Annotated in this window: 101 protein-coding genes, 1 tRNA gene, 1 rRNA gene, 1 pseudogene and 1 riboswitch (1 of these 105 running past the window's edge); of the genes and pseudogenes, 83 read left to right on the top strand and 21 right to left on the bottom strand. The window is 45.1% G+C overall.

Translation table 11 applies throughout. From position 1 onward, the window contains the following. Positions 1–128 precede the first annotated feature (128 nt). From rrf to ACTVAI_RS06730, 4 genes are all read left to right on the top strand, one after another. Positions 129–244: ribosomal RNA gene (gene rrf, locus ACTVAI_RS06715) — 5S ribosomal RNA — on the top strand. Between the two features lie 155 nt (positions 245–399). Beyond that, positions 400–816 carry a hypothetical protein gene (locus ACTVAI_RS06720; protein WP_443473141.1) on the top strand — a complete coding sequence of 139 codons (417 nt, stop codon included), beginning with the start codon at positions 400–402 and terminating at the stop codon, positions 814–816. A gap of 36 nt (positions 817–852) precedes the next feature. Then, a complete protein-coding gene (locus ACTVAI_RS06725) occupies positions 853–1,308 on the top strand; it encodes a SixA phosphatase family protein (RefSeq protein ID WP_443473142.1) in 456 nt (151 codons plus the stop codon). A 5-nt stretch (positions 1,309–1,313) separates the two neighbouring features. Beyond that, positions 1,314–2,051 (top strand): CHAD domain-containing protein, encoded by a 738-nt coding sequence (locus tag ACTVAI_RS06730; protein WP_443473143.1) that lies wholly within the window; start codon positions 1,314–1,316, stop codon positions 2,049–2,051. A 189-nt stretch (positions 2,052–2,240) separates the two neighbouring features. On the opposite strand, the gene ftsH is transcribed toward ACTVAI_RS06730, so the two are convergent. Together ftsH and ACTVAI_RS06740 are read right to left on the bottom strand one after the other, a co-directional pair. Next, on the bottom strand, positions 2,241–4,088 hold the full coding sequence (ftsH, locus tag ACTVAI_RS06735) for an ATP-dependent zinc metalloprotease FtsH (RefSeq protein WP_443486229.1): 1,848 nt from the start codon (positions 4,086–4,088) through the stop codon (positions 2,241–2,243). Next, a complete protein-coding gene (locus ACTVAI_RS06740; RefSeq protein ID WP_443486230.1) occupies positions 4,072–4,530 on the bottom strand; it encodes a MarR family winged helix-turn-helix transcriptional regulator in 459 nt (152 codons plus the stop codon). The genes ftsH and ACTVAI_RS06740 overlap by 17 nt, the downstream gene beginning before the upstream one ends. A gap of 105 nt (positions 4,531–4,635) precedes the next feature. Between ACTVAI_RS06740 and ACTVAI_RS06745 the strand changes: the two genes are divergently transcribed. Next, on the top strand, positions 4,636–5,097 hold the full coding sequence (locus ACTVAI_RS06745) for a methylated-DNA--[protein]-cysteine S-methyltransferase (RefSeq protein ID WP_443486231.1): 462 nt from the start codon (positions 4,636–4,638) through the stop codon (positions 5,095–5,097). A gap of 99 nt (positions 5,098–5,196) precedes the next feature. Here the strand turns inward: ACTVAI_RS06745 and ACTVAI_RS06750 are convergent, their stop codons facing one another. The 4 genes from ACTVAI_RS06750 to ACTVAI_RS06765 all read right to left on the bottom strand — a co-directional run bounded on the left by ACTVAI_RS06750 (position 5,197) and on the right by ACTVAI_RS06765 (position 9,028). Continuing rightward, entirely contained in the window at positions 5,197–5,877 is a 681-nt protein-coding gene (locus tag ACTVAI_RS06750) for an amino acid ABC transporter permease (protein ID WP_443486232.1), read from the bottom strand. A gap of 3 nt (positions 5,878–5,880) precedes the next feature. Then, positions 5,881–6,720 (bottom strand): transporter substrate-binding domain-containing protein, encoded by an 840-nt coding sequence (locus ACTVAI_RS06755; protein ID WP_443473385.1) that lies wholly within the window; start codon positions 6,718–6,720, stop codon positions 5,881–5,883. Positions 6,721–6,882: 162 nt separating this feature from the next. Beyond that, positions 6,883–7,542: a P-II family nitrogen regulator gene (locus tag ACTVAI_RS06760; protein WP_443473148.1), complete on the bottom strand. Its 660-nt coding sequence runs from the start codon at positions 7,540–7,542 to the stop codon at positions 6,883–6,885. A 1-nt stretch (position 7,543) separates the two neighbouring features. Beyond that, positions 7,544–9,028 carry a DUF1538 domain-containing protein gene (locus tag ACTVAI_RS06765; RefSeq protein ID WP_443486233.1) on the bottom strand — a complete coding sequence of 495 codons (1,485 nt, stop codon included), beginning with the start codon at positions 9,026–9,028 and terminating at the stop codon, positions 7,544–7,546. 99 nt (positions 9,029–9,127) lie between these two features. On the opposite strand from ACTVAI_RS06765, the gene ACTVAI_RS06770 reads away from it, so the two are divergent. From ACTVAI_RS06770 to ACTVAI_RS06790, 5 genes are all read left to right on the top strand, one after another. Next, positions 9,128–9,976 carry a metallophosphoesterase gene (locus ACTVAI_RS06770; protein WP_443473150.1) on the top strand — a complete coding sequence of 283 codons (849 nt, stop codon included), beginning with the start codon at positions 9,128–9,130 and terminating at the stop codon, positions 9,974–9,976. 233 nt (positions 9,977–10,209) lie between these two features. Continuing rightward, positions 10,210–11,076: an aldo/keto reductase gene (locus tag ACTVAI_RS06775; protein ID WP_443473151.1), complete on the top strand. Its 867-nt coding sequence runs from the start codon at positions 10,210–10,212 to the stop codon at positions 11,074–11,076. A 124-nt stretch (positions 11,077–11,200) separates the two neighbouring features. Next, positions 11,201–12,184 carry a Gfo/Idh/MocA family protein gene (locus ACTVAI_RS06780; RefSeq protein WP_443486234.1) on the top strand — a complete coding sequence of 328 codons (984 nt, stop codon included), beginning with the start codon at positions 11,201–11,203 and terminating at the stop codon, positions 12,182–12,184. Between the two features lie 15 nt (positions 12,185–12,199). After that, complete coding sequence (locus ACTVAI_RS06785; RefSeq protein ID WP_443486235.1) at positions 12,200–13,480, top strand: DEAD/DEAH box helicase; 1,281 nt, start codon at positions 12,200–12,202, stop codon at positions 13,478–13,480. Between the two features lie 95 nt (positions 13,481–13,575). Beyond that, complete coding sequence (locus ACTVAI_RS06790; RefSeq protein WP_443473154.1) at positions 13,576–14,559, top strand: LacI family DNA-binding transcriptional regulator; 984 nt, start codon at positions 13,576–13,578, stop codon at positions 14,557–14,559. Positions 14,560–14,769: 210 nt separating this feature from the next. On the opposite strand, the gene ACTVAI_RS06795 is transcribed toward ACTVAI_RS06790, so the two are convergent. Beyond that, positions 14,770–15,948, bottom strand: a complete 1,179-nt coding sequence (locus ACTVAI_RS06795) for a M20 family metallopeptidase (protein WP_443473155.1) — start codon at positions 15,946–15,948, stop codon at positions 14,770–14,772. Positions 15,949–15,967: 19 nt separating this feature from the next. Further along, positions 15,968–16,915: a mannose-6-phosphate isomerase, class I gene (gene manA / locus ACTVAI_RS06800; RefSeq protein WP_443486236.1), complete on the bottom strand. Its 948-nt coding sequence runs from the start codon at positions 16,913–16,915 to the stop codon at positions 15,968–15,970. A 263-nt stretch (positions 16,916–17,178) separates the two neighbouring features. Between manA and ACTVAI_RS06805 the strand changes: the two genes are divergently transcribed. Beyond that, the gene (locus ACTVAI_RS06805; RefSeq protein ID WP_443473157.1) at positions 17,179–17,982 is read left to right on the top strand and encodes a hypothetical protein; all 804 of its coding nucleotides are present in this window, start codon (positions 17,179–17,181) and stop codon (positions 17,980–17,982) included. A 77-nt stretch (positions 17,983–18,059) separates the two neighbouring features. Then, positions 18,060–18,812, top strand: coding sequence for a type I methionyl aminopeptidase (gene map / locus ACTVAI_RS06810; protein ID WP_443473158.1), 753 nt, complete (start codon positions 18,060–18,062; stop codon positions 18,810–18,812). 153 nt (positions 18,813–18,965) lie between these two features. Here the strand turns inward: map and ACTVAI_RS06815 are convergent, their stop codons facing one another. Genes ACTVAI_RS06815 through ACTVAI_RS06825 form a run of 3 tightly spaced genes read right to left on the bottom strand, consistent with a single transcriptional unit; the run spans position 18,966 to position 22,530 of the window. Further along, positions 18,966–20,861, bottom strand: a complete 1,896-nt coding sequence (locus ACTVAI_RS06815) for a PTS fructose transporter subunit IIABC (protein WP_443486237.1) — start codon at positions 20,859–20,861, stop codon at positions 18,966–18,968. Continuing rightward, positions 20,861–21,781, bottom strand: coding sequence for a 1-phosphofructokinase (pfkB, locus tag ACTVAI_RS06820; RefSeq protein ID WP_443486238.1), 921 nt, complete (start codon positions 21,779–21,781; stop codon positions 20,861–20,863). Before pfkB ends, ACTVAI_RS06815 begins: the two co-directional genes overlap by 1 nt. After that, positions 21,778–22,530, bottom strand: coding sequence for a DeoR/GlpR family DNA-binding transcription regulator (locus ACTVAI_RS06825; RefSeq protein ID WP_443486239.1), 753 nt, complete (start codon positions 22,528–22,530; stop codon positions 21,778–21,780). The genes pfkB and ACTVAI_RS06825 overlap by 4 nt, the downstream gene beginning before the upstream one ends. Positions 22,531–22,938: 408 nt before the next feature. Between ACTVAI_RS06825 and ACTVAI_RS06830 the strand changes: the two genes are divergently transcribed. The 13 genes from ACTVAI_RS06830 (at position 22,939) to ACTVAI_RS06890 (ending at position 37,746) form a co-directional block, all read left to right on the top strand. Beyond that, positions 22,939–24,708 carry a LytS/YhcK type 5TM receptor domain-containing protein gene (locus tag ACTVAI_RS06830; RefSeq protein WP_443486240.1) on the top strand — a complete coding sequence of 590 codons (1,770 nt, stop codon included), beginning with the start codon at positions 22,939–22,941 and terminating at the stop codon, positions 24,706–24,708. After that, entirely contained in the window at positions 24,689–25,384 is a 696-nt protein-coding gene (locus ACTVAI_RS06835) for a LytTR family transcriptional regulator DNA-binding domain-containing protein (RefSeq protein ID WP_443486241.1), read from the top strand. Before ACTVAI_RS06830 ends, ACTVAI_RS06835 begins: the two co-directional genes overlap by 20 nt. 117 nt (positions 25,385–25,501) lie before the next feature. Beyond that, complete coding sequence (locus tag ACTVAI_RS06840; RefSeq protein WP_443473164.1) at positions 25,502–26,998, top strand: carbon starvation CstA family protein; 1,497 nt, start codon at positions 25,502–25,504, stop codon at positions 26,996–26,998. Positions 26,999–27,117: 119 nt separating this feature from the next. After that, a complete protein-coding gene (locus ACTVAI_RS06845) occupies positions 27,118–27,540 on the top strand; it encodes an Hsp20/alpha crystallin family protein (RefSeq protein WP_443473165.1) in 423 nt (140 codons plus the stop codon). 117 nt (positions 27,541–27,657) lie between these two features. Continuing rightward, a complete protein-coding gene (locus tag ACTVAI_RS06850; RefSeq protein WP_443473166.1) occupies positions 27,658–29,049 on the top strand; it encodes an oxaloacetate decarboxylase subunit alpha in 1,392 nt (463 codons plus the stop codon). Position 29,050: 1 nt separating this feature from the next. Beyond that, on the top strand, positions 29,051–29,317 hold the full coding sequence (locus tag ACTVAI_RS06855; protein WP_443473167.1) for an OadG family protein: 267 nt from the start codon (positions 29,051–29,053) through the stop codon (positions 29,315–29,317). 15 nt (positions 29,318–29,332) lie between these two features. Continuing rightward, positions 29,333–29,674: a biotin/lipoyl-containing protein gene (locus ACTVAI_RS06860; RefSeq protein ID WP_443486242.1), complete on the top strand. Its 342-nt coding sequence runs from the start codon at positions 29,333–29,335 to the stop codon at positions 29,672–29,674. A gap of 15 nt (positions 29,675–29,689) precedes the next feature. Further along, the gene (locus tag ACTVAI_RS06865; protein ID WP_443473169.1) at positions 29,690–30,823 is read left to right on the top strand and encodes a sodium ion-translocating decarboxylase subunit beta; all 1,134 of its coding nucleotides are present in this window, start codon (positions 29,690–29,692) and stop codon (positions 30,821–30,823) included. 704 nt (positions 30,824–31,527) lie between these two features. Continuing rightward, positions 31,528–34,320, top strand: a complete 2,793-nt coding sequence (locus tag ACTVAI_RS06870) for a sigma-54-dependent transcriptional regulator (protein WP_443486297.1) — start codon at positions 31,528–31,530, stop codon at positions 34,318–34,320. Between the two features lie 169 nt (positions 34,321–34,489). Then, a complete protein-coding gene (locus ACTVAI_RS06875; protein ID WP_443473170.1) occupies positions 34,490–34,981 on the top strand; it encodes a PTS sugar transporter subunit IIB in 492 nt (163 codons plus the stop codon). Between the two features lie 11 nt (positions 34,982–34,992). After that, positions 34,993–35,964 (top strand): PTS sugar transporter subunit IIB, encoded by a 972-nt coding sequence (locus tag ACTVAI_RS06880; protein WP_443473171.1) that lies wholly within the window; start codon positions 34,993–34,995, stop codon positions 35,962–35,964. A gap of 25 nt (positions 35,965–35,989) precedes the next feature. Next, positions 35,990–36,787, top strand: coding sequence for a PTS mannose/fructose/sorbose transporter subunit IIC (locus tag ACTVAI_RS06885; protein ID WP_443473172.1), 798 nt, complete (start codon positions 35,990–35,992; stop codon positions 36,785–36,787). Positions 36,788–36,804: 17 nt separating this feature from the next. Then, positions 36,805–37,746: a PTS system mannose/fructose/sorbose family transporter subunit IID gene (locus ACTVAI_RS06890; protein ID WP_443473173.1), complete on the top strand. Its 942-nt coding sequence runs from the start codon at positions 36,805–36,807 to the stop codon at positions 37,744–37,746. 179 nt (positions 37,747–37,925) lie between these two features. Here the strand turns inward: ACTVAI_RS06890 and rpoN are convergent, their stop codons facing one another. Continuing rightward, on the bottom strand, positions 37,926–39,224 hold the full coding sequence (gene rpoN, locus ACTVAI_RS06895; RefSeq protein ID WP_443473174.1) for an RNA polymerase factor sigma-54: 1,299 nt from the start codon (positions 39,222–39,224) through the stop codon (positions 37,926–37,928). A gap of 214 nt (positions 39,225–39,438) precedes the next feature. On the opposite strand from rpoN, the gene ACTVAI_RS06900 reads away from it, so the two are divergent. The 11 genes from ACTVAI_RS06900 (at position 39,439) to ACTVAI_RS06950 (ending at position 53,903) form a co-directional block, all read left to right on the top strand. Beyond that, entirely contained in the window at positions 39,439–40,203 is a 765-nt protein-coding gene (locus tag ACTVAI_RS06900; RefSeq protein WP_443473175.1) for an IclR family transcriptional regulator, read from the top strand. Positions 40,204–40,363: 160 nt separating this feature from the next. Next, positions 40,364–40,945, top strand: a complete 582-nt coding sequence (locus ACTVAI_RS06905) for a TRAP transporter small permease (RefSeq protein WP_443473176.1) — start codon at positions 40,364–40,366, stop codon at positions 40,943–40,945. After that, positions 40,942–42,231: a TRAP transporter large permease gene (locus tag ACTVAI_RS06910; RefSeq protein WP_443473177.1), complete on the top strand. Its 1,290-nt coding sequence runs from the start codon at positions 40,942–40,944 to the stop codon at positions 42,229–42,231. Before ACTVAI_RS06905 ends, ACTVAI_RS06910 begins: the two co-directional genes overlap by 4 nt. A gap of 24 nt (positions 42,232–42,255) precedes the next feature. Next, positions 42,256–43,278, top strand: a complete 1,023-nt coding sequence (locus ACTVAI_RS06915) for a TRAP transporter substrate-binding protein (RefSeq protein ID WP_443473178.1) — start codon at positions 42,256–42,258, stop codon at positions 43,276–43,278. Between the two features lie 17 nt (positions 43,279–43,295). Beyond that, positions 43,296–44,183 carry an acetaldehyde dehydrogenase (acetylating) gene (locus ACTVAI_RS06920; RefSeq protein WP_443473179.1) on the top strand — a complete coding sequence of 296 codons (888 nt, stop codon included), beginning with the start codon at positions 43,296–43,298 and terminating at the stop codon, positions 44,181–44,183. 15 nt (positions 44,184–44,198) lie between these two features. Continuing rightward, positions 44,199–45,233: a 4-hydroxy-2-oxovalerate aldolase gene (gene dmpG, locus ACTVAI_RS06925; protein ID WP_443473180.1), complete on the top strand. Its 1,035-nt coding sequence runs from the start codon at positions 44,199–44,201 to the stop codon at positions 45,231–45,233. A 204-nt stretch (positions 45,234–45,437) separates the two neighbouring features. Continuing rightward, on the top strand, positions 45,438–48,542 hold the full coding sequence (locus ACTVAI_RS06930) for a glycoside hydrolase family 2 TIM barrel-domain containing protein (protein ID WP_443486243.1): 3,105 nt from the start codon (positions 45,438–45,440) through the stop codon (positions 48,540–48,542). 21 nt (positions 48,543–48,563) lie between these two features. Beyond that, a complete protein-coding gene (locus ACTVAI_RS06935; RefSeq protein ID WP_443473182.1) occupies positions 48,564–49,877 on the top strand; it encodes an ABC transporter substrate-binding protein in 1,314 nt (437 codons plus the stop codon). A 200-nt stretch (positions 49,878–50,077) separates the two neighbouring features. After that, positions 50,078–50,884 (top strand): carbohydrate ABC transporter permease, encoded by an 807-nt coding sequence (locus ACTVAI_RS06940; RefSeq protein ID WP_443473387.1) that lies wholly within the window; start codon positions 50,078–50,080, stop codon positions 50,882–50,884. Then, a complete protein-coding gene (locus tag ACTVAI_RS06945; RefSeq protein WP_443473183.1) occupies positions 50,877–51,701 on the top strand; it encodes a carbohydrate ABC transporter permease in 825 nt (274 codons plus the stop codon). The genes ACTVAI_RS06940 and ACTVAI_RS06945 overlap by 8 nt, the downstream gene beginning before the upstream one ends. A 12-nt stretch (positions 51,702–51,713) precedes the next feature. Further along, complete coding sequence (locus ACTVAI_RS06950) at positions 51,714–53,903, top strand: alpha-galactosidase (protein ID WP_443486244.1); 2,190 nt, start codon at positions 51,714–51,716, stop codon at positions 53,901–53,903. Between the two features lie 336 nt (positions 53,904–54,239). Here ACTVAI_RS06950 and ACTVAI_RS06955 read toward each other — a convergent pair whose 3' ends face one another. From ACTVAI_RS06955 to ACTVAI_RS06965, 3 genes are read right to left on the bottom strand one after another with little or no spacing between them, the layout of a single operon-like run. Further along, the gene (locus ACTVAI_RS06955; protein ID WP_443486245.1) at positions 54,240–54,737 is read right to left on the bottom strand and encodes a hypothetical protein; all 498 of its coding nucleotides are present in this window, start codon (positions 54,735–54,737) and stop codon (positions 54,240–54,242) included. 1 nt (position 54,738) lies between these two features. Then, a complete protein-coding gene (locus tag ACTVAI_RS06960; RefSeq protein WP_443473186.1) occupies positions 54,739–55,551 on the bottom strand; it encodes a DUF3100 domain-containing protein in 813 nt (270 codons plus the stop codon). A gap of 5 nt (positions 55,552–55,556) precedes the next feature. Next, positions 55,557–56,819: a M20/M25/M40 family metallo-hydrolase gene (locus ACTVAI_RS06965; protein WP_443473187.1), complete on the bottom strand. Its 1,263-nt coding sequence runs from the start codon at positions 56,817–56,819 to the stop codon at positions 55,557–55,559. Positions 56,820–57,052: 233 nt separating this feature from the next. On the opposite strand from ACTVAI_RS06965, the gene ACTVAI_RS06970 reads away from it, so the two are divergent. From ACTVAI_RS06970 to ACTVAI_RS06990, 5 genes are read left to right on the top strand one after another with little or no spacing between them, the layout of a single operon-like run. After that, the gene (locus ACTVAI_RS06970; RefSeq protein WP_443486246.1) at positions 57,053–57,718 is read left to right on the top strand and encodes a glycerophosphodiester phosphodiesterase; all 666 of its coding nucleotides are present in this window, start codon (positions 57,053–57,055) and stop codon (positions 57,716–57,718) included. A 5-nt stretch (positions 57,719–57,723) separates the two neighbouring features. Then, positions 57,724–58,644: an ABC transporter ATP-binding protein gene (locus ACTVAI_RS06975; RefSeq protein ID WP_443486247.1), complete on the top strand. Its 921-nt coding sequence runs from the start codon at positions 57,724–57,726 to the stop codon at positions 58,642–58,644. Then, on the top strand, positions 58,641–58,949 hold the full coding sequence (locus tag ACTVAI_RS06980; RefSeq protein ID WP_443486248.1) for an ABC transporter permease subunit: 309 nt from the start codon (positions 58,641–58,643) through the stop codon (positions 58,947–58,949). The genes ACTVAI_RS06975 and ACTVAI_RS06980 overlap by 4 nt, the downstream gene beginning before the upstream one ends. Before the next feature lie 16 nt (positions 58,950–58,965). Then, a complete protein-coding gene (locus ACTVAI_RS06985) occupies positions 58,966–59,439 on the top strand; it encodes a hypothetical protein (protein WP_443486249.1) in 474 nt (157 codons plus the stop codon). Further along, positions 59,390–60,367 (top strand): CehA/McbA family metallohydrolase, encoded by a 978-nt coding sequence (locus tag ACTVAI_RS06990; protein WP_443486250.1) that lies wholly within the window; start codon positions 59,390–59,392, stop codon positions 60,365–60,367. The genes ACTVAI_RS06985 and ACTVAI_RS06990 overlap by 50 nt, the downstream gene beginning before the upstream one ends. A 111-nt stretch (positions 60,368–60,478) precedes the next feature. Here the strand turns inward: ACTVAI_RS06990 and ACTVAI_RS06995 are convergent, their stop codons facing one another. Then, positions 60,479–61,342 carry a nuclease-related domain-containing protein gene (locus tag ACTVAI_RS06995; protein ID WP_443486251.1) on the bottom strand — a complete coding sequence of 288 codons (864 nt, stop codon included), beginning with the start codon at positions 61,340–61,342 and terminating at the stop codon, positions 60,479–60,481. Between the two features lie 104 nt (positions 61,343–61,446). Between ACTVAI_RS06995 and ACTVAI_RS07000 the strand changes: the two genes are divergently transcribed. From ACTVAI_RS07000 to ACTVAI_RS07015, 4 genes are all read left to right on the top strand, one after another. Continuing rightward, the gene (locus tag ACTVAI_RS07000; RefSeq protein WP_443473194.1) at positions 61,447–62,136 is read left to right on the top strand and encodes an RluA family pseudouridine synthase; all 690 of its coding nucleotides are present in this window, start codon (positions 61,447–61,449) and stop codon (positions 62,134–62,136) included. A gap of 41 nt (positions 62,137–62,177) precedes the next feature. Then, positions 62,178–63,389 carry an MFS transporter gene (locus tag ACTVAI_RS07005; RefSeq protein WP_443486252.1) on the top strand — a complete coding sequence of 404 codons (1,212 nt, stop codon included), beginning with the start codon at positions 62,178–62,180 and terminating at the stop codon, positions 63,387–63,389. A gap of 62 nt (positions 63,390–63,451) precedes the next feature. After that, a complete protein-coding gene (locus ACTVAI_RS07010; protein WP_443486253.1) occupies positions 63,452–63,874 on the top strand; it encodes a PTS sugar transporter subunit IIA in 423 nt (140 codons plus the stop codon). Between the two features lie 96 nt (positions 63,875–63,970). Further along, positions 63,971–65,590, top strand: coding sequence for a glycoside hydrolase family 13 protein (locus tag ACTVAI_RS07015; RefSeq protein ID WP_443486254.1), 1,620 nt, complete (start codon positions 63,971–63,973; stop codon positions 65,588–65,590). Positions 65,591–65,852: 262 nt separating this feature from the next. On the opposite strand, the gene ACTVAI_RS07020 is transcribed toward ACTVAI_RS07015, so the two are convergent. Continuing rightward, complete coding sequence (locus ACTVAI_RS07020) at positions 65,853–66,479, bottom strand: DUF937 domain-containing protein (protein WP_443486255.1); 627 nt, start codon at positions 66,477–66,479, stop codon at positions 65,853–65,855. A gap of 203 nt (positions 66,480–66,682) precedes the next feature. On the opposite strand from ACTVAI_RS07020, the gene ACTVAI_RS07025 reads away from it, so the two are divergent. The 3 genes from ACTVAI_RS07025 (at position 66,683) to ACTVAI_RS07035 (ending at position 69,709) form a co-directional block, all read left to right on the top strand. Beyond that, a complete protein-coding gene (locus tag ACTVAI_RS07025) occupies positions 66,683–67,927 on the top strand; it encodes an ABC transporter substrate-binding protein (RefSeq protein WP_443486256.1) in 1,245 nt (414 codons plus the stop codon). 65 nt (positions 67,928–67,992) lie between these two features. Beyond that, the gene (locus ACTVAI_RS07030) at positions 67,993–68,865 is read left to right on the top strand and encodes a carbohydrate ABC transporter permease (protein ID WP_443473200.1); all 873 of its coding nucleotides are present in this window, start codon (positions 67,993–67,995) and stop codon (positions 68,863–68,865) included. Beyond that, on the top strand, positions 68,858–69,709 hold the full coding sequence (locus ACTVAI_RS07035) for a carbohydrate ABC transporter permease (protein WP_443486257.1): 852 nt from the start codon (positions 68,858–68,860) through the stop codon (positions 69,707–69,709). Before ACTVAI_RS07030 ends, ACTVAI_RS07035 begins: the two co-directional genes overlap by 8 nt. A gap of 142 nt (positions 69,710–69,851) precedes the next feature. On the opposite strand, the gene ACTVAI_RS07040 is transcribed toward ACTVAI_RS07035, so the two are convergent. Beyond that, complete coding sequence (locus tag ACTVAI_RS07040; protein ID WP_443486258.1) at positions 69,852–70,511, bottom strand: hypothetical protein; 660 nt, start codon at positions 70,509–70,511, stop codon at positions 69,852–69,854. A 330-nt stretch (positions 70,512–70,841) separates the two neighbouring features. Between ACTVAI_RS07040 and ACTVAI_RS07045 the strand changes: the two genes are divergently transcribed. The 6 genes from ACTVAI_RS07045 (at position 70,842) to ACTVAI_RS07070 (ending at position 78,714) form a co-directional block, all read left to right on the top strand. Then, positions 70,842–71,843 (top strand): hypothetical protein, encoded by a 1,002-nt coding sequence (locus tag ACTVAI_RS07045; RefSeq protein ID WP_443486259.1) that lies wholly within the window; start codon positions 70,842–70,844, stop codon positions 71,841–71,843. Positions 71,844–71,865: 22 nt separating this feature from the next. Further along, positions 71,866–72,816: an ROK family protein gene (locus tag ACTVAI_RS07050; protein WP_443486260.1), complete on the top strand. Its 951-nt coding sequence runs from the start codon at positions 71,866–71,868 to the stop codon at positions 72,814–72,816. Then, positions 72,785–74,935, top strand: coding sequence for a glycoside hydrolase family 3 N-terminal domain-containing protein (locus tag ACTVAI_RS07055; protein WP_443486261.1), 2,151 nt, complete (start codon positions 72,785–72,787; stop codon positions 74,933–74,935). Before ACTVAI_RS07050 ends, ACTVAI_RS07055 begins: the two co-directional genes overlap by 32 nt. Then, positions 74,935–76,371 (top strand): 6-phospho-beta-glucosidase, encoded by a 1,437-nt coding sequence (locus tag ACTVAI_RS07060; RefSeq protein ID WP_443486262.1) that lies wholly within the window; start codon positions 74,935–74,937, stop codon positions 76,369–76,371. Before ACTVAI_RS07055 ends, ACTVAI_RS07060 begins: the two co-directional genes overlap by 1 nt. 127 nt (positions 76,372–76,498) lie before the next feature. After that, on the top strand, positions 76,499–77,743 hold the full coding sequence (uvsE, locus tag ACTVAI_RS07065) for a UV DNA damage repair endonuclease UvsE (RefSeq protein ID WP_443486263.1): 1,245 nt from the start codon (positions 76,499–76,501) through the stop codon (positions 77,741–77,743). Positions 77,744–77,754: 11 nt separating this feature from the next. Then, positions 77,755–78,714 (top strand): Gfo/Idh/MocA family protein, encoded by a 960-nt coding sequence (locus ACTVAI_RS07070; protein ID WP_443486264.1) that lies wholly within the window; start codon positions 77,755–77,757, stop codon positions 78,712–78,714. A gap of 164 nt (positions 78,715–78,878) precedes the next feature. Here ACTVAI_RS07070 and ACTVAI_RS07075 read toward each other — a convergent pair whose 3' ends face one another. Next, on the bottom strand, positions 78,879–79,733 hold the full coding sequence (locus ACTVAI_RS07075; protein WP_443486265.1) for a nuclease-related domain-containing protein: 855 nt from the start codon (positions 79,731–79,733) through the stop codon (positions 78,879–78,881). A gap of 148 nt (positions 79,734–79,881) precedes the next feature. After that, positions 79,882–80,036: riboswitch (adenosylcobalamin (AdoCbl) riboswitch) on the top strand. Positions 80,037–80,217: 181 nt separating this feature from the next. Here ACTVAI_RS07075 and ACTVAI_RS07080 point away from each other — a divergent pair. From ACTVAI_RS07080 to ACTVAI_RS07105, 6 genes and pseudogenes are all read left to right on the top strand, one after another. Next, complete coding sequence (locus ACTVAI_RS07080) at positions 80,218–80,616, top strand: DUF4430 domain-containing protein (RefSeq protein ID WP_443473214.1); 399 nt, start codon at positions 80,218–80,220, stop codon at positions 80,614–80,616. Continuing rightward, positions 80,595–81,149, top strand: a complete 555-nt coding sequence (locus ACTVAI_RS07085; RefSeq protein WP_443473215.1) for an ECF transporter S component — start codon at positions 80,595–80,597, stop codon at positions 81,147–81,149. Before ACTVAI_RS07080 ends, ACTVAI_RS07085 begins: the two co-directional genes overlap by 22 nt. A 101-nt stretch (positions 81,150–81,250) precedes the next feature. Continuing rightward, positions 81,251–81,595, top strand: a pseudogene (locus ACTVAI_RS07090) (BMC domain-containing protein). Positions 81,596–81,613: 18 nt separating this feature from the next. Further along, positions 81,614–82,078 (top strand): EutP/PduV family microcompartment system protein, encoded by a 465-nt coding sequence (locus tag ACTVAI_RS07095; protein ID WP_443473217.1) that lies wholly within the window; start codon positions 81,614–81,616, stop codon positions 82,076–82,078. Next, positions 82,053–82,637: a cob(I)yrinic acid a,c-diamide adenosyltransferase gene (locus ACTVAI_RS07100; protein ID WP_443473218.1), complete on the top strand. Its 585-nt coding sequence runs from the start codon at positions 82,053–82,055 to the stop codon at positions 82,635–82,637. The genes ACTVAI_RS07095 and ACTVAI_RS07100 overlap by 26 nt, the downstream gene beginning before the upstream one ends. A 174-nt stretch (positions 82,638–82,811) precedes the next feature. Next, a complete protein-coding gene (locus tag ACTVAI_RS07105; protein ID WP_443473219.1) occupies positions 82,812–83,096 on the top strand; it encodes a hypothetical protein in 285 nt (94 codons plus the stop codon). Between the two features lie 261 nt (positions 83,097–83,357). Here the strand turns inward: ACTVAI_RS07105 and ACTVAI_RS07110 are convergent, their stop codons facing one another. Then, on the bottom strand, positions 83,358–83,744 hold the full coding sequence (locus ACTVAI_RS07110; protein WP_443473220.1) for a RidA family protein: 387 nt from the start codon (positions 83,742–83,744) through the stop codon (positions 83,358–83,360). Between the two features lie 166 nt (positions 83,745–83,910). On the opposite strand from ACTVAI_RS07110, the gene add reads away from it, so the two are divergent. Continuing rightward, on the top strand, positions 83,911–84,918 hold the full coding sequence (gene add, locus ACTVAI_RS07115; RefSeq protein WP_443473221.1) for an adenosine deaminase: 1,008 nt from the start codon (positions 83,911–83,913) through the stop codon (positions 84,916–84,918). Positions 84,919–84,973: 55 nt separating this feature from the next. Next, positions 84,974–85,044: transfer RNA gene (locus ACTVAI_RS07120), tRNA-Ala, on the top strand. A gap of 158 nt (positions 85,045–85,202) precedes the next feature. On the opposite strand, the gene ACTVAI_RS07125 is transcribed toward ACTVAI_RS07120, so the two are convergent. Continuing rightward, positions 85,203–86,066 (bottom strand): nuclease-related domain-containing protein, encoded by an 864-nt coding sequence (locus ACTVAI_RS07125; protein ID WP_443486266.1) that lies wholly within the window; start codon positions 86,064–86,066, stop codon positions 85,203–85,205. A 136-nt stretch (positions 86,067–86,202) separates the two neighbouring features. Here ACTVAI_RS07125 and ACTVAI_RS07130 point away from each other — a divergent pair, with 136 nt between their 5' ends. From ACTVAI_RS07130 to ACTVAI_RS07230, 21 genes are all read left to right on the top strand, one after another. Further along, positions 86,203–87,558, top strand: a complete 1,356-nt coding sequence (locus tag ACTVAI_RS07130; RefSeq protein WP_443486298.1) for a M24 family metallopeptidase — start codon at positions 86,203–86,205, stop codon at positions 87,556–87,558. Between the two features lie 180 nt (positions 87,559–87,738). Continuing rightward, positions 87,739–88,230 carry a PH domain-containing protein gene (locus tag ACTVAI_RS07135; protein ID WP_443486267.1) on the top strand — a complete coding sequence of 164 codons (492 nt, stop codon included), beginning with the start codon at positions 87,739–87,741 and terminating at the stop codon, positions 88,228–88,230. After that, positions 88,223–89,620: a PH domain-containing protein gene (locus ACTVAI_RS07140; protein ID WP_443486268.1), complete on the top strand. Its 1,398-nt coding sequence runs from the start codon at positions 88,223–88,225 to the stop codon at positions 89,618–89,620. The genes ACTVAI_RS07135 and ACTVAI_RS07140 overlap by 8 nt, the downstream gene beginning before the upstream one ends. Positions 89,621–90,068: 448 nt before the next feature. Continuing rightward, a complete protein-coding gene (locus tag ACTVAI_RS07145; RefSeq protein WP_443486269.1) occupies positions 90,069–91,520 on the top strand; it encodes an MFS transporter in 1,452 nt (483 codons plus the stop codon). Positions 91,521–91,593: 73 nt separating this feature from the next. Then, positions 91,594–93,951: a glycoside hydrolase family 3 protein gene (locus tag ACTVAI_RS07150; RefSeq protein ID WP_443486270.1), complete on the top strand. Its 2,358-nt coding sequence runs from the start codon at positions 91,594–91,596 to the stop codon at positions 93,949–93,951. Between the two features lie 29 nt (positions 93,952–93,980). Further along, complete coding sequence (locus tag ACTVAI_RS07155; RefSeq protein WP_443473227.1) at positions 93,981–94,823, top strand: creatininase family protein; 843 nt, start codon at positions 93,981–93,983, stop codon at positions 94,821–94,823. 334 nt (positions 94,824–95,157) lie between these two features. Further along, positions 95,158–98,184, top strand: coding sequence for a glycoside hydrolase family 2 TIM barrel-domain containing protein (locus ACTVAI_RS07160; protein ID WP_443486271.1), 3,027 nt, complete (start codon positions 95,158–95,160; stop codon positions 98,182–98,184). A gap of 203 nt (positions 98,185–98,387) precedes the next feature. Continuing rightward, the gene (locus tag ACTVAI_RS07165) at positions 98,388–99,335 is read left to right on the top strand and encodes an ABC transporter permease (RefSeq protein WP_443473229.1); all 948 of its coding nucleotides are present in this window, start codon (positions 98,388–98,390) and stop codon (positions 99,333–99,335) included. A gap of 13 nt (positions 99,336–99,348) precedes the next feature. Beyond that, complete coding sequence (locus ACTVAI_RS07170; protein WP_443473230.1) at positions 99,349–100,230, top strand: carbohydrate ABC transporter permease; 882 nt, start codon at positions 99,349–99,351, stop codon at positions 100,228–100,230. A 20-nt stretch (positions 100,231–100,250) separates the two neighbouring features. After that, positions 100,251–101,975 (top strand): ABC transporter substrate-binding protein, encoded by a 1,725-nt coding sequence (locus ACTVAI_RS07175; protein ID WP_443486272.1) that lies wholly within the window; start codon positions 100,251–100,253, stop codon positions 101,973–101,975. 104 nt (positions 101,976–102,079) lie between these two features. Continuing rightward, positions 102,080–103,423, top strand: coding sequence for a sialidase family protein (locus ACTVAI_RS07180; protein ID WP_443486273.1), 1,344 nt, complete (start codon positions 102,080–102,082; stop codon positions 103,421–103,423). Between the two features lie 27 nt (positions 103,424–103,450). Then, positions 103,451–104,080, top strand: coding sequence for a YesL family protein (locus tag ACTVAI_RS07185; protein WP_443473233.1), 630 nt, complete (start codon positions 103,451–103,453; stop codon positions 104,078–104,080). Between the two features lie 26 nt (positions 104,081–104,106). Next, a complete protein-coding gene (locus tag ACTVAI_RS07190) occupies positions 104,107–105,030 on the top strand; it encodes an N-acetylneuraminate lyase (protein WP_443486274.1) in 924 nt (307 codons plus the stop codon). 80 nt (positions 105,031–105,110) lie between these two features. Beyond that, the gene (locus ACTVAI_RS07195; protein ID WP_443486299.1) at positions 105,111–105,629 is read left to right on the top strand and encodes a GDSL-type esterase/lipase family protein; all 519 of its coding nucleotides are present in this window, start codon (positions 105,111–105,113) and stop codon (positions 105,627–105,629) included. Positions 105,630–105,694: 65 nt separating this feature from the next. After that, positions 105,695–106,621, top strand: coding sequence for an ROK family protein (locus ACTVAI_RS07200; protein ID WP_443486275.1), 927 nt, complete (start codon positions 105,695–105,697; stop codon positions 106,619–106,621). Between the two features lie 47 nt (positions 106,622–106,668). Further along, complete coding sequence (locus ACTVAI_RS07205; protein ID WP_443473236.1) at positions 106,669–107,421, top strand: response regulator transcription factor; 753 nt, start codon at positions 106,669–106,671, stop codon at positions 107,419–107,421. Further along, complete coding sequence (locus ACTVAI_RS07210) at positions 107,421–110,081, top strand: sensor histidine kinase (protein ID WP_443486276.1); 2,661 nt, start codon at positions 107,421–107,423, stop codon at positions 110,079–110,081. Before ACTVAI_RS07205 ends, ACTVAI_RS07210 begins: the two co-directional genes overlap by 1 nt. 483 nt (positions 110,082–110,564) lie before the next feature. Next, positions 110,565–112,223, top strand: a complete 1,659-nt coding sequence (locus tag ACTVAI_RS07215; protein ID WP_443486277.1) for a glycoside hydrolase domain-containing protein — start codon at positions 110,565–110,567, stop codon at positions 112,221–112,223. Further along, a complete protein-coding gene (locus ACTVAI_RS07220; protein ID WP_443486278.1) occupies positions 112,223–113,344 on the top strand; it encodes a sialidase family protein in 1,122 nt (373 codons plus the stop codon). The genes ACTVAI_RS07215 and ACTVAI_RS07220 overlap by 1 nt, the downstream gene beginning before the upstream one ends. Next, positions 113,337–115,082 carry a beta-galactosidase gene (locus tag ACTVAI_RS07225; protein WP_443486279.1) on the top strand — a complete coding sequence of 582 codons (1,746 nt, stop codon included), beginning with the start codon at positions 113,337–113,339 and terminating at the stop codon, positions 115,080–115,082. Before ACTVAI_RS07220 ends, ACTVAI_RS07225 begins: the two co-directional genes overlap by 8 nt. Before the next feature lie 14 nt (positions 115,083–115,096). Next, positions 115,097–115,343, top strand: partial view of a Gfo/Idh/MocA family protein gene (locus ACTVAI_RS07230; RefSeq protein ID WP_443486280.1) — the start only. 860 nt of this gene lie beyond the right edge of the window; only the first 247 of its 1,107 coding nucleotides appear in the window; its start codon is at positions 115,097–115,099; its stop codon lies off the right edge, out of view.

Raw genomic sequence — 115,343 nt, forward strand, 5'->3', positions numbered from 1 at the left:
CTAATCGGTCGAGGACTTAACCACGATTGAAGATTCAAAAAAGCAAGCGCGGAATGGCTTTGGTCGGCCGTTACGACGTGTTATGGATTCAGTTTTGAGGGAACGCGGTTCCCCCAATTAAATAGATGTGCGGTGGCGATGGCGAGAAGGCCACACCTGTTCCCATCCCGAACACAGAAGTTAAGCTTCTTAGCGCCGATTGTAGTGAAGGGTTTCCCTTTGTGAGAGTAGGACGCTGCCGCGCAAAAATAAAACACCTTGGATTATTTATTATTCTGAGGTGTTTTTTTGTGTTGCGACACTATCATCTATAACCCTCTAAAATTTTTCAACAAAAAAATTGTTTTTGCGATTTTTTGCTTATATATATATGAGCACACAAAATGGGAGGGTTACGATATGAATAAAATACAAAAATCCTTGATCAGGGAATCACTGTACCACCGAATAGATTTGACGAAGGAAAATTTGGTCTATTTCCAAATGTCACGCCCAGACATGGTAAAAGAAATGAGTTTTCCGACTTATGATTTCAATGAACTCAAGCCAGGTGTTATTTGCCAGGAGTGTCATTCTTTCAGTACGTATGTGCAGGCACAAACCACCTTTTGTCGGTGTTGTGGGGAAATCGAAGATGCGGAAGAAACAATCAAGAGACACAGCGAAGAGTTTCAAATGCTCTTTCCAGACATACCTGTTACGACTTCACGAATCCATAATTGGTGCGATGGACTTTATTCAAAACAAAGAATTTATCGGGTATTGCGGAAAAATTATCATACCATCGGAAGGACGAAAGCAGCGCAATACGAATGAGTTGTTGTATAATGAACGAAAAGGGAGGACGAGAAAATGAATGGAGAATTAATTTTGATTCGCCACGGAAAAGCAGGCAGTGCTGAACCGGGCAAAGACGACTTTTATCGCCCTTTGACACAAAAAGGGAAAGATGAATTTACGACATTTATGAAAACGGTTAAACCGGAGTTGGGTACAAACGAAATTGAAGTGTGGACGAGTCCGTTGCTACGTGCGAAACAAACGGCTGACATTTTTATCGCTAAAATGGGAATCTCAACTTATGAGGAAAAGGAATTCCTGGCAAATGGCGATTTAAAAACATGCCTCAAAGAGTTGGAAGCAAAACAGAATTTTTGTGTTGCCTGTGTGGGACACGAGCCATACATGAGTATGTGGGTACGGGAGCTAACCGGGATGGAAACACCATTTCCTAAAGGTGCAGTGATGGTCATTAAATTCGATGGCGAAAAAATTGCGATGGACATGAAATTGTCGCCAAAAGGGTGAGTGCGATGAAAGAAATATTGTTGGCGCGTTTAGAGAAGATTCGGCGGGCTTACGGGGATTTCAAGCAAAACCCAACTGATCCGGAGACTACGCATCAATTGCGGGTGAACATCCGAAAATTACGTGGCTTATTGAATTTCATGAAGCCAGTACTGGCAGAAAATGAGTATACTGCAGTTAATCAGGTGTTGCGTGAGACAGGACAGATTTATGGTGACTTGCGGGAACTGGACGTATTGATGGCCCTGTGCCTTGAGATTGTGGCGGAACAACCGGAATTAAAAGCGGCTTCGCAAGAACTCTTTGCGTTTCTCCAAAAGGAACGACGGAAAGAAATGGCCCAAATCTTGAAACAAGACATCCGTTTGAACCTCAAGGCAGTCGAAAATACACTCAATCGCCTGCAGTTGCCCGATAAAAATTGGGATAAATTCGTTACGAAGCGCATCCAAAAGTTGGCTGAAGAACTTAAAGAGGATTACAAAGCTTTGGATAAATCAGACTACAAGAAAAGTCATAAAGTACGCATCAAGGCAAAGAAAGTGCGTTATGCCGCAGATGACTTCAATGTGATAGCTTCCAAGGATTTATCGGACCACATTGCTTACGCTGAGAAAGTCCAGGATAAACTAGGTAAAATAACGGATCAATACATCAATAAGCAAATGCTGAAGGATTATGGACATGAAGTGCGAAATGCGGATTTGAAAGAGTTGTTTGAAAAAATGCAGGAATATGTATAAAAAACGGGTCTGGGAAATAACTCCCGGACCCTTATCTATTTACGAATACTTCAACACAAACGTGCTCAAAAAGGCAGCCCCGACGCCACTGGAACGAATAATGCTCAGATGGTCTGCGACCATCCTGTGCTTATTCGTTCCAGTGGTTCGGGGCTAAACGCCTTTTTTCCCACTCTCATTTTTCGTATTTTAAGGTTTTTCGATGATTTCCATAAACTCATGACCTGTAATGGTCTCTTCAACCAATAAGTAGTGTGACAATTCGTGTAACTTCTCAAGGTTCTCACTAAGAATCATACCGGCTTTCTCGTGGGCCGAATTTATCAATTCAATTACTTCACGGTCAACGCGTTCCGCCGTTCCGGCCGAAACATTCATCGAGGTGTCACCACCCAAATATTGATTCGTTTGTGTTTCAATTTGCATCATGCCAAACGTATCGCTCATACCGTAACGTGTAATCATCGCGCGCGCAATTTTCGTCATCTGCTCAATATCATTGGAAGCACCGGTTGTTTGCCGACCGAAAATGATTTCCTCGGCAGCCCGACCACCAGCCAATGTCACCAATTTATTGTATAATTCTTCCTTGCTCATCAACGTCTTTTCGCCTTCTTCAATCTGCATGGTATAACCTAATGCACCCGAAGTCCGTGGAATAATCGTAATCTTATGCACCGGCGCGGAATCTGTTTGTTTAGCCGCCACCAGCGCGTGACCGATTTCGTGGTAAGAAACGATTTCTTTTTCTTTCGGGGAAATAACAGCATTTTTGCGTTGGTAGCCAGCGATGACGGTCTCTACGGACTCTTCTAAGTCACGCTGCGAAACGCGGTCACGTCCTTCACGAACGGCCCTTAACGCCCCTTCGTTGACGATGTTCGCCAACTCCGCTCCGGATGCCCCGCTGGTTGCGCGGGCAATCGTATTATAGTCGATATCAGGTTCCATCATGTAATTATCAGCGTGAACTTTCAAAATATCTTCACGGCCTCTTAAATCAGGTAATTCAACTGGTACGCGGCGGTCAAAACGCCCCGGACGTAAGAGGGCCGGGTTCAATGATTCCGGACGGTTCGTTGCTGCTAAAATAACGACGCCTTTATTGGCTTCAAACCCATCCATTTCCGCCAGCAATTGGTTCAATGTTTGTTCCCGTTCATCATTTCCGCCCATACCGCCCGCACCGTCACGTTTCTTGCCAATCGTATCAATCTCATCGATAAAGACAATGCAGGGGGCTTTCTCATTGGCTTGCTGGAACAAGTCGCGGACTTTAGCCGCTCCCCGTCCGACAAACATCTCTACAAATTCGGAACCGGATATACTGAAGAAGGGAACATCCGCTTCACCGGCAACAGCTTTAGCCAGCAATGTTTTACCTGTACCGGGAGGCCCGACCAAGAGGACACCTTGAGGATTTTTTGCTCCGATTTTTTTGTACTTTTCCGGTTGATGGAGATAATCGACGACTTCGGACAAGGCTTCTTTGGCTTCATCTTGACCCGCAACATCATCGAATGTTTTCGAGTCACCCGCTTTAACATAGACTTTAGCGTTGGACTTGCCAAAAGACATGGCGCCACCCGCGCCACCACCCATACGTTTTGCCATTTGACGCGAAAGCATGGAACCAATGCCCCAGAATATCAACAACGGAATACCGTAAGAAAGTAACAAGGAAACGATAGGAGAAGCTTCAGTAGGGATGTCGGTCGCGAAGACGACATCTTGCGCTTCCAAACGGTTGACCAAATCTGGATCGTTGACGATACCGGTAATATATACCTGGCGCTCATTTTTTTCATCTGCAGCAACATAAGTGATTTGATTATTTTCAATCTTTACTTCAGAAACGCTACCATCCTCCACTTGAGAAATAAAGGAGCTGTAAGGTACTTCCACGACGCTGCGGTTTGCGATGGAAGGGAATAAAAAGGCATTCCAGAATAATAAACCAACAATGACTAATAAAATATAGTAGATCAGTGGTTTACGATTATCCGTGTTGAAATTAAATTTATTTTTTTCGGGCATAATGTGCATCTTCCTTTCTGTTCGTTTGTGCTATTATTTTTTGTAAAGCGTGTAGGCCAGTGGTCAAATCTTGAATGGTTTCTTCACCGACTGCTTCAAATTGGTGCGCGAGCCTTTGTTGAAAGCGGGAGATTACAGCGGAACCATGTTCTGTTAATATTAGACTGATGTAGCGTTCGTCATCCTTGCGACGTTTGCGGATGATAAATCCTCTTACTTCCAACTTTTTACATAGTGTAGAAGCATTCCCGTCGTTCATATCCATCAACTCAGCTAATGCACGGAGTGAGAGGCCGTTCGCTTGAGAAATGTAAACGAGTGTCTGGAATTGGCGTGAAGTCATATTGAATTCCCGCGCAATGGGTTCAGTAAGCCATTTTTTTGAATTTTGGATAGATGCCAGCAGTTGCCACATCTCGCTTAAAATGTCATTTCCTGTCATGTCACCACTTCTTTATCATTAAATTAGTTGTAAACTACAATCATTGTAAAAGACATATTTGAAGAAATAATGAATTTTGCTTGAATTAATCCCAGGAGGAAGATAATGAATCACATCTTAATTAAATCACCTATTGGTCTCTATGTTATTAGTGCGAGCGAGAAAGGTATTACCCGGCTCGATCGATTAGCGGCAGATGAACCCATTCCCAAAACCAAAGAAACACCTTTATTGCTTGAGGCAAAAAAACAGCTTGAGGAATATTTTAACGGTGTACGGAAAGACTTTGACCTACCACTCGATACAAAAGGAACACCTTTCCAGGAAGCGGTCTGGCAAGCGTTGCGGACGATACCTTACGGAAAAACAGCCTCCTATAAAGACATCGCAGTTGCCATAGGAAACCCCAAAGCGGTTCGGGCAGTGGGTGGGGCAAACAATCGTAATCCCATATCCATCATTACACCATGCCACCGCGTCATTGGTATTACCGGTAAACTGGTCGGATATGGTGGGGGGATGGATGCCAAAGAGTATTTATTGAGAATGGAATTAGAAAATAGCTAAAGGATAAAAAAAGGGCCGCCGTCTTTAGACAGCAGCCCTTTTTGTGTGAGGTAACAAAAATCAACGATTTTTATTACGTTATCTATTATAACGAAAATATCAGTAAGAACCAAATTGTTTTTCAAGTTTTCTTTGCAGAACTTCATAACCGGAACAAATCCCCCAATAAATGAGCGCCACCATAATATACATGGTCATATAATCATTTTCCCGTCCACCAACTATTTTGGCATTTTGGAAAATATCCGGAACCGTGATCATAGCTGCCAATGAGGAACTTTTCACTAAATCAAGGATTACGTTAGAAAGAGGCGGAACCGCAATACGTAAAGCTTGGGGAACAATTATCCGCCACAATACTTTTTGGCGCGGCAAACCAAGTGACATGCCCGCTTCCCATTGCCCATGGTTGATGGCATTCAAGGCTGAACGGATGATTTCCGCGATATAGGCTGCAGAACTCAAAGTGAATCCCAGAATCGCAGCCGGCACCGCATCGAAATAAACCCCGATGAAAGGAAAACCAAAATAAAGCAAGAACAGCAATACCAATGTCGGTGTTCCTCTCATGAAGGAAATGTAAATGGCTGCAAATTTATTCAGAAGTGTGACTTGCGAAATGCGCATCAAGGACAGAATAAACCCCCAAATTAAACCAAGCGCGAACCCTACTGCGGAAATCAATAACGTATAGCCAATCCCAGACAAAACGTAACCAAAATTTTCAATCGCTAACTCAATATTGAAAATATATTCCCATTTTATATCTGAAACATTCATTTATTAGTCCTCAGGTTCAAATACTGGTAATTCATCCACGTTCTCTAAAGGAACCGTTACGTCTTCGCCGCCGAAGAATTCTTCAGATAATTCACGCAATACGCCTTCTTCGCGCAATTCAGCCAAAGCTTCATCGATTTTAACTTTTACAGAATCATCTTCATTGTTCAAGACGATGGCTTGTTCAGATGGATTGTATTTCAAATCATGCATTTTAACACCTAAGTCCGCAAAAAATTGAACCGCGGTATTAGAGATATAGTAATCGTTTGGAATAAAGTCTGTACGGCCGCTGGCAACATCACGGAAAAATACGTCGTTAGTAGCATTGTCATATGTAACAGGTTCAGCGCCTAAAGAACGTGCGATTCCCATGTAAGTTGTCGTGGCACCACCAGCAGCTTTTTTACCATCCCAATCTTCGAAAGATTCAATACCTGAGTTGTCGCTTGCCCGAACAACCAAACCGCCAAATGAATATTTATAAGGTTCAGAGAATAGATAGTCTTCTTTACGAGCATCAGTAATATCAAAACCGTTTGCTGCCAAGTCCGCTTGTCCGCTTTGAACGGCTGTCAAGATACCATCGACACCCATCTCCATAAATTCAACTTCTAATTCTAGTTTATCAGCAATTGCCTTCACGATTTCTACTTCATACCCTGTTAATTCATTATCATCACCGTGGAAAGAACTTGGGAAAAGGGTTCCAGAAGTTGCAACAGTTAATTTTCCTTTTTCTTCAATCGCGTCCCACGCTGTTTCTTCGCTACTTTCGCCTGTGTTACCTCCGCAAGCTGTTAGTACTAATGCAGATAAAGCCGTTACCAAACCAAATTTCATTTTCAATCCTGTTCGCTCCCTTATGCTGTATTTACTTATTAAAGTATCATTGATTCAAATAAAATGCAACAGTTTGGAAAGCTGTTTCATTTGTGAAAATAGTAATTTAACACAGTGTTGTGAAACAGAAAACCCCTGTGTACGAAACACAGAGGGTTTGGATTATCCTTCGTAAACACCACGGACATTTTGCGCATCAACACTGAATAAAATACCGGTATCTTTATCGTTGAAATTAATTTTTTTGGTTAATTCACTTTCAATGGTGTTAGCGAGATGTTTGCCAACCAAGTTGATGACGATCTCTTTTTCGGAATTAATTTCAATTCCGAAAACTTGCGTCACCGTTTCTGCAAAGGCGCCATACGCAGGAATAACCGTTCCACCTGCGCCACCAGCTTCACGAACGGCCTCGATTACTTTATCCCCATCACCCTCAGGCACAATCGAAACGAACATTTCATGGGTTGCACTAGGTGCGGGATCCGTTTCATGTAAATCGCTGCTTTGGGCGTGCGTGCCAACAACCGTTGAAAGGGGAGTTGAAAAGATTATTCCCCGGTTGGGTTCCTCCAAATGGAAGGTTTCTTTAATGTGATTAATGGTTAATACGGTATGTTCACGTCTGCTGACCATTAACAGAACTTCCTTACGGATTTCGGAAAGCCCCAGTTTTCGTAATAAACCACTGTTCACTGTACCGTGGGCAATGGAAATCGTTCCACCGGTAATACCGATTTTTTTGGCTTCCGCCAAGACACGGCTCGCTTTTCCGATATTAACGATAACAAATATTAAGTCGTAGTATGATGTGTTTGTCATGTTAGACACCTTCTTTTCTGGAACGTTGTTGGTAAATCGCTCCTAGTAATTGTAACGAAAGAATAGGCATCATGGCAACCATTGCTATCATTCCGAAACCATCTAAAAGAACGTTGGAGTGAGGAGTGATTTCCGCAACTCCTTGAATAAAGGCCAGAATAAACGTTGCAGTCATCGGACCGGATGCAACCCCACCAGCATCGAATGCCATTCCGACAAATAAGTTCGGGACGCGGAATGCCAAGGCGATTGCGATAATGTAACCAGGAACCAAATAGTGCCAAAGTAAAATACTTGGGATTAGCACCCTGACGACGGACAGGAGAACGGCCAATCCCACTCCGACAGAAAGGAAGACAAGTACAATCCCACGTCTGACTGAACCGTTCGTCACGTTCTCGATTTGGTGCGTTAAGACATAAACGGCTGGCTCTGCTAGAATAACCACAAGGCCCAACAATAAACCAATAAATAAAACCGGCAATTTACTGTCCATACCGGCAATCATCATACCTAGCTGGCGACCCACATTCAAGAAACCAGCATTCACACCAGTCAAAAACAAAACCAAGCCTGCATATAAATATACTAAACCGAGCATAGATTTTTTTAATTCACTGACTGCCATCTTGCGTTTGGCGATAAAAAAATTATAAATGATAAAAATTAGAAAAATAGGGGCGATAGATAAAATGGTTTCGAAGGCCATATGAGGCAAGGAATCGACGAAAGGTGTCAACCAAGAAGAGTAAGCATCCGCATCAACGGATAATGTTCCCGTAATCCCACTGTCTCCTGTAAATAAACCCAGGATCAAGACCCCTAAAATCGCACCACTGGAAGCAACCCCAACAAGTCCAAAACTGTCGATTTCCGCCGATTTGGAATCGTGATTGAGAGAGGCAACCCCCATGGCTAACGCCAACATGAAGGGGACGGTTAAAGCGCCTGTTGTGGAACCGGAGGCATCAAAAGCAATGGCGAACAAATCATTAGAGCTGAAAATCGAAATACTGAAAATCAATGCATAGATAATAGCAAACACGTTCCGCAAAGGATACCGGTAGACAATTCTGAATAATCCCGCCGTCATCATCACGGCAATCCCGATTGAAACGACTACCAGCAAAACAGTGCTCGGGATGGCGCCTCCCGTGACTTCGCTTACTTGATTTGCTAAAATGATTAAATCAGGTTCGGCAATAGAGATAAAAAACCCAAGAATCAATCCCATCACCATAACAAATTTCAAACTGTTGCTTCGGGCGATTTCTTTTCCCAAGTAATTTCCAATCGGGGTAATCCCGATGTCAACGCCAAACAAGAAGATGGCTAACCCCACAATAATCAAACTGGCACCAAATAAAAAACGGGGAAACTCTATCCCCGGCAACGGGGCGATGGTAAAATGAAGAATAACAACGAGAATCGTAATCGGTAAAACCGATTGCAAAACTTCTTTCAGTTTATCGGTAAATACTTCCATATCATAGCTCCTCTCATAAAATGTTATGATATTAAACGAAATTTTTAGATAGTGAAATTATACCATAATTTCGTACCATCACGAAGGAGGAATAACATTATGAAGACCAAAAATAAATTATTGAATCCAGCCTTGATTATGGCAAGCGCTGCAGCTTATTTATATGTCCAAAATACACAATTTCAATTAACTCGTTACAGTGTAGCGGTCAGAAATCTGGCTCCTGAGAATGAAGGGTTGAAAATTGCTCACTTATCCGATTTGCATTTTCCTTATACCAAAATTAATTTGGATAAATTAATCAAAACCTTGACCAAAGAACAACCCGATTTGATTTTCCTGAGTGGGGATCAAATGGATGCGGCTGAACCGGAGCGGACCAAAGAAGCGCATGAATTCTTGAAAAGGTTGCCTGCGATTGCGCCCACTTATGCCATCGAAGGAAACCATGACAAACAAGTGCCCAATCATGCAGCTATTTATGAAGGAACCGGCGTCGCTTATTTAGAAAACACGGCTTACTCAGTGATGCTTGAAGGGCGCAAACCTGTTGTTGTGATGGGCGTTTCGGAACCTTCCAAAATCGCAAAAGTCCAAAAGGGTTTGTTGGGGAAAATAAATGTTCGTCCTGATTGGAGCGGGCAAACCCGTTTGTTATTAGCTCACCGCCCCGAATTATTTGAAAAGTATCATGTTGATTTGAGTAAAGCGCCAGATGTCGTCTTTTCCGGACATGCTCATGGTGGGCAAGTAAGAATTCCGGGAGTAGGCGGTCTTTACGCACCTGGGCAAGGTCGATTGCCGAAACATACCGCAGGAGTCTGGTCATTAGCTACCGATATTGATAAAAAATTGGTCATCAGCCGTGGATTGGGCCCATCGCATTTCCCATTCCGTATCAACAATCGACCGGAATTGGTGATGGTAACCTTGCAGAATAATTTATAGAGTAGTTCTTTTTCCAAAATGCGACGTTCATAAAAAAATATTTCCTGAACGCCGCATTTTTCGTAAAAGTGCGGCGTTCAGCGTTCCAAATAAATTTAATCGCCGCATTTTAGCCAAAAAAGCGGCGATGAGTGCGAACCGATCCGCTAAACGCCGCACCACTGCGAGGCAAACGCTTTCTTTATTTTTGAAACAAGGTTAAAATGGAGAAAACGATTGAAAGGGTGAAGCAAATGGTCCAGCTACATACAATGGAGCGTCTACCTTTGAATGATGGGTATACAATTCCGATTATTGGCTTTGGCACTTCAGGCATTTCTGATCGCGACGCAGAGGAAACCATCTTTAAAGCAATTATGAGGGGATACCGGCTTATTGATACGGCAAAAGCTTACAACAATGAGGAAGGCGTTGGCCGCGGCATCCAAAAAGCAATTAATGCCGGCATCCCACGTGGTGAAATATTCGTAGTCTCCAAAGTCTGGAAAACCGACATGGGATTTGATAAGACGATTCAGGCTTTCGAGGGCACCTATGAACGGTTGGGACTTGATTACATTGACCTTTATATCATTCACTGGCCAAGCCCAGAAGACGGACTCAACCTGGAAACTTGGCGTGCGCTGGAAGAAATCCAGGCGTCCGGTCGTGTGAACAGCATTGGTGTATCCAATTTTAACCGCGGGGAACTAGCGGAAATTATCAAAGAAGGAAAAGTGCGTCCGGCCATCAATCAAATCCCGGTCAATCCCGATAACATGAATGCCGACCTCGACGAATTTAATGATAAAAATAATATTGTCACCATGGGCTACAGCCCGCTCGGAGCAGGAAAAGTCAATTCGGATAAAAAACTATCGGCTATCGGAAATAAATACGAAAAAACCCCGGCTCAAGTTGCGCTCAGATGGTGCATCGAACGCGGTGTGGTGCCCATTCCGAAAACGAGTCATGATGAGCGCATGGTGGAAAATCTGGATATTTTCGACTTCGCTTTAACCGACGAGGATATCGATACCATCAACAATATCGACAGGAAAACGAATGCCCGTAAATCGAATGACAATAATCAAAATAAACGCCACGGTTCACGTCGCTAATCAAATTAAATAAACGGCCACCGCACTTTCACTGAAAGTGCGGTTTTTCATAAAACGCTATGGTATCGAAAGCGCCTAAAGTATAGTAAAATAGAATCACTACCAGTTTGAATGGAGGAGTTCGATGTTAGCAGTAGGTTTTATTGGAACAAGTATGATTGCCCATGAATTCGCCAAGGCACTATCAATGTTGAACGCGTATAAGGTAAAAGCTGTGTATAGTCGCACATTGTTCAAAGCGGAAAGCTTCGGAAAAGCGTATGGTGCGGATTTATTTTTTGATGATCTGGAACAGATGATGGCGAGTCCTGAGTTGGACGTGATTTATATCGCATCGCCGAACAGTTTGCATTTTGAACAGGCGATGTTGGCAATAGCCAACAAGAAGCATGTGATCGTAGAAAAACCAGCGTTTTCAAATGTGAAAGAATGGGATGCAGCCCACGCAGCAGCGGACGAGCACGGAGTGAAATTGTTCGAGGCGGCGCGTCACTTACATGATCCGAATTTCCAAATCATCAAAGATGAAATTGCCAAATTAGACAGTATCGACAATGCGATTCTATATTATGGGAAATATTCCAGCCGCTACGACCAGGTGCTGGCCGGTGAGGAACCAAATATTTTCTCGACGAAATTTTCCGGTGGTGCACTGATGGACCTGGGGGTATATACCCTCTATGCTGCCTTAGCATGGTTCGGTGAACCTGATTCCGCAGAGTACGTGGCTCGGAAAATTCAAACCGGCGTCGATGGCTCCGGAACGATTCTGTTCCACTATCCGTATTTCGACGTTACCATGCATATTTCCAAAAACTACAACCTACATGCACCATCCGAAATTCATAGCGGCAAAAAGACCTTGATTCTGGATGAACTGACTGGTACGACCTCCATCGAACGCGAGGATTCCGGCACCCGGATGACCGTTGATTTGGCAGTTGAACCGGCCGAGCATTTGATGCTGGACGAAGCACGTGCATTCCAGCAAGAAATTGAGAATCCTTCTGACAAATACGAAGAATGGCGTCGTCTCAGTCGCCAAGTTGCTTACTGGTCAGAAAAAATACGTAAACAAGCGGGCATTCACTTTGCCGCAGACGAATGAAAGAGGAAATAAATTATGATGATTGAAAAAATGAACCCCAGCTTCCAACGATACTGGCGGTCCATGCGCTTCCAGCTACCAACGCCGATCCAAGAGCGTTCTTTTGAACCCCTTTTGGCTGGTGAGGACATTATCGGTCTCTCACCGACCGGCACTGGTAAAACGTTAGCGTACGCCTTACCGCTTTTGGAAAAAGTAAAACAAAACAATGAACTGCAATTGGTGGTTCTGACGCCATCACAGGAACTTGGTGTCCAAGTAGGACGCGTTCTTGAAGAGTGGGGCTCATTACGTGATATTAACGTGCAAACGTTAATTGGGGGAGCCAGCGTTAAACGCCAAATCGAAAATTTGAAGCTGAAACCAGAAGTAGTTGTGGGAACACCCGGGCGAATGCTGGAATTAGCGAACCAACGTAAACTAAAATTACATTCGGTCAAGACGGTTGTTTTGGATGAGGCTGACTATTTGCTGCAATCAGAACATATGGATAACTTACGCGAGTTTATCAAAAAAATGCCAGGTCAAAGACAAATGGCCTTCTACTCGGCAACAGATAGCGAAAATTTGCGGGAAGTGTCCCGTTGGTTCAATACGCAACCAACCATCATTGACACCGCTGAAGCGAGCATGGATCAGACGGAGCATGGCTATGTCTTGACCGACAACCGTAGACGTGCTGAAATGTTACGCCGTTTGGGGAACATAAAAGGTATGCAAGCTCTTGTTTTTGTTAACTCCGTGCAAGAATTGGATTATCTAGCTGAGAAAATGAAATACGAAAATGTTGATGTGCGCATGCTCCATAGTGAATATGGCACAAGTCAGCGCAAGAGTGCATTGGAAGCTTTCCGCAAAGGGGAGACGGTCTTCTTGTTGACGACGGATGTTTCCGCGCGAGGAATTGACATTATCGATTTGCCATATGTCATTAACTACGATTTACCACTTTCCCAAGAAGTGTACCAACACCGTTCCGGTCGTACGGGGCGAATGGGTAAAGAAGGTCATGTCTTGTCACTTGTCAACGAACGTGGTATTCGCGATTTGAAGAAAATCGCACCACGTATGGATACGTTACAAGAATGGTTTATCTTTAAAGGGAATTTGGTGAATGAACGGCCAGAAACTGTTCCGGATCCAGTAAAACCGACACCCAAAAAAGAGCGTGCTGCACGAGCGGAAGTGAAACGTGCAGCTACTCCTGCAGCTCCAGCGCTTAAAAAGGCGAAAAGGAAAAATCGTACCCGTGCGCAGAAAAATAAAGGCGCACGCCGTTCGAAATCAGAAGAATAATATTTACTTGCGACTCCTATTCGGGGTCGCTTTTTTTCGATTAAAGCCGTATACTAAAATTATTAGTAAACACTTTACCGAAATGAGGGATGAAAGTGGCGACCTTAAAAGATATAGCCGAACTGGCCAAAGTTTCAACGGCAACTGTCTCCCGGGTTTTAAATGGAGATGAAACATTGTCAGTAGGGGATGACACCCGCCAAAAAATTTGGGAAATAGCTGAAACGCTGCAATACAAGAAAGCAGCCCGAAAACTTCCCCACCGTAAAATTTTAGTGATTCAATGGTACAGCCAGCAAGAAGAGCTTGACGACATTTATTACCAATCCATCCGCCTATCCATGGAAGAACATGCCAAGGAAAAGAATTTGGCAATTGCGACTGCCTTTCAGGAAATTCCTGATGAGTTGGAAGAGGACATTGTGGGAATTTGTGCAATCGGAAAATTCAGTGACCGGCAAGTCAGCCGATTAAAAGCCTTCGAAAAGGCACTGGTTTTTATTGATTCCGACCAAATGGCGAATGAAGCTGACAGTGTAACGGTCGATTTCAGATATGCGATTCAGTTGGTATTGAACGAAATTGAGCAGCATGAAAGCATTGGATTCTTGGGCGGAAAAGAACACACGCAGGACCATACGCAAGAACTCGATGACCCACGTGACACTTTATTCCGGATTGCTTTAATGAGAGCAGGCAAGTTTAACGATGCTTATTTCTATAGCGGTAGTTTTTCCACAGATTCCGGTCAAACTATGATGAACCAAGCGATTGCCGATCACGGGGACGATTTGCCCACAGTATTTTTCTGTGCAAATGATTCCATTGCGATAGGAGCGATGCGTAGTTTGCTAGACGCCAACATTGCGGTACCGGATCGGGTGAGTCTGATCGGATTCAACGACAGTAATGTTGCCCGCTATGTTTATCCAGCCTTATCCACCATCCAGGTTGATACCGACGCACTTGGCAGCATTGGTTTGAACTTATTGGTGGACCGGATGGAAGGAAATAACGGCGTCGTCCAGAAAATTTCGATTGCGACTAAGTATATCGAAAGACAGTCTACCAGGAAATAATAAAATAGAACTTCCAACTATCTGGAAGTTCTATTTCATCGTGTAATCCTTGTTAATTAAACAAAATATTTATACTACACCTTCTTCATATCTATATTTTTTAGAATCCAACAAATAATAAAACCATTTGGCCAAATTTCAACAGGCGAAATGGTTTAATTAATGTTTTTTGAACCATTTGATGTTCATTAAGAACCCAAAATGGTTTAATTATCCACAAAACTTATCAACAACAGCCGCCATTGCTTTCGCGGAGAGTAACAAGCTATCTTCGTTGATATCGAATTTTGGATGGTGGTGTGGGAACCATTCACCATTTGCCGGCATTGCACCCACATAAAAGAATGTACCAGGTACTTCTTTCAAGTAGTAGGCAAAGTCTTCAGATGGTGGTTGTGGAGCTGTCTCTTCAACGTCTGCAATCTCAGCCGCTTCCAAAGCTTCTTGCACCCAACCCGTTACTTCAGGATCATTGTACAACACGGGATAATCGTTCTTGTATTCCAACTCAGTTGTTACCTTGAATGAAGCTTCCAAGCCATCCGCGAACTGGCGCACTTGTTCTTCGACAATCGCGCGACTTTCATCCGACATGGATCGTACGTCACCTTCCAGAACCACTGAATCCTTGATAATATTGAACGTTCCTTTACCGTCAAATGAACCAATCGTCACAACAGCCGTATCGAACGGGTTAATATGACGACTCACGATTGTTTGCACGTTCATGACAAACGAGCTTGCTGCCACAATCGCATCATTAGCTGTATGAGGTGAGGAGCCGTGGCCACCTTTACCTTGAACCTTCAATTTGAAATAAGAACGACCGGTTTGCGTATTGCCGGCACGGTAATAGATTTTGCCTGTTTCAATATTTGACATCACATGAATGCCAAATACATAATCCACGCCATCAAGGACGCCAGCCTTGATCATACCCAAAGCACCACCTGGCGGTACTTCCTCAGCAGGTTGATGAATCACGCGAATCGTACCTTTCAACTGATCCTTCACTTCCGCCAAAGATTCCGCCAAAATCAGCATATATGCCGTATGCCCGTCATGACCGCACGCATGCATCACACCAGGGTTTTGCGAAACAAAAGGAACATCCGTTTCTTCGGTAATAGGCAGGGCATCAAAATCCGCACGAATCGCGATCGTTTTACCGGGCTGAGCACCTTTGATCGTTACGACAACGCCATTTTGACCCCCGAAATTTGTTTCCACCTTATCAACCGGCACATCCTTATAAAAATCAGCAATGTACTTCGCCGTCTCTTCTTCCTCAAACGACAATTCCGGATGCGCATGCAAATAACGACGCATCTCGATGATCCGTTCTTCCTTCTCATCAAGCTTTTGTTTTAAAATATCCAACAAACTCATACACTCAACTCCTTAATTTTTATAAACTTTTCGGACCGGGTGTCGAAACCAACATTTCAAAGTTTCCATTCACCGTTACGTCCGCAATGCCATTCGGTAAAATGAAATGCATCCCCTTCATTATAGCATACGATTCACCAGCCACTTCCAGCACGCCGTCACCTTCCAACACACTTACCAATGTATAAGGAGCAACCTGTTTATACGTGAATGACTCTGTCACATTCCACTTATAAACATTGAAATATTCGCTCTCGATAAATGTTGTTACCGTATCGCCAATCACAAAATCATTTTTCGCATCCACATGTGGGAAAGTCGTCACATCCAAAGATTTTTGAATATGCAATTCACGCGTTTGCCCATTTTTTTCAACCCGATCGAAATCATAGACCCGATAAGTCGTGTTGCTACTTTGCTGTGTTTCCAATATCGTGATTCCCGCGCCAATCGCGTGGATCGTTCCACTTGGTACAAAGAAAAAGTCCCCGCGTTTAACCGGTACATAACGCAACAATTCATTCCATGCGCCAGCCTGCACCTTTTCCGCAAATTCTTCTTGGGAAAGGGCGTTGTGTCCATAGATAATTTCAGCGCCTTCATCTGCATCGATGATGTACCAACACTCGGTTTTACCGAGTTCACCTTCATGTTCCATACCGTAAACATCATCCGGGTGCACTTGGACGGACAAAGCATCCGCTGCATCAATGATTTTCGTTAACAAAGGAAAAACAGGGGAGCTTGGGTTTCCGAATAATTCTGGCTGTGTTTTATAAAGTTCATCCAAACCAACTCCGGTGTATGCACCATTTACGATCGTACCAACCCCGTCTGGATGGGCACTGATAGCCCAACATTCACCTGTGTGTTCACTCGGGATATTGTAGCCGTAGATATCGCGGAGTTTCGTTCCACCCCACATTTTCTCTTGAAGCACCGGTTGGATAAATAAAGGTTGTCTCATGAATGTCCTCCTCAAACTAAATTGCTATCCTTACTTTACCAGATTTCCGACAGCATTGAAATAACGAGAAAAACGCTTGCAATAAACTATTAAAAGGACTATAATGTCCCTAATAAAACCAGCCTGTCAAGCACAGGCAAAAACCTATTTACACCCGACTGGATATGGGAAGTAAATAGGTTTTTTGTATGGGTACGTATTCATTTTGCATATCCTGTTTATTCGTGATACGGTTGAATTATCAACTGGAAAAGGGGATTACTATGCAATATTATGACCAACATATGCACACCTATTTTTCGCCCGATTCACAAGAACGGTTTGAAAATTACCTTGCTCTTTCCGATAAGCCACTTATCACCACCGAGCACATGGATTATTTTTCACCCGACCAGGCCAAAGATGATGTTATTCCAGATTATGAAGGCTATTGCAAAACAATCGACCAGTTAAACGCAACGTATCAAAACCGTCTATTAAAAGGTATCGAAATCGGCTACACGAAAGACGATGTCGATAAAATTAACGCATTTATGAAAGATAAGGACTATGACCTCGTCTTATTGAGCATCCACCACAATGGGCACTATAATTTCATGAAAGTCAGCAATCGCGATGTTCCGCTGGCACGGACGCTTGATCATTATTATGACTTGATGCTGGAAGGTGTTCGGGCTCTGCCTTTTGCGAATGTTTTGGCTCATTTTGACTACGGTCTACGTAGCTATGACGTTTCCGTAGCGGATTTGAAAACAGTCGAGAATCAATTGTTAACAGTGTTTGAGGCGGCAGCTCAAAATGAGTTGGCTTTTGAACTCAATACGAAGTCCATGTACCAGCACGGTAACTTCAAACTTTATGATTACGCAATTGATCTATACAAAGAAGCAGGTGGAAGGCTATTTACGATAGGTTCCGATGCGCATAAGGTTGCGGACTATGAAGGCAATTTTGAAGACGCCTTTAATATGTTGAAAAATCACGATGTTAGCGAGTTGGTCGTTTACCAAAAACGGCAAGCAATCCCTGTCGAAATACCCAAATTGTTGTTCCCGGCCTCCCGTTGATTTGGGAGGTTTTAAATTCTGCTTATTCAGTGGTATAATCTATAAATGAAGATTGTAAATGATGGAGGAAAATACGAATGATTACACTTAAATCCCAACGAGAAATCGAAGCAATGGAAGAGTCCGGTAAAATCTTGGCGAACATCCACGTTGCTTTGCGTGATTTCATCAAACCGGGAATTACAACGATGCAAATCAACGATTTCGTTGAAAAAGGAATCCGCGATGCGGGTGCCATTCCAGAACAAATTGGCTTTGAAGGCTACGAATTTGCGACCTGTACAAGCGTGAATGACGAAATCTGTCATGGCTTCCCAAGCAAAAAAGTCGTATTGAAAGACGGCGATTTGGTTAAAGTTGATACAGTTGTCAATTACAACGGAGCAATGTCAGACTCTTGCTGGAGCTACATTGTCGGCGAATCCACACCGGCTTTGGATCGCTTGAAAGAAGTGACCGAAAAAGCGATGTATATCGGAATCGAGCAAGCCCAAGTAGGGAACCGCATTGGTGATATCGGCCACGCCATCCAAACGTATGTAGAAGGTGAAGGCTTATCTGTTGTCCGCGAATTTATCGGACATGGTATCGGGCCTACCATGCATGAAAGCCCAGCTGTTCCACATTACGGGGAAGCAGGAAAAGGGTTGCGTTTGAAAGAGGGCATGACGATTACAATCGAGCCGATGGTTAACACCGGTGGTTGGAAATCAAAAATGGATAAAAACGGTTGGACAGCCCGTACACAAGACGGCGGAATCAGCTGCCAATTCGAGCACACCATTGCAATCACGAGCGAAGGTCCAAAAATCCTGACAAAACAAGACTAAAAAAGAACTTGGCCACGGGCCAAGTTCTTTTTGTTAGTAGTTATTTGTCGTGAGGCGACGATTAAGATAGTTAGTTTGAGCTAATCGTCGTGATTTTCCTAAATTGCGACGATTAGCATTTTTCTTAACAGCTAACCGTCGCTCTTTTACAATTTAAACTTTCAAGCTTGCATCTTCTTCGGCCACTGGCTTGCGCAGGATACCAAGCAGAACTGCTGATACAGCCGCACCAATCGCTAACGCCACTAAGAAAAGCAACGCATTGTCCGCCAACCCGATAACGAAAATCCCACCATGAGGAGCCGGAATGGATGTATTCCAGTATTGCGTCAAACCACCTGCAATCGCCGAACCGACAATCGAAGAACCGATTACGCGCAGTGGATCCGCTGCCGCAAAGGGAATGGCACCTTCTGTGATAAACGATAATCCCATGATTAAGTTCGACAAGCCAGACTGACGTTCAACTTCATTGAATTTATTCTGGAACAAGAAAGTTGCCAATGCGATGGCAATCGGAGGAATCATGCCACCGGCCATAACTGCCGCCATCCAACGACCGTCACCTGTATCCGTGAAAATTCCAATCGAAAACGCATATGCCGCTTTATTAAAGGGACCGCCCATGTCAATGGCCATCATCCCACCCAATACCGCACCTAACAGAACTGCGTTTCCTGTTCCCAGTCCTGCCAAGAAATCTAGCATCGCATTATTGATAGTCGCAAACACGGGACCAACGAAGTAATACATCACCAATCCCGTTACCAACAACCCAAATACCGGGAAAAGTAAAATCGTCTTCAGCCCAGCCAAGGCTTTTGGCAAAGTACTAAAAGAACGTTTAACCCAGTTCATCACGTAACCCGCCAAGAACCCGGCAATTAAACCACCCAGAAACCCGGCATTACTTTGAACGGCCATGAATCCACCAGCCATACCAGGCAACAATCCGGGACGATCCGCAATACTATACGCGATGTACCCAGCCAGAATCGGAATCAAGAATTGGAACGCCGCCGCACCTGTTTGGTTAAACGACAAGAACAAGGCACTTTCATTTCCGAACCAGTTCTCGAACAAGAATGAAATCGCCAAGAGTATCCCGCCGCCCACAACAAACGGTAACATATGCGAAATCCCATTCATTAAATCCTTATACAAGGATGAAAATTCGGAAGTTTTTTCATATTCCTCTTCCACCGCAGTGTCATTACTGTCCCCATGGAAAATAGGCGCTTCCTGATTCACAGCTTTGGTAATCAATTCCTCCGCTTTGTTGATCCCATCCGCAACCGGACGTTCCAACACACGTTTACCTTTAAAGCGATTCATCTCAACTTTTTTACCAACTGCCGCAATAACCGCCGAAGCACGTTCAATGTCCGCAGCTGTCAAACGATTTTTCGTACCATCTGAACCGTTCGTTTCAACCTTGATGTCCACGCCCATTTCGGCCGCTTTCTTTTTAAGGGCATCCTCGGCCATATACGTATGTGCTATTCCCGTTGGACAGGCTGTGACTGCTACAACAAAAGGCCGTTCGGAGTTCGCCACAACTTCAACCGTGTCTGCCGATTCCTCAGCATCTTTTGCACGTTCGGCTGCTTCAAACAAAGCCTCAACTTCTTCCGCTGTCGTGGCTTGTTTCAAAGCCGCAATTAAATCCGGATTCAAAAGCAACCGTGACAAACTCGCCAACACTTGCAAATGAACATCATTGGCATTGTCCGGTGCCGCAATCATGAAGAATAAATAGGCCGGTTGTCCATCCAACGAGTCATAATCCACACCTGTTTCACTTTTGGCAAACACAACCGCTGGACGTTTTACCGCTGTATTTTTCGCATGGGGCATCGCAATTCCTTCACCAATTCCAGTCGACGCTTGCGACTCGCGATTAAGAATGCCTTCCCGGAATAATTCCAAATCATCAATGATGCCTTGTTCATACAAACGCGCTGTCATTTCATTGATGGTCTCGGCTTTTGACCCTGATTCTAACGGTAGGATCATCAATTCCTTCAACATAATATCCTTGATTTTCATTATAATTCCTCCAATTCATTAATTGTAATCTTCGGTAATAAGGCCTCAATATCGGCCGTTTTCGCTAAGTCGTCCGAAAATGCCGTTGCACTCCCACACGCCAAACTCATCCGGAAAGCCGCCAATGCGTCCCCGCTTGCCAAATACGTTCCTACAAATCCAGCAATCATCGAATCTCCCGAACCGACCGAATTTTTGACCGTTCCTTTCGGCGACCAACCATGAAAAACCGCTTCGCCTGTGAAAAATAGGGCACCTTCGCCGGCCATCGACACAATTGCGAACTGCGCGCCATCAGCCACCAGCTTCTTACCATACGGAATGAGATCCGCCATTCCAGTTGTTGAAAAAACATACATATCCGCCAATTCATGATGATTCGGTTTAACCACCAACGGTTGAGACGGAAGTGAGGCCAATAGTTCCGTGCCTGTCGTATCAATCACAAATTGTGCTCCCCGTGCTTTGACCAAACTGATTAAATGTTGATAATAATCACCAGGTAAAGAAGGGGGTTTGCTGCCGGATAGAATCACAACATCATCCGCTGTTAGATGTGAAAATTTTTCTTCCAAGTCTTCCAAAGCTTCCTCAGAAACGGTGGGACCGGCACCATTCAATTCTGTTTCATGATCCGCTTTGATTTTCACGTTAATCCGGGTTGGTTCTGCCACTTCCGTAAAGGCAGTGGTTATTCCTTCCTCGGTCATCCAATTAGCGATGTAATCACCAGTGAAACCACCGGTATAGCCCCAGGCCGTAGAAGGAATTCCCAGTTGTTTCAAAATCCGGGAAACATTAATTCCTTTACCACCCGGTAGCTTTAAATCTTCTTGGATGCGATTAACCGCATCCAATTCCAGTTTCTCCAATCGCACCACGTAATCAATGGATGGATTCAAGGTAACAGTGTAAATCATACTTTCGCCTCCCAATACGTTGTTTCTTGTTCCAGTCTCTTGCGTTTGCGTTCGTCCAGACCGACACTAATCACGTCACAATCCGCCAAGTCAGCCACTTTGGCAAAACTGACGACGCCAAATTTTGAGGAGTCCGCCAATACATATTTCCGGGCACCATGCTCAACGGCTTTGGCTTTGATTGCCGCTTCTTCGATATCCGGTGTCGTGAAACCAAACTCACTATCAATGCCATTCATTCCTAAAAAGACCTTGTTGAAACGATAACCTTCCAACTGACCTAAACAAGTCGATCCAATAATGGCTTTTGTTTCCAACTTGATTTTTCCACCCAGTAAAATAGTAGGAATCCGTAAATCAGCCAACAAGCTCGCATGGGGCACACCATTTGTCACGACCGTGATTTTTTTTCCTTGTAAAAAAGGAATCATTTCATAGGTTGTGGAACCTGCATCCAAAAACAATACATCATCATTTTCAATAAAATCCGCTGCACGTTTGGCGATTAAGCGTTTTTCATCCATATTCAAATTGGACTTTATTTCCATCTCTGGTTCGGTTTGGAGTTTATAACCGCGCTTAGCACCGCCATGGACCCGGATTAAAACTCCTTTTTCTTCAAGGGCTGATAAATCCCGGCGAATGGTGGATTCTGAGCTCCCGGTCACTTGGACAATATCCTGCATTTTGACGATATTTTGTTCCTGCAGTAAATCCTTGATTAGTTGATAACGTTCTTCTGTAAACACTTACATCACCTCGCGCCTAAACTATACCACCGTATTCAACCGAAATCAATCAATTTCATTCAAAAACATTCAAAAACAATCGGAATTGTCTTTGGAGATGATAGTGGAACGTCTCCTACTCATGTAATGAAAGCCATAATCGATTGAAGTGCGGCGTTCCGGTATGTGATGAGCTGTTATCACCGCATTTTTTAAAAAAATGCGGCGTTCATGGGCCGCGAAAATTTTAAACGCCGCATTTGAGGCGAAAATGCGACGTTTAGGCAATCAGAATTTCAGGAACGCCGCACTTCGCCCCCTAAGTGCGGCGTTAAACGTAGTTGATGAAACTAAACGCCGCACCAAAGCAAATCACTCACCCCACAAATAAAGAAGTATAGTAAAATGAGAGAAAAGGGAGAGGTGCACATGATTGCTTTACTTTTTTTAATGCTATTAAGGTCGGGCCTGATTATCCTATTGGCTTATTTGCTGATGAATAGCACGAAGGTGCGGAACCTATTGGCTCACCGTAAATCTGTCAGGACACAAGCCATCCTTATTTTTATATTCGGCGTTTTCGCAGTCATTTCCAATTTTACCGGTGTTGAAATTGATGAAAACCGCGTCATCGTTGAACAATTATTTTCCCAATTGGGACCGGGCTCATCTCTCGCGAACACGCGCGTTTTGACCATTGGGGTTTCGGGACTTATCGGTGGGCCGCTCGTTGGAACAGCAGTTGGTGTCCTGTCGGCCATTATCCGTTATTTCCAGGGAGGAGTGGATGTCCACATTTATGTCATTTCTTCCATTTTAATCGGATTACTATCCGGAGTATACGGCGCTCGTTCCAGTAAAAAGAATCGATTTCCATCCAGTAAAGAAGGTTTTCTGGTGGGGATCGCCATGGAAATCGTCCAAATGCTGACGATTTTGATCTTCAGTAGCGATTTCGCTTCGGCCCGCGAACTCGTCATGTTCATTGCCATTCCGATGATCGGTGCCAACAGCATCGGAACAGCTATCTTTCTATCTATCATCGAGACAACCTTGAAGCAGGAAGAAATGGCCAAAGCAGTGCAGACCCACGATGTTCTGCAACTCACGAACGAAACGTTGCCGTATTTCAGCTCCGGCTTGAATCAGCAGTCGGCTACTGCTGTCGCTGAAATCATTAAACGCTTCATTAAAGTATCCGCCGTCAGCCTGACGGATAAAAATCAAATTTTGGCCCACGTTGGAGCTGGGAGCGACCATCACAAACCGACTCGTGAAATTGTCACCGGGCTGTCGAAACAAGTCCTGGCGGAAGGCGAAATCAAGGAAGCCCGTTCCAAACGCGAAATAGACTGTGACAATCCCAACTGTCCCTTGGCAGCGGCGATTGTTATTCCTTTGAAATCAAAAAATCAAGTCATAGGTACATTAAAACTCTATTTCACCGATGAAAACGAGTTGACTTATGTCGAGCGTCAATTGGCAGAAGGTTTGGGGAGTATTTTCTCCACCCAAATCGAACTCGGTGAGCGTGAGAACGAAACCAAACTTTTAAAGCAGGCAGAAATTGATTCCTTGCAAGCGCAAGTAAATCCACATTTTCTCTTTAACGCCATGAATACAATCTCATCCTTGATCCGCATCGATAGTGAGAAAGCACGGAAACTTGTTTTGGAACTGAGTCACTTCTTGCGCGCTAACCTTCAGGGAGCGCGTCTGTCGCAAATACCGTTGGAGCAGGAGCTTGCGCAACTCCATAGCTATCTGGAACTGGAATTCGCGCGTTTCCCGGACCGTTATACCGTCACTTTTGCGATCCAACCAAACTTACAAAACGCTCTGGTTCCGCCGTTTATTTTGCAGAACCTCGTCGAAAACGCCATTCGCCATGCTTTTAAAAATCGCCAAACCGGCAACCACGTACACGTATCCATCCAAAAAGAAACAGCAAATCTCCACGTCCAAATCACGGACAATGGCCACGGTATCGACCCAACTGTTTTAAGTAAACTCGGCAAGGAACCCGTCGATTCCAATCACGGATCTGGAACAGCCCTTGACAACCTGAACAAGCGCCTGATCAATCTCTACGGTCCAGCCGCAGCGCTCCAATTCACGACATCAGACACGGGCACAACCATAACCAGCCGAATCCCATTACAAACCAAGGAGGAATCCCATGCGTATCCTGATCGTTGACGATGAACCATTAGCACGTGATGAACTACGTTTTCTCGTTTCCCAGAATCCGGCTGTGACCGATATTCAGCAGGCCGCTACCATTTCCGAAGCGTTGGAAAAAATGCTGCAGCAGCCGATAGACCTGCTTTTCCTGGATATCCATCTCATGGACGAAAGCGGCATCTCGCTTGCTGAAAAAATAAAACACTTTGCAAATCCACCGCAAATCGTCTTCGCAACCGCCTATGACGAATATGCGGTCAAAGCCTTTGAACTGAATGCCACTGATTATATATTGAAACCATTCGCTCCCGAGCGCGTGGAAGCGGCGATTGAAAAAGTAAACCGTCGTTTGCCGGACACGCAGCCGGAGACGATAGCAATCCACTCAGATGAACGGATTTACTTGGTAAAACCGGAAGAAATCGTCGTCGTTAGTGTCGACAACAACGAAACGACTGTGGCGACATATACCAATGCTTATGTCACCCACGAAACATTGAGCCAGTGGGAAGCTACATTACCTGTTTCGCAGTTTATGCGCGTACAACGCTCCTTTTTAATAAACTTAGAGGAAATAAAAGAAATCCAGCCATGGTTTAATAATACGTACCAACTGACGATGACAAATGATGCTAAGGTGCCGGTCGGACGCTCTTATTTAAAAGATTTCCGCAAACGGGTTGGCATTTGACCCCATAAAAAAAGCAACTCACCTCCTAAAAGCTGCATTTCGCCGTTAAATGAACCTTGAACGCGCTTTCTTTTGTAGAATGAGCTCGAGTAAAACTACAAAAGAGGAGGAGTTAAAATGCTGACATTATTTGGAGGAATCATGTTGTTGTTGGGCGGTTATTTCTTTTATTCAAAATATATTGAAAAGAATTTCCAAATCGAACCCGATCGCAAAACGCCAGCTGAAGTTTTAAAGGATGGATACGACTTTGTACCGATGTCAAAAGGTAAAAACGCTATTATTGAATTGTTGAATATTGCTGGAACGGGGCCTATTTTCGGACCAATCATGGGAGCTCTGTATGGACCAATCGCTTATGTCTGGATTGTAGTCGGATGTATTTTCGCCGGTGCAGTGCATGATTACATGATTGGGATGATTTCATTGCGGAATGACGGTGCACAATTGCCTGAACTCGCAAGTAAGTATTTAGGGAAATTTGTAAAGCATATCGTGAATATCTTTACGATGCTATTGTTGATGTTAGTGGCGACCGTATTTGTGACTTCGCCAGCTAATTTAATTAACTCGATCACGCCAAGTTGGTTATCGATCGGTGTGATTACTGCGTTAATTTTTGTCTATTATCTCGTTTCAACCCTGTTACCGATCGATAAGGCAATGGGTAAAGTTTACCCTTGGTTTGGGGCCGTACTCATTTTAAGTACGTTTGCGATCGGCATTTCCTTGATTGCGGGAGGACACACCATCCCTGAACTAACAATGGGAGCGATGAAAAACTTCCATCCAAAAGGTTTGGCTATTTTTCCAGGACTATTCTTTACGGTTTCCTGTGGTGCTATCTCTGGTTTCCATGCAACACAAGCGCCAATGGTTTCCCGGACAAGTACAAATGAAAAAGAAGGTCGCTTCACTTTCTATGGCATGATGATTGCTGAAGGCGTTATTGCCATGATTTGGGCTGCTGCTGCAATGGCTCTTTTCAATGGCCAAACATTGAGCGGCATGATTGATGCTGGAACAGCATCTGTTGTGGTGAACGAAGTTTCTTACATGCTATTGGGTAGTTTCTTTGGAACAATCGCCATTGTAGGCGTCATTGTGCTACCAATTTCTTCCGGTCTATCAGCATTCCGGAGTTTACGGATTGTCTTGGCGGACTACTTGCATATTAAGCAGGACACTTTAAAGAAAATCTTGGCTATAACAATTCCGTTGTATGTAATCTCCTTCTTCTTGACACAAGTGGACTTCAACTTATTGTGGCGTTATTTCAACTGGGCCAATCAAGTGACAGCCGTCATTTCTTTACTTGTTTCAACACGCTACTTATATTTGAAAGAACGTAACTTCCTGGTAACGCTGGTACCCGCATCATTCATGCTTTATGCAGTCGTGGTATATATCTTGAGCGAACCAATCGGCTTGGGTATGGGCTTGACAACACCGGCTTATCTCGTCGGTATGGTACTGACCCTATTGATTTTAGCCATCTTCGGCATCAGTGGACGCAAGCAAAAAGAAAGCCTGAATCCAGACGATATGTTGCTGAACGACCATTTACCAATTGGAACTTATAGTGATGAAGAAGTGGCTGTTGCCACTTCATAAAAGAAACCCCCGGAGTGTTTGTGCTCTGGGGGTTATTTTTATGTTTGTTGGTTTTTTTGACAACGCTTCCAACTGAGCGTAAACTATGGGTGGAAGACAAATAGAAAGGGTGAAGAAAAATGAGTAACTGGTTTCCATCCAGACGTAACTTGTGGGACTTAGGAAAAAGTAACTTCGACGACGCTTTCGATCAATTCTTTCGTAACAATGAGGGTAACTTCAACACGGACATTAAGGAACTAGATGACAAATATGTGCTTGAAGCGGATTTGCCTGGATTAGCCAAAGAGGATATTCATCTTGATTATCGCGACAATATTTTGTCAATCTCAGCAAAAAGTGAAATGGGTAAAGATGAAACCGATGAAAAGGGTAATTATATTCGCCGGGAACGTTCAATGCGTTCATACAGCCGTCAGTTCTTGCTTCGTGATGTGGATGAGGAAAATGTTACAGCAACATTCAAAGATGGTGTTTTGACTGTAGAACTGCCGAAAAAAGAACCGGAAACACCAACCACGAGACGTATTGATATTCAATAAGATTAAACCCCCAGGAACCTACCTGGGGCTTTTTATTGTCATATTGACACCGCTTACAAAGAACTTTACAATTAAAGTATGTTATGTTGCATAGTCAAGTGAAAAGGAGTGAGTTGATTGAGCGAAGTGAAAATCAATGAAACCGTACTCCGGGATGCCCACCAGAGTTTAATGGCAACGCGGATGTCCACAAAAGACATGTTGCCGATTGTGGAAACAATGAATCAGGCGGGCTATTATGCTTTGGAGTGTTGGGGCGGGGCGACGTATGATGCCGCTATTCGTTTTTTAAACGAAGACCCGTGGGAACGCCTGCGCGAAATTCGTAAACGGGCGCCGGATACGAAGTTAATGATGTTGCTGCGTGGCCAGAATTTGATCGGCTATCGCCATTACGCCGATGATATTGTGGATGCATTTGTCAAGCAGGCCGCCACGAACGGAATCGATATTTTTCGCATTTTTGATGCTTTGAACGACCCACGTAATGTTGAGGCATCGGTGAAGGCCGTCAAGAAATACGGAGCGCATGCGCAGCTTGCAATTTGTTATACCATCAGCGATGTGCATACAGTGGCCTATTACGTGGATCTCGCGCAGCGTTTTTCCCAAATGGGTGCGGATTCGATTTGTATCAAGGATATGGCGGGTATTCTGACGCCTAAAGTGGCCCGAGAGCTAGTGACAGAAATTAAGAAAGTGATTACGGTGCCTCTGAATATTCATACGCATTCCACGAGCGGGATTGCGCAAATGACGTATTTAGCGGCGGTGGAAGCGGGGGCGGATATGATTGACTGCGCCATTTCACCATTTGCGGAAGGGACGAGTCAACCAGCTACAGAGGCCATTGCTTTGGCGCTTGAGGAATTGGGTTATCACTCGCACTTGGATATCGATAAATTGGAAGAAGTGGCGGATTATTTTAAAGGGGTGCGGGATAAATATCTAGATTCGGGGGAATTGGATGCGAAAATGATGTTTGCCGATCCCAAAGCCTTGATTTATCAAGTACCGGGTGGAATGCTGTCGAATCTGAATTCACAACTGAAGAAAGCGAAAGCCGGTGAACGATTCGATGAGGTGTTGCGGGAAGTGCCGAATGTGCGGGCAGATTTAGGTTTTCCACCACTCGTGACGCCGATGAGTCAAATGGTCGGGACCCAAGCCGTTTTCAATGTGTTGTCTGGTGAAAAGTACAAACTGGTGCCGAATGAAATTAAGGATTATCTGCGTGGTAAATATGGGAAAACACCGGTGCCGGTGACAGATAAATTCCGGGAATCAATCATACCCGGCGAGGGCGTCATGACCGACCGCCCAGCGGATCATTTGGAACCTGAGTTCACGCGACTGAAAGAAGAACTGGGAGCGTTGGCGAAGACGGATGAGGATGTGTTGACCTACGCGTTGTTCCCGGAAGTCGGGAAGGCTTATTTGGAAAGAAAATATCAACCCGATGACACTGATCAACCAATCCGCATCCAGGCGCGCTATAGGAGGGATTAACATGGAAAGCTTCAATATGATGGATGGCCTTGTTGTGACAGTCATTTCCATGGTTTTTGTATTTAGCGTCCTCGCGTCCTTGTGGGGATTGACGGAATTAGTACACCGTTTTTCGGCAGAGTCAAAAATGGAAGTGCCTGCTGTTTCTCCGGACTTGATTCCGGATAAGCAGCGCGAAACAGTTGCCGTGTTGACGGCGATTATTGCAGCACATGAAACCAACCCTGCTAAAAAGTACGAAGTCGTGGAAGTGAAACGGATTAAGTAGAGGAGGAAACGGCAGATGAAAAATTATGAAATCGAAATCGACGGCCAAGTTTATCAAGTGAAAGTCCGGGAGCTTCCGGATGATGAAGAAATGGATGTTGGGGAGAAACCGATACCCAAATCCAAACCTGTGGTACCAACGGCAAGTGGTGAAAAAGTAACGGCTCCGATGTCGGGAACCATTTTACGCGTTTTGGTGCAAGCGGGCCAAACCGTTAAAACCGGCGACCATTTGGTTATTTTGGAAGCAATGAAAATGGAAAATGAAATCATAGCCCCACATGATGGGACAATCAAGGAAATTTTGGTGAAACCGAACGACGCTGTGGATTCCGGCCAAGACCTTGTCATCATGTAGAAAGGAGCGATTCGCTTGTTTGAGCAACTGATGGAACTTTGGTATGTGTCAGGAATTGCCAACATGACCTATAAAGAGTTGATCATGATTGTCATCGCCTGTGTATTTTTGTTTTTAGCCATTCGCAAAGGGTATGAACCGTATCTACTGATTCCGATTGCATTTGGGATTTTACTGGTGAATTTACCTCTGGCTGGTTTGATGAGCCCGCCGCAAAATGACAATCCCGGTGGCTTGCTTTATTATTTATTCCAGGGAACTGATTTAGGTATTTATCCACCCCTCATTTTTCTATGTTTAGGCGCCTCAACGGATTTCGGTCCTTTATTGGCCAACCCTAAAACGCTCTTATTGGGTGGTGCCGCACAATTCGGGATTTTCGCAGCTTTTCTAGGTGCTCTGGCATTAGGTATGACTCCTGAAGAAGCCGCCTCCGTTGGGATTATTGGCGGAGCGGATGGACCGACTGCCATTTATTTAACGACTCGCTTGGCAAGTCATATCCTACCTATTATCGCTTTGGCTGCTTATTCATATATGGCCCTGGTGCCCATTATCCAGCCGCCGATTATGCGTTTTTTGACAACGGAAGAAGAACGGAAAACACCGATGAAGCAACTTCGCCCGGTTACCAAGCGTGAACGGATTTTATTTCCCATCGTAACGACTTTATTCGTGAGTTTGCTAGTACCGTCTGCCACTGCTTTAATTGGTATGTTGATGTTAGGGAACTTGATTCGTGAAAGTGGGCAGGTGCCGAAACTAACGGAAACCCTGCAAAATGCGATGATGTATATCGTGACGATTTTACTGGGTGTCACGGTTGGGGCGAAGGCAACTGGAGAATTGTTTCTTTCCGCAACCACATTGAAAATTATCTTCATGGGTCTGTTCGCGTTCTCGGTCGGAACGGCAGCCGGGGTTCTGATGGGCAAATTAATGTACAAACTATCCGGTGGCAAAATTAATCCATTGATTGGGGCGGCGGGGGTTTCCGCGGTTCCGATGGCCGCTCGTGTTGTGCAAAAAGAGGGGATTAAATACAATTCTTCCAATTATTTATTGATGCACGCCATGGGACCAAACGTAGCGGGTGTGATTGGCTCCGCTGTAGCGGCCGGGGTATTGTTATCTTATTTCGGATCATAGTGGGACTTAAGTTTAGTTGGGACGACGAAAATTTTTTATTGTTGGGCTAACCGTCGTGATTTTCCAAAAATGCGACGGTTATGAAATGGGCGACTATCTAATAGGCGCAAAATCGATAATTAACGACGATTAGCTGTTTAGAAAATTGCTAATCGTCGTTTTTTTAGAAACGCGCTTGGCCGGGCCGACTAGCTTCTCACACAAATGGGATTTGTAAGGATTATCGGGAATCGAGCAGGACTTTACATAAGAATAAGTGTAAAAATTGCACAACTATCTGCAAAATCAAAATAGTTATGCAGACAACGTCAATAAAGAACCAGGAAGGGCGAAGCCTGTTCCAGGTTTCTGTTTTAAGTCTAAAAAATACAAGGTGCGGCGTTCTGACAATTCTCATTCCGCCAACGCCACATTTTTGGCGAAAGTGCGGCGTTGGCGGGAAATAAAATTCCTTAACGCCGCTTTTGGAGCAAAAATGCGACGTTAAGCCAATATAAATTTCAGGAACGCCGCACTAAGCCACCCAAGTGCGGCGTTAAATATCGAATAAGTAAATTAACGCCGCACCGATAACTTGTAACTATAAACCGTAACTCAATACCCCACACAAAAATTAGTGTATAATATATAAGACGATACAGTATTAATCACGGAGGGTGAATACAGTGAACCGGAAAGACCGAATTTACCACTATATCAAGGAAATGACGCATACACTAACCGACCAGGAAATTGAATTGGGGCATGGGCCAACTACGAAAATGATAGCGGATGCACTCGACATCCAACGCACCAACGTTTCCAAGGACCTGAACCAACTCGTGCGCGAAGGCAAACTTTTCAAGACTGAAGGCCGTCCCGTTCGTTATCTTTTGGTGAAAATAACCCCACACGAGCCACTTTCCAAACACGTTCCCAGTTACAAAGAAGCGATCCGCCGCCCAACCACAAAACAGCCAACCATCAGTAACAAACAAGACGTTTTCCGAACGATGATCGGCGCCAACAGTAGTATGAAAAATGCGGTGGAACAAGCAAAAGCAGCGGTCCTTTACCCACCAAAAGGCCTGAATACACTTATCACAGGCCAAACTGGTTCGGGTAAATCCTATTTCGCACATGCCATGTTCGATTTTGCCAAGTCCAACGGCATCATACCAAATGACAAAGAACTCGTGGTTTTCAACTGTGCCGACTACGCCAACAACCCGCAACTGTTGATGAGCCAACTATTCGGCTACAGCCAAGGTGCTTTTACGGGCGCAACGGGTTCGAAAGATGGTCTCATCCAAGAAGCAGATCAAAGCATGCTGTTCCTGGATGAAATCCACCGTCTTCCGCCAGAGGGGCAGGAAATGATTTTCTATTTCATGGACACCGGCATGTACAGTCGCCTAGGTGAGTCGGGCCGTAACCGCGCTGCCAATGTGCGTATCGTTTGTGCCACGACCGAAGATCCGAAATCAACCTTCCTGGATACTTTTATGCGCCGAATCCCGATTGTCATCCAGTTACCATCATTCAAGGAACGCACCATCAGCGAGCAACTTGACCTTGTCAAATTGATGGCCAGCCTGGAAGCAACCCGTATCCAGAAAGAGATTACCTTGACCGAAGATGTGGTTAAAGCCCTGATTGCCAGTGTGGGCTACGGGAATGTCGGGCAGCTAAAATCCGGTATCCAACTGGTCTGTGCCCGTGGCTTCATGAACCAACTCAGCCAGGACCAAATCGTCTTGACCGTTCGCGATTTACCGGAGTCTATTCAGTCCCATCTGGTTGGCCAGTCCGCTAACGCACGAACACGCTCTGAACTCGCCAAAATTTCCGAAGCCCAGATTACCGTTAAACCAAATGAACCATTCTACCAAATCGAAACCGATGCCTACGAACTGCCGTATAACCTTTACGACATCATCGGCGACAAAGCGACGCTCCTTGAAGCGGAAGGATTGGACCCTGAGTCGATCAACCAATACATTTCGACCGATATCAATGTCCATCTAAAATCCTTTTATAAGAACCACGGATTCTCCTTGCAGACTGACTCTCGTCTCGCTGAAGTCGTATCCAAAGAAGTCATCCAATTCGTGCATGAGGTTTCGGGGGAAATTGAAAATTCACTCAATACCGCATTCAAACACAACTACATTTACGCCGTCAGCCTACACATCAGCTCGCTCTTGAACAATATTCAAATCGGCGAAATCCGTTACTTGAACGACCGAATCAAGGATATGGCACTGGGTTTTCCCAATGAAATGGCCGTTGCACGCTTTTTGAAAGACCGTATCGCGGACTACTTTGGCGTCGATGTTCCGGAAAACGAAATCTATTACCTGACTGTCCTCCTTGTTTCACTTCAGGAAGAACAAGTTACCGGTCGCATCGGGGTAGTCGTCGTGACACATGGCAATTCCACCGCTACCAGCATGGCCAAAGTCGCCGAGGAACTCCTGGATTTTACCGGTATCATCGCCGTCGATATGCCACTTGATATGTCACCGGCTATCGCTTATGAAAAAGTAAAACACGCCGTTATCCAGGCAAACGAGGGCAGTGGCGTCCTCTTGATGGTGGATATGGGGTCCTTGACGACCTTCGAAGCCAATTTGATCAAGGAAACGGGCATTCAGGTCCGTACTATTCAGATGGTATCAACCGCACTCGTTCTGGAAGGTGCGCGTAAAGCCTCCTTGGTCGATGCAGATTTAGAAATTTTACATGAAAGCCTCGACCGTTTCAGTGGCTATGCGAATACGGCCTCCGATAATCGGGATAAATTCCAGACTTTACCCAAGCCACCGGTGATGATTGCCATTTGTGCGAGTGGGGAAGGGACCGCTCGTAAACTGAAAGAAATCATTGAAAAACCATTGGCGGAACAAAAAGAAAACCATTTAAAAGTGTTGACCACATCCATTGCGGATTTGGATCAAAACTTGAAACTATGGGAAGATCGTTATACCATCATTGCCACAACAGGGATTGTCGATCCGAAACTGACCGCACCCTTTATTCCTTTGGAAAAATTCATCGAGAAAAATTCGCAGGAACTGATCGAAAAAATTAATGATTTAACGGCTGTTGCCCCTTCAGAAGCCATTCAAGAAGCAGGTGCAGCCCAAAAATTAATTTACCAATTCCTGGAAGAGCACTATACGTTCTTAAATCCAAAGAAGGTTATGCCGATACTCTGGGAATTTGTGGATGAGTGTGCGGGGTTACAGTATCATCCCGAGCCGGGTTATGCGTTCCACGTTAATTTAGCACTCCACATGGGTGGGGTGTTGGAACGACTCATTAACCAAGACCCTTTGGCACGCGTTGCGAACACAATCAAACGTGAAGAGCGGGATAGCGCTATTATCCAGGCAATTCGCCATTTTGAACGGGCATTGGCTATTCGCATCCCTGAAGAGGAATACGACTACATCGCTTATTTCGTCAAAAAGGAAAAAGGCAATCTCGATGAACTGGATACACTATTAAGCTGAACAATCGAAAAGATACACTAACAACACAATGTGTTAGTGTATCTTTTTTTGTGTATTGACACAAACCTTGATATGAAGCGTTTTTATACATCAAAAAGTTGGCACGCTTCTTGCATATATATAGTGAAGGGTACAGAGTGTGCCCAATCACACTAGAAAGGAGATGCAAATGGACATCCAGTTGGTTCGTATTGATGACCGCTTGCTTCATGGTCAAGTTGCGATTACGTGGGCGAAAGATACCCGGATCAGTCGCATTCTGGTTGTCAGTGACGAAGTAGCCGCGAATCCCATTTCAAAAGCTTTGGTAAGCCAAGCAGCACCACCCGATATTAAATCACATGTCGTCACATTAGATAAACTCGTTGAAGTATATTTTCACCCCATGTTTATGAATGTGAAGGTTTTGCTCTTATTTACGAATCCATCAGATGTTGCCACTGTCTATAAAAGAGGCGTTTATTTCAAATCAGTGAATATCGGTGGGATGAAGTTTACCGGAGATAAGAAGATGATTACGCATTTCATTTCAGTTGATGAAAGGGATATCGAAGCATTTAAATTTCTGGATTCAAAGGAAATTGAATTGGAAGTCCGGAAAGTTCCGAGTGATCGGAAGCAGATGTTGATGGAGATATTAAAAAAAGGGAACCATATCTAGGAGGGAAATGAATGGTTGGAATTATTATAGCAAGCCACGGTGAATTCGCTCAAGGCATCTTGCAATCCGCAACGATGATTGTTGGTGAACAAGAAAATGTCGAAGCAGTGGTATTGCAACCAAGCGAAGGTCCGGATGATATCCGGAAAAAAATCGAAGATGCAGCCGCTTCTTTCGATACAGATGAAGTGTTGGTATTGGCAGACTTGTGGGGCGGAACACCGTTCAATCAGGCAAACAGCCTTTACGAACAAAACAAGGACAAATGGGCAATCGTTGCAGGATTGAGCTTACCGATGTTAATCGAAGCTTTAACAGCACGCTATTCCATGAATGAATCACATGCTATTGCCAAAGCAATTGTACCTGTGGCGCAAGAAAACGTAAAAGTGAAACCGGAATCACTAGGCGAAGTTGCTACACCGCAAACAAACGGTCCTGTTGCTTCAAATCAAGCTCTTCCGGAAGGAACGGTAGTGGGTTCTGGCCGTATCGATATCGGCTTGGCACGTGTTGACTCACGTTTATTGCACGGACAAGTTGCAACGGCATGGTCTAAAGACGTTAAACCGACCCGTATCATTGTTGTGTCTGATGAGGTTTCCAAAGATGATTTACGTAAATCATTGATTACCCAAGCTGCACCTCCAGGGGTTAAAGCAAACGTTATTCCAATCGACAAAATGATCGAAATCTGGAAAGATCCTCGTTTCGGAAAAACACGTGCATTGCTTTTATTTGAAAACCCAACGGACGTTCTGCGTGTCGTTGAAGGTGGCGTTGAACTTGAAGAAGTAAACATCGGCTCAATGGCTCACTCAGAAGGTAAAGTCATGATTAACAACGTATTGTCTGTAGACGAAAAAGACGTTAAATCCTTGAAAGCTTTAAGTGATAAAGGAATCAAGTTTGATGTTCGTAAAGTGCCATCAGACCAACGTAAAAACATGAACGAATTATTGAAGAAAACGAAATTTGTTTAATAGTATATAGAGGAGGGATTACAAAATGAATTTTATTACAGTTATTTTAATTCTTGTTGTAGCATTTATTGCTGGTATGGAAGGTATTTTGGATGAGTTTCAATTTCACCAACCAATTTTGGCAGCAACTTTAATCGGTATCGTTACAGGTCACCCAGTGGAAGGTTTACTACTTGGTGGTACCTTGCAATTGATTGCCTTGGGCTGGATGAACATCGGGGCTGCAGTAGCACCGGATGCTGCTTTGGCTTCAATCGCATCCGCAATCTTGGTTACCGTTAACGGTGCTAGTATTACAGAAGGTATTGCATTGGCAATTCCTTTGGCAGTTGCTGGTCAAGTGTTAACAATGTTCGTTCGTACTGCAACAGTTGTTTTGGCACACGGTGCTGACAAAAAAGCAGAAGAAGGATCTTTCCGTGGCGTTGAAATGTACCATTTGGGTGCTTTGATGCTACAAGGACTACGTATCGCAATCCCAGCAGCTATAATCTTGGCTGTTCCGGCTGATGTAGTAACGGCTGGTTTGAACAGTATTCCAGACTGGTTGACAGGTGGTTTGGCTGTTGGTGGTGGAATGATCGTAGCAGTAGGTTACGCAATGGTTATTAACATGATGGCAACACCAAAACTATGGATGTTCTTCGCTCTAGGATTCGCACTTTCAGCAATCGGTGAATTGAACTTAATCGCAATGGGTATTATCGGTGTCGTATTGGCTCTTCTTTACCTACAATTCTCACCTGAATTCAACCAAACAAGCGGTGGGGGTCCAACAAGCGGTGGCGGCGACCCATTAGATGATATCTTGAACGACTATTAAAAGGAGCGATGAGAATAATGACTGAAAACAACAATTATAAATTAACTAAAAAAGATCGTTTGCACGTTGCTTGGAGAAGTCAATTCCTCCAAGCATCATGGAACTTCGAGCGTATGCAAAACGTGGGTTGGGCGTATGCAATGATCCCGGCTTTGAAAAAATTATACACAACTAAAGAAGACCGTTCTGAAGCTTTGAAACGTCATTTGGAATTTTTTAATACACATCCATACGTAGCTGCACCTGTATTAGGTGTAACTTTGACACTTGAAGAAGAAAAAGCAGCTGGTCGTGACATCGACAACGCAGCTATTCAAGGGGTTAAAATCGGTATGATGGGTCCTTTGGCTGGTGTGGGTGACCCAATTTTCTGGGGAACCTTACGTCCGGTATTAGGAGCTTTCGCGGCATCCCTGGCATTGAGTGAAAACTGGATGGGACCAATTATTTTCTTCGTAGTTTGGAACGTTGTCCGTATGGCATTCTTGTGGTACACGCAAGAATTCGGTTATGTCCAAGGTGGGAACATCGCTCAAAACTTGGGCGGCGGATTGATGCAAAAACTGACTCAAGGTGCTTCTGTTCTTGGTATGTTCATCATGGGTGTATTGGTACCACGTTGGACAAGCATGAACTTCCCGATGGTACTTAGCCGTATGGAAGTTGCTGAACAAGACCGCGTTAACTTCGGTGTCGTTGCTGACGCTGTAAACGAAGGCGTTGTTTCTGGCGATATGCTGCGTAACATCGTGACTGAAATTCAATCAGGCTTGAGCGTTTCAACAGAACAAGTGACAACGCTGCAAGGCACACTGGATTCATTACTACCAGGTATTGCACCATTAGCTTTGACATTGCTATGCGTGTGGTTACTTCGTAGAAAAGTCAGCCCAATCACAATCATCTTCGGATTGTTTGTTGTTGGTACAATTGGTTATGTATTAGGTATTTTAGGTTAATAAAATATAAAAGAAAGTCCCATCCTGATTTTCGTGGTGTTTATCAGGGTGGGGCTTTTTTTGTTTGCATTTTGTGTGTGCGGCGTTCCGCTCACGCTCATAGTTTTTAACGCCGCATTTTCGGCAAAAAAGCGGCGTTCATAGAAAATATTTCCTATGAACGCCGCACTTACAGCCTGTTATTTTATTTTTCGATCGGTTGAAGAAGGGATGTTCAATTGTTGCCGATATTTCGCTATGGCTCGGCGCGAAACCTGAATATTTTTTTTCGCCAACATCTCCACCAAAGCCTGATCGGAGTAGGGACGATGCTGATCCTCGCCAGCAATTAATTCCTGCAACACGTTCAATACGTCATCCCGAGACTGTTCGCTATTTTGCATGCGGCGTGACAAGAACGTCTTCAACTCAAAAATTCCTTTCGGCGTTTGAACGAATGTTTCCCGTACAGCACGGCTAATGGTTGACTCGCTCAACCTACACATTTCCGCCACATCTTTTAACTGCAGTGGTTTCAATGGACTATTATCTTCTGTGAAAAACGCGTGCTGATACGAAAGTACGGCTGTGCCTACTGTCAGGACCGTTTCTTTCCGCTTCATCAAGCTCGCCTGCAGTTGATCGAATTCCTGTTTCTTGGCATTCACATATGCCTTAACTTCTGCGTCGTCAATCGCTTTCATTTCCTCGAAATAACTAGCGTTCAAAGTCAGCAACGGTGTCTTGTATTTCGTCTCCTTAATCGCCAACTCACCGTCTTCCAAAGTCACCATCAACTCCGGTACAATGTAAGGCACTGTCTTCGTCCGCGTTTCAAATGCTTCCGCGGGTGCCGGTGTCAAGCGTTGCACGAATTGGTAAATTTCCGCAATTTTATCCGATGTCGTTTCATAATGGTCGGCAATTTTTTGCCAATTCTTCTGAACCAAATCCTCGTAATGTTCCTCCAGGACTACGTAAGCCAGATTTGGGGCAAAATCAACCCGTTCTGTCTGTAACATTAAACATTCCTGCAACGTCCGTGCCCCGATACCAGCCGGATCCAATTGTTGCAATAACGTCAATCCATCCAGGAGTTCGATTGCCGAAGCATGCGTTTCCGCTTGCGCTTCTTTGATTGTCTTCATGACATACCCACGCGGGTCAAGTTGTTCCGCCCACCAAAAAATTAGTTTCCTAAGTGGCGTGTCCCGGTAAAGTAAATAAATCTGCTCCTGTAAAAACTCGTACAAGGATGCTTCATACACTGATGTTTGCTCGATTACCGCTGAAACATCATTTGTGGAAACGTCCTTAGCGGAAATGGTTAAGGGTTCATTTACCGACATCTCAATAAAAGGATTTCCCAGTAAAACGCTATTTAAGTAAGTGGATAATTCCATTCGATTTAATTGCAACATTTCCATACCTTGGACGAGGTTAGGAATAAATGCTTGTTTTTGTGCCTGTTGTTGCTTTATTTGCTGATTAAATTCCATATCAACCCCTTCTTTCTGGCTTCATTCTACCACATGCAGAGAACAAAATGAATGCTGATAGATAGCGCATTCAAAGAAAGAAGACTTCTAAAAAACGAAACCTCTTATTTATACGAATCGCGTTCGATAATATTGAACCTTTTCAAATAAAGCGTTTACAAACGAAGGGGAATCTGTTACGATGGAGCCAAGAAATTAAGAATGAGGGAACAAGATGAGCAATGGCAGAATTCAATCGATTGATCGTGCGGTCCAAGTTTTGAACTGTTTTACGGAGCGAAATCCGGAATGGCGCCTCACGGAAATCGCCGAACAATTGCATGTCGGTAAAAGTACCGCCCACGGAATCGTGAACACCTTGAAATGGAATGGTTTATTGAACCAGGACGAGGAAACCCAGAAGTATCGCTTGGGTTTAAAGCTGATGGAGATGGGAGAATTGGTTAAAAAATCCATCGATGTGACTGAAGTAGCCGGGCCGTTTATTGATGATCTTTGTGATTTGGTCGAAGAGACAGTTCATCTAGGAACCTTGGTTGATTCAGAGGTCATGTATGTGGACAAACGGGAAACCCAACAATCCATCCGCATCACAACGACTATCGGCTCAAGGATTCCGGCACAAAATACGGGTATCGGAAAATGTCTATTGGCATTCTCCAGTCAAAGCGTTTTGGAGAATTTGCCTGATGAATTTGAGACATTTACGCCACATTCCATCGCAACGAAAGCAGAACTGTTGGAAGAACTGGAACGAATAAGACAAAATGGTTATGGGCATGATAAAGAGGAATATGCAAAGGGCCTTTATTGTGTAGCGGCACCGATATTTGATTATACGGGCAATGTCCATTATGCAGTCAGCGTTTCCGGTCCGACTTTTCGGATGACACCAGGAAAAATCAAAATGGTGACAAAACTCGTTTTGAGAACAGCACAACAAATTTCCGAAAAAATGGGATATATACAAAAAAATTAGTTTTTATTAGGTTGAATAATCACACTGATAAAAACTTTTTTTCGGAACTATATATGAACACGGTTCGACAATGTCGAACTTAAAAAGGGGTGAATTTGTAAGCGGTAACAAAAAAGATTGACGCATGTGAATATTAAGAGGCAGAAAAGGAGTGTAAATAATGAAGTTATTAAAAATATTAAATGAAAAAGGCGAAGAAATCTTGATGTCATTTTCTCTTTGGGGAATAGTATTGATAATGGGTCTGCAGATTACGCTACGCTATGTATTCGGGGAAGCACTTGCCTGGCCGGAAGAATTATCCCGCTATTTGTTCATTTGGTTCACCTTCTTAGGCATGAGTTACTCAATCAAAAATAAATCCCACATCCGGATCGACATGTTGGAGCTATCCGTACCGAAATTACAAAAACCGCTTGAAATGATCGGGGATGCGATTTTCTTCGTTTTTGCCATCATCATGCTCCAACCGGGCATGAAGGTCATCAGTATCTTGTTTAATACCAACCAAACCAGTCCGGGATTACAATTACCGATGTACCTTGTTTACGGCTCAGTTTTCGTCGGTTTTATCCTTGTTATCGTACGTCTCATCCAAAAATATGCACGGCTTATTATTGTCAGAAGCACTGCACAAAAGACAGTAGTTGTCGATGAACGCAATGAAAGCGAATTCACAACGAAAGAAGAACGCCTGAATGATACGGATGTCGTTACCCAAACAGGAGGTAGAGAAAGATGATTACAGGAATTTTTATTGTTTTCTTCATTGTATTGATATTGGGTGTCCCGATTGCGATTTCGCTGGGAATCGCCTCGCTCTCGGCATCAGTTTTCGATCCGAGCTTGCCGGCCGGTGCCGGGTATATTTTCCGGAATATGGTGACGGGCATCGATTCCTATTCATTACTTGCGATCCCTTTGTTTATCCTTTCGGGTAATATCATGGCCAAAGGTGGTATTTCCAAACGTATTTTTAACTTCTTCGCTTATTTTATCGGTGACAAAACCGGTGGCATGCCCATTGCTGCCATCATCACCTGTTTGTTTTACGGGGCCATTTCCGGTTCGGCACCGGCAACCGTTGCAGCGGTTGGGGCGATGACATTCCCATTGTTGACTGAATTGGGCTATGACAAAAGAGTATCTATTGCAACTATCGCCGTAGCTGGTGGATTAGGAGTCATCATCCCGCCTAGTGTGCCATTCATCATTTATGGAACCTCGGCTGGAGCTTCAGTAGGTGATCTGTTTACAGCTGGAATAATACCCGGTGTTTTGATTGGTGCATTCTTATGTATCTATACTTACTTCTATTATAAGAAACACGGTGAAGACAAAGAAAAATTGAAAAAAAACACTGACGAACTGAGAAAGAATGGTTTTGCGGGAATTTTAAAGGAAAGTTTCTGGGCCTTGATGACACCAGTCATCATCCTTGGGGGGATTTACGGCGGAATCGTGACTCCTACAGAAGCTGCGAACTTGTCGGTTGTCTATTCCCTCATCGTCAGCATCCTTATTTACAAAACGATGAAACTTGAAGACTTAGCAAGTATAACGAAAGATACGATTAAAACGGCTGCTCCCGTTCTGTTGGTAGTTTCGACAGCAACGGTATTCGGACGTGTCCTGACTATTATGCAGGCACCTCAAACTATTGCCACAGCGATAACTGGGGCCGTATCATCCAAGGTTGCCATTATCCTGATTATCATAGGCTTCCTCTTGATAGTTGGTATGTTCATGGAAACACTGGCCGCGATTTTAATCTTGACGCCGATTTTCTTGCCAATCGTTACTGCCATTGGGATGGATCCTGTCCACTTTGGTGTTATCACGATTGTGGTATTGGCAATCGGCTTCGTGACGCCACCGGTTGGCCTGAACCTCTATGTTGCCAGTTCCATCAGTGGGGTACCGGTCATGGAGGTTGCCAAGAAAGCAACCCCGTACATGATTGCCTTTGTGATTGCGGCATTGTTAATTGCCTTTATTCCAGAAATCAGCCTGTTGTTACTCAAGTAAAGAGATAAGAATGAGAGGGATACCATGAAAAAGAAAATCACACTGATGCTAACAGCATTCATTGCCACAACCTTGGCTGGATGCGGACTTGTCTCCGGAAAAACAAACGAGAACCAACCTGAGTATGTCATCAATTATGCGCACGGCGCAGCGGATGTGGCCTCATTGCATCAAGGTGCTGTAAAATTCAAGGAATTAGTTGAAGAAGGTTCTGACGGCCGGATCAAGGTCCAAATTTATCCCAACTCGCAATTGGGCGGGGACCGTGAATTGATGGAAGGCGTCCAATTTGGCGATATCACCGTCATGAACTCCAATGCGGCCGTGCAAGTGAACTTCGTTCCGGGAGCTGCTGTATTTGACCTGCATTTCCTCTTCCAGGATCTGGAACATGCCCGTGCAACCAACAGCGATCCCGAGTTCGTTGCCAAGCTTTCAAAGGAATATGAAGAAGCCGGCTTCAAATTTTTAGGAACGGCCGACCAAGGTTTTCGGATCATGACGGCCAATGAAGTCATTACTGAACCGGAACAAATGGCAGGAAAAACCATCCGCGTAATTGAAAACCAATTCCATATAGCCGCCTGGAGCGCAATTGGGGCCAGTCCGACACCGATGCCTTTTAACGAATTGTATACGGCTTTGCAACAAGGAACAGTTGATACGCAAGAAACGCCAATCGAGTTGATTTATTCTCAAAAGTTTTACGAACAACAAGATTACTTCATCATGACCAATCACCTGCTGCAGACCATCCCTTGGGCGATGAATCTGGAATTCTACAACGAATTGCCTGAAGATTTGCAGGAACTTGTGAGTGAATCGGCCACGGAAGCAATCAGCTATTCCAATGAGTATCTCGATGCGAATATCGAGGAGATGACCCAGGAAATTGTTGATTACGGCATCGAAATCATTGAACTGACACCGGAACAACAACAGTCATTTGCTGAAAAAGCGCAATCCGTATATGGCCAAATCGAAGCAGCAGTCGATCCTGGCATCTATGAAGCTTATATAAATGCAGCTGACAAAAATGCCAAGTGAAAAGGGGAAGAATAATGATGAAAAAAATTAAAGCAGGAATTATCGGCTCCGGAAACATCGGATCCGACTTGATGATGAAACTGTTCCAATCCGATATCCTGGAACCGACCGTGATGATCGGGATTGATGAGGAGTCAGCAGGGATGAAACGGGCTAAGGAATTGGGGTTGCGTTGTTTTGCCGACGGAATTGACGGGTTCAGAAAAGAACCGGAGTTGGCGGATGTCCTGTTTGACGCAACGTCTGCTGGGGCGCATCTTTACAATGCCAAGGTAGCCAGGGAATTGGGTAAAATGATGTATGACTTGACACCTGCTGCCATCGGACCCTATGTCGCTCCTACCGTCAATATTGATGAACATCTGGACAAGGATAATGTCAACCTCATCACGTGTGGCGGCCAGGCAACGACACCGATTGTCAGTGCCATCAACCGCGTTGCGCCGGTCGAATATGCGGAAATAGTCGCAACCATTTCCAGTAAAAGTGCCGGTCCCGGAACACGGGCCAACATCGATGAGTTCACGGAAACGACTTCCAAAGCATTGGAAGCTGTCGGGGGGGCCAAAAAGGGCAAAGCAGTTATTATTCTGAATCCGGCTGAACCGCCGATTTACATGCGCGATACCGTCTATGCTTTAGTCGAAGAGGATAAGATGGATGAAGAAGCGATTCAAAAATCCATCAATGAAATGGTTTCCGAAGTCCAAAAAGCCGTCCCTGGCTATCGTCTGCGTGGGGAACCTCTGTTTGACGGGAACAAAATCACCGTCTTTATTGAAGTTGAAGGCGCCGGTGATTTCTTCCCTAAATATTCGGGGAATCTTGATATCATGACCGCAGCAGCAGTGAAAGTCGCGGAAGAATTTGCGCTCAAAGCTGCCTTGCAAAAACAGGACGCATAGGAAGGGGAACTTATAATGGAAAATAAACAACTAGATGTTATTTTAACAGAGGTCGCACTCCGGGACGGTAGCCATGCCGTTGCCCACCAATTCACCGTTGAACAAGTGACTGCGGTGGCAAAAGCCTTGAACGAGGCCCGCGTTCCGTATATCGAAGTGAGTCATGGGGACGGGTTGGGGGGATCCACGTTACAATACGGCCTCTCTAAAGTCGATGAATATGAATTGATCAAGGCTGCGGTTGATGTCTGCGATTATTCGAAAATTTCGGTCTTGCTCCTGCCGGGAATTGGAACGATCCCTGATCTGGAAAAAGCCTTCCAACTGGGCGCGCGTATGGTGCGGGTAGCAACCCATGTAACGGAAGCTGATGTCTCCAAACAACATATTGAATATGCGAAAAAATTAGGAATGGAAGTTGTCGGCTTCCTCATGATGTCCCACATGGCACCAGTAGAAAAGGTGGTTGAGCAAGCAAAATTGATGGAAAGTTATGGGGCGGACGTTGTCTATTGTACCGACTCGGCGGGTGCGATGGTACCGCGCGAAGTCACGGAAAAAATAACCGCCTTGAAAGAGGCCCTCTCGGTCGAAGTTGGTTTCCATGCGCATAACAACTTGGGATTGGCGATGGGGAACACCTTGGCCGCAATCGAAGCGGGAGCGACCCGCATCGACGGCAGCATCCGCGCACTGGGTGCGGGGGCCGGAAATACCCAAACAGAAGTATTGGTGGCGGTCCTAGATAAAATGGGGATTGAAACCGGGGTAGATTTGTACAAAATCATGGATGCCGCGGAAGATATTGTTGCTCCAATTTTGGAAGTTCCACAAGAAATTACCAAAGACAGCTTGACCATGGGATATGCCGGGGTTTATTCCAGTTTCCGCCTGCATGCGCAAAGGGCCGGCAAACGCTTCGGCATCGACCCACGCGATATTTTAATCGAACTGGGAAAACGGCAAGTGGTCGGTGGTCAGGAAGATATGATCGCCGATGTGGCGTCAGAAATGGCCGAAGCACGGAAAAAAGAATTGATCTTGAATTAAGAACACGGTAGTAGCGTGCATCCTCGCAAAGATAGAGGGGCACGCTTTTTTTTGGGGATAACATTGGTCGCATCAGGTAGTGTTTGTTAATATATAAATTAACCGCTTACTATTGACTTCAAATATATTGAATCTTATAATGTAATTAATCATTTAGTAAATAATATGTAAAATGTTTTACTAAAGGCGGGAGGGATTTTCGTTTTGAATAAAGATTATTTAAATCATCAAATTCTGCACAGAAATACCTTAAATCCACATGCTTATTTCTTTGGTTATCAAAACAAGGAAAATGCACTTACTTATGAAAGAAAGTTAGCGAGAGGCTTCCAGCTTCTGAATGGTTTGTGGAAATTTATGTATACGCTTACTCCGGAAGAAGGGCCGGAGCAGTTCTTCAGCGAACAATTTGCAGACGAAGAGTGGGAAACAATGCCTGTACCGGCTCATTGGGAATTAAACGGTCATGGTCGTCCGCATTATACCAATGTCCAATATCCATTCCCGGTCGATCCGCCCCATATACCGTCGGATAACCCGACCGGATTATATCGGAAAAATTTCAACTTCAACAAAGCTGATGACAACGAAAGAGCCATTCTTCGCTTTGAAGGGGTAGACAGTGCTTTTCATGTTTGGGTAAATGGCGAAGAGGTTGGCTACAGTACCGGTAGTCGCGAACCTTCAGAATTTGATATCACCGATCATATTCGTGAAGGAGAAAATACTCTGGCTGTTAAAGTTTATAAATGGTCGGCAATGAGTTATTTAGAAGACCAGGATATGTGGTGGATGAGCGGGATTTTCCGTGATGTCTATCTCTATACGAAACCTGAAATTTCCATCCAGGATATTTTCATCAAAACAGAACTGGATAAAGAATATAAAGATGCAACTTTATCGTTGGAATTGAAAACGGATTCTATTACGGAGGGTTCGGGATACGCACTGAACGTAACCCTTTTGAATCATGATAGGGAAGAGATTATCGCAAATGACGTTCAAATGTCTGGAAATCTGACCAGTCTCCTATTAGATGTAGAAAACCCAGAAAAATGGACGGCAGAAACACCTTACCTGTACCATTTGATTTTGACACTTAAGAAAAACGACCACATCGTGGAAGTCATTCCGCAAAAAGTCGGTTTCCGAATGGTAGAGTTGAAAGATGGGTTAATTCAAATAAACGGGCAACCGATTATGTTCAGAGGTGTGAACCGTCACGAGGATAACCCAGATTATGGGCGGGCGATAAATTTTGACTGGATGGTAAAAGATGTCCAGTTAATGAAGCAATACAATATCAACGCAGTTCGTACAGCCCACTATCCTGCCGATCCAAGATTTTACGCTTTGTGTGATGAATATGGTTTGTATGTTATTGATGAGACGGATATTGAGACGCACGGTTTCGATATTATCGGCAAGTGGAATCAACTGAGTGATTCCCTGGAATGGCAACCGGCTTACCTAGACCGCATGGAACGCATGGTTGAACGCGATAAGAATCATCCTTCCGTCATCATCTGGTCGCTTGGAAATGAATCCGGTTTCGGTCAAAACCATGTAGCGATGTACGATTGGGCTAAAAAACGAGATGATACGCGTTTGATTCACTATGAAGGAGAAACACGCGATATTCTGACGCGCACGAACAACGATCCACAAGAGGAAAATGTTGCAGCGGATATGTTCTCAACCATGTATAGTTCGGTGGAACTGATGGACGAACTCGGACAGCGCACTGAATTCAAGCAACCACATATCCTTTGCGAATATGCCCATGCGATGGGAAATGGTCCAGGTGGATTCAAGGAATATATGGAAGTCTTCCGGAAACATCCACGCCTACAAGGTGGTTTTGTGTGGGAATGGATGGATCATGGCATTCGCAAACACACCGAAACGGGTGAATCGTATTTTGCCTATGGTGGGGATTTTGGAGAAACGCCTCATGATTCAACATTTGTCATCGACGGTCTAGTGATGCCGGACCGGACGCCTTCACCCGCGTTATATGAATATAAAAAAGTGATTGAACAGATTCGCGTGACGGATTTTTCATTGGAAGATAAATATATAACCATTCAAAATGATTATGATTTTATCAATCTCGACCATGTTTATGGGGTTTGGCAATTGGTTGATGGCGAGGAAATACTACGAGAAGGAACGCTTGATTTATCAGATATCCAGGCAGGACAAGAAAAGAAAGTTGAACTTGACTTACCCCAAAATAGTGTAGATCAAGCTTTTAATCCAATCCTGAACATTCAATTTTTACAAAAATTCAATACGAGATGGGCTAAGTCAGGTCACGAAATTGCTTGGCATCAAGAGCTTTTAAATACTGCTAAACAAGCTAAAAAAGATTTACTTGTTGTTTCTCAGCTACATGTTGACCAGAACAAAAACGTTCTAAAAGTTGAGGGAACCAATACAGAATGGATATTTAACCTCAATAAAGGAGAACTCGTTTCCTGGAAAGTAAATGAGTTGGAACTCCTTGAACAAGGGTTTAAGCTGAATATTTGGCGGGCACCAACTGATAACGACCTGAAAAGCAGTGTGGAATTCCAAACTAAGTCAGTGGCACAAGATTGGAAGAAGCACGGTTTGAATCATTTGCAAACCCGTATCAAGGCAGTCAACGTCGATAAGAGTGAAACCGACGTGACCGTGACGGTTGAAACGAAAGTCGCGCCACCCGTCCTTGATTGGGGATTCGAGGTTACAACCACCTATCACATCCAGGCAGATGGACGAATGGCAGTCAATGTGGAAGCGAAAAAAGTGGGCGAAGGACCCGAAACTTTACCGAAAATCGGACTGCAGGCGAGAATCAATCAAACCTTGCAAAATGTTTCGTGGTTCGGAAGAGGACCAGGTGAGGCATACTCAGACACCAAACTAGCCAATCGTTTCGGAATTTGGCATGCAGGCATACCGGAATTATCAACAAACTATGTAGTGCCTCAGGAAAACGGCAACCGGACAGATGTATCCTGGGTGGCATTGAACGCTGATAGTGGTTCTGGGTTGTTTGTCAAAGGTGATGATTTTAATTTCAGCGCCAGACCTTATACAACTGAGAACCTGGAAACAGCCACACACACGCATGCTTTAGAAAAGCAGGACTTTATCGAACTGAACGTGGATCAAAAACACCAAGGAATCGGGTCGGCAACTTGTGGTCCGGGTGTGTTGGAACAGTACGTGTTATTAAATCAAGATTTCTCATTTTCCTTTACGATGTTCGCATTTTCGAAAAACGAATGGCAACCACAAACACTGAATAAATATGTTTAAAAAATAAAGGAGGAACAGAAAATGAATAAAATGACAAAATGGTTGGGTTTGGCAACAGCAGGTTTATTATTGGCAGCGTGTGCGAGTGACGGAGGCGAAACAGCTGAGTCCACTGGAACAGAAGGATCAAGCACGACGGGAGGGGGTACAAATCAAGTCACCGTTTGGGCATGGGACCCAGCCTTCAACTTGAAAGCCCTGGAATTGGCGGAAGAAGTTTATACCGCTGACAACCCGGATTTTGAATTAAATGTGATTGAAAATGCACAGGATGATATCGTCCAAAAATTGAATACAAGTTTGAGTTCCGGAACAACTAAAGGAATGCCAAACATCGTCTTGATTGAGGACTACCGTATCCAAAGTTTCCTGGAAGCTTATCCGGAATCTTTCTACCCGGTAACGGACTTACTTAATGCGGATGATTTCGCAGACTATAAAGTCACAGCGGGAACAGTTGAGGATGAAGTTTACACAGTTCCGTTTGACTCCGGGGTAACAGGCCTTTATGTTCGTACTGATATTCTTGAAGAAGCGGGTTATTCAGTAGAAGATTTGACCGATATCACATGGGAAGAGTACGTTACGATCGGGAAAGATGTCACTGAAAAAACCGGCGTAAAATTTGTAACGAGTGACCACAATGATCTTGGCTTGATTCGGACAATGATCCAAACAGCCGGTAAATGGTACACAGCAGAAGATGGAACGACACCGGATATTGCGGACAATGAAGCACTAAAATCAGCTTTCAAAGTCTATAAAGGCATGGTTGATGGCGGCATGATGAACGTCCATAGTGACTGGAGTCAATTGGTATCAGCAGTCAACACGGGTGCTGTAGCAACAGCTCCAACTGGTAACTGGTTCACGCCTTCCATCAAACAAGCTGCTGACCAATCAGGTAAATGGGCAGTTGTGCCATATCCTCGCTTGGATATTGAAGGCTCTGTCAATGCATCCAACTTGGGTGGTTCATCATGGTATGTCTTGAACGTTGATGGCAAAGAAGCAGCAGCAGACTTTTTGATTGAAACATTCGGTTCCAGCGATGAGTTGTATCAAACGTTAGTTGAAGAAATCGGTGCGATCGGTGCATTCGGTCCGGCTGCTGAAGGCGACGCTTATAAAATGGAAGACGAATTCTTCGGTGGGCAAGCAGTATACCAAGACTTTTCAGCTTGGATAACAGAAATTCCACAAGTTAATTTTGGTCAAAACACCTACGCTATCGAAGATATCATGGTTGTGGCTATGCAAGAGTACTTGAATGGTGGGGATTTGGATGAAATTTTAGCCAACGCCCAAACACAAGCAGAAACACAAATCCAGTAGAATCAGCATCGATATCCTAGAAATTAATGACTTGATTCGTTTACCAACAATCAAAGTTATTGATTTCTAGGATTTGCTATAAGGGGGAGAAACAGGTGGAGAAAAGTATAGCAAATCGTAAAGTAAAAAAGAGCAAGTTAAAAACACAAAGAGACATTTTAGGTTGGGCATTTGTCATTCTATCGGTTGGCTTAATCGGCATGTTTTATTTTTATCCAATGGTGCAATCGTTGTTACTATCGTTCCAATCAGGTACTGGTGTTAATCTGGAGTACGTGGGCTTGAATAACTACAAGCGTTTATTCCAGGATCCCACGTTTATGACCGCTACTAAAAACACACTGATATTCCTGCTGTTCCAGGTGCCGATCATGGTAATACTGGCAATCTTCTTCTCAGTGCTGTTGAATCAAAAAACATTGAAATGGAAAGGGCTTTTTCGGACGCTTGTTTTCCTACCATCCGTCACATCCCTGGTTGCGTATTCCATTATTTTCAAATATTTGTTCAGTAATAACGGAATCGTCAATAAAATCTTGATGAGTATATCCTTGATTGATGACCCAATTTTGTGGTTATCCAACCCATTCTGGGCCAAAGTGTTGATCATCATCGCCATTACTTGGCGCTGGACCGGTTATAACATGATTTTCTTCTTGTCGGCCTTGCAAAATATCAGTCCGGAAATTTATGAAGCAGCCCGAATCGATGGGGCATCAAGCATCCAACAATTCTTCAAAATCACCGTACCGATGTTGAAACCGGTCATCTTGTTTACGACCGTGACCTCGACCATCGGGACCCTGCAATTGTTCGATGAGCCGATGAACATCACGGGTGGTGGACCGGGTAATGCAACCACGACCATTTCCCAGTATATTTACAACCTTTCGTTTAAATTTACGCCGGACTTCGGTTATGCAGCGGCTGTTTCTTATGCCATCGTAATTCTCGTCATTATTTTCTCAAGTATACAATTTTGGGTAGGAGGTAGAGACAATGACTAAAACAAAAAAAGTGGCAGTTTACGCATTTTTGATTGCGGTGAGCATCGTTTTTGCCTTTCCGTTTTATTTCTTGATTGTTAGCGCGACTAACCTTTCCATCGATGTCACCAACGGAAAGCTGTTGCCGGGTACAAATCTGATTGCTAACTTCCAGAAACTGTTGGAAACCGTAGATATCGTGACGGCCGCCAAAAACTCGACCATTGTATCCTTGTCCCAAACCTTTTTCTCGCTTCTTGTAGCTTCGCTTGCCGGTTACGGATTTGAAATCCACAAATCGAGAGGGAAAGAAATAGTCTTTCGTATTTTGTTGCTATCGATGATGATTCCTTTCGCGGCTATCATGATTCCGTTGTTCCGTATGTTCGGAACCATTTCATCCGTAGCGCCGGCAATCGGGATTGATACCTTATTTTCTGCATATCTGCCTTATTTAGCTACGGCCTTCTTGGTCTTCTTCTTCCGGCAAAACACTAAAATGTTCCCGAAAGAATTGCTGGAAGCGGGCCGGATTGACGGTTTATCAGAACTGGGCTGTTTTTTCTTCATTTTTATTCCAACAATGAAAACGACCTATGCAGCAGCCGCCATCATTACGTTCATGGGTAGCTGGAATAACTACTTGTGGCCCTTGATTGTCTTGCAATCGCCGGAAAATCAAACCATTCCCTTGTTGATTTCCAACCTGGGAGCAGGCTACTCTCCGGATTACGGCATGATCATGTTGGCGATTATGATTGCAACCATTCCGACCGCAGCGATTTTCTTCTTCCTGCAAAAACATTTTGTGGCAGGTATGCTTGGATCGGTTAAATAACAAGGAGGTATTATGGCTATTACTTTTAACGAAAGCGAACGTCGCTTTCATATTCAAAATGACTTTTTCAGCTACATCCTGACGGTAGAAGAAAATGAAATCCTGTCACATACGTATTTCGGGGCCCCGCTCAGGAAGCTCTCATCAATCCGGAACTATCCCCGGGTCGACCGCTCCTTTTCGCCGAATCTGCACAATGCCACCGATCGCCTGTTTTCACTGGATACCCTGCCGCAGGAATACGCCAGCTTCGGGAGCGGGGATTTCCGCGAACCGGCTTTCATCTTCCGCTTCAAGGATGGGACTTCCATCAGCGATTTCCGCTACCATACGCACCGGGTTTTCCCGGGTCGGGAAGGCTTGGCGGGATTGCCGCATGTGCAAGGGTCCGCGAATGATTGCGAAACCCTTGAAATCATCCTGAAAGATGAAGTGGGCGATCTGGAAATTGCCTTGACCTACACGTCCTTCAAACATCATGCCGCCCTGGTCCGATCGGCCAAGGTGGTGAACGTGGGTTCGGAAACGGTGAACATCGAAAAGATGATGAGTGTGAGCCTGGATTCCCCGGTCGCCGATTTCGACTTGATTCACCTAAACGGGTCTTGGGCGCGGGAAACGCAATTGACGCGTGAAGCACTTGCCCATGGCATCAAGGTGATTGACAGCAAAAGGGGAGCCAGCAGCCACCAACAAAACCCGTTCTTGGCCCTGGTCGACAAGAAAGCGGACGATGTATCCGGGGAAGTTTACGGCTTCAGCTTCGTCTACAGCGGCAATTTCGCCGCTCAACTGCAGGTCGATTCATACAGCCAGTTGCGCCTCAACCTGGGCTTGAACCCATTCCAGTTCAGCTGGAAGCTGGAGGCAGGACAGGCTTTCCAGACCCCGGAAGTCGTGATGGTATATTCGCAGGACGGCCTGAACGGCATGTCGCAAAACTATCATAACCTCTACCGCGAGCACCTGCTCAGGGGCGTGCACAAAAGCCAGGAACGTCCTGTCCTCATCAACAACTGGGAAGCGACCTATTTCGATTTTACCGAAAGCACGTTGCTGCCGATCGTGGATGAAGCCAGCAATCTGGGCATCGAACTGTTCGTGCTCGACGACGGCTGGTTCGGGAAACGCAATTCCGACCTGGAGGCGCTGGGGGATTGGTTTGTCAATACAGACAAGTTCCCCGACGGCATCCGTTTCTTTTCCCGGAAAATCAAGGCGAAGGGGATGAAGTTTGGTATCTGGGTTGAACCGGAGATGATCTCAGGTGAAAGCGACCTGTACCGGGCCTACCCGGATTGGTGTCTCCAGGTCAAGGGTCGTGGCAAATCGTTGGGGCGGAACCAATATGTGCTGGATTTCAGCCGCAAGGTGGTCCGTGACCATATCGAAGCGGCCTTGACCGCCATCTTCACCGATGCCGAAGTGGACTATGTGAAGTGGGACATGAACCGCAACATCACGGAAGGCTTTTCCAATGAATACCCGGCGGAACAGCAAGGAGAGATTTACCACCGCTATATCCTGGGGCTGTATGAGATGCTGGAGCATTTGACCACCACGTTCCCACACATCCTGTTCGAAGGCTGTTCCGGTGGTGGCGGCCGCTTCGACCCCGGCATGCTGTATTACATGCCACAGACCTGGACCAGCGATAACACCGATCCGGTCTCGCGTTTGAAAATCCAGTATGGGACGAGCCTGGTTTACCCGATCATCACGATGGGTGCCCACGTTTCAGCTTCACCCAACCACCAGTTGGGCCGCGTGACTTCCCTGGAAATGCGTGGCGCCGTAGCAAGTGCCGGTAACCTGGGGTACGAGCTGGATGTATTGAAGCTGTCGGAAGACGAAAGACAGGTGGTCGCCGAGCAGGTCGCCTTTTACAAGGAGCACCGCGCTCTGGTGCAGTTCGGCTCGTTCTACCGCCTGATCAGCCCGTTTGCCGGCAACGATTGCGCCTGGATGTTCGTGTCCAATGACCGGAGTGAAGCCCTCGTGTTCTACTACAAAGTCCTAAACCAGGCTTCGGAACCGCTGGGTTTCCTGAAGATGCAGGGCCTCGATCCAGAAAAGAACTACCGTTTCAGCGACACCGGCGCTCCGGTTGGCGGCGATGAGCTCATGTACAGTGGCATGTTCCTGCCGACCAATGTGGCAGGAGATTACCAGGCGTTCACCTGGTATTTGACCGCCGAGTAAAACGAGAGCGCTCCGTTGATTACGCAAAGGTCTTGCGAAAGCTGTCGACCTTTGCATTGCTACACTCAAATGGATGCAAAGGTCCGTTCAAAAGTCCCGACCTTTGCTTTGCCGCAGCCAAAGTAGCGCAAAGGTGCCAAAGAAAGTTGCCGACCTTTGCGTAATCAACCAGAAAACTCTCAGCCAAGAAGGACGCAATGATGTTACTACATCGTTAATGAAGCTTTTTGCACGAAAATGTTGGGCTTGGTAGTTTTTCACTCCTTCAACACTGCTAGATAGATAACAAAAAGAAGCATCCCCTGAAATGGGAATGCTTCTTTTTCATTGTTGATTTTATAAGGCACCGGACAACATTAAGCCCAATTGTGCCACCAATGACGTCAAAACATAGGCGCCGGAGAATACGAAAACAGCAACGATCGCGATTTTCCAGGAGGTCTTGCTGAGGTCAGCCAGACTGTCCGCCACCGAAATGCCGGCGAAAGTCAAAATCGGTGTTGTGATCGACAGGAAATCGACCGCGCTGATGGCTTGGACGAAGAAATCGGAAGCCAGACAGAAAACCAACGATACGATTGAGACCCAACCCAGTGTCGGGAATTCTTGCAAGAAGCCGATTTTAGTGCGTTTTGTGGCTTTGGATACCCAGATTCCCAACAGTGAGAAAGCCCAAAGGACTGCTAACCCCACGAATGTCGTGCCCGTGATCGGCGTTGCGTCCGGATATTTGACCAATTTGATTTGTTGCGTGAATAGGATCAAAGCGACACTCAATAATAGAATAAGAGCATGTTTCTTGAACTCACGCATTGAATAGTGTTGATTTTGCATACTATACTTCCTCCTTGGTGAACAAACGGTACATCACACGTTGCAACGGAACAGCCAGGAACACCATCGTGTAGGTGCCCATGAAGCTCGTCAACAACTGGCTGGCAGCCGCATAAGAAAGGATTACACTTTCCTGTTCGGGATAAAGAGCGACCAATGAAGAGGAGGCAGCAGTCATCATACTGGATGAACCCATGCCGGAGGCCATCGCCAGAGCGCGCACGTCCAAGCCCAATGACAATACCAGCGGGGCAAACAGGCTGAAGAAAATGGTCCCGAACAAGGTTCCGATCAGATACATGGACAAGACGCCACGACCTTCCGGAGAGTTCAAGGTATATTTTTCAGTGATGTAAGAAAGTTCGCCTTCACGGCCAATTCCCAACGTCGCACCGATTGCCTCGCGACGCAGACCCAATAACAAAGCGATTGGTAACCCAATCAGGATGGTCCCTAAGTTACCGATTTCCTGAATCAAGAAAACCCAGCCGACCTTGATGATTTCACCGATACGTGGTGCCACATCAGCACCGTAACGCGCCATCAAGGGCAACATGATGAACATCAAGTTTTCACCCGAGAAACGGATATTTTCCTTCGAATAGACTTTCGCCAAAACACCTTTGCGAATGGCCGGAACACCAAAAATCATGCCAATCAATACCGCGAAAACCAACGGCAAAACACTCACACGCAATGAGCCGATTGCGAATGATTGAAAACCGATCATTTCCGCGATGAAAATAATAATCAAAACCATTGCCAACAGCCAAACAAAGGTACCATTCTTTTGAGCAGTTTCTTGCTTCTCCATATTTTTTACTCCTCCACAATTGACGCCAATAATGCTTCATAATCGGCAAAGGACCGTTTGTAAGCAGGCGCTTCTTCTAATTTTCCATTCAGTTCTGCCAAAACTTGCATCAAGTAAGCAGGGAAAGTTTCCAACACAAAGTGTGGATCGTCCATTTTAAAATCATCGCCGTGGATTGAACCGGTGAAACCGCCATAACTGATTTGCAGGCAAGGGAACAGGAAGGACAAATCGCCGATGTCTCCCGCCGCCGCAATGCTGCCACGATCGGTGATCAACCCAGTGATGGCCGTTTGTTTGTCAAAGGCAGCCCGGGCCAAATCAGACAAATACCGGTCCTGGACGAAAGGTAAATAACCCATTTCCGTATCGATATGAACCTGACCATTCAAGGCCATAGCACTCCCTTTAGCAGCCATATCAAGTTTTTTGACCGTTTCTTTCATGTATGCGACTGTCTTGCAGCGCAAATCCGTTCCGATTTTAACGCGGTTCGGAATGACGTTGGTCGACATGTCGCTTTCCGCCACAATCGGGTTAAACCGCACCGATTGGTCGTCGCGCACATGTTGACGGGTCAAGCCCAGTGCCACGTTGAACAGGGTGCTCATGCTGTAGGCATTCGCCCCGGAAAAAGGATCGAAACCGGCATGGCTGGCTTTCCCTTCGAATGTGTAATGCTTGTACAAGAAGCCGGCCAAATCGCAGTACAACTCAATCGTCGGTTCGGTGAAATATTCGCCGATGGCATGCACACAAATGCCGAAATCGACATCATCAAACACCCCTAGGCGCATCGCTTCCGGCTTGCCCCCGTAATACTGGATAATGCCTTGTTCCTTCAACGACTTGCGGTAAGCCAGATCCAGATATTCCTCCGCAGGCACGAAGACGAACTGCAGGTTGTAGTCCAACTGCTCGAAGGCCCGGGTCTTGAATAAATGGGTGTAGAGCGCCAGGGCAATGCCAACCTGTGTATAATGACCGCAGTTGTGGGCTGCACCCGTTTCTTTATTTGCATGGAAGTGGGTTGGGGCATACACAGCATCCAGTTCGGCGATAAAAGCCACTGTTTTTGGTTTCCCGGAAGATAGCGTCACTTTCATTCCAGTTGTGCTGAAATAGTCAATGTCGATATTCGGGTTTAAGCGGGTTAAATACTTTTCGATCGCCTGTTTGGTATGGACCTCCTTATACCCCAGTTCAGGATGGTCCCAGATATCAGCGACCACACGTGCTATTTCTGGATAATATTCGGTAAAAGTCAATTTTTACTCATCTCCTTACTTAAACAACGTGGTAATTATACGAAATTACGAACAAAGGGTCAATGGGACAGGCGTAATTTTCCCAAGATTGGTCACTAAATCGATAAAAGGCGATCGGAGAAAACCTTTTTAATGATTCTTTACATTCCCCACACAAACTTTACATTAAACGCCTAAATAAATTTACATCCCTTTCCTATAATAGGCTGTAACAGAAAGAAAGGGTGAGTGCAATGATGCTTACAGCACACTCCGGCAGTGACGGTACCCCAGATAACAGCCGGCAATTTATCAAAGAAATGTTACTGGCAGGAATCGCCTGCGTTGAAGTCGATGTCCGCCGCTCGCAAACAGGGAAACTTTATTTGAGCCATGATAAAACATTTTGGTCCGAAGCCATGCTCAGCCTCGATAATGCTTTCCAAATCCTGAAAACCGATTCCGATGCACTGATGAACTGTGATCTCAAAGAACCAAATCTCGAACAATCAGTCCTTGCTTTAGCGACCCAACACAATATCCAAGACCGCATTATCCTGTCCGGCGCAGTCAATCTGGCTCATTTACCCGACCCAATGTACCTGAAGCAAGTCTATTATAACGCCGAGAGCATCATTCCCCACCTCTATCTGAACTGGGAAATGACCAAGTCACAAATCGACGAAATCATCCAAACTTGTCACACAAAAGGCATTGAAACGATTAATATCAATTACCGCCTCGCAACCAACGGCGTCATCAATCGTTTCCACCAAGAAGGCCTGAACCTTAGCGTCTGGACCGTCAACGACTTTGCCGAAATCAACCGTTTCCGGAGCGCCGATGTCAAAAACGTGACGACCAAGTATGCTATCAGCTACCTTTACCAAAACGTGGTCAGACAGGCGATGGGTGGCTAAATGACGTGCTTGACTTACAAATTCAAAACCTTCATTTGAAAATAAAAGCTGGGGAAATGGTTACGTTGCTGGGGCCCAGCGGCTGTGGAAAAACAACCCTCTTGCGGAAAATCGGCGGTTTTATCCCCGCCACGGAAGGTGAAGTAATGGTACAGGGCAAAGACATCACGCAACTACTACCAGAAGTGCGCCCAACCGCCATGGTTTTTCCAAGCGATAACTTGTGGCTGCACATGACTGTTTTCCAAAACCTTTCTTTTGGATTAACTTTGCGGAAACACAACCGCAAACAAATCCAAAGAGAAGTCGCCGCCATGCTCGCCATAGTGAATATGTCGTTGACCGATGAGTTACATCCTCACCAACTAACAACTGAGCAACAACAGCGCGTTGCAATCGCACGGGCTTTACTCCTGAAACCGAAAGTTTTGCTGCTCGATGAACCCTTTTCCAATTTGGATGAAGATACACGAGCCCATATGTACGAAGAACTCATACGTATCCAGTCCGAACTGAAGACGACTATCATACTCGCAACTAACGACCGTACTGAAGCACTCTCCTTATCGCAACGTATTGTGGTCATGGAAGAAGGGCGGGTAGTCCAAGTTGGAACGCCCCTCGAAATTTATGACCATCCTAAAAACAGCTATGTCGCTACTTTTAGTGGAGAAATGAATACATTTGAGGAAATTGCCTTCCGTCCCGAAGACGTCCGTATCTTTGACAGCAGTAAAGGCGATTATGTCGGGATTGTTGACTCAATAATGCTTTTTGGGCATTATGCAACAATCCGAATTCTTTCGGGGAAATATGTGATTAAAGCCTACGCGCCAAAAAATAGTGCCAGTGTATTTAATGAGAAACAGACGATAACATTTAACATCGAAAAATTCATCAATTATGAAAAAGGAGTCGGGCTATGAGCAAGTTATTAGTTATTATTGTTAGTTATCTTTTGGCCTTGTTCTTTCGTTTCTCATTTAAGTGGCTCTGTGATTTGACGCAAACACCTGGTTTCCTACCTACCCTCTTGATTTTATTCCTGAGTGGATACTTCTATTTATTTGGAACGACCTTGATTATTTTACATGCGCTGTCCCGTATTCCGGAAACCGCAATCGAAACGGCCCGCGATGTCGGTGCCAACAAATGGCAAATTTTCCGTGCCATTATCCTGCCCATGACCTATAAAGCCTGCTTGATTGGCATGGTGCTGTTATTAATTTGAAAGGAGAGTCACGCATTTGAAACTTGAAAAAATAATCATCATCACCCCCAAAGATAACCAAACCAATATCCGGGTGCCGTTTACTTTGGATCATGATTGCGAAATCCTGGAAATAATGTTTAAGTACGGACCTGCCTATGCCAGTGATGAAGATGCTTTGCCTTTTATCATGAAGATGCTCCCACGGTATACGGATAGTGAAGTCACATGGGAAATGGCTAAACAATATTTGCCCGTGGAAAATTTGGTCACGCTATCCTTGGCTTACGAAAATCACTATCTGGGCGCACGCCACACCAAGGACAGTGACCAAAAAATAGTGTTGTCTGAAAAAGAGTCCAGTCTGGGATTTCCGACCTTGCCCATTAAAAAAGGGGAGTGGGAACTGCAATTGAATGTCCATAATACTTGCTCGCCAGAACTAATTGCACACGTCATAGTTGAAGCGAAAGGAGGATTCCATGAAGCAATACGCAGTCGAACTGCATAGCCACACGAATCATAGCGATGCCCATTTTACCGTCGCCGAATTATGCCAAGAAGCCAGCAATTTCGGTTACGATGGTTTAATTTTAACCGACCACAATACTGCTTCCGGCTATCCGGAATTTAAAAAGTTGGCTGACGAAAAGGGACTCGTGACGATGCGCGGGATCGAATGGACGACCTATTTCGGCCATATGCTTGTTCACGGTGCCGATTACCTTGTTGATTGGCGCGACGCCCAGCCGACCACAATTGATTATCACATCCAGGAAGTCAAAAATGCCGGCGGATTGGTGGGTATCGCTCATCCTTATGCAATCGGGAGCCCCATGTGCACAGGATGCCATTGGTCCTTTGAAGTAGAAAATTGGAAAAATGTCGATTACATTGAAATTTGGAATGAAGTTTGCCCAGACGAGTCTCTTTCCAGTTGGGAAGCGTATGCGCGCTGGACCCATTTGCTTGACCAGGGTTACCGCATTTCCGCCAGTGCCGGTCGCGATTGGCACCGACTGGAAGGCCTGGACAAAAATCCCGCTGTCACCTATATCGAAACAGTGGGCCAGTTGACCCCAACCAGTTTCCGCCAAGCATTGGAAAAGGGAGCTTTCTATTTGACCCTTGGACCAAAACTCGATTGGCAAATCGGCAGCCATCATATGGGCGATACCATTCCGACCGGGATCTATGTAACGAATATTCAGGCGAAACCATTTGATCTGCCCGCATTTACGCCTTTTAATCCGCGCGCAAACCGGGTCAAAATCATCCACAATGGCGAAGTCTATCTGGATATCCCGATTACCGAAGAAAAAATAACCCTTTCCCTCCACCTCCAGCCGGGCTATGTCCGCCTCGAACTCTGGGGCGCGATTAAGGACAAAACAAACGAATTACTTCTCGTTTCCAACCCTATTTATATTGAAAAGTAAATCCGTTCGGAAATAAAAGTTGAGATACTGCCGAGTTTTGGGTGAACTCGGCAGTATTTTTGATAAATGCAAATTATAATTCCGACTTTTCCCGAAACTCGGAATTATAATTTAATTTTTCACTTTATTCTTCCGAGTATGCTCATAAATCGACCTTTTCGATACAAGGCCACCGCACCAACGATACAATGACTCCACCGGTTTTTTATGATGGGGGAACAACCGCTCGAACTCTTTCTTTGTCCGCTTCAGTCCGACCAACTTGGGCTCGGTCAACCCGCAATTGCAACAACCAAGCGTTTTCCGGGAATGTTCTCGCATCACTCCCCGGCACTCCCCACACATTATCCCCGGCCGTACCGAATCGTGATCGTATGACATCAACTTTCGGTACCGATTATCGTTCACATGCATCCCTACGAACCTTTCACCGAGCCGCAGCTGCCAATCCGACATTGCAGCTTCTGTCATCCGGATTTTTTGAAAATAGCTATCCAGCTGCTGCGGCAAGACAATCGGCATTTCCGCAGTCAACCCATATAAAGTCACATTGGGATTCGTGAATACCAACCGCGCCTCAACCGGCAAGGACACTCGCATTTTTCGCAATATTTCCGCAACCATCCGCTTTGCACGTTCCAATTGGTGCAGGGGATCGTGTGTCAAATCCATGAAGCCATCCGGTCCCACCGTATAGGTACCTTCCCAGTGCTTCGCGTCCAAAATATAAATCTTTTGAGAACCGATCAGTAACAAATCAATTTGGCATATGCGATCTTGGGAAATTACCAAGTCCTGGATTTGCACGACGGTACCTTCCAAGCAAGCCGCTTTATTATTGACTATATTTTCCCCGATTTCCCCCAACACAAAAAATCGGAATTGGCGCTCTTCCTTTTCACTAAACGTAACCCGTCCTCGCAAACACTTCATCAGTTCCAACTCAATTAAATCATCGCGACACTTCAATAACATCCCATCATCTCCTTATTCTATCTACCTATATATAAGCAAAAAGTCCCTAAAAGTTTTTTTTATGTTATGATAGAAGCATTATTTTTAAGGGAGAATCAGCACCATTGAAAATTCCGATATTGTTCGAGGACAATCATCTTCTTCTTGTCGAAAAGCCGGTCAACATCCCGGTTCAAGCCGACGCCAGCGGGGATCTTGATTTCCTTACAATGTTGAAACATGACATTAAACACCGGTACCAAAAACCCGGCAACGTATACCTCGGCCTCCTGCACCGCTTGGATCGGCCCGTTGGTGGGGCAATGGTTTTTGCCAAAACCTCCAAAGCCGCCGCGCGCATGTCCGACATGCTGCGCCGACGCACGATCGATCGCACTTATTTTGCCATTGTCCACGGCAAACCCAGCACCAACGCAGGCACTCTTACGCACTACCTTTACAAGGACCGAAAGAAGAATCAGGTCTTCAGCGTGAACGCCAACCATCCGGAAGCCAAAAAAGCCGTTCTCGATTACCAAACAGTGATGACAAAAAACAACTTCAGCCTGCTCAAAGTCAACCTGCATACCGGCCGACCACACCAAATCCGCGTCCAGCTCGCAAGCAATGGCACGCCACTTTTCGGCGACCAGAAATACGGTGCACATCTCAATAAACACGGTCAACAAATCGCACTTTGGGCGACGAAATTACATTTTAAACATCCTGTGAAAAAAGAGCCGCTAACCATCTACTCAAGCCCACCAAACCAACACCCGTGGAATTTATTTCCAACTGTTATGGACGAAAGTTGAAAATGGGAGTAGAATCAAGTAATTAACAGGAGGGTAAATGAATGACAAAAAGTAAAAAATACGTATTAATAACAATTATAGCCTGTGCTCTTGCGGCTTCATCCGTCGGTTTGAACATCAACTTGAATGGTCTGTACATCCAGCCCGTCTCACAAGCAATCGGCGTTTCAACAGGAGCATTTTCATTACACTCCACGTTCATCAGTATTGGGATTGCGGTTGGCTCCATATCTGTTCCTGCATTCTTAAAGAAATTTGATTATCGTCTCATTGTCCTCGTTGCCAGTGTAGTCGCGGCAGTGATGACTTTTTTAATGTCACTTTCGAGTCAAGTGTGGATGTTTAGCGTCCTGGGCTTTATTCGTGGCTTCTCATCAGCATTCTTTGGCTTTGTTGGGTTACAATTTCTTATTAATAACTGGTTTATTGCGAAACATGGTTTAGTTACGAGTCTTGTTTTCAGTTTCGGTGGGGTGGCAGGTGCTATTCTTTCACCAATCGTTTCCAGTTTGATGGAGTCACAAGGTTGGCAAGCGGGTTACATCATTCAGTCTGTATTGTACCTGGTGTTTGCTTTACCAGCGCTTTTCATTCCATTCAAAGCAACACCGCAACAAGAAGGACTGGAACCCTATCAAGATGGTGAACAAGTCAAAACAGCTCAAGCAGGAGATTTCAAATCTGAAGTCAAACCATTCACCTACAAAACAAAAACCTTTGTCCTTGTCATTTTGGTGAGCATTTTTGCGACGGCGTTAACGGGCATGGTCCAACATTTACCAGGCGTTGCAACCGACTTTGGTTTTTCAACTGCCGTTGGTGCGATGATGATTTCTGCAGCTATGATTGCAAATATTATTTTCAAACTGCTGGTCGGAGTCTTGAATGATAAAAAAGGAGCCATTTTTGCCAATTTGGTAATGGTCCTGGCAGTTACTTCTGGATTCGGGTTGTTGCTTTTAGGGGCAAGCCAAATTTTCATGCTGAGTGGTAGTTTCATGTTCGGGTCCATCTACGGCTTAACAGCAGTGGGTATGGCACTTTTCATCAAGCATCTTTATCCGATTGAACATTTTGGAAAAGTTTTCCCAATCGTGAATTTTACCCAAAATATTGGTGCAGCTTTCGCCATTTCCATTTATGGATTCAGTTATGACTTAAGTGGAGGCTATACTCTGGCTGTCGTGGCATCCATGGCAGTAGCCGTCCTGATCGGAGCTTTAATCTTATTAGCAGACAAAAGTGTGAAGTGAAAACTTCGCACTTTTTTTCATGTCCCGTTATAATAGAAACAAATAACAAAGGAGGGGCTTCTATGGAAAACTTGACTGCCTTTGACGTACGCGCAGCAAATGGTGCCCATGCCATCCGTATGGCAGGGAATCTCTTGATTGAAGCGGGGTACGTTACCGAACGTTACGTCGGCAAAATGATCCAGACCTACGAGAGCAATACACGCTATTTCGTCATTGCACCTGGAGTCGCAATCCCACACCAACGCCCGGAATTAGGTGCTTTAAAGACCGGTGCGGCTATCATCACCCTGAAAAAACCAATCAATTTTGGCAACCCGGCGAATGATCCCGTCGATACCGTCATCGCCTTTTCAGCTGCAGATGACGAAGCCCATCTCAATGTCGTCCGCCAAATTGCCCAATTTCTGCAAGAAAATGTGAATTCGAAAAATCAGGAACAATTAGAATTGTTATTGAAAAAAATACTTGAGAATGCTATCTAGTTTCAAACTGGATAGTGTTTTTTTATTCTAATTGATAGCATTACTTTTGTTTGCTAATATAGACAACGTAAGCGTTTACGAATTGGAGGTAAAAGAATGAATTGGTGGAAAAACAGTGTGATTTATCAAATCTATCCTCGGAGTTTTCAAGACTCAAATGGCGACGGCATTGGGGATATTCCCGGCATTATTTCACATCTGGATTACCTTGAAAAACTAGGTGTTGATGTCATTTGGTTGGGGCCGGTGTACCGATCCCCTGGCGATGACAACGGCTATGATATCAGCGATTACCAAGCAATCAATCCTGAGTTCGGGACCATGGAAGATTTGGATAATCTTATTAATGAAGCAAAAAAACGCAATATCGGCATCATCATGGACCTGGTCGTAAATCATACTTCCGACGAACATGAATGGTTCCTGGAAGCAAAAAAAGGCAAGGACAATCCTTACCGCGATTACTATATTTGGCGTGATCCCGTTGAAGGCGGTGTGCCAAATGACATGAAATCAACATTCAGTGGTCCAGCATGGGAATTCGACGAAGCAAGCGGCCAGTATTACTTGCACTTATATAGTAAAAAACAACCTGATTTGAACTGGGAAAATGAAGAGATGCGCAACAAAATTTACGAAATGATGACATTCTGGCTGGAAAAAGGTATTGCTGGCTTTAGAATGGATGTCATTGATCACATCGGTAAAGTTCCCGATGAAAAAATCATTACCAATGGGCCGAAACTGCATGATTATATCCAGGAAATGAATCACAGATCCTTTGGGAATTACGATGTGATGACCGTAGGCGAAACGTGGAGTGCGACACCGGCCGATGCACCGCTGTACTCAGACCCGCTGCGCAAAGAACTTTCCATGGTATTCCAATTTGAACATATCGGTCTGGATGAGCAACCCGGCAAGTCAAAATGGGACCTCAAACCGCTGAATATCATTGATTTGAAAAAGACACTGACAAAGTGGCAAACCGAAATTGGTGAAAACAGCTGGAACAGTCTTTTCTGGAATAATCATGACACCCCGCGTATTGTTTCACGATGGGGTAACGACAACGAATACCGCGTTGAAAGTGCGAAGCTTTTCGCGATTCTGTTGCATTTGATGAAAGGAACGCCTTATATCTATCAAGGTGAAGAGATTGGGATGACCAACCTCGAACTTTCCGATATTTCCCAAGCACGGGATATCGAAACGATTAATATGTACCATGACCGCCTAGGTTCCGGGTATGACGAAGCGGCTATTTTTGAATCCCTCAATGCGAAAAGTCGTGACAATGCGCGCACCCCGATGCAGTGGAAGGATACTAAAAACGCAGGATTCACAACTAACGAACCGTGGATTCCAGCCAATCCGAACCACGAAACCGTCAACGTGGCCAATGCTCTAGAAGATCCAAATTCCGTTTTCTATACCTATCAAAAACTGATTCAACTGCGGAAACAAAACCTGCTCATCGTCCATGGCAACTACACCTTACTGCTTCCGGACCACGAAACTATTTTTGCATATGAGAGGGAGTATGAAGGGGAGAAATGGGTAGTGGTCGCAAATTTGAGCGATTTTGAAGCAAGATTGGATTTAAAAACTACGCCAACTGAGACAATTATCAGCAACTACAATAAGACGTATGATCATTTAGCAGGTATTAAATTGGAACCTTATGAAGCATTTGCGGTGAAGGTGCTAAGCTAATAAAAATAGCCGGGGCTGGGAGTTATTTCCCAGCCCCGGCTATTTAACCGAATATTTGCTTCGTAAACGTGCTCAAAAAGGCAGCCCCGGCGTCACTTTGTCATGGTTGTTGCTGCTTCAGCAGCTTACAACCATGATACACTTGGGCGGTCAGCCCACAGTGCCCCCATAATAATGCTCAGATGGTCTGCGACCACCTTCCGCTTATTCGCTCCAGTGATCCGGGGCTAAACGCCTTTTTTCCCACTCTCGGCTATTTCAATTAAAAGAACATTTTCAATACATCATCCAAAATACCATCATCACTATCTTTGGCCTTCTTGGCATCATTTCCGCCTGCTAAGCCGCCGAGTAATTCACCCAATAAGCCTTTCTTGCGGGTATCTTCTTGTAAGGACTTCGTCACTTTTTTAGCAGTTGCTTGCGTTTCTTTCTGTACACCCGCTTTATCAAGATGCTTTTCATTTTTCATGTCTGCTAGATATTTCAATACGACCGGTGCCAACAACACCAATACACGTTTGACCGCAGCAGGTGACATCCCAACGGAATTTGCAATCCGGTCAATTATCGAACCTTTGTCGTTGAACACATGGCCCAGAATCTTGTCGCCGTCTTCCGGATCCACTTGTTCCGCCACTTGATTGACTGATTGATACTGTTTGACATCCTGGTGTTTCGTCAAAGCCTCGTTTAGCGATTCCAAGCCTTTTTCATCTGCCGCGTTACGTTGCAGGGCTTGTAAAATGGCCGGCAAACCTACAGCCGCAACTTTGCCAAAGTCAGTCGCACTGACATCCGCACGTTTCGCCAACGTTTGCTTTTCAGCGGCCTGATCGTTATCCACAAATAAATCCAGTAAACTTCCTACATTATCAAATAATCCCATTTTAAATACCCCGTTTCTTTAATAGATATTTTCATTTTATAAAAGAAACCGAATACATACAAATAAAAGCCCTTCTCTAGAGTGTCTATCTAATTTTGATTAAACAGTTCACATTTCCCAAATTCAAATTCCCATGATAAAATGAAAGCGGACACACAATGCCCAGTGATTAACACAGGGCAATATAAAAGGAGGAATTATAAATGAATAAGAAGTTTATTTTACCAATGCTTATCGCAGGTAGTTTTATTTCTTTAGCGGCCTGTGGTAATTCAGGCGGAGATTCCGACACCGTCACTTTATATGTTTCCGGAGACGTTTCTGAAGGGAGCGCCTATGCGCAAATGGCAGAAAAGTACGAGGAAGAAACCGGCGTTCACGTTGAAGTGACCGACGTCCCTTACGCCGATTTAACAACAAAAATTTCCACTGCTGTCCAATCCGATGACGCGCCGGATGTTGCGCGTGTATCAGGTGTCGTACCTGATTGGGCAGATTACCTGATGGACTTATCTGATGTCGCAGAATCAGCGAAAACGATTGAATCCATCACCATAAAAAATGAAGAGGGCGTTGTCAAAGCGATCCCGACCGATATCACCGCGGTGGGTATGTTCATCAATACTGAACTTTATGACGAAGCCGGTGTTTCCTATCCGACTTCCGAAGATGATATTTGGACTTGGGATGAATTCGTGGCCGGACTAGAAGAAATCATGGACAAAACGGACGCCCGTTTCGGACTTGTGATGGATGCTTCAGACCACCGTCTCCGTGCATTTACTTATCAATTTGGCGGTAAAGATTTCTTCTTGAATGAAGATGAAACTTCTTACATGACTGACGAAGAAACGATTGAAGCAATTGAATATTTCAAGGAACTCAATAACAACGGTATCATGCCGAAATCGGTCTGGACTGCTGGTGAAGATGCTTCCGCAATGTTCAAGAGTGGTCAAATCCCAGCTTACATGTCTGGTAGCTGGCAAATAAAAGACTTCTCGGAAAATATCGATTTCGAATGGAAAGCTGTTTATATGCCTTATGAAGAAGTACGTGCAACCAATATGGGCGGTAACTTCATGGTTGGCTTTGAAAATGGGGCAAACCCAGAAGGGGGCCGCGCCTTTATCGAGTGGCTTTACCAACCAGAAAATTACACGCAACTAGCGACTTATGCGGGATACTTACCTGCACTTGAGGGCGTGAGCGTTGAATATGATAGTGGCCAAGAAGCTTACGATATTTATATCAACGAAATCACAGCAGCCGATGAAGTTTCCGGTAAACAAACATCCGATGGCGTGTCCCGGACGATGCGTGGTTATACAGGACTGACCGGTGCTTACCGTGATTCAGTCGTTCAATATTTGAATGACGAGATTGAGATCGACACAGTGATTGAGAATACCATCGAAGATTATAACAATGGGTATTTAGAAAAATAAACACCCCGGATTAGATCCTGATTTCCGGATCTAATCCGTTTTTTTAAATAAAGGAGGGAAGGGAATTGCTAACAAAATTAAAAAGAAATAAATGGCCGCTCATCTTCACCGGTACCAATATCATCTTATTTATCCTATTCTTTTTACTACCCGCAATTCTCGGGTTTTATTATTCACTAACGGATTATAAAGGCTTCTCAACGCCGAACTTCATCGGCTTTGAAAATTATACGGAATTATTCCAGGACCCAAGTTTCTACCGTGCGCTCTTGCGAACCTTCCGCTATGCCATTACGCTTGTACCACTGATTTATGTCGTTTCCTTGAGCATCGCCTTGCTCCTCAACAGTAAATATGCCAAGGGACGCGGCTTGGGACGGATTGTTATCTTCCTACCCTGGACCATCTCGGGAATCATTGCCGGGGTCATTTGGAAATGGCTCTTTGGGGAACATTTCGGATTTATCAACTATGTTATTTCCGTCATTGGTGGCGAACCGCTTCCGTGGTCGTCCAGTGCAAATGCTGCCTTCTCAGTAATCGTCATGGCTGCTCTATGGGGTGGGACAGCCTTCAACATGCTCCAATTTTCTAATGCGCTAAAAAATATTCCGGCCTCGCTCTATGAGGCAGCCGACATGGATGGGGCAAATAGTCGACAAAAGTTCTGGAACATTACCTTGCCGTCCATCAAGCCGACCTCCTTCATGGTTATCTTGTTGGGATCCATTGGGTCCATGAAAGAATTCGCGCTCGTCCAATCATTGACTGGTGGTGGACCAGGGACGTCGAACGTTTTTATCGTGCAATACATCTACCAAACTGGTTTCGAAAAAAGACGAGTGGGCTATGCGAGTGCCGCATCGATGGTGCTCTTCGCCATCCTGCTATTGCTGGGTCTCGTGCAAATGCGAATAGGGGGGAAGAAACGTGACTAAAAAAACCTACGATATTTCAAAGCTACACGACAGGACCGCGACAATCTTGCTTACAACAGCACTCCTGATTGTTGTTGTGCTATATAGTTTTCCCTTACTCTGGTTTGTGTTAAGTTCCTTCAAACCTGGCTCGGAATTATTCACATATCCATTGAGTATCTTGCCGGAAAACCCGACACTCCAAAACTATAATGCAGCCTGGAATAGTCTGGATTTTTTTCGGTACTTTGGCAACACCATGATTTCTTCTGTTGTAACTACCATCTTGACCGTATTTGCCAGTGCGACCTGTGGCTACGCTTTTGCTAAATACGACCAAAAATGGCTTAATTTCTTTTTCATTTGTATCATCGCAACGACGATGCTGCCAACTGAAGTTATCATGAACCCAGTGTTCATTATTATCCGTGAACTCGGACTGTACGATAGCCTGGCGGGCATCATCATTCCGTCCATCAATACCGCAACCGGCATTTTTATGTTCCGAACCTTTTTCGTATCCGTGCCCGACGACCTCGTTGAATCTGCACGAATCGATGGCGCAACCGATGGGCAAATTTTCGCACGCATCATGTTTCCGATTGCTAAGCCTGTCATCCTGACACTCAGTATTTTTTCATTTCAATGGCGTTGGAATGACTATGTTTGGCCATTGATTGTTTTGAACGATCCCAAAAACTACACGTTGCAAGTTGCCCTCAGAGGCTTGGTCGGCGCCGAGAATATCAACTGGACCATTCTTATCGCCGCATCCGTCGTCTCGATTATTCCGTTGCTACTCGTGTTTATTGTATTCCAACGGTACATTACCGATGCAAATATCACAACCGGATTGAAAGGATAAGAACTCGGCAGTATATGTGTGAGTAGGCACATTTACTGCTGAGTTTTTTTAAAAATCGGAAGAAAAACCCTCAAAAAAGATTCTAGTTCCGACTTCAACCCAAAAGTCGGAACTAGAATCTTCAAAATCAATTTTTATTTCATCATTTCACGCGGAAATGCCGCCAATACTTTTTCCGCAACAAATAATAATACAAGGCTACAGGGGCGCTGAACAAAAACAGAATGCCGATCACCGAAAAGCGCCAGTTCAACAGCCAAATCGCTCCAACACCTACAAGCATCCCTAACGATTGCAACGGGAACACCCACGGCAAAACCAGACTATCCTTCAGTTTCTGCCAAGGTGAACCTGCCAGGGTTCCATAAAATATAAAGAAGTAACTGATAGTCAAAAAAATAATGACCCACAACACCACGAAAACCGGCATCACCACTGGAGCAAACGTCGCTATGACACGGTAATTAACCCAGGAAAAAGCCAGCACCGCATACAATGGGATCATGAACTGGATGCTTTCATTCCAGACCCGGCGGTAAACTTCATAAAAGAATTCATTGACGACAACGTCTTCGTTCTCAGCGAAAGTACCGAAAATCTGGAAGCGGACCACGGCGAAGGGTTTTGGATCGATCACTGGACTTATAACACCGACCTGATCGAAAGTTATCTGGCCCTTTACCCGGACAAGAAACAGGAACTGTTTTTCGAACGGCCTTATAAATACTATCAAAACAAGGCGTTCGTAGAACCGCGCGCGAAGAAGCATATCAAACAAGGCGAGCGGTTCCGTCAGTTTCATGCGGTCCGCCACGGGGAAAATGAAACCAGCCAGTGGGTTCAAACGCCAGATAACCAACCCCTGACGACCACGCTATATGCCAAACTCGTATTGTTGACGGCAGTGAAAGCCGCCACTATCGCGCCATTCGGTTACGGGATTGCGATGGAAGCCGGCAAACCCGGTTGGAACGATTCCCTGAACGGATTGCCGGGATTGTTTGGCGCCAGCACATCGGAACTGTATGAACTGAAACGCCTTATGACCATTATTAACGCGGTGGATGGACCGGTGACTCTGCCGATTGAGGCCACCCGCTTCCTGGACAAGCTCCAGGCGCATTTTGAAACGATGACTACAGATGACCAAGCATTCTGGGACCGGACCACCACATTATTGGAAAATTACCGCGCCGATATTTATCACAGTCTATCCGGTGAATGGTCAACGCTGGCAGCCAAGCCTTTGTTGGCAGCTATCACCAAGCGGGTGGACGAAGCGGTGACAGCGGTCGAAGCCTACAACAGCGACGGGCTCCTGCCGACTTACTTTTACTTTGATAAAGAAGCGGACCATTTTTCAGCCCATGCGGTGACACCGTTCCTGGAGGGCGTCGTCAAAAAGATGAAAGTGACCGCCAATCCGGTTGAAGCACGCCAACTCTATGAAGCCGTGCGAAAGTCGGAAATATTCGACCGCAAACTCAACATGTACAAAACCAGCACACCGCTGACCGACGAACCAATCGAGCTGGGAAGGGCGAGGTTTTTCACCCGCGGCTGGTTGGAAAATGAATCGGTATTCCTGCACATGTCCTATAAGTATTTATTGGAAATTCTGAAGAGCGGCCTGTATGAAGAATTCTATGAAGATAGCCAAACGATGCTGATTCCGAATTTGGATCCAGCCGTATACGGCCGCAGTATTTTGGAAAATTCATCCTTTATCGCCAGCTCCGCCAATCCGGATCCGAGCATCCATGGCAAGGGTTTTGTGGCTCGTTTGAGTGGATCGACCGTTGAATTTCTGGAGATGTGGGTCCGGATGTTCATCGGTGAGACGCCATTCACGTACACCGACCAGCTCGGGTTCCAATTACGACCGGTCCTGCATCAAGGATTATTCCAGGAAGACGGTACGGTCCAATTCAAATTATTCGGGGCCATTGACGTCACGTATGTCAATGAAACCAAACAAAATACGTACGGAAAAGATGGTGTCAGACCGGTCCGATACACACTCACCTACCTGGATGATCACGAAATCGCGATTGAAGACGAGTGGGTGGACGACCAAGGGGCACGCGCAATTCGAAATAAAGAAGTGAAGAGCATCCGCGTGACACTTGCTTGACACGAAGGAACGAGGGAAAGCAATGAAGAAATATATTGGTATCGATATCGGCGGGACGAATATTAAATACGGCCTGTTGGATGAAACGGGCACCATCCTTCACAAATCAAAAAGCAAAACCAGCACCAAGGGCCAAGAAATCATCAGCCGAGTCAAAGAAATCGTGGCAACCTATCAAGAAAACCATGAAATCGTCGCCGTGGGAATCAGTGTGCCCGGTGTTGTTGAGGCGACCGGCTTTATGACGACCGGCGGAGCCATTTTCGATTTTTATGGTATCCATTTGAAAGATATCCTGGAAAAAGAACTGGGCGTTCCGGTGTCGGTTGAAAATGACGCTAACAGTGCTGCCTTGGCCGAAAAATGGCTCGGAGCCGGCAAACAGTACGCGAATTATTTCACGGCTGTGGTCGGGACCGGCATCGGTGGGGCCATCATCATCAACCATGACATTTATCGCGGTGCCCATGCGACAGCGGGGGAATTTGGCTTTATGATCAACAAATTTATCGACGCGGACGATACGCGCTTGGCGTCGCTCAGCTTGACCGGTTCCGTCCAATCCGGTTTGGTCCAACGTTACCAAGACGAAACAGGGACAACTTCCGAATTGGACGGCGAACAGATATTTACCTTGGCCGCAGCGGGTGACACCAATGCCCAAGCGGTCATCGATGCGTTTTATCATCATCTCGCCATCGGGATTTTCAATGTCCTGGTGACCCTGGACCCGGAAGTGGTGTTGGTCGGAGGCGGCATCAGTGCCAACCCAGCCTTTATCCAGGAATTGAATCGCCGCGTCCGGGCTTTGCAGGCTGGACACCGTGATATGGAAAATATGACTTTGGCCGAAATCCGCCCGTGTCATTTCTTGAATGATGCCGGGATTGTCGGGGCAACTTACAAGGCCATGAAAAGCTGCAAGGAGGAGAACGTAGAGAGTGGAAAAAACGAAGTTACGGCACTTATTTGAGCAAATGACCTTCCAGGAAAAAATTGGCCAGCTCGTGCAAGTCAGCCCGCACTTCCTGGATGAAAATCCGGAAGAAGGCACCTTGACCGGTCCGTTACAAAATGTGATTATGGCGGAAGAAGACCGCTTTGTCGTCGGGTCGACGTTGAATACCCAAACCCGGGAACAAGCCGCTGCGATTCAGAAACGCTTTTTGGAAAAGAGTCGTTTGAAAATCCCGTTGTTATTGATGGCGGATGTCATTCACGGCTACCGGACCATTTTCCCGATTCCGCTTGCGCTTGGCGCCAGTTGGAATCCAGCCCTGATTGAGGAAATGGCCGCTTTATCAGCCAAGGAAGCCAGCAGTGAAGGGATTCAGGTCACTTTTTCCCCGATGGTTGACTTGGTGCGTGATCCGCGCTGGGGACGGGTGCTGGAGAGTACCGGTGAAGATCCTTATTTGAATCAGGTTTACGCAGAAGCATTCGTTACGGGCTATCAAGGGACAGATCTGGAAAAGGATCATGAGAAGATTGCGGCCTGTGTCAAACATTTTGTCGGCTACGGCTGGGCTGAAGCTGGACGGGACTACAACCGCGTCGATATGTCGGAAGTGGAACTGCATCAAAATCATTTGCCCGCTTTTCAAGCTGCCATCGAGGCCGGGGCCAAATTGGTGATGACTTCTTTCAACGTCTTCAACGGCACGCCGGTCACGGCCAACAAACCGCTCCTCGAAACGGTTTTGCGGGAACAGCTGGGCTTTGATGGGGTCATCATTTCCGATTGGAATGCAGTCGGCGAACTGATCAATCATGGGGTGGCCGAAGACCATACCCAGGCAGCCCAACTGGCGGTGGCGGCGGGAATCGATATCGACATGACGTCCTACAGTTACATCCATGCCCAGGAAGAACTCGCTCCTTTACAGGAAGCAATTGATGCATCCGTGTGGCGCGTGTTGAATTTGAAGAATGATTTAGGTTTGTTTGAGAATCCTTATCGGGGCCTGACCGAAGAACCGATTGATACCGAAGCTTTGCGGGGTGAAGCCCGTAAGTTGGCCAGCCAAACACTGGTATTGTTGGAGAACCACGACCAAACATTGCCACTCAAAGCGGATACTGCCATCGGCTTGGTGGGGCCATTTTCCCAAAGTCAGGATGTGCTGGGTTCCTGGTCCTTAATGGGTGACCCATCCCAAAGCGTGACTCTGGAAGCGGGAATGAAGCCCTATGCTCGCCAGTTGCAGGTAGCACCGGTCGCGGAAACGACCGCCATCTCAGCATCCGAATGGCAAGCCATCCACAACGTGTTCGCCACCAGTGAAACTTTGGTGGTGGCTCTGGGTGAAGCCAGCCGCGAATCCGGCGAGGGTGCCAGCAAGTCCGACATCACCCTGCATCCGGTCCAAATCGAGTTGTTGAAACAAGCCCACGCCACCGGCAAGAAGGTCGTGACTGTGCTCTTTAACGGCCGGCCGCTGGATTTGCGAGCGGTCAAACAGTATTCCGATGCCGTCCTGGAGGCTTGGTTCCCCGGGACAGAAGCAGGGAATGCCGTGGCGGATGTCTTGTTCGGTGCCGTCAACCCGAGCGGGAAATTGTCCATGTCTTTCCCGTACACGACCGGCCAAATTCCGGTTTATTACAACCAGATCCGTACCGGCCGTCCACTGACCGAGGAAACAAAAGGCTACCAATATGTATCACGCTATTTGGATATCCCGAACGAACCGTTGTATCCTTTCGGGTACGGAAAAAGCTACGCTACATTTGAGTTGCGGGAAATCGAACAGAGTACGACCGAACTCGATCCGGATGGCGAAATCCATTTCAGCGGCCTTATCAAGAACACGAGTAATTACGACGGGACGGAAACCATCCAACTTTATATCCATGATCAAGTCGCGACCGTGTCACGGCCAGTCAAGGAGTTGAAAAAGTTCCAAAAAATCACGGTTCCGGCGCAAAGTGAAGCACCATTCACGTTCACTTTGATCGAAGCTGATTTGCGTTACATCCATCCCGACTTATCAAACCACGCCGACCCCGGTCTGTTTGACGTCTTTATCGGGACGGATAGTCTTGCCGAAAAGGTGGGCACATTCAAGTTACTAGAAGGAGGAAAAGGTTAATGAAGGGTTTCAAGCATGATTTTCTTTGGGGTGGCGCCGTTGCGGCCAACCAAATCGAGGGTGGCTGGAATGAAGGTGGCAAAGGTATTTCAACCGCTGATGTCATCAGCGGCGGCTCCAATACGACGGCCCGGAAAATAACGGACGGTGTGGTGCCCGAGTATCATTACCCAAGCCACGAAGCGGTTGATTTCTACCACCGTTACAAGGAAGACATTGCCTTGTTCGCGGAAATGGGCTTCAAGAGTTTCCGGACCTCCATCGCCTGGAGCCGCATTTTCCCATTGGGGGACGAAACCGAACCGAACGAGGCGGGTTTGCAGTTTTACGATGACCTGTTTGATGAATTGCTGAAATACGGGATTGAACCGGTCGTGACCTTGTCCCATTTTGAAATTCCTTATCATCTTTACAAGCAATACGGCGGTTTCCGCAACAAGCAGCTGATTGATTTCTTTGCCCATTATGCGGAAACGGTGTTCGAACGCTACCGCGACAAGGTGAAGTACTGGATGACGTTCAACGAAATCAACAACCAGGCAGATGGTTACCATCCCCTGCATGTGTTCAACAACTCGGCCATCATTTTCGAAGAGGGCGAAAACAAAGCAGAAGTGGTCTACCAAGCGAGCTTGAATGAACTGATCGCCAGCGCCAAAGCCGTCAAAATCGGCCACCGCATCAATCCCGATTTTCAGATTGGTTGCATGATGGCCTATGTCCCGGTTTATCCGTATTCCTCCAATCCAGATGACATGATGGCAGCCGTAAAGGCCATGGACCGCCGTTTCTTCTACAATGACATCCATGTCCGCGGTGAAATCCCCGGTTACGTTTTGAAAATCTGGGAAAAGGAAGGCTATCAGATTGACTATACGGAAGAGGAGTTGCAAATCCTGCGCGAAGGGACAGTGGACTACATCGGTTTAAGCTATTACATGTCCAATACCGTGACCGCCTTGGAGGATGTCCCGGGCAGACAGGATGGGGCGATTGATGGTTTGAAGTTGACCGACAACCCCTATCTTGAAAAAAGTGACTGGGGCTGGCCGATTGACCCGGTTGGTTTGCGTTATATCCTGAATGTCTTGAGCGAACGCTACAACCTGCCTTTGTTTATTGTGGAAAATGGTTTTGGTGCATACGACACGGTTGAGGCGGATGGCACCATTCAGGCCGACTACCGCATCCATTATTTGCGTGAACACATCAAGCAAATGAAACAGGCCGTTGAAGAAGATGGCGTTGACCTGATCGGCTACACACCTTGGGGCTGCATCGACATCGTCAGTTTTTCCACCGGTGAAATGGAGAAGCGCTATGGATTCATTTACGTCGATAAAGACAACCAAGGCGAAGGGACCCTAGACCGCAAGAAAAAGGCGTCTTTCGATTGGTACAAGGAAGTGATTGCCTCGAACGGGGAAAACTTGTAACGATGATCGACTCGGCAGCAAATTCGCTGCCGAGTTTTTTGGGTTCGCCAAACCCTTTAAATTGCTTTCATCCCTCATTTAATATAAATTTAATCCAATACGATTAACGAAAGGAGCACCCATCTTTATGTCAATTGGCTATGCCTGTTTAAATATCGGGACGCCGGGTACAAACGTCCGCGCCGTCACGATGAAATTCGCCACCCCGGAAAAACTGACCGAGGTAACTGCACACAACCTGGCCTCACTCGAGCGCATGGTTGATTATAACCACGAAAATAATATCAAACTATTCCGGATCAGTTCCGACCTGATTCCATTTGGCTCGAGCCCCGTTAATGAACTCGACTGGCGCGTGATTCATCAAGAGGATTTCCATAGAATCGGTGCCAAAATCAAAAAAAATGGCCTACGCGTTTCCATGCACCCGGGCCAATATACCGTTTTGAACTCCCCAAGTGATGACGTCGTTAACCGCACCATTGCGGATCTGATTTACCACGACCAAGTACTTACCGCGCTTGGAACCGACCGCACCAGTAAAATCATTCTGCACGTGGGAGGGGTATACGGTGATAAGCCAGTTGCGATGGAGCGATTCGCTCTCAATTTCCAGCGCCTGCCGCAATCCGTCAAAGACCGCCTCATCATCGAAAATGACGAACGTTCCTATAATATTGAAGAAGTCCTGGTTCTGGCTAACCGACTGAAAATACCGGCCGTATTCGATAATCTGCATCACGCGATCAACCAACCGCCAACAGAGGCGCCGGACAGCTATTGGATCGCAGAAGTCGCCAAAACCTGGCAGCCCGAAGACGGCAAGCAAAAAATTCATTATTCCCAACAGGACCCGACCAAGCAACCCGGTGCCCATACCCAAACCATCGCGCTTGAAACGTTTCTGGATTTCTACAGCGAATTACCCGATCAAACCATCGATATCATGCTGGAAGTCAAGGATAAAAACCTGTCCGCCGTTAAATGTGTCAACGCCTTGACCGATACACCCCAAATCAAATTTTTGGAAAAAGAGTGGGGTAGATACAAATATGCCATCCTGGAAAAATCGCCAGCTGCTTATCAAGCTATCCGCACGTTATTAAAAGATAAATCAGCTTACCCGGTGCGCGAATTCTATCAGTTAATCGAAACAACGTTAGCTGATTCAAGCGCGAACCCCGGCTACATTGAGAATGCGGCCGAACACGTTTGGGGCTACTTCAAGGACCAAGCGACTCCAGCCGAGCGCAAACAATTTGAACGAAACTTGGCTAAAGGCGCACCCGCACCAATCAAACGCCAGCTGCTCAAGTTGGCAACCAAATACGAAGTCGACTATCTTTTGCAATCATTATACTTATACCTTTAGGAGGCCACACCATGAAATGGGCAATACTGGGAGCAGGCAACATCGCCAATGATTTCGCACGTTCTTTCAAAACTGACAAGGCCGAGCTTTACGCCGTTGCATCCCGTTCCAAAGAAAAAGCAGCCGCATTTGCCGACCAATATAAGATTCCTGTCAGCTACGGCAGCTATGAAGAAATGCTCGCCGACGCTACCATCGACGCCGTCTATATCGCGACACCTCACAGCCACCATTACAAGCAGATCAAGCAATGCCTGAATGCCGGTAAGCACGTCTTTTCCGAAAAAGTCATGGTGACGAGCGGCGTCCAACTCGACGAAGTCATCCAGCTCGCGGCCGACAAGAACCTTTATTTGGCCGAAGCCATGACCATTTTCCATGTCCCGCTTTATCCAAAACTCAAACAGTGGATAGCGGAGCACGACCTTGGCAAACTCAAATACATCCACGCGCCATACGGAGCCTTCAAACCCGAAGACTCCCCGATGTATTTCTACAAACCCGAGCTGGCGGGCGGCGCACTCTTCGACATCGGAACTTACGCGCTCACATTCGCACTCGAGTTCATGACCAGCCAACCTGACGAAATCCTGACTTTCGGCAACCTACACGAAACCGGAGTCGATGAAACCTCCGTCATTCTTTTGAAAAATAAAGAAAAAGAACTGGCAACCATTACCTTATCTTTTGGTACCGACCTCCCACATGTAGGCGTCGTTGCGTTCCAAAAAGGTTACCTGGAAATACCGGGCTACACCCGCGCTAACCAAGCTACTTTTACGGACCTACAAGGAAACAAAACAGTGATTGAGACAACCGATACCGCCCATGCCTTCACTCATGAAATCAATAATTTCACCAATATGGTGCTGGAAAAGGGTGCTAACCCCACTCTCGCCAAAACAAAAAATGTCATGACTATTATGGATACGGTTCGGGCCGAATGGGGACTGGTTTATCCGTTCGATTAAATTATTATGGACCACCTACTCTGAATACTCGTTGGCTGTATAAGGTCAAGTGTGCAGAGAAAGGGGTCCTTCTCTGCGCGCTCCCGATACGAAGCTTTCCGAGCATGCAGACTTTCGCAAATAGTCTGCATACTCGGAATAATATTCATGAATGTATGCAGATTTTACTGTTTTAAGTAATCATGAATCATTCTTTTTGAAAATATTTTGTCGCACCACAAATAAATTTGATGGACGCGTTGTTTTTCTGGTGGAAATAAAGTATCTAATTCTAGAATTGTCCGTTCTAAACTGTTTCGTTTATGTTCAAATATGTTGCATCTTGGGCAAGTTAATCGTAGAAAACTGTATTCAACCATCCGAACCCGACACTCCCCACAAAGTACCCCACCCGCTACATCCTCCACACAGTACTTAGCCAACTGCTGATATGGATTATTCACAACATGGTGATTAGCCAATCGCTGACCCAACCGGACATCACTATCCCGCAAAAATCCGCCCGACCGTATCCGCAATTCGTTTAAATAACCTTGCACCTGATGCGGCAACAACACCGGATCATCCCGCCGCAACCCATACAAACTTACGCCCGTTCCCACAAATACTAATCGTGATTCTACCCGAACCGATACCCGCATCGACCGCAACAATTCTTCCAGCAACATCCGGGATCTCTTTAGCTGCGCCAACGGACAGGCTGATAGACCGACAAAATCCCCATCCATTAAGTCAAACGCCCCCATCCAATTTTTTACTTCAAACAAATAAACCACACCATCACAAATATATAAAGCATCAATCTGGCACAACTTTCCACCAACAACCAACACCAAATCATTCAACCGCACCGCACAATCATCAATCCGGGCACCCAATTCATCAAAGCTGCACTCACCAACCTGGCCCGATTCCGAATTCCGCAGCTGTCGCTCCAGCCTCGGCGAAAACACCATCCGCCCCTGTAGCGCACGCAATACCCGAAGCTCAACCGCCATTTCCCGTTTTTTCATCAACATAGCCATTCCCCCTTTACATATATATAAGCAAAAAACCTCGAAAAGCTTTTTTTAAAATAAAAAAATACCCTCTATAGCCTTAAACTGATCATACTTATATAAGCGCTTGCATTTTGCGGAACTTTCACCTACAATCAGAGGTGATAGAAGTACCATTCAAAGACAACCAAGATACGGAAGTTTGGTTAAATCCCAATACGGTCCCGCCACTGTAATCATATGGAGACATATGGAGTCAGATCTTTATCTTGGATTGCTAATAATGCAACGTTTGCTGTTTCGAGGTAAAACAGTATCGTCCCAGTCTATGTAATGGCGCATAGGCTTTTTTTGTACTCAAAAAACAGCTTCATTTTTAGCAAAATGAAGGACCTCTATCAAAAATTAGTAGATGGGGACTGGACTTCAAAGATGAAGGTGGGTAACCAATGACGGTTATTCAGTTCCTAATTTTTTATAATACAAAAATTAGGAGTGAAGGAAAATGAAAAAATATTTATTTTTATTAGCATCTGGATTTATTTTGGCGGGTTGCCAATCACCACAAACGACCGAAGAATCAATTTCCGAATCAACCATCTCATCAGTTATGGCAGAGACGATTACCGTCACGATGCGCATGTCCATTGATGGTGAAGAAGTTGAGGGTGGCAGCCAAGAAATACAAGTCGAAGAGGGCGCTATTCTCCTGGATGTTATGAAAGAGAATTATGACATCGAAGAAACGGACGGCTTCATTACGTCCATTGACGGACAGGAACAAGATACGGAAGCAGGGAAATATTGGTTATTTGATATAAATGGCGAAATGGCACCAGTGGGCGCAAATGAAACGGAACTCCAAGAGGGAGACGTTGTAGAATGGAAACTAGAAGCGATGTAAGAAAAAAGAGCCAAAAATTTTCGGTTAAGCGATTAGCTTTATTGGCTATCCTGACAGCCCTTTGTTATGTTGGCAGGATTGTCTTTCAATTTATCCCGAATGTCCAACCGATGACGACCATCCTCCTGTTGATAACATTGAATCTCACGATTACGGACGGCTTGATTGTTGCAGCTGCGTCCCTTATTCTGTCCAATATGGTTTTGGGAATGGGTCCTTGGCTTTTTCCACAACTCATCACGTATTTCCTTTTGCTGGGTTTCGCCGGCATCTTTCTCAAACCCCTTTATGGGAAGGGGAAGAAAAATACCCGCTTCATTTTTACTGCCTATTCTTTTTTGAACGGCCTGCTGTTCGGATTCATCATCTCCATTTTTTCTTACAATATGTATGGCATGACCAATTTTTGGGTCTACTATTTAATGGGGATTTCGTTCGACCTCATGCATGCGGCGGGAAATGCTGGTTTCTACTTGATCCTGGAACCGATTCTAGCACCGTTGTTACACCACCAAATGCGAAAAATCCATTGAACCGAGGATGCTCCTCGGTTTTTTCTTGTCTTGACTTTTAGAAAAAATAGAAATAATATGAGGGTGTGTGTTGCGCTTTCATATTGAAATGAGGGGCAAGTATGGAAACAAAGGAAAGAAAAATATTTGAATCCGTTCCGGGAAAACAAGTCACCATTGCGCATATCATTGCCAATCCTGATAAACGTATCTTTGACAAATTGTGATTACAAAATGAGTATTACCAGGCAATTGGTATCATGACCATTACGCCAAGCGAAGTGGCCGTAATTGCCGTGGACATGGCTAAAAAACAAGGGCCGATAAAAATTGGTTTTGTTGATCGCTTCAGTGGCTCAGTTTTTATTTTGGGAGACATTGCCGCTGTTGAAGGAGCAATGATAGAAACAACATCATTTCTTGAGAGGATGATGGGATTTAGTGTACCTAAAATTACGAAAACATAAATCGAACGGGGTCTTTATATGAAAAAGATAATGTATATCGGATCGATTGGGAGCGGAAAAACGACGCTTTGCCAAAGTATTTTAGGCGAAGAGCTGAAATATAACAAGACGCAGGCAGTGGAGTTTTACCCCCAAATGATTGATACGCCAGGCGAATTCGTGCAGCATCGGCGTTTTTATAGTGCCTTACAGATGATGGCAGCCGAATCGGAAATTATCGGCTTGATCTCCAGCGCCATTGAACAGGAAATGATTTTTTCACCAAACTTTGCCCAGAACATGATGCGACCATGTATCGGGATTGTTACCAAGATTGATTTATGCGAGGACGAAAAACAAATACAGGATGCAGAGAAACGACTGCAACTAGCCGGAGTGGAAAAGATTTTTCGTGTTTCTGCCGTAACCGGCGAGGGCATGCCAGCATTAATAGATTATTTAAAAGGAGCAGATGTTCATGCAAATATACACTCGGACCGGTGATAAGGGTTACACGCGCATTGTCGGGGGCATCCAATTAGCTAAAGACGAAGCACGGGTCATTGCCTATGGAACCGTGGATGAATTGAACAGTATCGTTGGAATCATTACCAGTCTGGATGAAACGAAGCCACAACTTAGAGCGGAACTGATGCAAATTCAACAGTATCTGTTCGATTGTGGCAATGATTTGGCAACACCACATGGTAAAAATCCATACAGGGTGACCAAAGATTTAACTTTTTGGCTAGAAAGTAGAATTGATGTATACGCGGATATCCCACCCGTAGTGGAGTCATTTATTTTACCAGGGGGGACAACGCTTGCCAGCACGCTTCATTTTGCACGTACCGTGGCACGCCGGGCGGAAAGAGAAATCGTGACCTTCCAATGGACTAACGATATGAATGAGGAAGTCCTCAAATTTATCAACAGGTTATCGGATTATTTCTTTGCAATTGCGCGGGTTGTTAATGCGGATGCACAGATTAAAGACGTGCTATACGAACGCAGCGGTAAAGTCTTCCATACCGAAATAACTAAAAAAGATTTAAAAGATTAGAAATGAAACCGTTTTATAAAAAACTATTGACAATTATTTCTTTGAATAGTACATTTAGAGGGTAGAGCACAAGGGCGTGCGAATTAAAAATACGAGCAACGAGGCCGTAAGTACACGAGTATCAATGATACTCCCGTTACTTGCGGCCTTTTTTTGCGAGAAAGGAGGGTAATGATGGAGAAAGTCAGATTTGGAACAACTTTATACATGGGTGATAATAGCTTGGAGCATTTAGCGGAATTTGAAAATGAACGACTATTAATTGTTACAGATGGATTTATTGCTTCTTCTCAAATTCTGGAAACCGTATTGAATTATTTTTCATCCACGACAACATTCAAGCTAATTTGGGGGAAATGGAAATGCTCCAGAAGGCAGCCGGTAATATTCCCGTCATTGGCAATGGGGGAATCAAAAATGAATGCCTGTTGGAAAAAATGCTCAACACTGTTCCATTAGCCTCCGTTGCAAGGCCACTCATCTTGAATCCGAATTTTCCATTTGATGGAAAAATGGAAAATGTCCCCGCAGGCCTGCAAAAAAGTATTGATAGTTCACCTGAATGGTATTTCAACGAACCACAGTAAGGCCAGTGCGCCTATACTGCGGTTCGTTTTATTTATTTTTCTTACAGTGTCTGCACATCAATCCCGTTTACCACCAAAAATTTTCAAAAAAAATACTGCCTCCGGATCAAATCATCCAAAAGCAGTATTATCTTTATTTAATCGGGCGTTTCGCCACGATTTCAATTTCGACATCTGCACCAAGCGGCAATTCCAGAACAGCGACGCAAGTCCGGGCCGGGTATGGGGCCTCGAATTGCGTTTTATAAACTTCATTCATCGCCTCAAAATGTTTCATTGAAGTCAGATACACATTCACTTTGACCACATCATCAGGTGTTAGATCCGCTTCAGCCATAACTGCCAACAAATTAGTAAAGCACTGCACAGTCTGAGCCGCAATATCATCACCCAATTCACGAGCATCAATCGCATTCTTGGCCGTTTGACCGGAAAAATAAACATACTCGCCAGCGTCGACCGCATGCGAATAAGGACCCGACGCCATTACACTGTCTGCTGTATAAATTTTTCTAACCATATCTGAAACCTCCTATTAAGTCTTTGATACCATTCATTCTAGCGAAGTACCTCCCTATATACAAATAATCATCGCCGAAAAACCAACCTATTGAATTTATGCTTTTACTTTTGGCAACAAAATCTCTATAATATTTCTTAATATACATTTGAAAGGCAGTGTAATCATGGAAAAATCAATCATCGAACAACTCCCGAAAGTGGAACTACATTGCCACCTTGATGGCTCCGTGCCACTACCAACTTTGCGTAAATTCGCAACCGAGGCAGGCTACCAACCCGGCGAAATCGAAAAGGCCATAGCACCGGATAAATGCCTCAACCTGCAAGACTATCTCGACAGCTTTGACGCAATCCTGCCACTTCTCCAGACTGCCCAAAACCTGGAAGAGGCCACTTACGCAACCATTGAAGCCGTCGCCAACGACAATGTGAAATATATCGAACTACGTTTCGCACCGCGACTGCATACACGAGAAGGGCTGACCCTTCATGAAGTACTGGATGCCGTTATCCGCGGACTCGAAGCCGCAACCGACGTATTCCCGGTCAAAGTCAACCTCCTAATCAGCGCCATGCGCCACCATTCCAACGCGGACAACTTGGCACTTGTCGAGCAAATCAAAACCTACCACAATCCTTACGTCGTCGGTTTCGATTTCGCCGGAGATGAAAAAGAGGGCGCCAACCAGCACATAAAACCAGTCGTGGATGCGGCCAAACAAGCCAATCTTCAAATCACGCTCCATTCCGGTGAGTGTAACTGCCCGCATAACGTCGTGGATGCAATCCACCTCGGTGCAACCCGAATCGGCCACGGCGTCGCAGTCAGAAACGACAAAAAAGCCCGCGACCTTTGCCGCGAGCGTAATATTTTATTGGAGGTGGCTCCAACCAGCAACGTCCAGACCAATGCAATCGCGTCCCTGGATGACCATCCCTTGCGCCTGTTCCTGGACGAAAACGTTCCGTGTTGCGTCAATACCGACAACCGAACCGTCTCAAACACAACCCTCAGCCGCGAATACCAACTCATGGCTGAAAATTGCGCCTTGACCTATGGCGAAATGAAGAAATTAAACGTAGCAGCTATCCGCCACTCATTCGCAAGCGCGGAAGTAAAACAAACGATTCAAAAACAACTTGAAAATTCTTACGCTCCCTATCTGGACTAAGAAAAATCTTGTGCTATAATTATCTTTAGCGTTACCAATGACGCTAAAGAATCCCGGGCGATTAGTATAGCGGGAGTACGCTAGCATGGCATGCTAGTAGCACGAGTTCGATTCTCGTATCGTCCATCCATAAAAAAGGGCCTACTTCATAACGAAGTGGGTCCTTTTTCGCAAAGGTCTTCTCAAATTCAACAACCTTTGCACTCTGAACCAACTATTAACGCAAAGGTTCGTTAATAAACGCCTACCTTTGCCGGCAAAATACAAAATCTACGCAAAGGTCTTCAAAACTTACTCGACCTTTGCGTAATGAACGTATGAATCATTCTTTTTGAAACTAACCCCTCACACCAAAGATACAAATCACGCTGTGGGTAAAGAGAATTACCGAATAAAGTATCCAGCTCAGCTTTAGCCCGCACCAGTCCATCCTTTTTAAGCTCATAAAAATTACACCTGGAACAATACAGTTTAACCAAATCGAAACCCATCATTTTCCCACGACAGTCAGGGCACATCATGCCACTCGAAACGCTCGCCCGAGAATAGGGCACTTCTTTCTGATAAGGATTAACCGCCACATGATATTTTAAAAGCCTCTCCGCCAATCGTCTATCCCACTGGGACCAGCCACCACGCCAACAAATATCCCTATAGTATTCCGGAATCTGATGCACAAACAAAATGGGAGCGTCTCTTTGGATGCCATAAACAACAATTTTGGGATTCATAAAAACAAGCCTGGCCTCAACTTCTAACTCAATCCCCATACTTCGTACCACATTTTCCAAAATCAATTTAGAACGCTTGAGTTGAGCCAATGGGCAGGCAGCCAGTCCAATAAAATCCCCATCCTTTATATCGAAAGAACCTTCCCAATTCTTTATCTCCAAAAGATAAACCTTTCCATCAGAAATAAATAAAGAATCAATCTGGCAAGTCCGTCCACCGCTTACCAAAAGCAAATCATGCAACCGCATCACATATTCATCCATGTCATCAGCCATACCATCATTCAAACATTCTCCCCTATAGCCAATCAACAAAGACTTATAAAGGTGCTCCTGTTCAGACGTAAAAGCCATCCGGCCACGCAGAGCTTCTAACTTCTGTAGCTCAATCGGTTTCTCACGAACTTTCATTAACATATACATTCCCCCTACATATATATAAGCGAAAATTCGCAAAAACAATTTTTTTCCTTCAAAATCATTCTGGCTCTGCACAAAATCCACAACTATACTATAATGATTGTAACCGCATTACAAACAAGGAGTGATTATAATCAAACCCAACTACAAACAAACCAAACAGCCACTTCGCGACAATCCAGGCATCCAAACCGAACTAACCGACGCAACCATCCAAGAACGCAAAACGAAAGTCCTGAACCTTATGAAACAAAACCAGCTCTCGTCACTCATCATCTACGCCGACAAAGAGCACGGCGCCAACTTCGAGTACCTGGTTGGCTTCATCCCACGCTTTGAAGAGGCAATCCAGATCCTGAACGTCGACGGTTCCAGCATTTTAATCTTGGGAAATGAAAACCATAACAAAGCAAAATATGCACGGATTCCGTCTGAAAGCTTCAAATGTTCGATGTTCTCACTTCCCAACCAACCAATGGACAGCGGGGACGAACTGAAAAACATCTTTAGCGAAGCAGCTATCGACACTAGCCAAAAAGTAGGGCTGGTAGGGTGGAAGCTCATCCCGGGAATCGATATACCGAACTTTATCGTGGAAGCCATCAAAACCCGTACCACAAATCTGGTGGACGCAACTGGCTTGATGATTGACCCGGCTTACGGCGCGCGCACGACCAATAACGCCAACGAAATTGCCCACTACGAATATGGGGCTTCACTGGCTTCAGACGGCGTCCTGAACGCCCTGAACAATTTGGAAGTAGGTAAATCCGAAATCGAAATCGGTGCACATCTGCACCAACACGGCCAATATAATACTGTCGTATCCATAGCCGCATTCGGCGAACGTTTTGTGAATGCCAATATTTACCCGACCCACAAAAAACTGGAGCAGGGTGATAAAGTAGCCCTGACAACTGCCTACAAAGGCGGCCTTTCCAGTCGAGCAGGGTATGCCGTCGAAACCAGAGAACAACTCGAACAAGTAGACCCAGGTTATCTGGAAAACGTGGTTTATCCTTATTTCACAGCCTATAACTATTGGCTCCAAAACGTGAAACCAGGCGTTCACGCCGGCGAATTCTACGCCAATTTTGAAGCCCAATACCCACAAAGAACTTATGGATGGGAACTTTGTCCCGGGCACCTGGTGGCCGATGAGGAATGGCTATCATCGCCATTTTTCAAAGGTTCAAACGCTACCGTTGCGTCTGGCATGCTGTTCCAGGTCGATTTTATCCCGAGCCAAAAGCAATACAAACAGGGTGTTTCCGCTGAGAGCACGGTCGCAATCGCCGACACGGAACTCCAAAATGAAATCAAAGCATCTTACCCTGAGCTTTGGACCCGAATCCAAAATCGCAGAGCCTATCTAAAACAGGAACTAAATATCGATTTACCAGACGAGATTCTGCCTTTAGCTAGTACACTGGGCTATATCAGACCCTTCATGCTGAACAAAGATATCAGTCTCTATCTCGAAAACTAACAAAAATCGGAAGAACAAACAACAAAGGCAACTTCTCCTGCCGACTTTTAAAAAAACTCGGCAGTAAATTTACCCATTCTAAAATCTCCTTCCGAGTTTGCAAAGAGTCTCTGCAAAGGGACTCTTTTTTTCATGAATTATGCTAAAATTTAAACAAACGCTACTAGGAGGAACAACCCTTTGGAATATCCCTTATTACCAAAACAAATGCCGGCAACAATCAAGTCTGTCTGGCGCAAAACCACAATTCTTCTCGCACTTATTTTCATAATCATCGGATTAGCCGTTACAGCTCTTCTCGCCTATCTGGACGTCTTCACCAACCCATGGATTATCGCGCTCAGCATTTATTTCGGTATCACGATACTTATAACCCTAATCTCTGTAGCACTGATTCCATATCGCTATCATTTCTACCGCTTCGAAGTGACACCCGAGGACCTGGCTTTCCAAAAAGGCTACTTTTTCCGCTCAATCACCTACGTGCCGATGAACCGCATCCAGCACGTCGAAACCGAGCAAGGACCGTTCCTGCGCAAAGAAAACCTGATGGAAATCGTCATCCATACCGCAGCGACCAGCCACCGCATTGCCGGCCTCGATATGTCCGAAGCCCTGAATCTGCGCGAACAAATCATTGCACTCGTAAAGGTGGCGAAAGAGGATGTCTAATCGTCAAAAATTCCATCCCATGGCCATCGCCAGTTACTGGATCCAAGCCTTAAGAACCTGGCTTTTCCTGCTCGTTCTGACTTTAATCAACGGCGGCTCCTATTTAGTCATCCTGGGAATCGTCGCCCTGGCACTCGTCCAAGCAATCGCAAAATACCTAACGCGCTCGTACGTCATTTCCCCCGAAAAAATCATCATTTACCACGGTTTTTTTCGGAAAAAAGAAACCGACATCCCTTACGAACGCATCCAGACCATCAAGCAACGCCAATGGTTCTTTTACAAACCCTTCAATATCATCCAGATCCTGATCGAAACCGCAGGCGGAAAATCCCAAGAGGCGGAGGGCGAGTTACCAGCCGTAGACATAAATACCCTCCAATTACTGGAAAGTTACCGTCACCGCGAGCCTTTGGAAAAAGAACCCCAGACCGCTGCCGAGGCGACTTATCACGTCACCGATGAGCAAATATTTCTTTTCGGTATCACCGACCTCAGCATTCTCGCCTCCTTAACGGCTCTGATCGCTTTCGGGACCGAGTTGATTCCGGATAGTTGGTATACAAACGTTGTGACCACTGCCGAAGATGCGTATCGTCGTGGCTGGATTTTCTTGCTCGGATTAGCTTTGCTTGTATTTGTATCCATTATGCTGATATCTTTGGCCAAGAACTTTTTCCAGTTTTATAACTTCAATGTGTCACGCTCCAACCAGACTCTGACCATTGAAAGTGGGTTGTTGGAAAGAAAAGTCCAAAAAATCCCGGTTGATAAAATCCAGGGTATCCGAATTCGCCAACAAGTGTTACGCAAAGTGTTGAAACTCTCGTCCGTTGAAATAATCCTGGCAGGGGGCCAGGAAAAACAAGGTGAAAATAATACCCCCACTAAACTGTATGTCCTACCCATCATTTCAGACAGCAAGTTGTATCAAACCCTGGACCAGCTATTGCCGGAATGGCACATGCAACAACCTGACCTCATCCGCGCTTCCACCAATAAAATTTGGTACTTCTGGCGTTGGTATTTACTCTTTATACCCGTAATCATTGCCGGGTTTTATTTTCATTTTTATTGGGGACTTGCGGCTATGTTAGTGGCAACGTACTTTCTATTTTGTGCCTGGTTGGACTATCATTATCAAGGCTATGCCATCCAAACAGCAAGTCGCTTGTGCCTGCAAACTTTCGAGTCTTTAACCAAAGTGCAAACCTTTGTCGAACGACCTAAAATACAGGCCCTTACTAACCAAACCAGCAAGTGGTTGTATCCGAAACAAATTGGTCACACCAAAATGACCCTTAAAACAGGTCTCGGATCCGAAGCCATCAAGTTGAAGTTCATTGGGCAAAAGCACCAACAAAAATTGAAACTGTTTTTTAACAAATAAACCTGCCTCATGAGGGTAGGTTTATTTTTTAACGCCAAATCGCTGCCACCATTAGAAAAAACGTTCTTTTTTCCGACACAACTTCCCACACAATCCATAAAAAGGGCAAACTGAAATATCCATAAATTGCAAAAATATCTGTAATTTGACATTTAATGTGATTGAATGCACAAAGAAATAAGTCGTTTCTGTCAAAAAAATCATTATTTGAGCACATAAAATCAGAAAGAAAGCACTTACAATCAATTTAGACCAAAATGAAAGGATTTTTGGTCATAGCAAAAGGATAGCCAATCGCATAAAATGAAAGCGTATTCCGAAAGCGGAGTCATTAATCCTGAAATTCTATCAGTTCTCCCGGGAAAGAACCGATAGAATCCACATGGTAATGCAAGCTTCAAAAATACTAATTTAGACATAATATTTTTTATCTGAGGAGATGAATGGTATGGCAGTGAAAAAAGTTGCTGGTGAAGGTTTAACTTTGAAACACAAGATTGGTTATGCTGCGGGAGACGCTGGCGGGGTAATGACATTAATTTTAGTAAGTAGCTACATGACACGTTACGTAACAAACGTATTGACAATTAACTTTGCGACATTATCGGTATTATTATTAATCTGGAATATTTGGGACATGGTCAACGACCCATTGATGGGAACGTTGATGGACAAAATGTTTGCAAAATCTTCCGGTAACAAAGACAAATTCCGTCCTTGGCTCTTATACTCTATTGCACCAATCGTTTTAGGTATGATCGCATTCTTTAGTGTCCCAAGTTTACTGAGTGGCTTCGGTGCCATTGCTGCCTTGTTCATCTTCAAGATTGTTTACGAGCTTGGTTACACGATGATGAACATCGGAATGGGTTCCTTGCTGGGAACAATGGCAAAAAATGATCCAGAACGTGCCCAACTTTCTTCTGCTCGCGGAATGGGTTCAACAGTTGGTGGTATGATTGCAATGGTTCTTGTACCGCAAATGTTGGGACGTTTCGGTGAAACGACAACAGGTTACTTCTGGTCAGCAGTTGTCTGTGCGGTTTTAGGTGGTTTCACAATCTTCATCCACTACTTGTGGACAGAAGAAAGAAATACTGCATCCAAATTAGTTAAAGCAGACGATGAATCACAAAAAGTTAAATTCTCCGATATCTTGAACGTATTCAAGAAAAACCGTGCTTTCTTGGCACTAAGTATGCACTCAATCATTATTGTTTTTGGTACAACGATTTACGGTCAGTTCAATGCTTACATGTATGCAGACGTATTGGGCGATATCAGCTTGATGAGTTACACATCCATTATTTCAATGTCATTGACAATGATTATCCTGTCTATTGCACCTGCTATTGTTAAAAAAATGGGTAGCACGGTACGCGTAATCCGTACATCACTTTTAATTGGTCTTTCCATGATGCTTGGACTATTCGGTCTGATGTTGAGTACGAACGTAGCGCCAACAGTCTTCTTGTTTGTATCAGGAATTGGTTACGCATTGATCAACTTATCTGTTCAAATGCAATGGGGTCTTGTTGGAGAAGCAATCGACTACAACGAATACTTAACAGGTAAACGTACAGAAGGCGCAATCTACGGAACATTCTCATTGACTCGTCGTGTTGGACAAACAATTTCTCAATCATTGGCAGTATTGATGATTGGTTGGATTGGTTACAACCCTGAATTGACAAACGCTGGCGTTTCACAAGCAGGCGGAACAATTCTAGGTATCCAAGTCATGACATTGGTTGTTCCAGCTGTTGCAGCAATCGGCTCATGGTTATGCTTCAAGTTCGTTTGGAACTTGGATGGCAGCACTGGTAAAGAACTATCTGTATGGAGAAACAGCAAAGTTGCTCCTGTTGCAGAAGTTGAAGCTGTAGTAGAAACTGTATAAAGCATTCAATCCCCTAATGAGCATTGCGAATTAGGGGATTTTGTATTTTTAAATAACGAAAGGAACGTGTCCTGTGAAAAATAGTCCAGTAATCAATAAGCAATCCATAAATGATGGCTATATTCCGGCACCCTATGAACTTGAAAAAGGGGAAGCCATTAATGATAGGTATTTAGAACCTGTTTACTTTGAAAATGAAAATGGACCGACCATCGGTGTCACGACCTGTGGGGTGATTGTCCAGGATGGGTTATATTTCAAAGATTTGGACAACTCGGGAAAGATGGCACCTTTTAAAGATTGGCGTTTGGATGATGAAACACGTGCGAAAGATATGGTTCATTACCTTCGCCTGGATCAACAAGCCGGTCTTGTCTTAAATACACTCTGGAACACGCCGGTTGTGCCAACGCGTGCTGAAGCCACCGATGAAGCGGGCAAGCTCGCCTTAAATAAAATTTACAAAAAACACGATCCGTCAGAACCAGAGCCACCGTCCCCCATCCCAGGTATCTCAACCCATGTCGATGATAAAGATATTTTGGAACGGAAAATAACCGGTGGTGTATACCGCGGTGACATGAATGTTGAAGCAGCGATGAGTGCCTTGTATCATAACGCCGGTACGCAAATGCTGGAATACGAAGCGTCCCTTGGTGGTGTGGCCATCCCTTATTCGCTGCATACCAACCCCATCAACATCGGCTATCCGGATTCACTGGGTATCGCCGCTGCGGTAATGGGAGAGGGAAATTACGACCTCGTCCATGAAATGGCCCATGTTGATCGCAGTATGATGAAGGCTGCCGGACAAAATGTACTTTATGGTCCACAAGTTGATATCGCAACGGATCCCCGTTGGCCACGAAATAGTGGTACCTATGGAGAAGTGCCGGAAGTCACAGCAGGAATTGTCTCTGAACTCGTCAAAGGGTATCAAGATGGGACAGATGGCTTAAATGAAGACTCGGTTGTCTTGACCGTGAAACATTTCCCCGGTGATGGCCCTTCAGAAAATGGTTTCGAATCGCACATGGCAATAGGTCAATGGCGCCTTTATCCAACAGCAGGTTCTTTGGAAAAATATCATTTGCCGCCATTCCAGGCAGCGTTTGATTTACAAGCATCAGGCATTATGCCGAACTACTCACGCATTACGACCGATAGCCGGACAAAACCACAAACATATCGTGGAAAAACGACCTCAAAAGAAGTCGTCGCGACTGCCTATAGCAAAGAACTGTTGGATGGTTTAGCAAGAGAAACGATGGGCTTCAATGGCTATGTCAACTCAGACTCCGGAATCGTGACGTCACAAATTTATGGTGTGGAAGAGTTATCCATTCCAGAACGTTATGCCAAAGCAATCGCAGCCGGAACGGATGTAGTCGGCGGGACGGCTGACCCGGAACATATTGTCGAAGCCGTGGAAAAAGGCTATCTGGCCAAAGAGGACCTGGACCGCGCCAGCTATAATCGTCTCTTGAGTTTATTCAAAACCAAGCGAGTCGATAATCCCTATCTTGATCCCGAACATGCGAACAAGGTACGCGCTGAAAAGCTGGATGGGGCGAAAAAAGCTGCCTATCAAGCTAACCAAAAATCCATCGTTCTAGCGAAAAATCATGGCGCGGTATTGCCATTAAAATCAAACACAAAAGTATACATTGCTTGTTTCAAAGGTGTTGATACCGGGGCAGCTTTCATGGCAGCCGCGATGGGATTAAAAGAAGTGCCGAAAGATGATCCCGAGGCATTCCGTCAAAAATTGGTGGCTTTATTTGAAGAAAAAGGCCATGTCATAGTTGATACACCGGAAGAAGCAGATTATGCATACCTGCATGTATGGCCGATGACAAACGGCATGGTGTTCAACCAGTTTGCCATGCCTGTTATTGACTTGGTGGATAATCAACTCTTCGATGAGCGTGAAGTGAACAAGAGTCAGAAACGTACCGGCAACAAAGTGTCGATCACGACCCTGAAAGATGTCGCCAAAATCAAGGAAATCAGTGAACTGGTCCACAACAACGGAGGCAAGGTGATTGCGAGCTGTGTCGTTACCAGTCCATGGCTTTTGGATAAATTGGAACCCTACGTGGATGGGATGACCTTCCAATACACAACGAGTAAAGTCGCTCTTGATCAGGTGCTTCGTGCGCAAGTTGAAGTAGTGGTGGGCGAATTTTCACCAACTGGGAAAATGCCCTTGACGATGGTATCTTCTCCAGAAGTCATTGCCCTTAACGAAGTTGAAATCGACGGGGAAATCCGTGAAGTATGCGTCTCACCAAATGACGTGCCCGGATACGACAAAGACCAGTACATAAAACCGGAAATTTTAGCCAAGGTCAAAGGTGGCAGTTACGCTTACTGCGATGAAGACGGCAATTACTACCGGGCAGGGTTCGGCTTACATTACGAAGCCTAAACATTTTTTAAACGAGGAGGAATCGTATTATGAGAACACGCTTTTTATCAAAATGTACAAATCAAGAGGTCGAAGCATACCTACAAAAAAATGACTTAATCTTCATCCCGGTGGGCGTCACCGAATTACACGGCGGACTGCCGCTGGATTCCGAAACAGTCATCTCTGAAGCAGTAGCATTGCGTCTGGCCGAAAAAACAGACGGATTGGTTTTGCATAACTTGCCGTATTTTTATGCAGGTGCCACCTTGTCCGGTCGCGGAACCGTTCAAGTTTCGGTTCGTGATGGCATCGATTATCTTCTGGCCATTGCCAAATCCCTGTATCGCCAAGGTTTCAAACGTCAAGTCTTTATCAGCCTGCACGGGCCAGCCTCCATGACGATTAGTCCGGTAATCCGCGACTTCTTCGAAGAGAAAAAAGTGCCGTTGCTTTATATCGACTCGGTCATGACCATGATGCAGCCGGAATTTGCCAAACAATTCTTCGGCGGCGAAGGGGATCCCTTCACCGATTTAATCTTGGCCGGGTATGACTACCTGGGCCGTTTGGATGATGTTCCCATCACCACACCGGAAAATGATTTCTCCGAGAAAAAAGAACAGTCCGTGGCTTTTGCATCTGGGTTGTTCCGTTCCGCCTTTGGCTCCGGCTCAACGGCCTACTACTTCGGCGAACTATCCGACCATATGCCGACGCATAAAATCGAATCTGTCGAACATCGCCAAGAAATCGCCAATAACGGTAAACCCTTGTTCGATGCCTTCGTCGAAAGTCTGGAAATCGAGAAAAAAGTTGAGCTCCTCAAAGAACTCGCTGATTTCCAAGATAATGAAGTCATCCCGAAATACAAAGATTGGTTATACGAATAAACACCAAACCCCGCAGCTACATCGCGGGGTTTTTTGAATAGGCAGAAAAGTCGGAAGAAGGGAACCCAAAACACCATTATACTGCCGACTTTTTTAAAACTCGGCAGTAAAAAATCAATTCTGCCGTTCTAGTTCCGACTTTTAAAAAAAATCGGAACTAGAAACACCAAAATCCAATTCTACTTCCGACTTTTGTCATTTAAGAAAATCTTCTAAACTAAAATTAAACCAAAATCCTCCTCTTGTCTTTCTGAATCCAAATTGATAGGATAGGAGATGCAGTAAAAATGAAAACGCTTTTCAAAAAGAATCCCCAGCAGAAAGGAAAATGTAAATGACTAAAAAGCCGCAAAAATTTGTTTATTCAAAACCAGCGAATGGCTATCCTGAATGGAACAACAACCCGGAAATCTTCCAACTGAACCGTCGCAAACCAGCAACGACTTCTATTCCGTTTGCTTCAATCGAAGAGGCGAAGCAGACGCCGTTTGAAGAGTCACGCTTCGTTCGTTCTTTGAACGGCGAATGGGCATTCAAATGGGTCGAGAATCCGGCTGAACGCCAAACCGATTTTTATAAATCGGAGATCGATACCACTAATTGGGATCGCATAACAGTACCCGCGCATTGGCAATTCCAAGGCTATGATTACCCACAATATACGAATACGACCTATCCATGGGTTGAGCAACAAGAGCTCAAAGCACCGTTTGCGCCGACCAACTACAATCCGGTGGGACAATATGTGACCGCTTTCGAACTGGAAGAAGACTGGCTTGATAAACCCTTGTTCCTTCATTTCGCTGGTGTCGAGGCAGCCTTCTATGTTTGGGTGAATGGGGAACTGGTCGGTTACAGCGAGGATTCCTTTACCGCTGCCGAATTTGACCTCAGCCCTTATGTAAAACCAGGTGAGAACAAACTCGCTGTTGAAGTCTACCGTTGGGCGGACGCAAGTTGGCTGGAGGATCAGGACTTCTGGCGTCTGAGCGGGATTTTCCGCGATGTGTACTTATACCAAACGCCATACCTCCACATCCGCGATTTCCATACCCAAACACTCTTGGACGACGCTTACCAAAACGCCGAACTGAAAGTAACCGTCGAAACGGAAAACCTGTTTGACGTTCCATTCTCAGGCATGATTGAAATCCAACTGCATGATGAAAACGATCAGCCGGTCTATCAAACCAAACAACCAGCCAACGAACCGATTATTGAATTTTCCGAAACGATCACGAATCCGAAAAAATGGAGTGCGGAAGAACCAAACCTTTACACGCTCTATCTATCTGTCATCTCAGACACGGGCGAAACCCTGGAAGTCCACCGTTCCCAAGTCGGTTTCCGTAAATTCGAACTGAAAGATGGATTGATGAAAATCAACGGCGAGCGTATCCTTTTCAAAGGTGTCAACCGCCACGAATGGGATGCCAAACGCGGCCGTGCAGTCACGAAAGAAGACATGGAAAAAGACGTCAAACTCATGAAACAATTCAACGTCAATGCCGTTCGGACTTCCCATTACCCGAACCATCCTTACTGGTACGAGCTATGTGATCGTTATGGTTTGTATGTTATCGATGAAATGAACCTGGAAACCCACGGATCTTGGTATTATGGCCAAAAAGAACTTGAGGAAACCGTACCCGGCAGCCGCCCGGAATGGACCGAGAACATATTGGACCGTGCCGCTTCCATGTATGAACGCGATAAGAACCATCCATCCATCCTTATTTGGTCGTTGGGGAATGAATCGTTCGGCGGGGACAATTTCCTGAAACTGTATGATTACTTCAAAACCGTGGATCCATCCCGCCTTGTTCATTACGAAGGAGTTTTCCATTACCGTTTGAGCGAGGCTGCATCTGATATCGAAAGCACGATGTATATCCCGCCAAAAGAAGTGGAAGCCTACGCCCTGAATGCGACCGAAAACTCCAAACCGTACTTGATTTGCGAATTTTCCCATGCGATGGGGAATTCACTCGGGAATTTCTATCAATACACCGAACTATTCGACAAGTACCCAATCCTGCAAGGTGGCTTCATTTGGGATTGGAAAGACCAAGCCATCCACAGAGAAACGGAAGATGGCCGCACGTACCTGGCATACGGTGGTGATTTTGGCGAATCACCAAACGACGGCAACTTCTCCGGAAACGGACTCGTTTTTGCGGATGGTCAGATTACACCGAAGATTTACGAAATGAAGAAATGTTACCAAAACGTGGCGTTTGAACCAACCGACCTTGTCAACGGTCAGCTTACCCTCAAAAACAAAAACTTATTCGCTAACCTTTCCGCGTATACCTTGCAATGGAAAGTGGAGAAGAACGGCGAAATGGTGGAAGAGGGCACCGTGGCTACACTCGACATCGCACCACAAAGCACGAAAACCATCAAATTGCCTTACGTGAAATATGAGAATGAAACAAGCGGAGACGAGTATCATCTCACGGTTTCCTTGCATACCAAAGAACATCACGAAGTCGCCTATGAGCAGTTCCAATTACCGACTTCAAAACGCAACGACACCCATGAAACAATCGTGCTTGCGACCGGGGACACAACATTTACCTTTGATGCAAATACCGGCTTGCTTTCCTCTGTGAAAAAAGAGCAAACAGAACTGCTGCAATCCGCCCTGGAACCAAACTTCTGGCGCGCATCCACGGATAACGACAAAGGCAGTAAATTCGACAAACGCAGTGCCATCTGGCGAGACGCCCAAGCAAACCGGGAACTCACAGCACTGCACGTAACGGAAACGGATGTCCAAACTACTTTCGTTTACCCAGAACTCGGGAACCTGAAACTTGCCATTACCTATTCCGTAACGGATTATGGCCAGCTAACGATTCATTATACGTTGATGCCACAAAAACCACTGCCGGATATACCCGAGATTGGGATGCGGGTGTCTCTGGACAAGGCGTTCGATCAATTGAAATGGTTTGGCAAAGGGCCATTCGAAACCTATATCGACAAACAAACCGCCGCAAAAGTAGGCGTCTACACGAGCACCGTGGATGAGCAATTCGTTTCCTACTTGAAACCGCAAGAAACCGGCAACCACATTGACACACGTTGGGTGGAACTGACGGATACAACCGGCACCGGTCTGAAAGTGAGTGGCCAACCACTCGTGGAATTCAACGCGCTGCCATATAGTTACGAAGAAATGGAACCAGCCGAATATGCATACCAACTACCTGAATCCAACCGTACCGTTTTGCGCATCAATCATTTGCAAATGGGAATCGGTGGGAACGACAGTTGGAGCCAGGACACGCTTCCGGAATTCCGCCTGCCAGGCACGCATGGTTATAGCTATAGCTTTAAGATTGAAACGATCTAACTTGAAACCTGACATCCGCTCATTGCCGGTGTCAGGTTTTTTTGGTAATCACAACTACTTTTATTTAAATACTTCAACTTTTCTTTAACAATTTGAAACTTCAATACTGTGAAACCGTATACAATTGGTTTATGGAAGTTGTTAAACTTTTATCAATCTAGTGGAAGGATAAAAGTAGTATCAAAAGAGGAGGTAATATCTATATGTTACAAGCTGTGCAAGAAACAGCTGTCAAAGAGAGAAGAGCGACTTCGGTAAAAAGAAGTATCAAGAAAAACTGGCCTTTTCTCGTCATGTTGGCAGTACCTTTAACTTTTTTGTTCATTTTCTCATATGGGCCAATGTATGGTGTCTTGATTGCATTCAAAAAATATTCACCAGGTCTAGGTATTTGGGACAGTCCTTGGAATAATTTCGATCATTTCAGACGGATGTTTGAGGATTTTACTTTCGAAAGGGCCTTTTGGAACACAATCAAAATCAGTGCGCTGAAATTGATATTCGTTTTCCCGGCACCCATCATTTTAGCCTTGACGCTAAATGAAGTGAAGAATCTAAAATTCAAGAAAGTGACGCAAATCATTTCATACTTGCCTTACTTCATGTCTTGGGTTATCGTCGCATCCATGGTTCTGGAAATCTTTTCTCCGCAACGCGGAATTGTAAACGCTGTTATTACTGCTTTGGGCGGTGAACCGATTCACTTCATGGCAAGTGAAAAATGGTTTGTACCCATTTTGGTTGGATCGGATATTTGGAAAGGAATCGGTTATGGAGCCATCATTTATTTGGCCGCCATTACAGGAGTAGATCCTTCGTTATATGAAGCAGCGGAATTGGATGGCGCAACGCGCTTCCAAAAAATGCAACATGTTACCTTACCGACGATTTCGCCAATCATCATAACAATGTTGATTTTGAATATCGGTTCTATCCTTAATGCCGGCTTTGATCAAGTATTGAACCTGTATAACCCACGTGTATATGGTGTCGCGGATATCATTGATACGTATGTTTACCGTACCGGTTTAGTAGAATTCAACCTGGATTACTCGACGGCCGTTGGTTTGTTCAAGAACCTGATTGGTTTGATGTTGATCACGGGATCGAATTATTTGGTCAAGAAGCGTACCGGACAAGGAATAATTTAGGGGAGGGACAGAAATGCAACGAAAAAATAAAAACAAACTTTTTGATTACGTGAATTTCTTTTTACTCACCTTATTGAGTATTGCGATCTTGTATCCATTCTGGAACCAAATTGTCCTGTCTTTCAGTAGTTCCTCATCCACTTCTGGATTGGGACTCAACTTATGGCCTGAAGAATGGTCCTTGGAAGCTTATAAATTTATCTTCGGCTACGGGAATGTTGGTCGGGCGTATATAAACACACTGATTCGGACGATTTTAGGAACGCTGGTTATTGTCACAACGACAATTTTGGCAGCGTATCCATTGTCGCGTAAGGACTTACCTTTCAGAGGGGTGTTCATTGCCTTGTTCATCATTGCGATGTTCGTATCGGGCGGAATGATTCCTGACTACTTGTTGGTCCGCAACTTGGGACTATTGGATACAAGATGGGCTTTGGTTTTACCACGTGCCTTGAATGTAACGTACGTTATCATCATGATGCGTTTCTTCCGGGGAATCAGCCCGGAAATTGAAGAATCGGCGGTTATGGATGGGGCAACACCTTTCCAAATCTTGTATAAAATTATCTTGCCACTATCCAAACCGATTGTCGTAACAATTGCATTATGGGCAGCGGTGTATCACTGGAATGAATGGTTCCATGCACAAATCTATATCCAGGATGGACGTTTGGATGTCCTGCAAACACTCGTCAGGGAGATGTTGGTTAACGTTGACCCATCCCGGATGGAAATGCAAGTATCTGGTGTTGGATCTGAAGCTTCGGAATTATTACTAAGTAACGTTCGTGCAGCGACAGTCATGGTTTCGATTGGACCAATCGTCATGGTGTACCCGTTCGCACAAAAACATTTTATTCAAGGATTACAATTAGGAGCCGTTAAAGGCTAAATTAGAAGGGTGGAAAAAACATGTTAAGAAGTAAGAAGAATATCGGAAAATGGTTAGCTTTAAGTTCAGCTGGGGTACTACTGGCTGCATGTGGCGGTGGAAATACAGCTGAGTCCGGCCAAGCAGCCGGAACTGCAGTGGATGTCACAGCCTTGCCAGAAGCAGGCGACTTCGAGGAAACCGTTGAATTGCATTTATCCGGCTCCTTTACGCAAGGAAATATTGAAGACGATAACTGGGTCCAACAAAAATTAGAAGAAAAATTCAATGTTGATATCGAGAATACGAAAGTCGACACATGGAACAAAGACGAAGCATCCATCATGATTGCTTCCGGTGATTTACCAGATGCATTTGCTTTCACGGGTGGTTCAATGACGCCAAAAGAGTTTTTTGAAAATGGCTTAACACGTTCTATTCCACGCGAAATGATCGAGAAATATATGCCACGCTATACAGCGATGCTGAACGAAAACGAAAACGGTCTTGGCTGGGAATTGAATAAAGTTCCAGGAACGGAAGATGAGTATTTTGCCTTGACTGGTCACCAAACACATACAAAAGGAATCATCTGGGCACCAACGCTGCGTTTGGACTGGATGGAAGAGTTAGGTCTTGAGTTACCGGATGATATGGAACCAATCGGAGACGGTGACGGTTATGAACGGATTTATTGGACAAATCAATCCTACTCTTTAGAAGACTTGGAAAAAATCTTGACAGCCTTCACCTATGAAGATCCAGATGGTAACGGAAAAGATGATACATATGGATTATTACCATACAACAGTGACTTGAACTGGGCGACAACCTTGTTTGGGGCTCACGGCGTCGCACCTTCCTACAACTTGATGGAAAACGATGAATTGAAAATGCCGGTTATCTCAGAAGGCTATAAAGAAACCTTGAACTTGTTGGCTGATTGGAACGAAAAAGGTTTGATTGACCCTGAATGGACAACATTGACGGCACAAACTGCCTGGGAAAAATACCAAACAGGTTCAGCAGGTTACTTCATCGCACAAAGAACTTACTTGGCACAGGAAGATTGGACAAAAGGCCGGGCACCACATAACGTGATTGCAGCCGATCCAGATGCAAAATTGTTGGCATTTGCGCCGGAAGTTGGTCCTGATGGCACACAAGGAGAACAATCCTACATGCCGGTTACCTTATTCGGGGATTCCATGCAAATATCTGCTGATGTAACGGATGAAGAATTGGCGCGTTACCTACAAATGTTCGATTACATCAACCACGATCCAGAGCCATGGGTGAACTACGGTAATCCAGGTGAGCATTCTGATTGGCAAGGAGAAGAAGGCAACTCTGCTTTGATTGTCCGTCCTGAATTCCCTCGTGAAGAAGGAGATATGGGCTTCTGGGCATATAGTTTCCGTTCTTATCCAAACGAACGTGGCGTTTACTTGAGCCATCCGAAGACAACAGAATTGAATGAATTGTTCTTTACAAAACCGGAAGTTGTTGATGAAATGGCAATTCGTCCATATCGCCATGACTTATTCGATGAAACTGAATATGCTGATTTGAATGGCCGCTATGGTGCACAACTAACAACGATTGCGGATGAATTCCGTATGAACGGTATTACCGGCAGCATCGATATCGAAGCTGAATGGGACGCTTATGTAGAAAGATACTTGGAAAATGGTGGTTCACAACTATTGGAAGAGCTTGAAAAAGCACCATTGGTTGAAGACTTACTTTCAGGAGAAGTTGAATAATAACTGGATTTGACCAGTAACAATCATGCATGCAGAGTCATTCCGGAAAAGGGATGACTCTTGCGTGTTTTCAAAAATGGCTGATTAAGGAGACTAACGATTTCATGGAAAAATTATCTTTGAAGAAAGTGGACTTGTTTGCCCCAGGAGACAATGGTTCGAAAGCTTATCGTATTCCTTCATTACTGACGACGAAAAAGGGAACCGTGATTGCCGGAAACGATGCCCGCATCGTGAACCAGCGCGATAATCCCAATAAAATAAATATTACCATCCGCAGAAGTTTCGATAATGGCGAGACATGGCAACCTATCCAAACGGTCGTTGAATATCCGGGTAATGATATCAAAAGCCCAGCTGTCATTGACTCTTCCTTGTTGCAAGATGAAGAAACAGGGACAATCTGGCTGCTGTTTTCCCATACACCGGGTGGCGTAGGACTTTGGAACAGCGGTCCTGGTATCGGTTTTGATGAAAAAGGACGCCGGAACCTGCATGATAGCGAGATGAAACGCTATGTTCTGGAAGCAGACGGGACGGTCTTGACGCGTGAAGGCGAACCAACTGATTATACCGTAAACGAAAAAGGCTTTAGTTCCAAAAAAGGGATTGAAAGTGGTCATATTTACGAGATTTTCGATGAAATGAAAGCCGATCATTTATTTGAACAAAACACATGTTATTTACAGATTGTTAAAAGTGAAGACGATGGCGCAACCTGGTCCCAACCAATCGAACTCAACCCCCAGGTGAAGGCCGAGTGGATGCAATTTTTGGGAACCGGTCCAGGGGTCGGGATTCAATTGAAGCACGGTGAACATGCCGGCCGTTTGGTTTTCCCGATCTATTATTCAAACTTGGCCCGTATGATGTCTTGTGCCGTTATTTACAGTGACGATAATGGGAAAACGTGGCAAATGGGTGACTCACCGAATGATAACCGGGAAATCAAGTTGACAACGGAGTCCGCACAGGCGCTGGGTGCCAACGCCAGAAAATACGAACTGACCGAATCGCAAGTGATTGAGTTAGACAGTGGTAAATTGGTCTTGTATATGCGTAACCACTATGGTAACGGCCAAATTGCCCGGGCCACCAGTGAAGACGGGGGGCAAACATGGGACGGATTTGAATTTGTTGAAGAACTCATCAACCCTGTGTGCCAAATCAGTGTCATCCGTTACCCTTCACAAACTGGCCAAGAACTGATTTTATTTTCCGGACCCGCTTCGACGGACAAACGTGAAAATGGCGTTATTCGTTTGAGTGAAGACGGTGGTAAAACATGGCCATATGCACTGACAATTGAGGAAGGGGATTTTGTCTATTCCTGCTTGACGGTGATGGCAAATGGCGAAATCGGTATTTTATACGAAACAACAATAGAAGACCGGGAAAGTATCCGTTCAGTCTTTACATCATTAACGTTGGAAGATATTAAAGGTTAAACAGCCAAGAAAGAATAGGGGATAAACATGCAAGCAATTATGGATAAGAAGAGTTCATTGATGAAAGCCATGGTTTGGTTATCCGACATGGTCCACATTCAATTCCTGTGGGTGGTATTCACCTTGGCAGGCTTGGTGGTAGGCGGAATTTTCCCGGCTACATATGCCATGTTTGCTGTTCAGCGCCGATTGATCCGGAAAAAGTCATCCGGCCAATTGAACAAGCTGTTTTGGGAAGAGTATAAAGCGAACTTTATCAAGGCCAACATTCTGGGTCTTCTATTCGTTCTGATTGTCCTTGGTGTTTATCTATATTATCAATCCGTGCTTAATATCGCGGGGCCGCTTCGGGTTATTTTCAGTTTTGTGGCATTCGGAATCGTATTTTTTACCACGCTGACAATCGTTTTTACTGGTCCCGTTGCGGCCCACTTCGATCTTGATGTTTTTCAGATCATCAAACATGCCTTGATTGTGGAAGTTTCTTGTCCTATTCACACCATCGGAATTATCGCGACGACGGTGGCATTTATTGCTAGTGTGTATCAATTTCCCGTACTGGTTCCTTTTGTTAGTGTCGCGATATTCACGTATAGCGTGATGTGGATTGCCCAACATGCTTTCGGAACTTTGGAAAAAGTAATGCAACAATCATAAAAAAACCGACTCAGGAGGAATTATTAATGAAACGCTCAGACCTAAAAGGATTATACTCTGCACTGCTCGTACCATTTGATGAAGATGGCAAGGTGAATGAGGCTGGACTCAGACAAATCGTCCAACACAACATCAACGCTATGAAAGTCGATGGTTTATACGTCGGCGGCTCATCCGGCGAAAACTTTTTGGTGGAAACAGCAACCAAAAAACAAATTTTTGATATCGTGATGGATGAAGCGAAAGGGGCCATCAAATTGATTGCCCAAATTGGGGGCATGAATCAATACGAAGCCATTGAATTGGGGCAGTATGCGACAGAGCTCGGTTACGATGCGGTTTCCGCGGTCACACCATTCTATTACCGCTTTGGCTTCCAGGAAGTAAAAGATTACTATTTCGATATTCTTGATAAAGTGGATAACGATATGATCGTTTACTCCATCCCGACTTTGACCGGTGTGGAAATGGGAGTGAAGGAATTCGAGGAATTATTCGCACATGAAAAGATTGTGGGCGTGAAATTCACGCAGGCGGACTTCTACTTGTTGGAGCGTTTGCGTAAAGCTTTCCCGGAACATTTGATTTTCTCCGGCTTCGACGAAATGCTGTTACCGGCGTTAATGTATAACGTGGATGGCGCTATTGGTTCAACGTTTAACGTAAACGGTGTCCGCTCGAGACAAATCATGGAAGCAGTCGCAGTAAAAGATAACGAAAAAGCCCTTATTTTACAAAATGATACGAACGACTTGATTGAAGCGGTATTGGCAAACGGTTTGTATGCCACTTTGAAACGTATCCTGCAATTGCAAGGTTGCGATGCTGGTCCATTCTTGTCCAGAAAACCGATGGCTTCAATGAGTGAACAACAAATCGCCAAAGCTGACGAAATCTATGAATTATATTTGAAATATGCACACGTTGAAAACGTGGGAGTTGATGCTTAATCGAAGCGACATTTACAACCTTTCCGCATTATGAGAACCGGGTAAGCCTGTTTGATAAGCTGCCTATTCAAAAGGATAGCATTGTTTTTGTCGGCGACAGTATTACCCAACGAAACGAATGGGCGGAAATGTTTGGCAATCCAAAAATCGTCAATCGCGGTATTGATAGTGATCGTGTGGGTGGTGTCCTTACCAGGCTTTCGCAAATTGTGACCGGGCAACCGGCTAAAATATTTTTGCTGGTTGGCATCAATGACATTTCCGACCAGACACCACTATCGGAAATAGCTACCGTTTATCAAGAAATCGTCGCCACTATCCGGGAGAAAACACCGGATACCCAGTTGTTTCTGCAAAGCATCCTGCCGGTCAACCATTCAACTTATGGCCATTACATTGATAACCAAGTGGTTGTTGACTTGAATACGCAAATTGCGCAGTTTGCTGATGGACACACCATTCACTATGTCGCTCTTTATGATACCTTTCTGGCAGATAACAAGCTGGAAATGGCGGAACGCTTTACCCATGATGGTGTTCATCTTTCTGGAGAGGGCTATGCGAATTGGAAGAAACAATTGGAAGGCTTGATTAAATAGAAAGAAAGAGCGATAAAGAAATCTTTTATCGCTCTTTCTTTTAAAGATTGAAAGGAGAAGTAGTTTTGAAAATATTGAGCATCGACATCGGCGGAATGGGCATCAAAAGTGATATCTATTCTCAAAACGGCCAAGCACTAGGAGATTTTAAAGAAATGCCAACCGTGGTAGACCATGCAGCGGGGACGAACAACATTTTGGAGCAGGTGCTCGTGTTGGTGGAAGCATATAGTCAATCCTACGAGCTGGATGGGGTTGCGATTTCCTCAGCCGGGGTCATCGATCCAGTGGCTGGTAAAGTGATTTACTCAGGTTATACGATTCCTGGCTACATCGGGACGGAATTTAAACAACAGATTGAGGCGCAGTTCAATATTCCTTGTTTTGTTGAGAATGATGTAAACAGTGCCGCTTTGGGTGAATATTGGCTTGGGGCTGCGAAGGGCAGCAAATCAGCGGTTTGCCTGACAATCGGTACGGGTATCGGTGGTGCAATCTTGTTGGACGGAACCATTTGGCATGGTAAATCATTTGCCGGTGGGGAAGTGGGTTACCTGCCCGTGAATGGGCACAATTGGCAAGACTTGGCCTCGACAACCGCCTTGTGCCAGGATTATGAAAACCGAACAGGACGGGCTGACATGACCGGGAAAATCGTCATGCAGGCATATCGGAATGGCGATGAGGCGGCAAACCAAGCCGTCAACCAATTTGTCGGTAATTTCTGCTGTGGCTTGCTGCCGGTTCTATACTTGTTCAATCCAGAAAAAGTCATCATCGGTGGGGGGATTATGCAGCAGCAGGATATCCTTATTCCGAAAATCCAACATAAATTGAGACAACAACTGCAAAATAAATTTTTCTTGCCGGACGAACTTGTTGCCGCATCCTTTGGGAATGAATCGGGACGCATCGGTGCCGTCTATCATTTTCTCAAGATGCAAGAACTGGGAACACAACAAAAAAGGGAAGTTGCGACCTCGAATCATTAAGGTATAATGAGATTGTTATCCTTAAATTTAAGAATGAGGTCGAGAGCATGTATAAAAGTATCGTTGTGGACGATGAAAGAAATATCCAAGAACGCCTTTCTAAATTTTTCCCTTGGAATGAATACGGTTTCACTGTTGTCGGTACCGCCGGCGACGGCTATGCAGCCTTGAAACTGGTTGAGGAAATGCAACCGGATTTGATATTCACGGATATCAAAATGCCGAAGATGAACGGGTTGGAACTGGCTGAGCAAGTTTCCAAACATTTTCCAAAGACCAAAGTCGTGATTCTGACAGCACACGATGATTTCGATTATGCCAAGAAAGCCATCAACTATGGCGTCATTGGTTATTTGCTGAAGCCGATCATGAAAAAAGATTTCCGGGAGTTGATGGACAATCTGAAACCGAAACATTTTCCCGATATTAATGAAGAAAGTGTTGATGAAAAATCTACTCCCGAAACGCCCCATAAAGAAAAGAACCAGTACGTTGATTTTGCAATCAAGTACGTTCGAGAACATTATGCTGAACCGATAGCCTTAAAGGACATCGCCCACCAAATCTATATCCATGAGGCGTATCTCAGCAAATTATTCAATGAAAAAATGGGTGATGGTTTCAGTTCCTATTTAAACAAGGTACGTGTTGAAGAGGCGAAAAAACTGATCATGTATACTGACACGCAACTGAAAGATGTGGCGGAAAAGGTTGGGTTTTCGACGTATTCCTATTTCAACCGCGTATTCAAACAAACAGTTGGTGTGACACCGCTTGAATTCAGAAGGAAGCATACGTAATGAAAAAAAATATCAAACGAATCCGGAGTCTCAGACGCTATTTGGTTTTTCTGTCGGCACTGGTCAGTATGGTCAGTATTTTTATCATTATCCTTTTTTTCTCTAACGAAGTAGATGATTATCTAATTGAGCAAAAACAAAACTACGCTGAGGAATCACTTTCGCGTTCGTCTTTTATTTTGGAACGAGAATTGAACAAAGTGACGAACCTGGTTGGGAAAATCCAAAATAATGAAACCATCATCTCGAGTGTCAACGCCCTGGAAAAATCGGATGCTTCGCCCATCGTTAAATACAAGCTGTCACAACAATTGAACGACTTTTTGTTCAGTCTCAATCAAGAAAGTTTTTTGATAAAGAACATTCTGATCATCACACCGAAGACACAATACAGTGCAACCGGGGATACGGCCGGCTATGAATTGAACGGTCTGGAAATAACAGATAATACCAATACCTATTCGTTATATTCAGTTCCGACGCTATTGCAGGATGCCAACAGCAACAAGTACACGATGCAGGAGATACTGAATCGTAGCAACACCTATTTAAAAGATGAATATTTTTTCGCGGCGAATATCACGGATAGCAACAAACAGCAAAAAGCGCTGGTATTGGTCGTAATCGATGAACGGGAATTCGCCAACCAACTATTGGCCAGAGACCAATCTCAAATTATCTTCAACGAATCTGCGGTATTTTTCCAAGACGAACGCTTTGACAAGAAAAAAATGGGGGACCGATATTTGGCGGATATTTATCCTTATAACCTGCAACTTGTCTATCAAATGGATGAGACTGCTTCGGATAATACGCCAGTTATTATTGGCATTCTCATCGCATCCTCTCTCTCAGTCTTGGTTCTGTCATTTTTTCTTTCCAAAAGTACGGCTGACACAACCCTGGAGCCCATCAATGAACTCCTGGATTGGATGAACAGGCGCCAAGCTACTGAAAAAAAATTCCCACTCACTGCCCAAGATCGTTTTGGTTCCAGGAGTTTTCGAGAACGACTGACCTATTATTTTTTTGTGACCATCATCATTCCGGTTGTTGTCGTTTCAGGGCTTTATTCCTGGCATGCGTATCAAGGTGCCAGCCGGGAAATGACAGCACTGCATGCTTCCGAACAGAGCGGGAAAGCCTTGATTTTAAGTCAAGAAGTGAAACAATTCAAGAAAATACTAGCCACATTTTCCTCGACATTTGGTCTGACAAATCGTGGATCGTTGGATTTGATTGATGAAGCATCATTGGATGAATTCAAGACAGCTTATCTGGATACTTTCAGCAATGAATCCATCGGTGTTTATAATGCTGAAGGGGACTTGGTTGTTTCGAGTGGCGCGTTTGTTTTCAACACCGTTGAAAAATCGCTGTTGATGAATCGGGAAAACAACCAATCGCGTTTTTCATATAATGTCGGGATGACAAATCGCGGCGAATCCTTCTTGTCCTTGGTCTTGCCCATCGCCTATCAATCTAATTTCGACCAACCTTTGGGATTCGTTGTTTTGAATATCAGTGAGAAATATTTCGGATCGATACCGTTAATTACCGGCGATAATACCGAATTTCTCACCGACAATGATTTGTTTGTCTGGAACTTGAACCAACAAACGATTCAGCTGTTGAATGACGATACACGCGAAAGCCTGTTGGATATGACCGGACCAAGCTCAAAGATTTCATTTGGAGACTGGCAATACGGATCGCAATTGAACCAACAAAGTCTACGGGAAGATATCCAAAATATATTTATCCGTAATTCCTACCTTTATTTTATTTTAATCCTGATATTGCTTGCCATAACCAATCTTTTGACAAGAAGGGTCATCAAGCCCTTTAATGCTTTGTTGATCAACTTCCAACAGGATCCGGAGAATTGGGAACAGGCACAGTTGGCTGAAAAAGTGATTGGGATTGATGAAGTAGAAAAACTACGTCAAAATTTCACCCGCGGGCTTGAACGCTTGAATGCCCTGGTCGATGAGAAACAGGAGCTTCAGGAACATTATCTCAACGAGCGCTACAAAAAACGGGAGATTCAATTATTCGCCCTACAGGATCAAGTCAATCCACATTTTCTCTACAACGCTTTGGAGAACTTGTTGTACTTGGTGGAAGCAGAGGAAACCGATCGTGCATTGGCGATGGTCAGTTCGTTAAGCCGCTTTTTCCAATTCGTCACCAATCGCAAGGAATTGATGATTCCTGTATCCAAAGAAACTGCATTTACCAAGAACTATCTGGAAATCATGCAGGAACGGTTCAATAATTTTAGCGTAAGCTGGGACATCGACGATACGGTTTTGGATGAGAAGGTTATGAAACTCATTTTGCAGCCACTGGTAGAAAATGTCATCCATCATAACGTCAGCCTGACCGATAGCTTGGTCCAAATCACGATTTCCATCAAAAAACAGGATGGGATGATTTGTTTTACGGTCATGGACGACGGTGTTGGCATTGAAGAAAGAAAATTGCAGGAAATCAAGGCTGAGTTATTGGCTTCATCCTATAACAAATCCGGTCTTTATAATGTCCATGATCGTATCAACTTATATTACGGATCGCAAAGTAACTTTTCCATTGACAGTAAGGTCCACGAAGGAACGACCGTCACAATCTGTATCCCAGCGAAAAATAAACAGCCGTAGTTTTTGCACAATCGAATCGCAATGATGAATGACCGGCCTAACTAGTCGGGAAGGCAACCAAGACATTCGTCACCAGTGGACGGATGTCTTTTTTTAGGGTAAATGAAACGCTGTTTCGTGAAGGAAAACAGGGTTAGGAGAAAAAAGCGGCGATTAGCTCGGGAAATATTCTGGAACGCCGCACTTGCGTAGAAAAAGTGGCGATTAGCTCAGGAAATATTCCGTAACGCCGCACTTGCGCGGAAAAAGCGGCGATTAGCTCGGGAAATATTCTGGAACGCCGCACTTACGCAGAAAAAGCGGCGATTAGCCCGGGAGATACTCCGTAACGCCGCACTTACGTAGAAAAAGCGGCGATTAGCTCAGGAAATATTCCGTAACGCCGCACTTACGCGAAAAAAACGACGATTAGCTCAAGGTAAAACCCTTGACTGTCGCCCTCAATTTCACGATGAGAGCTCAAATAAAACCAGGCGGTGACTAATGAACAAGAAAGCGAATGTCCATGCGACCTTCATGGATACCAATTATCAATATCCCCAAGCCAAATACGAAGCTATATTGAGACAAAACGAGCGACACCTGATTCTACAAGGCTGGAAAAACGATATCGTCCAGTGCCAGCTTTCGGTAGCCGCAGGGACGCAGTCAATTGAGAAGCTCGAAGTGAATCCAAGTGATTTGACAGGACCAAACGGAACCATCTTCAAGGACCAAATCCGGGTTTACCCCATTCAATCTGTCAATGCGGACGGCCAGGAAGCCAACGAAGTCCTAGCCAATGAACCTGTGACCGTTGTGGCACCAAATACGCTCCAAAATTTCTGGATCCAAATCACGATTCCCAAAACAACCGTAGCTGGCAGTTATACCGGACAGGTGACCATTGAAGAACAGAAGTTGGACCTGACCCTTGAAGTGGCCAATCAGACCTTGCCCGACAAAACTGCATTCGATGTCGAGTTTTGGCAAAACCCCTTTGCCGTAGCCGAATACTACCAGGTGCCAATCTTTTCCGAAAAGCATTTTGAAATTCTCACCCCCCATATGGAAAAATACCGCGCAATCGGCGGTAATACGATTACGGCATCCATCGTGGAGGAACCTTGGGACGGTCAAACCTACAGCAAAAATGAAACAAAATTCCCATCCATGGTGAAATGGACCAAAATGCCCAATGGCCAATTTGTATTCGATTACAAGTGGTTCGATCAATGGGTAGCTTTCAATAAACAATTGCACCTGGGCGATAAAATCGTTTGTTACAGCATTGTCCCTTGGAATAATAAACTTACTTATTTCGACCAAGCTAAAGCAGAACAAGCCTTTATTCCAGTAGAAGCAGAAACCGAATACCTGAAAGCCTGGAAAGCATTTTTGACTGACTTCATGCAACATCTCGAAGAAAAAGGCTGGAGCGATAACGTTTATATCGGTATCGATGAACGGGGAGTGGATCGGGTTCCATTTGATTTACTCGCTAAAATTACCGATTCTAAAGGCAATCGTTTCAAGACATCGGCGGCGATTGACGCAATCGACGAAAAGAAAGCAATCGCTTTACAGGTTGATGCGCTCTCTGTCGGCATTGTCGCTATCCGCAAAAAAGTCAAAGAATTTGCGGAAATTCGCTCAGAAAGAAAAGCAAAAGGCTTACCAACCACTGTCTATTCCTGCATGGGACATGCTCCGGGTAACTTTTCCTTGAGTGCTCCGGCTGAAAGTTACTGGACCATTTTGTATGGGTACGCCCAAAACAGTGACGGATTCCTGCGTTGGGCCTATGATTCTTGGGTGGAAAATCCTTTGGAAGATAGCTCGCACCGCTTATTCGAGGCAGGCGACTGTTTCTTGGTTTTCCCTGATCGAAAAGACAGTGCGCACCCGAAACCACAGTCAAGTGTGCGTCTCGAAAGATTGGCGGAAGGCATCCGTGACGTCAACAAACTAATGATTCTGAAAAAAGACCCAGCGCTAGCCACAGAAATAAATGAAATGCTGGCAACCATCCCAGCTTACTATGAAGCAACGGAATTCTATTTGATGGACGCCGGGAAAGCGGCCGTTGCCAAAGATACGACCACGATCAAACAAAAAATCGCTGAATTGACAGCTGCATTCGCTGAGGAGGCCGTCCATTAATGAAAGAAATTGCATTGCCCAAACAATATCTGAGTGTCATTGAAAAAGCTCCCGGTACCGAACGCCAGTATCTGGGACAACCCGATATGGTGCTCTTGGATGATGACCAGACGTTACTTACCGTCTATCCGGCCGGACATGGCGCGGGACCAGTCATTTTAAAGGTCAGCCCAGATGCCGGGGAGACGTGGGAAGAAAGAACCGATACCCCCGCCTCTTGGCAAGGTTCCTTGGAAACACCGACGCTTTTTAAACTGAACGAAAACAAACTGATCTTGATTTGTGGTCGACCAAATTGGAAGGGGAACCAAAGCGGTGGCTGGCAAACCTCGCTTTCCCTTGATAATGGGGAAACTTGGAGCGAATTCAAAACGCACCACACTAATTTTTCGGACGGAAGCAAAAACTATACGAGTGTTGCGATGGCCAGCCTCATTGCCTTAAAGGATGGCAGGTGGTTGGGTGTTTACCATGACGAGCATTTCGTGAACTATAAAACCTATTTGAGCTTTGACGAAAACGAGAACGAACAGTGGAGCGAACCAGAACCTTATCTACAAACTTACCGTAATATTGAGGAAGCCTATCAAATCTGTGAAGTGGGCTTGTTCCGTTCGCCCGACAACAAAAGTATTGTGGCGTTGGGAAGGGCCCAATCACATCGGCATCCATCCGTCCTGTTCTTTTCCCATGATGAAGGAAAGAGTTGGACGGAACCGACTGATGTCCATCCTGGTTTACAAGGGGAGCGGCATAAAGCGGTTTATGACCCGGTCACTAAGCGTCTGGTCGTGACCTTCCGGGAAATCACGCTCAACAGCGACTCACCTGAAGATTGGCTGGCAGGTGACTGGCTGGCCTGGGTAGGAACGTATGAGGACCTCGTCCAAAAACAACCCGGTGCTTTCCGCATCCGTCTGGCGGAAGACTGGACCAATACGCCGAAGTCAGGGGATACCGGTTATGCCGGCATCGTTGTCCAAAAAGATGGCACTTTTATTATGAACACCTATGGCCATTGGGATAAAGAGTTTTCCGAAAGTTGGCAAGGCGGCGTTTTGACGGACCTTTGCTACATTATCCAAGCCAAATTCAAGTTGGAGGAAATCGAAAATGTTTGAAATCAAAGATGACTTTTACCTCAATGATAAGCCCATCAAAATCATTTCCGGCGCGATTCATTATTTCCGCGTCGTACCGGAATATTGGGAGGACCGCCTTTTGAAATTGAAGGCGATGGGGTGTAACACGGTTGAGACCTATGTCCCCTGGAATGCGCACGAACCAGAAGAAGGTCAGTTTAACTTCGAGTGGATATTGGATATCCGAAGCTTTATCCAAACTGCCCAAAAAGTAGGGCTGATGGTCATTGTGCGGCCATCCCCGTACATCTGCGCCGAATGGGAATTCGGTGGTTTGCCGGCTTGGCTCCTGCAATATGAGGATATGAAGTTACGGGTTAACCATCCTATTTTCCTGGAAAAAGTCGACAACTACTTCCAGCGCTTGTTCCAGGAATTCGCCGACCTTCAAATCGAACAGGGCGGCCCGATTATCATGATGCAGGTCGAAAACGAGTACGGTAGCTTCGGTAGCGACAAAACTTATTTGAAGAAAGTCGCGCAAATGATGCGAAAATACGGCGCTACCGTACCCTTCGTGACCAGTGATGGCGCATGGAGTGACATGTTGAAAAATGGGACGGTTCTGGATGATGCCTACCCGACCGTTAATTGCGGCTCCAAACTAGTGGAAAGCATGCAGGAAGTCCGGAATTTCACCAAGAGTGAAGGCCCTCTGATGGTCATGGAATATTGGATTGGCTGGTTCGATGCCTGGGGGCGGGATCACCATACCCGCGATTTTGAAAGTGCCGCTCAGGAATTGGATGAAGCCCTTGAAATCGGCCACGTGAACTTTTACATGTTCCATGGTGGCACCAACTTTGGTTTCTGGAATGGCTCCAACTATTACGAAACCCATTCGCCGGACACGACCTCTTACGATTATGACGCACCTTTGACCGAATGGGGCGACGTCAGTGAGAAATACAAAGCCTTACAGACTGTTATCAAAAAACATGCAACGGTGGAAGAAGTAGCTCTGCCTGAACCAATCAAGAAAATACATTACGGAACTTACCAAGTGACAAACAGCACCTCACTTTTTGCCAACCTGGAAAACTTGGCTGTGAAATCTGAGCACAGCTACACCTTGCCGATGGAAAAATTGGGCCAAAATTTTGGTTACGTCTTGTACGAAACGGATTTAGGTGAAGCCCGTGAAATCCATGATTTCAAGTTACTTGGGGCCAATGATCGCGCTCAAGTATTCGTGAACGATAAACACGTCTTGACCCAGTACGACCAAGAGCTGGGGACAGAAGCAACCTTCCCTTTGGCCGACGAAGAAAATCGTTTGTCGATTTTGGTGGAAAATCTGGGGCGGGTGAATTATTCTTCGGTCCTGAACCATCAACACAAAGGCATTAACGAAGGCGTCATCATGAACCGTGCTTTTTTGAGCGATTGGAATCATTATTCCTTGCCGCTGGATAATATTGACCAAGTCGATTTCACCAAAGCATACCAAGCCGGTTTGCCGAGCTTCCATCAATTCAAGGTTGAAATCGATGAAATAGGGGATACCTTCATCGATATGACTGGTTGGGGTAAAGGCGTTGTCTTCGTCAACGGCTTCAACCTCGGCCGCTTCTGGGAAATCGGGCCGCAATTCCGCCTTTATTTACCAGGGCCGTTGTTGAAACAGGGAGAGAACACTATCGTGATTTTTGAAACAGAAGGGGTCGTAAAAGACACAATTACATTGACGGATATACCACCATTCGAGAGACAATAAGGAGGAAATGACAAATGGAACAATTACGTTTAGGTATTATCGGGGCTGGCTTTAGATGGAACATCACCGATTTTTGGCATCAACCTGAAGGACGGTCCATCATCACCGCATTGGCAGAAATCGATGAGACTGCCATGAACAAATTTAAAGCCAAATACCCGGATGAAGCTATTTTTTATACGGATGATTACCATGAACTGTTGAAGCGCGACGATGTGGATGCGGTCGTCGTTTTGACCGAGGATTATAAGCACAAGCAAC

The sequence above is a fragment of the Jeotgalibaca sp. A127 genome (assembly GCF_052266745.1).
Classification (GTDB): Bacteria; Bacillota; Bacilli; order Lactobacillales; family Aerococcaceae; genus Jeotgalibaca.

Bases quoted from the DNA above. Each gene is read 5' to 3' on its own strand.
- ACTVAI_RS06720 (WP_443473141.1), top strand. From the start codon at position 400: ATGAATAAAATACAAAAATCCTTGATCAGGGAATCACTGTACCACCGA.
- ACTVAI_RS06725 (WP_443473142.1), top strand. From the start codon at position 853: ATGAATGGAGAATTAATTTTGATTCGCCACGGAAAAGCAGGCAGTGCT.
- ACTVAI_RS06730 (WP_443473143.1), top strand. From the start codon at position 1,314: ATGAAAGAAATATTGTTGGCGCGTTTAGAGAAGATTCGGCGGGCTTAC.
- ftsH (WP_443486229.1), bottom strand. From the start codon at position 4,088: ATGCCCGAAAAAAATAAATTTAATTTCAACACGGATAATCGTAAACCA.
- ACTVAI_RS06740 (WP_443486230.1), bottom strand. From the start codon at position 4,530: ATGACAGGAAATGACATTTTAAGCGAGATGTGGCAACTGCTGGCATCT.
- ACTVAI_RS06745 (WP_443486231.1), top strand. From the start codon at position 4,636: ATGAATCACATCTTAATTAAATCACCTATTGGTCTCTATGTTATTAGT.
- ACTVAI_RS06750 (WP_443486232.1), bottom strand. From the start codon at position 5,877: ATGAATGTTTCAGATATAAAATGGGAATATATTTTCAATATTGAGTTA.
- ACTVAI_RS06755 (WP_443473385.1), bottom strand. From the start codon at position 6,720: ATGAAATTTGGTTTGGTAACGGCTTTATCTGCATTAGTACTAACAGCT.
- ACTVAI_RS06760 (WP_443473148.1), bottom strand. From the start codon at position 7,542: ATGACAAACACATCATACTACGACTTAATATTTGTTATCGTTAATATC.
- ACTVAI_RS06765 (WP_443486233.1), bottom strand. From the start codon at position 9,028: ATGGAAGTATTTACCGATAAACTGAAAGAAGTTTTGCAATCGGTTTTA.
- ACTVAI_RS06770 (WP_443473150.1), top strand. From the start codon at position 9,128: ATGAAGACCAAAAATAAATTATTGAATCCAGCCTTGATTATGGCAAGC.
- ACTVAI_RS06775 (WP_443473151.1), top strand. From the start codon at position 10,210: ATGGTCCAGCTACATACAATGGAGCGTCTACCTTTGAATGATGGGTAT.
- ACTVAI_RS06780 (WP_443486234.1), top strand. From the start codon at position 11,201: ATGTTAGCAGTAGGTTTTATTGGAACAAGTATGATTGCCCATGAATTC.
- ACTVAI_RS06785 (WP_443486235.1), top strand. From the start codon at position 12,200: ATGATGATTGAAAAAATGAACCCCAGCTTCCAACGATACTGGCGGTCC.
- ACTVAI_RS06795 (WP_443473155.1), bottom strand. From the start codon at position 15,948: ATGAGTTTGTTGGATATTTTAAAACAAAAGCTTGATGAGAAGGAAGAA.
- manA (WP_443486236.1), bottom strand. From the start codon at position 16,915: ATGAGACAACCTTTATTTATCCAACCGGTGCTTCAAGAGAAAATGTGG.
- ACTVAI_RS06805 (WP_443473157.1), top strand. From the start codon at position 17,179: ATGCAATATTATGACCAACATATGCACACCTATTTTTCGCCCGATTCA.
- map (WP_443473158.1), top strand. From the start codon at position 18,060: ATGATTACACTTAAATCCCAACGAGAAATCGAAGCAATGGAAGAGTCC.
- ACTVAI_RS06815 (WP_443486237.1), bottom strand. From the start codon at position 20,861: ATGAAAATCAAGGATATTATGTTGAAGGAATTGATGATCCTACCGTTA.
- pfkB (WP_443486238.1), bottom strand. From the start codon at position 21,781: ATGATTTACACTGTTACCTTGAATCCATCCATTGATTACGTGGTGCGA.
- ACTVAI_RS06830 (WP_443486240.1), top strand. From the start codon at position 22,939: ATGATTGCTTTACTTTTTTTAATGCTATTAAGGTCGGGCCTGATTATC.
- ACTVAI_RS06835 (WP_443486241.1), top strand. From the start codon at position 24,689: ATGCGTATCCTGATCGTTGACGATGAACCATTAGCACGTGATGAACTA.
- ACTVAI_RS06840 (WP_443473164.1), top strand. From the start codon at position 25,502: ATGCTGACATTATTTGGAGGAATCATGTTGTTGTTGGGCGGTTATTTC.
- ACTVAI_RS06845 (WP_443473165.1), top strand. From the start codon at position 27,118: ATGAGTAACTGGTTTCCATCCAGACGTAACTTGTGGGACTTAGGAAAA.
- ACTVAI_RS06855 (WP_443473167.1), top strand. From the start codon at position 29,051: ATGGAAAGCTTCAATATGATGGATGGCCTTGTTGTGACAGTCATTTCC.
- ACTVAI_RS06860 (WP_443486242.1), top strand. From the start codon at position 29,333: ATGAAAAATTATGAAATCGAAATCGACGGCCAAGTTTATCAAGTGAAA.
- ACTVAI_RS06870 (WP_443486297.1), top strand. From the start codon at position 31,528: ATGACGCATACACTAACCGACCAGGAAATTGAATTGGGGCATGGGCCA.
- ACTVAI_RS06875 (WP_443473170.1), top strand. From the start codon at position 34,490: ATGGACATCCAGTTGGTTCGTATTGATGACCGCTTGCTTCATGGTCAA.
- ACTVAI_RS06880 (WP_443473171.1), top strand. From the start codon at position 34,993: ATGGTTGGAATTATTATAGCAAGCCACGGTGAATTCGCTCAAGGCATC.
- ACTVAI_RS06885 (WP_443473172.1), top strand. From the start codon at position 35,990: ATGAATTTTATTACAGTTATTTTAATTCTTGTTGTAGCATTTATTGCT.
- ACTVAI_RS06890 (WP_443473173.1), top strand. From the start codon at position 36,805: ATGACTGAAAACAACAATTATAAATTAACTAAAAAAGATCGTTTGCAC.
- rpoN (WP_443473174.1), bottom strand. From the start codon at position 39,224: ATGGAATTTAATCAGCAAATAAAGCAACAACAGGCACAAAAACAAGCA.
- ACTVAI_RS06900 (WP_443473175.1), top strand. From the start codon at position 39,439: ATGAGCAATGGCAGAATTCAATCGATTGATCGTGCGGTCCAAGTTTTG.
- ACTVAI_RS06905 (WP_443473176.1), top strand. From the start codon at position 40,364: ATGAAGTTATTAAAAATATTAAATGAAAAAGGCGAAGAAATCTTGATG.
- ACTVAI_RS06910 (WP_443473177.1), top strand. From the start codon at position 40,942: ATGATTACAGGAATTTTTATTGTTTTCTTCATTGTATTGATATTGGGT.
- ACTVAI_RS06915 (WP_443473178.1), top strand. From the start codon at position 42,256: ATGAAAAAGAAAATCACACTGATGCTAACAGCATTCATTGCCACAACC.
- ACTVAI_RS06920 (WP_443473179.1), top strand. From the start codon at position 43,296: ATGAAAAAAATTAAAGCAGGAATTATCGGCTCCGGAAACATCGGATCC.
- dmpG (WP_443473180.1), top strand. From the start codon at position 44,199: ATGGAAAATAAACAACTAGATGTTATTTTAACAGAGGTCGCACTCCGG.
- ACTVAI_RS06935 (WP_443473182.1), top strand. From the start codon at position 48,564: ATGAATAAAATGACAAAATGGTTGGGTTTGGCAACAGCAGGTTTATTA.
- ACTVAI_RS06940 (WP_443473387.1), top strand. From the start codon at position 50,078: ATGTTTTATTTTTATCCAATGGTGCAATCGTTGTTACTATCGTTCCAA.
- ACTVAI_RS06945 (WP_443473183.1), top strand. From the start codon at position 50,877: ATGACTAAAACAAAAAAAGTGGCAGTTTACGCATTTTTGATTGCGGTG.
- ACTVAI_RS06950 (WP_443486244.1), top strand. From the start codon at position 51,714: ATGGCTATTACTTTTAACGAAAGCGAACGTCGCTTTCATATTCAAAAT.
- ACTVAI_RS06955 (WP_443486245.1), bottom strand. From the start codon at position 54,737: ATGCAAAATCAACACTATTCAATGCGTGAGTTCAAGAAACATGCTCTT.
- ACTVAI_RS06960 (WP_443473186.1), bottom strand. From the start codon at position 55,551: ATGGAGAAGCAAGAAACTGCTCAAAAGAATGGTACCTTTGTTTGGCTG.
- ACTVAI_RS06970 (WP_443486246.1), top strand. From the start codon at position 57,053: ATGATGCTTACAGCACACTCCGGCAGTGACGGTACCCCAGATAACAGC.
- ACTVAI_RS06980 (WP_443486248.1), top strand. From the start codon at position 58,641: ATGAGCAAGTTATTAGTTATTATTGTTAGTTATCTTTTGGCCTTGTTC.
- ACTVAI_RS06995 (WP_443486251.1), bottom strand. From the start codon at position 61,342: ATGTTATTGAAGTGTCGCGATGATTTAATTGAGTTGGAACTGATGAAG.
- ACTVAI_RS07005 (WP_443486252.1), top strand. From the start codon at position 62,178: ATGACAAAAAGTAAAAAATACGTATTAATAACAATTATAGCCTGTGCT.
- ACTVAI_RS07010 (WP_443486253.1), top strand. From the start codon at position 63,452: ATGGAAAACTTGACTGCCTTTGACGTACGCGCAGCAAATGGTGCCCAT.
- ACTVAI_RS07015 (WP_443486254.1), top strand. From the start codon at position 63,971: ATGAATTGGTGGAAAAACAGTGTGATTTATCAAATCTATCCTCGGAGT.
- ACTVAI_RS07020 (WP_443486255.1), bottom strand. From the start codon at position 66,479: ATGGGATTATTTGATAATGTAGGAAGTTTACTGGATTTATTTGTGGAT.
- ACTVAI_RS07025 (WP_443486256.1), top strand. From the start codon at position 66,683: ATGAATAAGAAGTTTATTTTACCAATGCTTATCGCAGGTAGTTTTATT.
- ACTVAI_RS07040 (WP_443486258.1), bottom strand. From the start codon at position 70,511: ATGAAACTGACGGAACCGCTCGCCTTGTTTGATATGCTTCTTCGCGCG.
- ACTVAI_RS07045 (WP_443486259.1), top strand. From the start codon at position 70,842: ATGACTACAGATGACCAAGCATTCTGGGACCGGACCACCACATTATTG.
- ACTVAI_RS07050 (WP_443486260.1), top strand. From the start codon at position 71,866: ATGAAGAAATATATTGGTATCGATATCGGCGGGACGAATATTAAATAC.
- ACTVAI_RS07060 (WP_443486262.1), top strand. From the start codon at position 74,935: ATGAAGGGTTTCAAGCATGATTTTCTTTGGGGTGGCGCCGTTGCGGCC.
- uvsE (WP_443486263.1), top strand. From the start codon at position 76,499: ATGTCAATTGGCTATGCCTGTTTAAATATCGGGACGCCGGGTACAAAC.
- ACTVAI_RS07070 (WP_443486264.1), top strand. From the start codon at position 77,755: ATGAAATGGGCAATACTGGGAGCAGGCAACATCGCCAATGATTTCGCA.
- ACTVAI_RS07075 (WP_443486265.1), bottom strand. From the start codon at position 79,733: ATGTTGATGAAAAAACGGGAAATGGCGGTTGAGCTTCGGGTATTGCGT.
- ACTVAI_RS07080 (WP_443473214.1), top strand. From the start codon at position 80,218: ATGAAAAAATATTTATTTTTATTAGCATCTGGATTTATTTTGGCGGGT.
- ACTVAI_RS07085 (WP_443473215.1), top strand. From the start codon at position 80,595: ATGGAAACTAGAAGCGATGTAAGAAAAAAGAGCCAAAAATTTTCGGTT.
- ACTVAI_RS07095 (WP_443473217.1), top strand. From the start codon at position 81,614: ATGAAAAAGATAATGTATATCGGATCGATTGGGAGCGGAAAAACGACG.
- ACTVAI_RS07100 (WP_443473218.1), top strand. From the start codon at position 82,053: ATGCAAATATACACTCGGACCGGTGATAAGGGTTACACGCGCATTGTC.
- ACTVAI_RS07105 (WP_443473219.1), top strand. From the start codon at position 82,812: ATGGAGAAAGTCAGATTTGGAACAACTTTATACATGGGTGATAATAGC.
- ACTVAI_RS07110 (WP_443473220.1), bottom strand. From the start codon at position 83,744: ATGGTTAGAAAAATTTATACAGCAGACAGTGTAATGGCGTCGGGTCCT.
- add (WP_443473221.1), top strand. From the start codon at position 83,911: ATGGAAAAATCAATCATCGAACAACTCCCGAAAGTGGAACTACATTGC.
- ACTVAI_RS07125 (WP_443486266.1), bottom strand. From the start codon at position 86,066: ATGTTAATGAAAGTTCGTGAGAAACCGATTGAGCTACAGAAGTTAGAA.
- ACTVAI_RS07140 (WP_443486268.1), top strand. From the start codon at position 88,223: ATGTCTAATCGTCAAAAATTCCATCCCATGGCCATCGCCAGTTACTGG.
- ACTVAI_RS07145 (WP_443486269.1), top strand. From the start codon at position 90,069: ATGGCAGTGAAAAAAGTTGCTGGTGAAGGTTTAACTTTGAAACACAAG.
- ACTVAI_RS07155 (WP_443473227.1), top strand. From the start codon at position 93,981: ATGAGAACACGCTTTTTATCAAAATGTACAAATCAAGAGGTCGAAGCA.
- ACTVAI_RS07160 (WP_443486271.1), top strand. From the start codon at position 95,158: ATGACTAAAAAGCCGCAAAAATTTGTTTATTCAAAACCAGCGAATGGC.
- ACTVAI_RS07165 (WP_443473229.1), top strand. From the start codon at position 98,388: ATGTTACAAGCTGTGCAAGAAACAGCTGTCAAAGAGAGAAGAGCGACT.
- ACTVAI_RS07170 (WP_443473230.1), top strand. From the start codon at position 99,349: ATGCAACGAAAAAATAAAAACAAACTTTTTGATTACGTGAATTTCTTT.
- ACTVAI_RS07175 (WP_443486272.1), top strand. From the start codon at position 100,251: ATGTTAAGAAGTAAGAAGAATATCGGAAAATGGTTAGCTTTAAGTTCA.
- ACTVAI_RS07180 (WP_443486273.1), top strand. From the start codon at position 102,080: ATGGAAAAATTATCTTTGAAGAAAGTGGACTTGTTTGCCCCAGGAGAC.
- ACTVAI_RS07185 (WP_443473233.1), top strand. From the start codon at position 103,451: ATGCAAGCAATTATGGATAAGAAGAGTTCATTGATGAAAGCCATGGTT.
- ACTVAI_RS07190 (WP_443486274.1), top strand. From the start codon at position 104,107: ATGAAACGCTCAGACCTAAAAGGATTATACTCTGCACTGCTCGTACCA.
- ACTVAI_RS07205 (WP_443473236.1), top strand. From the start codon at position 106,669: ATGTATAAAAGTATCGTTGTGGACGATGAAAGAAATATCCAAGAACGC.
- ACTVAI_RS07210 (WP_443486276.1), top strand. From the start codon at position 107,421: ATGAAAAAAAATATCAAACGAATCCGGAGTCTCAGACGCTATTTGGTT.
- ACTVAI_RS07215 (WP_443486277.1), top strand. From the start codon at position 110,565: ATGAACAAGAAAGCGAATGTCCATGCGACCTTCATGGATACCAATTAT.
- ACTVAI_RS07220 (WP_443486278.1), top strand. From the start codon at position 112,223: ATGAAAGAAATTGCATTGCCCAAACAATATCTGAGTGTCATTGAAAAA.
- ACTVAI_RS07225 (WP_443486279.1), top strand. From the start codon at position 113,337: ATGTTTGAAATCAAAGATGACTTTTACCTCAATGATAAGCCCATCAAA.